This window comes from Pectobacterium jejuense (genome assembly GCF_026800125.1).
In the GTDB taxonomy this organism is placed as follows: Bacteria; Pseudomonadota; Gammaproteobacteria; order Enterobacterales; family Enterobacteriaceae; genus Pectobacterium; species Pectobacterium jejuense.
This window is the reverse complement of the sequence record NZ_JAPQKX010000008.1, coordinates 1-113,110: the sequence shown is the minus strand read 5'-3', so window position 1 is coordinate 113,110 and position 113,110 is coordinate 1. Positions and strand designations below refer to the sequence as shown.

Annotated in this window: 123 protein-coding genes (1 of these 123 cut by a window edge); 86 read left to right on the top strand and 37 right to left on the bottom strand. The window is 51.9% G+C overall.

Going from position 1 to position 113,110, the window contains the following annotated elements; all coding sequences use genetic code 11:
- On the top strand, positions 1-2 hold a 2-nt sliver of the coding sequence (greB, locus tag NXT09_RS15740) for a transcription elongation factor GreB (RefSeq protein ID WP_205555260.1). The gene continues 475 nt to the left of window position 1, outside the view; only 2 of the gene's 477 nt are visible here; its start codon lies off the left edge, out of view; only part of the stop codon is in view: it crosses the left edge, with 2 bases visible at positions 1-2.
- Positions 3-116: 114 nt separating this feature from the next.
- Here greB and NXT09_RS15735 read toward each other — a convergent pair whose 3' ends face one another.
- Complete coding sequence (locus tag NXT09_RS15735) at positions 117-998, bottom strand: HpcH/HpaI aldolase/citrate lyase family protein (protein ID WP_268580266.1); 882 nt, start codon at positions 996-998, stop codon at positions 117-119.
- A gap of 250 nt (positions 999-1,248) precedes the next feature.
- On the opposite strand from NXT09_RS15735, the gene NXT09_RS15730 reads away from it, so the two are divergent.
- From NXT09_RS15730 to envZ, 10 genes are all read left to right on the top strand, one after another.
- Positions 1,249-3,150: an IucA/IucC family protein gene (locus NXT09_RS15730; RefSeq protein ID WP_268580264.1), complete on the top strand. Its 1,902-nt coding sequence runs from the start codon at positions 1,249-1,251 to the stop codon at positions 3,148-3,150.
- Positions 3,151-3,232: 82 nt separating this feature from the next.
- Positions 3,233-5,428 carry a TonB-dependent receptor gene (locus tag NXT09_RS15725; RefSeq protein ID WP_268580263.1) on the top strand — a complete coding sequence of 732 codons (2,196 nt, stop codon included), beginning with the start codon at positions 3,233-3,235 and terminating at the stop codon, positions 5,426-5,428.
- 41 nt (positions 5,429-5,469) lie between these two features.
- Positions 5,470-6,873, top strand: coding sequence for a Y4yA family PLP-dependent enzyme (locus tag NXT09_RS15720; RefSeq protein WP_268580261.1), 1,404 nt, complete (start codon positions 5,470-5,472; stop codon positions 6,871-6,873).
- A gap of 13 nt (positions 6,874-6,886) precedes the next feature.
- Positions 6,887-7,903: a PLP-dependent cysteine synthase family protein gene (locus tag NXT09_RS15715; RefSeq protein ID WP_010277727.1), complete on the top strand. Its 1,017-nt coding sequence runs from the start codon at positions 6,887-6,889 to the stop codon at positions 7,901-7,903.
- A gap of 10 nt (positions 7,904-7,913) precedes the next feature.
- Complete coding sequence (locus tag NXT09_RS15710) at positions 7,914-9,083, top strand: NAD/NADP-dependent octopine/nopaline dehydrogenase family protein (RefSeq protein ID WP_268580258.1); 1,170 nt, start codon at positions 7,914-7,916, stop codon at positions 9,081-9,083.
- 60 nt (positions 9,084-9,143) lie between these two features.
- Entirely contained in the window at positions 9,144-10,394 is a 1,251-nt protein-coding gene (locus NXT09_RS15705; RefSeq protein WP_268580256.1) for an MFS transporter, read from the top strand.
- Complete coding sequence (locus tag NXT09_RS15700) at positions 10,387-11,547, top strand: ABC transporter substrate-binding protein (protein WP_268580254.1); 1,161 nt, start codon at positions 10,387-10,389, stop codon at positions 11,545-11,547. Before NXT09_RS15705 ends, NXT09_RS15700 begins: the two co-directional genes overlap by 8 nt.
- Positions 11,548-11,615: 68 nt before the next feature.
- Positions 11,616-12,026: a ParB N-terminal domain-containing protein gene (locus NXT09_RS15695; RefSeq protein ID WP_080718602.1), complete on the top strand. Its 411-nt coding sequence runs from the start codon at positions 11,616-11,618 to the stop codon at positions 12,024-12,026.
- 332 nt (positions 12,027-12,358) lie between these two features.
- On the top strand, positions 12,359-13,078 hold the full coding sequence (gene ompR, locus NXT09_RS15690; RefSeq protein WP_005969424.1) for an osmolarity response regulator transcription factor OmpR: 720 nt from the start codon (positions 12,359-12,361) through the stop codon (positions 13,076-13,078).
- Positions 13,075-14,436 carry a two-component system sensor histidine kinase EnvZ gene (gene envZ / locus NXT09_RS15685; protein WP_268580248.1) on the top strand — a complete coding sequence of 454 codons (1,362 nt, stop codon included), beginning with the start codon at positions 13,075-13,077 and terminating at the stop codon, positions 14,434-14,436. The genes ompR and envZ overlap by 4 nt, the downstream gene beginning before the upstream one ends.
- 76 nt (positions 14,437-14,512) lie before the next feature.
- On the opposite strand, the gene pckA is transcribed toward envZ, so the two are convergent.
- The 5 genes from pckA to NXT09_RS15660 form a co-directional block, all read right to left on the bottom strand.
- A complete protein-coding gene (pckA, locus tag NXT09_RS15680; RefSeq protein ID WP_205555251.1) occupies positions 14,513-16,132 on the bottom strand; it encodes a phosphoenolpyruvate carboxykinase (ATP) in 1,620 nt (539 codons plus the stop codon).
- 197 nt (positions 16,133-16,329) lie between these two features.
- The gene (gene hslO / locus NXT09_RS15675) at positions 16,330-17,199 is read right to left on the bottom strand and encodes an Hsp33 family molecular chaperone HslO (RefSeq protein WP_268580247.1); all 870 of its coding nucleotides are present in this window, start codon (positions 17,197-17,199) and stop codon (positions 16,330-16,332) included.
- Between the two features lie 115 nt (positions 17,200-17,314).
- Positions 17,315-17,725 carry a ribosome-associated heat shock protein Hsp15 gene (gene hslR / locus NXT09_RS15670; RefSeq protein ID WP_205555249.1) on the bottom strand — a complete coding sequence of 137 codons (411 nt, stop codon included), beginning with the start codon at positions 17,723-17,725 and terminating at the stop codon, positions 17,315-17,317.
- A gap of 12 nt (positions 17,726-17,737) precedes the next feature.
- Entirely contained in the window at positions 17,738-18,424 is a 687-nt protein-coding gene (gene yrfG / locus NXT09_RS15665; RefSeq protein WP_268580246.1) for a GMP/IMP nucleotidase, read from the bottom strand.
- 117 nt (positions 18,425-18,541) lie between these two features.
- Positions 18,542-20,689, bottom strand: a complete 2,148-nt coding sequence (locus tag NXT09_RS15660; protein ID WP_268580245.1) for an intracellular growth attenuator family protein — start codon at positions 20,687-20,689, stop codon at positions 18,542-18,544.
- A 437-nt stretch (positions 20,690-21,126) separates the two neighbouring features.
- Between NXT09_RS15660 and nudE the strand changes: the two genes are divergently transcribed.
- Positions 21,127-21,684, top strand: coding sequence for an ADP compounds hydrolase NudE (gene nudE, locus NXT09_RS15655; RefSeq protein WP_205555246.1), 558 nt, complete (start codon positions 21,127-21,129; stop codon positions 21,682-21,684).
- 100 nt (positions 21,685-21,784) lie between these two features.
- On the opposite strand, the gene mrcA is transcribed toward nudE, so the two are convergent.
- On the bottom strand, positions 21,785-24,340 hold the full coding sequence (gene mrcA, locus NXT09_RS15650) for a peptidoglycan glycosyltransferase/peptidoglycan DD-transpeptidase MrcA (RefSeq protein WP_268580244.1): 2,556 nt from the start codon (positions 24,338-24,340) through the stop codon (positions 21,785-21,787).
- 115 nt (positions 24,341-24,455) lie between these two features.
- On the opposite strand from mrcA, the gene pilM reads away from it, so the two are divergent.
- From pilM to trpS, 12 genes are all read left to right on the top strand, one after another.
- A complete protein-coding gene (pilM, locus tag NXT09_RS15645; RefSeq protein WP_268580243.1) occupies positions 24,456-25,307 on the top strand; it encodes a type IV pilus biogenesis protein PilM in 852 nt (283 codons plus the stop codon).
- A gap of 2 nt (positions 25,308-25,309) precedes the next feature.
- Positions 25,310-25,879, top strand: a complete 570-nt coding sequence (locus tag NXT09_RS15640) for a PilN domain-containing protein (RefSeq protein ID WP_268580241.1) — start codon at positions 25,310-25,312, stop codon at positions 25,877-25,879.
- The gene (locus NXT09_RS15635; RefSeq protein ID WP_268580240.1) at positions 25,872-26,459 is read left to right on the top strand and encodes a hypothetical protein; all 588 of its coding nucleotides are present in this window, start codon (positions 25,872-25,874) and stop codon (positions 26,457-26,459) included. The genes NXT09_RS15640 and NXT09_RS15635 overlap by 8 nt, the downstream gene beginning before the upstream one ends.
- Entirely contained in the window at positions 26,456-26,833 is a 378-nt protein-coding gene (locus NXT09_RS15630; RefSeq protein WP_268580239.1) for a HofP DNA utilization family protein, read from the top strand. The genes NXT09_RS15635 and NXT09_RS15630 overlap by 4 nt, the downstream gene beginning before the upstream one ends.
- Before the next feature lie 100 nt (positions 26,834-26,933).
- Positions 26,934-28,208 (top strand): DNA uptake porin HofQ, encoded by a 1,275-nt coding sequence (gene hofQ / locus NXT09_RS15625; protein ID WP_268580238.1) that lies wholly within the window; start codon positions 26,934-26,936, stop codon positions 28,206-28,208.
- A gap of 351 nt (positions 28,209-28,559) precedes the next feature.
- The gene (aroK, locus tag NXT09_RS15620) at positions 28,560-29,081 is read left to right on the top strand and encodes a shikimate kinase AroK (protein WP_005969451.1); all 522 of its coding nucleotides are present in this window, start codon (positions 28,560-28,562) and stop codon (positions 29,079-29,081) included.
- A gap of 51 nt (positions 29,082-29,132) precedes the next feature.
- Positions 29,133-30,218: a 3-dehydroquinate synthase gene (aroB, locus tag NXT09_RS15615; protein WP_268580237.1), complete on the top strand. Its 1,086-nt coding sequence runs from the start codon at positions 29,133-29,135 to the stop codon at positions 30,216-30,218.
- Positions 30,219-30,384: 166 nt separating this feature from the next.
- Entirely contained in the window at positions 30,385-31,401 is a 1,017-nt protein-coding gene (locus tag NXT09_RS15610; RefSeq protein ID WP_268580236.1) for an SPOR domain-containing protein, read from the top strand.
- A 79-nt stretch (positions 31,402-31,480) separates the two neighbouring features.
- Positions 31,481-32,293, top strand: a complete 813-nt coding sequence (gene dam / locus NXT09_RS15605) for an adenine-specific DNA-methyltransferase (protein WP_014916855.1) — start codon at positions 31,481-31,483, stop codon at positions 32,291-32,293.
- A gap of 112 nt (positions 32,294-32,405) precedes the next feature.
- Entirely contained in the window at positions 32,406-33,083 is a 678-nt protein-coding gene (gene rpe, locus NXT09_RS15600; protein WP_010297113.1) for a ribulose-phosphate 3-epimerase, read from the top strand.
- Complete coding sequence (locus NXT09_RS15595) at positions 33,076-33,780, top strand: phosphoglycolate phosphatase (protein WP_268580235.1); 705 nt, start codon at positions 33,076-33,078, stop codon at positions 33,778-33,780. The genes rpe and NXT09_RS15595 overlap by 8 nt, the downstream gene beginning before the upstream one ends.
- Positions 33,777-34,781: a tryptophan--tRNA ligase gene (gene trpS / locus NXT09_RS15590; RefSeq protein ID WP_205555235.1), complete on the top strand. Its 1,005-nt coding sequence runs from the start codon at positions 33,777-33,779 to the stop codon at positions 34,779-34,781. The genes NXT09_RS15595 and trpS overlap by 4 nt, the downstream gene beginning before the upstream one ends.
- A gap of 74 nt (positions 34,782-34,855) precedes the next feature.
- Here the strand turns inward: trpS and NXT09_RS15585 are convergent, their stop codons facing one another.
- The 8 genes from NXT09_RS15585 to nirB form a co-directional block, all read right to left on the bottom strand.
- Positions 34,856-36,313: a M20 family metallopeptidase gene (locus tag NXT09_RS15585; protein WP_268580234.1), complete on the bottom strand. Its 1,458-nt coding sequence runs from the start codon at positions 36,311-36,313 to the stop codon at positions 34,856-34,858.
- Positions 36,314-36,407: 94 nt separating this feature from the next.
- Entirely contained in the window at positions 36,408-37,277 is an 870-nt protein-coding gene (locus NXT09_RS15580; RefSeq protein WP_205555233.1) for a transporter substrate-binding domain-containing protein, read from the bottom strand.
- Positions 37,278-37,352: 75 nt separating this feature from the next.
- Entirely contained in the window at positions 37,353-38,117 is a 765-nt protein-coding gene (locus tag NXT09_RS15575) for an ABC transporter ATP-binding protein (RefSeq protein WP_095993023.1), read from the bottom strand.
- The gene (locus tag NXT09_RS15570) at positions 38,114-38,848 is read right to left on the bottom strand and encodes an ABC transporter permease (protein WP_205555232.1); all 735 of its coding nucleotides are present in this window, start codon (positions 38,846-38,848) and stop codon (positions 38,114-38,116) included. The genes NXT09_RS15575 and NXT09_RS15570 overlap by 4 nt, the downstream gene beginning before the upstream one ends.
- Complete coding sequence (locus NXT09_RS15565) at positions 38,848-39,564, bottom strand: ABC transporter permease (protein ID WP_010277628.1); 717 nt, start codon at positions 39,562-39,564, stop codon at positions 38,848-38,850. The genes NXT09_RS15570 and NXT09_RS15565 overlap by 1 nt, the downstream gene beginning before the upstream one ends.
- Positions 39,565-40,052: 488 nt before the next feature.
- Entirely contained in the window at positions 40,053-41,432 is a 1,380-nt protein-coding gene (cysG, locus tag NXT09_RS15560; protein ID WP_268580233.1) for a siroheme synthase CysG, read from the bottom strand.
- A 26-nt stretch (positions 41,433-41,458) separates the two neighbouring features.
- Entirely contained in the window at positions 41,459-41,827 is a 369-nt protein-coding gene (nirD, locus tag NXT09_RS15555; RefSeq protein ID WP_205555230.1) for a nitrite reductase small subunit NirD, read from the bottom strand.
- A complete protein-coding gene (gene nirB / locus NXT09_RS15550; protein ID WP_205555229.1) occupies positions 41,824-44,376 on the bottom strand; it encodes a nitrite reductase large subunit NirB in 2,553 nt (850 codons plus the stop codon). Before nirB ends, nirD begins: the two co-directional genes overlap by 4 nt.
- 635 nt (positions 44,377-45,011) lie before the next feature.
- Between nirB and NXT09_RS15545 the strand changes: the two genes are divergently transcribed.
- The 7 genes from NXT09_RS15545 to ppiA all read left to right on the top strand — a co-directional run bounded on the left by NXT09_RS15545 (position 45,012) and on the right by ppiA (position 52,417).
- A complete protein-coding gene (locus NXT09_RS15545; protein ID WP_103199182.1) occupies positions 45,012-46,166 on the top strand; it encodes a mandelate racemase family protein in 1,155 nt (384 codons plus the stop codon).
- 99 nt (positions 46,167-46,265) lie between these two features.
- Positions 46,266-47,876, top strand: coding sequence for an ABC transporter substrate-binding protein (locus tag NXT09_RS15540; RefSeq protein WP_205555276.1), 1,611 nt, complete (start codon positions 46,266-46,268; stop codon positions 47,874-47,876).
- Between the two features lie 132 nt (positions 47,877-48,008).
- Positions 48,009-49,049, top strand: coding sequence for an ABC transporter permease (locus tag NXT09_RS15535; RefSeq protein WP_039492138.1), 1,041 nt, complete (start codon positions 48,009-48,011; stop codon positions 49,047-49,049).
- Positions 49,050-49,087: 38 nt separating this feature from the next.
- Positions 49,088-49,969 (top strand): ABC transporter permease, encoded by an 882-nt coding sequence (locus NXT09_RS15530; protein WP_100018545.1) that lies wholly within the window; start codon positions 49,088-49,090, stop codon positions 49,967-49,969.
- Entirely contained in the window at positions 49,941-50,828 is an 888-nt protein-coding gene (locus tag NXT09_RS15525) for an ABC transporter ATP-binding protein (RefSeq protein ID WP_080762775.1), read from the top strand. Before NXT09_RS15530 ends, NXT09_RS15525 begins: the two co-directional genes overlap by 29 nt.
- A gap of 44 nt (positions 50,829-50,872) precedes the next feature.
- On the top strand, positions 50,873-51,649 hold the full coding sequence (locus tag NXT09_RS15520; protein ID WP_170310727.1) for an ABC transporter ATP-binding protein: 777 nt from the start codon (positions 50,873-50,875) through the stop codon (positions 51,647-51,649).
- Positions 51,650-51,844: 195 nt separating this feature from the next.
- The gene (gene ppiA, locus NXT09_RS15515) at positions 51,845-52,417 is read left to right on the top strand and encodes a peptidylprolyl isomerase A (protein WP_010277593.1); all 573 of its coding nucleotides are present in this window, start codon (positions 51,845-51,847) and stop codon (positions 52,415-52,417) included.
- 86 nt (positions 52,418-52,503) lie between these two features.
- Here the strand turns inward: ppiA and pelZ are convergent, their stop codons facing one another.
- From pelZ to pelA, 4 genes are all read right to left on the bottom strand, one after another.
- Positions 52,504-53,781 carry a pectate lyase PelZ gene (gene pelZ / locus NXT09_RS15510; RefSeq protein WP_268580230.1) on the bottom strand — a complete coding sequence of 426 codons (1,278 nt, stop codon included), beginning with the start codon at positions 53,779-53,781 and terminating at the stop codon, positions 52,504-52,506.
- Between the two features lie 176 nt (positions 53,782-53,957).
- Positions 53,958-55,082, bottom strand: coding sequence for a pectate lyase PelC (pelC, locus tag NXT09_RS15505; protein ID WP_205555227.1), 1,125 nt, complete (start codon positions 55,080-55,082; stop codon positions 53,958-53,960).
- Between the two features lie 710 nt (positions 55,083-55,792).
- A complete protein-coding gene (pelB, locus tag NXT09_RS15500) occupies positions 55,793-56,920 on the bottom strand; it encodes a pectate lyase PelB (protein ID WP_268580229.1) in 1,128 nt (375 codons plus the stop codon).
- A gap of 667 nt (positions 56,921-57,587) precedes the next feature.
- Positions 57,588-58,712, bottom strand: a complete 1,125-nt coding sequence (gene pelA, locus NXT09_RS15495) for a pectate lyase PelA (RefSeq protein ID WP_205555225.1) — start codon at positions 58,710-58,712, stop codon at positions 57,588-57,590.
- A 681-nt stretch (positions 58,713-59,393) separates the two neighbouring features.
- Between pelA and NXT09_RS15490 the strand changes: the two genes are divergently transcribed.
- Positions 59,394-59,969 carry an aminodeoxychorismate synthase component II gene (locus NXT09_RS15490; RefSeq protein ID WP_268580228.1) on the top strand — a complete coding sequence of 192 codons (576 nt, stop codon included), beginning with the start codon at positions 59,394-59,396 and terminating at the stop codon, positions 59,967-59,969.
- Positions 59,970-60,088: 119 nt separating this feature from the next.
- A complete protein-coding gene (gene argD, locus NXT09_RS15485; RefSeq protein ID WP_268580227.1) occupies positions 60,089-61,315 on the top strand; it encodes a bifunctional acetylornithine/succinyldiaminopimelate transaminase in 1,227 nt (408 codons plus the stop codon).
- Positions 61,316-61,527: 212 nt separating this feature from the next.
- Here argD and crp read toward each other — a convergent pair whose 3' ends face one another.
- Complete coding sequence (gene crp, locus NXT09_RS15480; RefSeq protein ID WP_004090925.1) at positions 61,528-62,160, bottom strand: cAMP-activated global transcriptional regulator CRP; 633 nt, start codon at positions 62,158-62,160, stop codon at positions 61,528-61,530.
- Between the two features lie 375 nt (positions 62,161-62,535).
- On the opposite strand from crp, the gene NXT09_RS15475 reads away from it, so the two are divergent.
- The gene (locus NXT09_RS15475) at positions 62,536-62,943 is read left to right on the top strand and encodes an OsmC family protein (RefSeq protein WP_109225892.1); all 408 of its coding nucleotides are present in this window, start codon (positions 62,536-62,538) and stop codon (positions 62,941-62,943) included.
- Positions 62,944-63,057: 114 nt separating this feature from the next.
- Here NXT09_RS15475 and NXT09_RS15470 read toward each other — a convergent pair whose 3' ends face one another.
- The 3 genes from NXT09_RS15470 to NXT09_RS15460 form a co-directional block, all read right to left on the bottom strand.
- Complete coding sequence (locus NXT09_RS15470; RefSeq protein ID WP_048262707.1) at positions 63,058-63,927, bottom strand: phosphoribulokinase; 870 nt, start codon at positions 63,925-63,927, stop codon at positions 63,058-63,060.
- 124 nt (positions 63,928-64,051) lie between these two features.
- Entirely contained in the window at positions 64,052-64,288 is a 237-nt protein-coding gene (locus tag NXT09_RS15465) for a YheU family protein (protein ID WP_010277524.1), read from the bottom strand.
- Positions 64,285-65,325, bottom strand: a complete 1,041-nt coding sequence (locus NXT09_RS15460) for a hydrolase (protein ID WP_268580224.1) — start codon at positions 65,323-65,325, stop codon at positions 64,285-64,287. The genes NXT09_RS15465 and NXT09_RS15460 overlap by 4 nt, the downstream gene beginning before the upstream one ends.
- Before the next feature lie 106 nt (positions 65,326-65,431).
- Here NXT09_RS15460 and NXT09_RS15455 point away from each other — a divergent pair, with 106 nt between their 5' ends.
- Positions 65,432-66,034 (top strand): LysE family translocator, encoded by a 603-nt coding sequence (locus NXT09_RS15455; protein ID WP_268580223.1) that lies wholly within the window; start codon positions 65,432-65,434, stop codon positions 66,032-66,034.
- A gap of 80 nt (positions 66,035-66,114) precedes the next feature.
- Here the strand turns inward: NXT09_RS15455 and NXT09_RS15450 are convergent, their stop codons facing one another.
- The 3 genes from NXT09_RS15450 to NXT09_RS15440 all read right to left on the bottom strand — a co-directional run bounded on the left by NXT09_RS15450 (position 66,115) and on the right by NXT09_RS15440 (position 70,485).
- Positions 66,115-66,978 (bottom strand): 5-bromo-4-chloroindolyl phosphate hydrolysis family protein, encoded by an 864-nt coding sequence (locus NXT09_RS15450; protein WP_268580221.1) that lies wholly within the window; start codon positions 66,976-66,978, stop codon positions 66,115-66,117.
- 190 nt (positions 66,979-67,168) lie between these two features.
- Complete coding sequence (locus NXT09_RS15445) at positions 67,169-68,275, bottom strand: toxic anion resistance protein (RefSeq protein WP_268580458.1); 1,107 nt, start codon at positions 68,273-68,275, stop codon at positions 67,169-67,171.
- A 302-nt stretch (positions 68,276-68,577) separates the two neighbouring features.
- The gene (locus NXT09_RS15440; RefSeq protein WP_268580220.1) at positions 68,578-70,485 is read right to left on the bottom strand and encodes an ABC transporter ATP-binding protein; all 1,908 of its coding nucleotides are present in this window, start codon (positions 70,483-70,485) and stop codon (positions 68,578-68,580) included.
- 125 nt (positions 70,486-70,610) lie between these two features.
- Between NXT09_RS15440 and kefG the strand changes: the two genes are divergently transcribed.
- From kefG to slyD, 4 genes are all read left to right on the top strand, one after another.
- Positions 70,611-71,162: a glutathione-regulated potassium-efflux system ancillary protein KefG gene (gene kefG, locus NXT09_RS15435; protein ID WP_039557342.1), complete on the top strand. Its 552-nt coding sequence runs from the start codon at positions 70,611-70,613 to the stop codon at positions 71,160-71,162.
- A 1-nt stretch (position 71,163) separates the two neighbouring features.
- Positions 71,164-72,975: a glutathione-regulated potassium-efflux system protein KefB gene (gene kefB / locus NXT09_RS15430; RefSeq protein WP_039320306.1), complete on the top strand. Its 1,812-nt coding sequence runs from the start codon at positions 71,164-71,166 to the stop codon at positions 72,973-72,975.
- A gap of 24 nt (positions 72,976-72,999) precedes the next feature.
- On the top strand, positions 73,000-73,194 hold the full coding sequence (locus NXT09_RS15425) for a YheV family putative zinc ribbon protein (protein WP_174435742.1): 195 nt from the start codon (positions 73,000-73,002) through the stop codon (positions 73,192-73,194).
- Between the two features lie 120 nt (positions 73,195-73,314).
- Positions 73,315-73,899, top strand: coding sequence for a peptidylprolyl isomerase (gene slyD, locus NXT09_RS15420; protein ID WP_010277503.1), 585 nt, complete (start codon positions 73,315-73,317; stop codon positions 73,897-73,899).
- A 109-nt stretch (positions 73,900-74,008) separates the two neighbouring features.
- Here the strand turns inward: slyD and NXT09_RS15415 are convergent, their stop codons facing one another.
- Positions 74,009-74,227, bottom strand: coding sequence for a protein SlyX (locus tag NXT09_RS15415; RefSeq protein ID WP_010277499.1), 219 nt, complete (start codon positions 74,225-74,227; stop codon positions 74,009-74,011).
- Between the two features lie 282 nt (positions 74,228-74,509).
- On the opposite strand from NXT09_RS15415, the gene fkpA reads away from it, so the two are divergent.
- Complete coding sequence (gene fkpA / locus NXT09_RS15410) at positions 74,510-75,328, top strand: FKBP-type peptidyl-prolyl cis-trans isomerase (RefSeq protein WP_205555216.1); 819 nt, start codon at positions 74,510-74,512, stop codon at positions 75,326-75,328.
- Positions 75,329-75,472: 144 nt separating this feature from the next.
- Here the strand turns inward: fkpA and pdxR are convergent, their stop codons facing one another.
- Positions 75,473-76,966, bottom strand: a complete 1,494-nt coding sequence (pdxR, locus tag NXT09_RS15405) for a MocR-like pyridoxine biosynthesis transcription factor PdxR (RefSeq protein WP_268580219.1) — start codon at positions 76,964-76,966, stop codon at positions 75,473-75,475.
- A gap of 103 nt (positions 76,967-77,069) precedes the next feature.
- Here pdxR and NXT09_RS15400 point away from each other — a divergent pair, with 103 nt between their 5' ends.
- Positions 77,070-77,873, top strand: a complete 804-nt coding sequence (locus NXT09_RS15400) for a YggS family pyridoxal phosphate-dependent enzyme (protein ID WP_268580218.1) — start codon at positions 77,070-77,072, stop codon at positions 77,871-77,873.
- A gap of 74 nt (positions 77,874-77,947) precedes the next feature.
- Here NXT09_RS15400 and pmrB read toward each other — a convergent pair whose 3' ends face one another.
- The 3 genes from pmrB to eptA are packed head-to-tail and all read right to left on the bottom strand — an operon-like array spanning position 77,948 to position 81,350.
- A complete protein-coding gene (gene pmrB, locus NXT09_RS15395; protein ID WP_205555213.1) occupies positions 77,948-79,042 on the bottom strand; it encodes a two-component system sensor histidine kinase PmrB in 1,095 nt (364 codons plus the stop codon).
- Positions 79,039-79,707 carry a two-component system response regulator PmrA gene (gene pmrA / locus NXT09_RS15390; RefSeq protein WP_205555212.1) on the bottom strand — a complete coding sequence of 223 codons (669 nt, stop codon included), beginning with the start codon at positions 79,705-79,707 and terminating at the stop codon, positions 79,039-79,041. Before pmrA ends, pmrB begins: the two co-directional genes overlap by 4 nt.
- Positions 79,704-81,350, bottom strand: coding sequence for a phosphoethanolamine transferase EptA (gene eptA, locus NXT09_RS15385; RefSeq protein WP_268580217.1), 1,647 nt, complete (start codon positions 81,348-81,350; stop codon positions 79,704-79,706). The genes pmrA and eptA overlap by 4 nt, the downstream gene beginning before the upstream one ends.
- A 371-nt stretch (positions 81,351-81,721) precedes the next feature.
- Between eptA and NXT09_RS15380 the strand changes: the two genes are divergently transcribed.
- The 39 genes from NXT09_RS15380 to NXT09_RS15190 all read left to right on the top strand — a co-directional run bounded on the left by NXT09_RS15380 (position 81,722) and on the right by NXT09_RS15190 (position 103,373).
- Positions 81,722-82,444 (top strand): helix-turn-helix transcriptional regulator, encoded by a 723-nt coding sequence (locus tag NXT09_RS15380; protein WP_010296984.1) that lies wholly within the window; start codon positions 81,722-81,724, stop codon positions 82,442-82,444.
- Positions 82,444-82,833, top strand: a complete 390-nt coding sequence (tusD, locus tag NXT09_RS15375) for a sulfurtransferase complex subunit TusD (RefSeq protein WP_268580216.1) — start codon at positions 82,444-82,446, stop codon at positions 82,831-82,833. Before NXT09_RS15380 ends, tusD begins: the two co-directional genes overlap by 1 nt.
- Positions 82,834-82,842: 9 nt before the next feature.
- Positions 82,843-83,202: a sulfurtransferase complex subunit TusC gene (gene tusC, locus NXT09_RS15370; RefSeq protein ID WP_268580215.1), complete on the top strand. Its 360-nt coding sequence runs from the start codon at positions 82,843-82,845 to the stop codon at positions 83,200-83,202.
- Positions 83,203-83,220: 18 nt separating this feature from the next.
- Positions 83,221-83,508, top strand: a complete 288-nt coding sequence (tusB, locus tag NXT09_RS15365; protein WP_268580214.1) for a sulfurtransferase complex subunit TusB — start codon at positions 83,221-83,223, stop codon at positions 83,506-83,508.
- A gap of 131 nt (positions 83,509-83,639) precedes the next feature.
- Positions 83,640-84,014: a 30S ribosomal protein S12 gene (rpsL, locus tag NXT09_RS15360; RefSeq protein WP_005969567.1), complete on the top strand. Its 375-nt coding sequence runs from the start codon at positions 83,640-83,642 to the stop codon at positions 84,012-84,014.
- A 96-nt stretch (positions 84,015-84,110) separates the two neighbouring features.
- Positions 84,111-84,581, top strand: coding sequence for a 30S ribosomal protein S7 (gene rpsG, locus NXT09_RS15355; protein ID WP_009111198.1), 471 nt, complete (start codon positions 84,111-84,113; stop codon positions 84,579-84,581).
- Between the two features lie 96 nt (positions 84,582-84,677).
- Positions 84,678-86,792, top strand: a complete 2,115-nt coding sequence (fusA, locus tag NXT09_RS15350; protein WP_205555208.1) for an elongation factor G — start codon at positions 84,678-84,680, stop codon at positions 86,790-86,792.
- Positions 86,793-86,861: 69 nt separating this feature from the next.
- A complete protein-coding gene (gene tuf / locus NXT09_RS15345; RefSeq protein WP_039518345.1) occupies positions 86,862-88,046 on the top strand; it encodes an elongation factor Tu in 1,185 nt (394 codons plus the stop codon).
- Between the two features lie 204 nt (positions 88,047-88,250).
- Positions 88,251-88,445: a bacterioferritin-associated ferredoxin gene (gene bfd / locus NXT09_RS15340; RefSeq protein ID WP_005970281.1), complete on the top strand. Its 195-nt coding sequence runs from the start codon at positions 88,251-88,253 to the stop codon at positions 88,443-88,445.
- Between the two features lie 72 nt (positions 88,446-88,517).
- Positions 88,518-88,991 (top strand): bacterioferritin, encoded by a 474-nt coding sequence (bfr, locus tag NXT09_RS15335; protein ID WP_010304949.1) that lies wholly within the window; start codon positions 88,518-88,520, stop codon positions 88,989-88,991.
- 304 nt (positions 88,992-89,295) lie between these two features.
- Positions 89,296-89,607 (top strand): 30S ribosomal protein S10, encoded by a 312-nt coding sequence (gene rpsJ, locus NXT09_RS15330; RefSeq protein WP_001181005.1) that lies wholly within the window; start codon positions 89,296-89,298, stop codon positions 89,605-89,607.
- Between the two features lie 32 nt (positions 89,608-89,639).
- A complete protein-coding gene (rplC, locus tag NXT09_RS15325) occupies positions 89,640-90,269 on the top strand; it encodes a 50S ribosomal protein L3 (RefSeq protein WP_010304941.1) in 630 nt (209 codons plus the stop codon).
- Between the two features lie 10 nt (positions 90,270-90,279).
- Positions 90,280-90,885: a 50S ribosomal protein L4 gene (rplD, locus tag NXT09_RS15320; protein WP_010286181.1), complete on the top strand. Its 606-nt coding sequence runs from the start codon at positions 90,280-90,282 to the stop codon at positions 90,883-90,885.
- On the top strand, positions 90,882-91,184 hold the full coding sequence (gene rplW / locus NXT09_RS15315) for a 50S ribosomal protein L23 (protein ID WP_005970277.1): 303 nt from the start codon (positions 90,882-90,884) through the stop codon (positions 91,182-91,184). The genes rplD and rplW overlap by 4 nt, the downstream gene beginning before the upstream one ends.
- Before the next feature lie 17 nt (positions 91,185-91,201).
- Positions 91,202-92,023: a 50S ribosomal protein L2 gene (gene rplB / locus NXT09_RS15310; protein WP_010286179.1), complete on the top strand. Its 822-nt coding sequence runs from the start codon at positions 91,202-91,204 to the stop codon at positions 92,021-92,023.
- Positions 92,024-92,039: 16 nt separating this feature from the next.
- A complete protein-coding gene (gene rpsS / locus NXT09_RS15305) occupies positions 92,040-92,318 on the top strand; it encodes a 30S ribosomal protein S19 (protein ID WP_004929772.1) in 279 nt (92 codons plus the stop codon).
- A 14-nt stretch (positions 92,319-92,332) separates the two neighbouring features.
- Positions 92,333-92,665 (top strand): 50S ribosomal protein L22, encoded by a 333-nt coding sequence (gene rplV / locus NXT09_RS15300; RefSeq protein WP_005970275.1) that lies wholly within the window; start codon positions 92,333-92,335, stop codon positions 92,663-92,665.
- A 17-nt stretch (positions 92,666-92,682) separates the two neighbouring features.
- Positions 92,683-93,384, top strand: a complete 702-nt coding sequence (rpsC, locus tag NXT09_RS15295; RefSeq protein WP_005970274.1) for a 30S ribosomal protein S3 — start codon at positions 92,683-92,685, stop codon at positions 93,382-93,384.
- Positions 93,385-93,396: 12 nt separating this feature from the next.
- Positions 93,397-93,807, top strand: coding sequence for a 50S ribosomal protein L16 (gene rplP / locus NXT09_RS15290; RefSeq protein ID WP_005970273.1), 411 nt, complete (start codon positions 93,397-93,399; stop codon positions 93,805-93,807).
- Positions 93,807-93,998 carry a 50S ribosomal protein L29 gene (gene rpmC / locus NXT09_RS15285; protein WP_005970272.1) on the top strand — a complete coding sequence of 64 codons (192 nt, stop codon included), beginning with the start codon at positions 93,807-93,809 and terminating at the stop codon, positions 93,996-93,998. The genes rplP and rpmC overlap by 1 nt, the downstream gene beginning before the upstream one ends.
- Positions 93,998-94,252 (top strand): 30S ribosomal protein S17, encoded by a 255-nt coding sequence (rpsQ, locus tag NXT09_RS15280; protein WP_010286161.1) that lies wholly within the window; start codon positions 93,998-94,000, stop codon positions 94,250-94,252. Before rpmC ends, rpsQ begins: the two co-directional genes overlap by 1 nt.
- Before the next feature lie 161 nt (positions 94,253-94,413).
- Positions 94,414-94,785, top strand: a complete 372-nt coding sequence (gene rplN / locus NXT09_RS15275; protein ID WP_000613954.1) for a 50S ribosomal protein L14 — start codon at positions 94,414-94,416, stop codon at positions 94,783-94,785.
- 10 nt (positions 94,786-94,795) lie between these two features.
- Positions 94,796-95,110: a 50S ribosomal protein L24 gene (gene rplX / locus NXT09_RS15270; RefSeq protein WP_005970267.1), complete on the top strand. Its 315-nt coding sequence runs from the start codon at positions 94,796-94,798 to the stop codon at positions 95,108-95,110.
- 14 nt (positions 95,111-95,124) lie between these two features.
- Complete coding sequence (gene rplE, locus NXT09_RS15265) at positions 95,125-95,664, top strand: 50S ribosomal protein L5 (RefSeq protein WP_005970265.1); 540 nt, start codon at positions 95,125-95,127, stop codon at positions 95,662-95,664.
- A gap of 13 nt (positions 95,665-95,677) precedes the next feature.
- Entirely contained in the window at positions 95,678-95,983 is a 306-nt protein-coding gene (gene rpsN, locus NXT09_RS15260) for a 30S ribosomal protein S14 (protein ID WP_010286114.1), read from the top strand.
- Between the two features lie 33 nt (positions 95,984-96,016).
- On the top strand, positions 96,017-96,409 hold the full coding sequence (rpsH, locus tag NXT09_RS15255) for a 30S ribosomal protein S8 (protein ID WP_005970261.1): 393 nt from the start codon (positions 96,017-96,019) through the stop codon (positions 96,407-96,409).
- Positions 96,410-96,421: 12 nt separating this feature from the next.
- Entirely contained in the window at positions 96,422-96,955 is a 534-nt protein-coding gene (gene rplF, locus NXT09_RS15250) for a 50S ribosomal protein L6 (protein ID WP_005970259.1), read from the top strand.
- A 9-nt stretch (positions 96,956-96,964) separates the two neighbouring features.
- Positions 96,965-97,318 (top strand): 50S ribosomal protein L18, encoded by a 354-nt coding sequence (gene rplR / locus NXT09_RS15245; RefSeq protein WP_010286111.1) that lies wholly within the window; start codon positions 96,965-96,967, stop codon positions 97,316-97,318.
- A gap of 14 nt (positions 97,319-97,332) precedes the next feature.
- Positions 97,333-97,833 carry a 30S ribosomal protein S5 gene (gene rpsE, locus NXT09_RS15240; RefSeq protein WP_005970257.1) on the top strand — a complete coding sequence of 167 codons (501 nt, stop codon included), beginning with the start codon at positions 97,333-97,335 and terminating at the stop codon, positions 97,831-97,833.
- A gap of 5 nt (positions 97,834-97,838) precedes the next feature.
- Positions 97,839-98,018 carry a 50S ribosomal protein L30 gene (gene rpmD / locus NXT09_RS15235; RefSeq protein WP_004846568.1) on the top strand — a complete coding sequence of 60 codons (180 nt, stop codon included), beginning with the start codon at positions 97,839-97,841 and terminating at the stop codon, positions 98,016-98,018.
- 3 nt (positions 98,019-98,021) lie between these two features.
- A complete protein-coding gene (rplO, locus tag NXT09_RS15230; protein ID WP_010286086.1) occupies positions 98,022-98,456 on the top strand; it encodes a 50S ribosomal protein L15 in 435 nt (144 codons plus the stop codon).
- A gap of 7 nt (positions 98,457-98,463) precedes the next feature.
- Positions 98,464-99,795: a preprotein translocase subunit SecY gene (gene secY, locus NXT09_RS15225; protein WP_010286083.1), complete on the top strand. Its 1,332-nt coding sequence runs from the start codon at positions 98,464-98,466 to the stop codon at positions 99,793-99,795.
- Positions 99,796-99,828: 33 nt separating this feature from the next.
- Positions 99,829-99,945 carry a 50S ribosomal protein L36 gene (rpmJ, locus tag NXT09_RS15220; RefSeq protein WP_002227352.1) on the top strand — a complete coding sequence of 39 codons (117 nt, stop codon included), beginning with the start codon at positions 99,829-99,831 and terminating at the stop codon, positions 99,943-99,945.
- Positions 99,946-100,091: 146 nt separating this feature from the next.
- On the top strand, positions 100,092-100,448 hold the full coding sequence (gene rpsM, locus NXT09_RS15215; protein ID WP_010286058.1) for a 30S ribosomal protein S13: 357 nt from the start codon (positions 100,092-100,094) through the stop codon (positions 100,446-100,448).
- A 16-nt stretch (positions 100,449-100,464) separates the two neighbouring features.
- Complete coding sequence (gene rpsK / locus NXT09_RS15210; RefSeq protein ID WP_002919257.1) at positions 100,465-100,854, top strand: 30S ribosomal protein S11; 390 nt, start codon at positions 100,465-100,467, stop codon at positions 100,852-100,854.
- Between the two features lie 30 nt (positions 100,855-100,884).
- Positions 100,885-101,505, top strand: coding sequence for a 30S ribosomal protein S4 (rpsD, locus tag NXT09_RS15205; RefSeq protein ID WP_010286047.1), 621 nt, complete (start codon positions 100,885-100,887; stop codon positions 101,503-101,505).
- 25 nt (positions 101,506-101,530) lie between these two features.
- The gene (locus NXT09_RS15200; protein ID WP_005970247.1) at positions 101,531-102,520 is read left to right on the top strand and encodes a DNA-directed RNA polymerase subunit alpha; all 990 of its coding nucleotides are present in this window, start codon (positions 101,531-101,533) and stop codon (positions 102,518-102,520) included.
- Positions 102,521-102,560: 40 nt separating this feature from the next.
- On the top strand, positions 102,561-102,953 hold the full coding sequence (rplQ, locus tag NXT09_RS15195; RefSeq protein ID WP_005970246.1) for a 50S ribosomal protein L17: 393 nt from the start codon (positions 102,561-102,563) through the stop codon (positions 102,951-102,953).
- 207 nt (positions 102,954-103,160) lie between these two features.
- Positions 103,161-103,373, top strand: a complete 213-nt coding sequence (locus NXT09_RS15190) for an alternative ribosome-rescue factor A (RefSeq protein ID WP_010286032.1) — start codon at positions 103,161-103,163, stop codon at positions 103,371-103,373.
- Positions 103,374-103,403: 30 nt separating this feature from the next.
- On the opposite strand, the gene mscL is transcribed toward NXT09_RS15190, so the two are convergent.
- The 5 genes from mscL to def form a co-directional block, all read right to left on the bottom strand.
- Positions 103,404-103,817: a large-conductance mechanosensitive channel protein MscL gene (mscL, locus tag NXT09_RS15185; RefSeq protein WP_014916810.1), complete on the bottom strand. Its 414-nt coding sequence runs from the start codon at positions 103,815-103,817 to the stop codon at positions 103,404-103,406.
- A 91-nt stretch (positions 103,818-103,908) separates the two neighbouring features.
- Entirely contained in the window at positions 103,909-105,285 is a 1,377-nt protein-coding gene (gene trkA, locus NXT09_RS15180; RefSeq protein ID WP_010304922.1) for a Trk system potassium transporter TrkA, read from the bottom strand.
- Positions 105,286-105,341: 56 nt separating this feature from the next.
- The gene (gene rsmB / locus NXT09_RS15175; protein ID WP_268580213.1) at positions 105,342-106,631 is read right to left on the bottom strand and encodes a 16S rRNA (cytosine(967)-C(5))-methyltransferase RsmB; all 1,290 of its coding nucleotides are present in this window, start codon (positions 106,629-106,631) and stop codon (positions 105,342-105,344) included.
- Between the two features lie 67 nt (positions 106,632-106,698).
- Entirely contained in the window at positions 106,699-107,646 is a 948-nt protein-coding gene (fmt, locus tag NXT09_RS15170) for a methionyl-tRNA formyltransferase (RefSeq protein WP_268580212.1), read from the bottom strand.
- A gap of 23 nt (positions 107,647-107,669) precedes the next feature.
- Positions 107,670-108,182, bottom strand: a complete 513-nt coding sequence (gene def / locus NXT09_RS15165) for a peptide deformylase (RefSeq protein WP_015841915.1) — start codon at positions 108,180-108,182, stop codon at positions 107,670-107,672.
- A 128-nt stretch (positions 108,183-108,310) separates the two neighbouring features.
- On the opposite strand from def, the gene dprA reads away from it, so the two are divergent.
- Genes dprA through NXT09_RS15135 form a run of 6 tightly spaced genes read left to right on the top strand, consistent with a single transcriptional unit; the run spans position 108,311 to position 112,118 of the window.
- Complete coding sequence (dprA, locus tag NXT09_RS15160; protein WP_268580211.1) at positions 108,311-109,432, top strand: DNA-protecting protein DprA; 1,122 nt, start codon at positions 108,311-108,313, stop codon at positions 109,430-109,432.
- Positions 109,404-109,877 carry a DUF494 family protein gene (locus NXT09_RS15155; RefSeq protein ID WP_205554347.1) on the top strand — a complete coding sequence of 158 codons (474 nt, stop codon included), beginning with the start codon at positions 109,404-109,406 and terminating at the stop codon, positions 109,875-109,877. Before dprA ends, NXT09_RS15155 begins: the two co-directional genes overlap by 29 nt.
- Before the next feature lie 20 nt (positions 109,878-109,897).
- Complete coding sequence (locus NXT09_RS15150; RefSeq protein ID WP_240583868.1) at positions 109,898-110,455, top strand: DNA topoisomerase family protein; 558 nt, start codon at positions 109,898-109,900, stop codon at positions 110,453-110,455.
- Positions 110,448-111,017 (top strand): L-threonylcarbamoyladenylate synthase type 1 TsaC, encoded by a 570-nt coding sequence (tsaC, locus tag NXT09_RS15145; RefSeq protein ID WP_268580210.1) that lies wholly within the window; start codon positions 110,448-110,450, stop codon positions 111,015-111,017. Before NXT09_RS15150 ends, tsaC begins: the two co-directional genes overlap by 8 nt.
- Before the next feature lie 19 nt (positions 111,018-111,036).
- Positions 111,037-111,864, top strand: a complete 828-nt coding sequence (gene aroE / locus NXT09_RS15140; RefSeq protein WP_268580209.1) for a shikimate dehydrogenase — start codon at positions 111,037-111,039, stop codon at positions 111,862-111,864.
- Entirely contained in the window at positions 111,861-112,118 is a 258-nt protein-coding gene (locus tag NXT09_RS15135) for a DUF1488 family protein (RefSeq protein ID WP_268580208.1), read from the top strand. Before aroE ends, NXT09_RS15135 begins: the two co-directional genes overlap by 4 nt.
- Here NXT09_RS15135 and NXT09_RS15130 read toward each other — a convergent pair.
- Positions 112,103-112,651, bottom strand: a complete 549-nt coding sequence (locus NXT09_RS15130; protein ID WP_268580207.1) for a gamma carbonic anhydrase family protein — start codon at positions 112,649-112,651, stop codon at positions 112,103-112,105. The two genes, NXT09_RS15135 and NXT09_RS15130, sit on opposite strands and share 16 nt — an antisense overlap.
- Positions 112,652-113,110: the final 459 nt, after the last annotated feature.

Sequence of the window (113,110 nt, the reverse complement as noted above, 5' to 3'; positions counted from 1 at the left end):
AAAAAGCGGCCCGGTAGCGACACATAGAGGAAATTGGTATGTGTGCGGCACACCGGGCAAACGCCTCTTTATTGAGGAAAAACATCTCTCTTTTACCCGCTATCGGCGCAACGGGTTTAGTCATCTACATTTTGCGCCCGCAGCAGCTGTCTGGCCTGCTCAATGACGGGTAAATCCACCATCTCACCGTTTATCTGGAAAGCGTAGCTGTGTTCGGCTGCTTTCAGAACCTGCTTTGCCCAGTCTATTTTGCTGCGATCCGTCGCGAATGCCTGCTGAACTGCATCGATCTGCGAGGGATGAATACAGAGTTTGGCCGAGAAGCCGAGCGAGCGCGCATGTAATGCGTCTGCTAACACCCGGTCGTGATGCGTGAAGTCAGGATTGACGCAATCTATCGGTGGCGGCAAGTCGGCCAGTCTGGACGCTAATACAATGCGGCTTCTGGCATACAGCAAGGCATACAGGGATTGATCGCAATGAATATCGAGTGAGAAATCCAATGAGCCAAATGCCACTCTTTCTACCCCTGCTGCACAAATCTCTTCCGCATGATGCAACCCCTGCGCGGTTTCAATAATCGCAATAATATTAACCGCTTCCAATCTATTGGAATTTATCATTTCCCGCGCGTCATGCAGCATTTCTGCGGATTCTATTTTAGGTAAAACAATTTCCCATTTAGCTGTTTTATGTTTGGATGGGGCGTTATTTCTTAATTTTTCTTTATTATTAAGTCTATTAAGAAACTCGATATCTTCACTGAATTCCATTGAACCGAATTTGTTTAAACGTATATATCTTTTGCAATTTATTTCAGAGACGGTCGTATCGTTTTTATCCCATTGGATAATATTTTCTCTAGCCTGGTTTTTTTCATCAGGATGAACAGCATCTTCTAAATCAAATATCACGGCATCGGCACCGCAGCAGACGGCTTGTTGAAAGCGGTGGGGCGCATTACCAGGCACAAAGAGATAGGTTTTAGCGTGTTCCATGCTGCTCTCCTTCTGTTAATTAATTGATTAAATGATATTTTATTAAAATGTAACTAATTAGTTGCGAATAAGAATGATACCTATTTACATTGTCATGGTTGATATGCTAGCTTTCCGTTCATTATTTTTCAATCCATCTATCACGACATTTTTATTAAATTTCGGGACGTGTTAACCCGAGATTTAATGACACCCTTTTATACGTTACTGCAATCGGTTTTTACTTGTTTTATCGGTATGAGGAGTGGTTATGAATATCAAGGCTGACGAAGTTAAACACAGGGATATACATCGGGATGTAGATGATTTTCTCTCTGATTACTCAAATAAAAACGCGTTAAGGCGATTGATTCGCTGCTTTTTCGCAGAAGGGATTTTGAATAAAAATGACCTGAATTTTATTAAGGGTAATTCTGGGGGAGCAACGCTAATCTTGCAGGGTGGCAAAGGTATATTGAAATTTGATGATATTTCCGCATCACCGGCAAACACGTATATTAATAATGGAAATATTTATCTCATTCATTCCGATGGGACGTCTTTTCCCGTTACTAGCCACGAGCGATTGATTGATTTACTTCGCGATAATTTCGATTTTCATCCTGAAGAAAGCGGCATCAGTGGCCTGAAAAAAGACGTCGGTAACAGCATTCGTAATGATACCAACGCCCGGCGCTATCGGTGCCAGTGGCGTGCTGAGGTGGCAGATGCCATGCAGCGGGACGGGCAGAACGCTTTCACGCCGTGGCTGCGTCGGCAGCTAAGCATTCGCGATGCCGCCATGTTTCTCGATCAGTGGGGGTCGCTGGAAGGCCACCCTTACTACCCGACTTGGAAATCCCGCCCGGGCCTGAGTGACGAAGACGTCCAGCAACTGTCACCCGAATTTAACGCCCGCGTGCCGTTGCGTATTACCGCGCTGCGCCGCGATATGGCGTATGTAGAATCCATGCCGCACGTCGATGATTTTCATGCGTGGTTTGCTCAGGCATTCCCCGCGCTCTGGCAGGACTGGAAGCAGCGCCTGAATCAACAAGGGCTGGATGAGACGCAGTGGCTCCCGCTGCCCATCCACAGCTGGCATCTGGAAAACTGGGTGAAATCCCACTATGCGGATGAAATTGCCGAAGGGATTCTGCTTACCGACGGCCCCGATCTCATCACGTTGCCGGGTATGTCGTTCCGTACCGTTTTGCCTGTTGAACCGCCTGCGTCCCCTTTCATCAAACTGCCCGTCGCCATCTGGATGACCAGCGAAATGCGCAGCCTACAGGCGAAATCCATCCACATGGGGCCACGTATCAGCACCATTATCGAAGCGATTCTGGCGCAGGAAGGCGGGTTCGAACAGCGGCTGGAATTTTTCCGCGAAGAGACGGCGTTCCACTACAAACACGCGATTCATCAGGATGACGCGCCGGGCAAACACCTCTCCGTCGTGTTCCGCGATGCACGAATTTATGAACGCACCGACGGCGCGCTGCCCGTGACCGTCGCGACGCTGTTTACGGCGCTGCCTCACCGTGACCAACCGCTGTTCACCGAGCTGGTGACGCTGTCCGGGCTTGGCCCCGAAGCGTGGTTCCGCCAATACGTCCGCGCCGTAACCCGACCTGTTATCGCTATCTATCTGCTGTACGGCATCGGGCTGGAAGCGCATCAGCAGAACAGCCAGATCCTCTTTTCACCGGAAGGTGTCGCGCAGGGATTATTAATCCGTGATTTCGGCGACGGGCGTACCTATGCGCCGCTGCTGCGTCAGCGCGGTCATCATCTGCAACCCTACGTCTGGCCCGGCATTCTGCCCACGGTATTTGAAGACGACATCGAGCCAGTGCGGATGTTTGTCGTCGATGCCTGCTTTGTCAGCCACCTGCACGAACTGGCGCTGGCGCTCAGCGCGGAATACGGCTTTACCGATTCCCGGCTGTGGCAGGTGATGAAAGAAGAAACCGCTGCGGCGTTTGACGCGGTGAAGTCACGCGTTGATGGCGAGCTGTGGCAGACCGAACACGACATGTTTTTGACCCATCCCTGGTATACGCGTTCGCTGCTGCGCATGCACATCCAGGAATATCGCGACTACCGGATTCAGCACGGTCTGAGCAATCCCTTCCTCATCGAAGAGGAAGCAACCCGCATCGGATCGTGATGTATGGCGATGCTCCCGCCTCACAGGCTGAAAAACGGGAGCATCTTTTTCACTCCTCATTTTGAGATGGATAACTTTGTTGATGAACGCCAGGAAGAACTTCACTCCACCTACCGGGAAGACTCGTTTTCCTATTCCCTCCGTGTTGGCCATCGCCGTCACGGCTGTGCTAAGCGGCATCGCGATACCCGCGCAGTCTGCAACGGGCGAGCGCGATGATTCCACTATCGTGGTGGAAGCTAAAGACGCTGAAGCTGTGCAGGGGCTGGTCGCGGGCGGCATGTCGACGCGGTCGTCCAGCACCGGGCTGCTGGGCAAAAAGGACGTGATGGATACGCCGTTTAACGTCAGCAACATGACCTCATCGTTTATTGAAAATAAACAGGCACAGACGCTGGGGCAGGTGGTTGCGCATGACGCATCGGTGCGAGTGAGCAGTTCTCAGGGCGGTCTGCTGGATTCCTACTACATCCGCGGTTTTCCACTCAATGAAGGAAACCTGAGCGATATCGCCATGAACGGCGTCTACGGTGTTGCGCCCAACTACCAGCTGATGACCGACTATATCGAGCGGGTGGAAGTGCTGAAAGGGCCGTCGGCGCTGCTGTATGGGCTGTCGCCGAACAGCAGCGTGGGCGGCGTGATTAACGCTGTCACCAAACGCCCGACCACCGTCGGCAATCTGACCCGCCTCACTACCAGCTGGCAGTCTGATTCCCAGCTCACGCAGCATGCGGATATTTCCCGCGTCTATGCGCTGGACAATAACAACCTGTTCGGTGTGCGCTTTAACGGCAATTACGGTTACGGCGACACGGTGTGGGACGGCAGCGACAAACGTACACAGGTCGGCTCGCTCGGACTGGATTTCTCGTCAGAACGCTTCCGCGCCACGTTAGATCTCATCAGTCAGCACCTGAAAACGCGTGCGCCGTCGCGGCCCTATTCGTTTGCGCCCGGTGTGACCGTACCTGACGCGCCGGATGGCAATACCAACATTTCCCAGCCGTGGGGATTCTGGCATTCCAAAGACCAGTCGGTGCTGCTGCATACCGAATACGATCTGGCGGATAACGTCACCTGGTTTACCGATCTCGGCGGTTCCAGTGCACACGTGAGCCGACTGTCGGAGCAGGTGCCGCAGGTCACGAATAATAATGGCGATGTGACTTCCGCCGTGGGTAATTATCGCTTTACTACCAGCCGCTATACGTTGGCGACCGGTGTTCGCGCGGATGTGGAAACGGGTTCGGTGACGCACAAGCTGTCGGCACAGACCAGCTACTACCGCGATCGTCAGGCGACCGGTATCGGCAGCGGAACAGCAATTAACTCAAATATTTATAATCCGGTTTCTTCACCTGCCCAGAATGTCGCTGCTCCGCCAAGCGTGTATAAACGCTCTTCCACCGCGCTGTCAGGTATCGCGCTGGCGGATACGCTCGGCTTCTGGAACGATGCGCTGCAAGTCACGGGCGGGCTGCGTTATCAACAGATCAAGTCGGATAACTTTGTTCCCGGCAATAGTGCGCCATCATCGTCCTACGACAAAAATGCGGTAACGCCGATGGTGGGTGTCGTGGTTAAGCCTTGGCAGCACGTCTCACTCTATGCCAACTACATTGAGGGGCTGAGCAAAGGCGATATTGCGCCTGCGAATGCGAGCAATCCGGGCCAGGTACTTGCGCCGTATAAGAGCAAGCAGTACGAAGCTGGGGTGAAAGTGGACGCGTTGGGGACGATCTCCACGCTGAGCGTTTTCCAGATCACCAAGCCGAGCGGTGCGCTGGTTAACGGTGCGGGTAGTGAGTTCGTTACCGCTAACGAGCAGCGCAATCGGGGTATCGAGCTGGATGTCGTCGGTTCACCGCTGGAGGATCTGCGCCTGACCGGTGGCGTGATGCTGCTGGATGCCGAGCTGACCAAAAGCGTGACGCCGGGGGCACAAGGCAAGCGCGCGCCGGGCACGTCACGTTTTCAGGCGAACGCTGGAGTGGAATATGATCTGCCGTTCCTGCGCGATCTGACGCTGAATGCCAACGTCGTCCATAACGGGAAGCAGAACGTCAACACCATCAATACCCAGTCAATTCCTTCCTGGACCACCGTTGATTTCGGCGCGCGTTACAAGACACGAATCTATAACGCGCCCACCACGTTCCGTGCCGATGTGCTTAACGCCTTTGACCGCAATTACTGGTCTGGAGTGACGTCGTTCAGCACGGTATCGCAAGGAACGCCGCGGACGCTGATGCTGTCCGTCGCGGTTGATTTCTAAGGATATGTGTTTTTCAGGAACCGAACGTTAAGGAGATAGCGATGAGCAACCTGTTTAGCTTTGCCGCAGTGTCTTCCCTCCCTGTCGCGCAGGCCCACTGGCCTGAGAGACTGACGCCTTATCTGGATAGTGAGATTGAGCAGTTTGTTTTCAACTCGCCCCAAAGGCTGTCATGGTTGGTTGAGCAGTATGGATCGCCGCTGAATATTGTCTGGCCGCACACCGTGGCCAACAATATCGCGGCATTGCGGACAGTGTTGCAGCGTCACGACGTGGACTGCCGCCTGTACTACGGCGCGAAGGTGAACAAATCGCCGGGGCTGGTTCAGGCGGCGGTTAACGCGGGCGTCGGCGTGGATGTTTCCAGCTTACAGGAGCTGAAAGATGCGCTGCGGGCAGGCTGTGACGGCGCGCGGCTGTGCGCCACCGGCCCGGCCAAAACGCGCGAGTTTCTGACGGCGCTGATTCATCATCGCGCCCTTATCGTGCTGGATTCGCCGGAAGAGTTCGACGAGGTGCTCGCGCTGGCGGATTTGCTGCGCGTGACGGATCCCGTGCGGGTTCTGCTGCGCTATCGCCCGTCGTTCGCTCAGACCAGCCGGTTTGGCATGCTGACCGATGAGGTCGCAATCTGTCTGGAGGCGTTGAGCACCAGACAGGATGCGCTTCATTTGGAAGGCTTCCATTTCCATCTCGGTGGCTATGAGCCCAATACCCGCGTGGCGGCATTCGCTGAGGTGCTGCCGTTGCTGGAGCGGGCAAGGTCAAAGGGATTACAGCCCGCCATTATTGATATCGGCGGGGGATTGCCGATTCAATATCTTCCGGCTTCACGCTATCAGGATTATTTAGCGAAGCAGAATGGGGCGGATTACCGCCACGGTCAGGTGCCGACCTCGTTTTACCCGTATGGCGGCGAGCGTTCGGCAGCCGATTATCTTGAGGCATTTCTGTCCGCCCCAATTGGACAGGAGCGCGTGGCTGATGTGCTCAAGCAGCACGACCTGATTCTGGCGATAGAGCCGGGACGCAGCCTGGCTGACCAAAGTGCGATTACGGTGTTCCGCGTCACGCGCACGCGCCGCCAGCCGGATGGCAACCACGTCGTGTTTGTGGAAGGCAGCAGCTTCAGCGCGTGCGAGACCTGGTTTAACTCTGAGTTTTTGATTGATCCTCTGCATGTTTTTTCCGTCAAAAAAGACACGCCTCCGGTGCCGGGCAAAGCCTGGATCGCCGGACACAGCTGTCTGGACGACGATGTCATTACGAACCGATTGATTCATTTTCGAACCGTGCCGCAGTCAGGCGATTTACTGATTTACGCGAATACGGCGGGATACCAGATGGACCTGCTGGAAAACGCGTTTCATCGGCATCCGCTGCCTGCGCGCCTGTGTGCGTTCAAAGGTAAGAAAGGTGAGCTGATTTTTTCCAGTGATAACTGAATGGAGCAGAACCATGATCCTGAATAAAGTAACTGATTTGATTGGTAATACACCCGTTATACAAATTCCAGTCCCCTATGGGGATACGCGTTTGTTTTTAAAAGTGGAGAAGAACAACCCCGGCGGCAGCATGAAAGATCGCATGGCGCGAAACATGATTGTTGCCGGACTGAAGTCAGGCAAAATCCGCCCCGGCGGCACTATTGTTGAGTCGTCATCGGGGAATACCGGTATCGGGCTGGCGCTGGCGTCGATTGAATACGGCCTGCGCTTTATCGCCGTGGTCGATCATCACGCGGCACAGGACAAAATTGCCATCATGCGCGCGCTCGGCGCGGAAATTCGCTATGTCTCCGGCGACTACGGGGAAGATGAGGTGGCGGTGGTGGAGCGCCAGCGCATGGCGGCACAGCTGGCGCAGGAAATACCCGGCGCGGTATTTATGAACCAGTCGGATAACGCGGCGAATGCGGGCGGCTATGCCGATTTTGTCCGCGAGCTGTTTAGCCAGATTGGCAAGATCGACGCGTTTGTTGGCTGCGTGGGTACCGGCGGATCGATGACGGGTATTTCGCACGGTCTGAAAGTCCATAACCCGGATATCACGACCATTGCCGTTGAACCGGTGGGCTCTATCGTCTTCGGCCACCCCGGTAAGCCTTACTATCAATCCGGCACCGGGACGCCAGCGGGGGATACCGTAGGGCTAGTGCTGGATTACAGCTGCATCGACTGTGGTGAGCAGGTCTCGGATGCGCAGGCGTTTGAAACGGCGCGCTATATCGCACGGCACTACGGTCTGCTGGTCGGCGGTTCGACGGGCGGGGTGATCTATAAAGCGCTGGAGCTAATCTATCAGGATCGCATCGGTGGCAATGTTGTGCTGGCGATTGCTGACGGCGGTGAGAAATACCTGCACACGGTGTTTAACGAAGAGTGGCTGGCGGCGCGTAACCTGATAGATAGCGGCGTGTGGCACGATTTGGATCGCTGGCTAGGCAACGCGATTTCTCTGGAGCAGGCAAGCTAAGGAGTCAAGGATGATCGAAACGCTAAGCGGGCAGCCGCTTAACGTGGTGATTTGCGGGGCCGGCAAGACCGGCCATCTCACCACGGTGCTGTTTAAACAACTGCCGGACGTCAACGTAACGCTGCTGGGCAGCCATCCTCGTCTGCCGGAAGCCTATCAGCAGCACGGTAAACGGCTACACGCGCTGCTGCCGAATGGCGAGACGTTGACGGCCACGCCGGACTGCGTGACCTGCGACCCGGCGGAAGCCTGCCGCGATGCGGATATCGTTATCATCACCGTTCCCGCCAACTTCCGCGCCGACCTTCTGGCGCGGATCGTTCCCCATCTGCCTGCCGATAAACCGGTGTACGTTGGCGCAATTCCCGGCTTTTGCGGCTTTGACTGGCTGGCTGAACGTGAGCTGGCCGCGCGGCCAAACGCGGTGATTTGGGGAATGAAGGACGTCGCGCACATTGCGTTTGATTTGCTGCCGGGACAGTCGATCAAAATGGGCGGTGAAAAGGCCACGCTGTATGTCGCCACACACCGGCGCGAAACCGCTGCGAGCCAGCAGGCGTTGATGGCGCTGCTGCAACGGCTCTATTCTGCGCCCGTGGTGTTATTGCCGGATTATCTGGAAATCACGCTGACGCCGGGTAACCCGATTATGCACAGTGCGGTGATTTATGGCCTGATTGGCCCCTACGGGCAGTGGCACGCCCGGCCGCTCTCGCAGCCGCTATGCTGGTGGAATGATTGCCCGGAACTCGGCGCCTATTATCTGGAACGCATGGATGAAGAGAACCAGCAGCTGTGTGCGGCGCTGGAAACGCGGCTTGGCGTGCGGCTGGATTCTGTGCTGCCGCTCAAGCAGGAGATTCTCGATGCCTATGGCGATCAGATTGCCGATGCGCACACGATGCTTTCCGTGCTGCGCACCAATCAGGCTTACCACGGCATTGGTCTGCCGCTGCGACAACATGGCTCTGGCGGGTACGTGTTTGATACGCAGCATCGGGTGTTTCAGGAGGATATTGCCTACGGCCTGAGCCTGCTGGTGACGATTGCGGAGAATCTGGCCGTTAGCGTGCCGTACATCGAGGAAGTTTATCGGTGGTGCAGCGATTACATGGGAACCTCCACGCAGGATCGTCCCGACTATTTCCCGCCGCACTGGCTGAAGGATGAGATGAATTGACGTGATGACCGTAGCGGGAATGAGGCCGGGTGACGCCGTGGAATCAGAAGGAGCTGACGCATGCGCTTGAGCGGACAGGTGGCATTCATCATCCACTTTATGTTTGTCGTCCAGCTGGTCGCGATGGGCGCGATGGAGATGAGCGGGCCGTTTTGGCCGTTGCATCTGGAAAGTATGTCGTCCGGCGCGGAACTGAGTATCGCGGGGATTGCCGTGTACGTCGGGCCGATGCTTGGCATTATGCTGACCAGCGCCTTCTGGGGACGGATGGGCGATCGGCTGGGCAACAAAGCCATGATGATCCGCGCGCTGTTTGGGCTGGCGTTAACCCAGCTCGGGCTGGCGTGGGCAAATGACATCTGGACGATAGTCGCGCTGCGTTTTATTCAGGGTGCCTGTGCGGGCTATATTGCGCCTGCGCAAGCCTATGGCGTCGCGGTGGTCAGTCCGCTACAGCGCACGCGGCTGTTCGCCTGGCTTCAGGTATCTACCAACGTGGGATCGCTGCTGGGAGCAATTGTCGGCGGGCTGATCCTCGATTATCTGAACTTCTTCTGGATCAACCTGAGTGCGGCGATCCTCTGCGCGCTGTGCGGCATTACCGTGGCGCTGTTCCTGCCGCATGTCGCCCCTGAGGCTCCCACTGCTCCGCCTGCGGACGCGCAGGCGAAAGACGTTCCGCGCCAGAGGCTCTGGGCGCTGTCGCCGATCCCCGGTTTGCTGCTGATTTCTGGCCTGTTACTGACCAGCCGTATGATCCCGCAAACGCCGTTTTCCCTCTATCTGGACGGCGTCTTTCAGGTGGATAAGTGGGTTATCGGGCTGTGCTATGGCTTGCAGGCGACCGGCGTGATTGTCTCTGCGTCGCTGTGGGCGCGCTATTTTGAAAATCTCTCGCTGTCGCAGACGCTGAGCCGCCTGTGTGTGGTGATGCTGGCTTGCGCCATCGTGACATTGACGGCCGCTACGATTCTGAATATTGCGATTTTTATCCCGCTGTATTTCCTGTGGGGCGTGCTGCTGGGGGCGACGACGCCCGTTCTGATGGCGCTGATTTCCCGTGCGGCGGGGGCTGGGCAGCAGGGTTACATACTCGGCGTGGCGCAAAGCGTCAGCCAGTTTGCCTCGATTCTGGGTATTTCTTTGGGGGGATTGGTTCTCTATTCCCCCGGACTACGTTCGCTGTTCTTCTGCGTTGGTGCCGCCTATCTGGTGACCTTCCTGGTCTCGTTGATGCTGCTACGACGCCTGCGGATACAGGCGGAAAAACATGACTCTCTCTCGACGAAGGGAAATATCGAAAATGTGTAATCGTTGGACGCGGCAACATTGCCGTCGGTTATTGCTGAGTGCGCTGTTGATGGTCGGTCTGTCGCCGCTGGTGGGGCAGGCTGAGCAAACCGCGCAAACCTCCACTGTCATCAAGGACGTGTTGGGGCGCGAGGTGAGAGTCAACACGCCGGTGCAGCGCGTCATGTTGGGAGAGGGGCGTCAGCTGTATCTGGTCGCGATGCTCGATCGGGAAGATCCGGCGAAAAGGATTGTCGCCTGGAAGCGCGATCTGATTCAGTCGGATCCGGCAACGTGGCACCAGTATCGCGATCGTTTTCCTCAACTGACGAAAATCCCGACGTTTGACGGCACGGAAAAGGGCACGTTTGACGTGGAGCAGGCGGTGTCGCTGAAGCCGGACGTCATCATTATGAACATTGAGGCGCAGCGGTCGATTGTCGATGCGGGTTATGACCGGATACTGGACAGCGTCGGCATTCCGATTGTGTATGTCGATTTTCGCTATCACCCGCTGGAAAACACCGCGCCGACCATGCGTCTGTTCGGCAAGCTGTTTAATCAGGAAGCGCGTGCCGAAGCATTTCTCGCATTCCGTGAGGCGCAGCTAAAACGCGTTTCCGATGTGCTGGCGGCGAAAAAACCGCGTTCCCCGCGCGTATTCATTGAACGACTGGGTGGGTATACCGATGAATGCTGCCTGACGTTCGGCCCGGATAACTTCGGGAAATTCGTGCAGTTAGCCGGTGGCGATAATGTCGCGGCGAAGAATGCACCGAGCACCTTTATGCAGATGCACCCTGAGCAGGTGATTGTGGAAAACCCGGAAATTGTGGTGATCACCAGCGGCAACTTTGAGTCCTTCGTGCCCGGCGGTCGCTGGATTGGTCTGGGGCCGGGGCAGGATATGACGGAAGGGCGCAAGCGCCTCGAATGGTTTCTGGGGCGTCCGGCCTACACCAACAGCATTGCCAAGCAGCAGCGCGCGTTTCATGCCATCTGGCATCAGTTTTACAACGGTCCGTATGATTTTATCGCCATTCAGCAACTGGCGGAGTGGTTCCACCCGGACTTATTCCGCGATCTCAACGCGGATGACACCTTCCGCCAGCTTCACCAGCAGTTCCTACCGGTTGATTACCAGCCGGGTTATTTCGTCAGTCTTGCGCAGTAAGTCACTCACAGTCCGCTCCGGTAATTATGCCGGAGCGATACGAGATTGTTTACGTCAGGAGGTAGAGCGTGTTTGAAAGTATGACCTACCAGATTGCTCTTACGCCCGTGCAGTTCCTGCTTCCCTCTGAAAATGTCGATATGTCGAACGTGGAATGTCTGATGGAGGATATTTGCCGCTGTGGCTGCTGGACGACGCCAGTACCGATAGAGAAAGAGACGGGGATTATTATGGATGGTAATCACCGGTTACGCGCGGCCGCCGAGCTGGGATTAAAGCATATCCCTTGTGCGCTGCTCGACTATGACGATCCCCGCGTGTCCGTTTACCATTGGAAGACCGGACAGCCTTTTTGCAAAAGCCTGATTATGCAGACGATTGTGGCAGAAAAGAGTCTGTTCCCTTACAAGACGACGCGTCACCTTTTCCAGCCTGCACTGCCGTCGGTGCGTGTTGTGCTGGATGAGCTTATGCGTTAATCACTGCGATGCGTTAACCGCTTTACGTTGTCGCCCTGAATTCAGGCGGCAACGTCCTCTCTGTTCGGTTTTCTCCTGCTTTTGCTGCCGCCGCGCCTTTTTATTAGTGGCGGCGTTACTATAATCTTCGTAAACGACAATCTTCGCTAACCGCCATCGTCATTAATCGCCGATTATTTCATGCCTGAGAGCACAGGAAATGATTGATTACACGAATTTTAATATGCTTTGTAACAATTTTGCCTAGAATGTATACCAGAAACGACTGTCAGTAATTCGTATGTTTCTGAACAATAGCATCGTCGGCGCTATTACGCCTTTGGAGAAAGAGAATGCAAGAAAACTATAAAATTCTGGTTGTAGATGACGACATGCGTTTGCGGGCGCTGTTAGAGCGTTATCTGACTGAGCAGGGTTTTCAGGTACGTAGCGTAGCCAATGCTGAACAGATGGACCGTTTACTGACCCGTGAATCCTTTCACCTTATGGTGCTGGATCTGATGCTGCCGGGCGAAGATGGGCTATCCATCTGCCGTCGCTTGCGTAGCCAGAGCAATCCGATGCCGATCATTATGGTGACGGCAAAAGGGGAAGAAGTCGATCGTATCGTTGGGCTGGAAATCGGCGCGGACGATTATATTCCTAAACCTTTCAACCCGCGTGAACTGCTGGCTCGCATCCGTGCGGTGCTGCGTCGTCAGGCGAATGAACTGCCGGGCGCGCCATCGCAGGAAGAAGCCATTATCGCGTTTGGCAAATTCAAGCTGAATCTGGGCACGCGCGAAATGTTCCGCGATGATGAACCGATGCCGTTAACCAGCGGCGAGTTTGCCGTGCTTAAGGCGCTGGTAAGCCACCCGCGTGAACCGCTGTCCCGCGATAAGCTGATGAACCTGGCCCGTGGTCGTGAATACAGTGCGATGGAGCGTTCCATCGACGTACAAATTTCTCGTCTGCGCCGCATGGTGGAAGAGGATCCGGCGCACCCGCGCTATATCCAGACCGTGTGGGGTCTTGGCTACGTGTTTGTCCCGGACGGCAGTAAGGCATGATGCAATGGCGCTTTTCTCCGCGCAGCTCATTTGCACGGACGTTGCTACTGATTGTCACGTTATTGTTTGTCAGTTTGGTCACCACCTATCTGGTGGTGCTCAACTTCGCTATTCTGCCGAGTTTGCAGCAGTTCAATAAAGTGCTGGCATACGAAGTGAGAATGCTGATGACGGACAGTCTGCAACTGGAAGATGGCACCACGCTTGAGGTGCCGCCAGCGTTCCGGCGTGAGATTTACCGAGAATTGGGTATATCGCTGTACACCAATGCGGCGGCGGAGGAAAGCGGCCTGCGTTGGGCTCAGCACTACAAGTTCTTGAGCGACCAGATGGCGCAACAGCTGGGCGGCCCGACGGATGTGCGGGTTGAGGTCAGCAAAAATACGCCAGTGGTGTGGCTGAAAACCTGGCTGTCACCGGATATCTGGGTGCGCGTTCCCCTCACCGAAATTCATCAGGGCGATTTCTCGCCGCTCTTCCGCTATACGCTGGCGATAATGCTGCTGGTGATTGGCGGCGCGTGGCTATTTATTCGGGTACAGAACCGACCCTTGGTTGAGCTGGAGCATGCGGCCTTGCAGGTCGGTAAAGGCATTATTCCGCCGCCGCTGCGTGAATATGGCGCTTCCGAAGTACGTTCCGTGACGCGCGCCTTTAACCAGATGGCCTCCGGCGTGAAGCTGCTGGCCGATGACCGCACGCTGCTGATGGCGGGCGTCAGCCACGATCTGCGTACGCCGCTGACGCGAATTCGTCTGGCGACCGAAATGATGGGCAAGGAAGATGACTATCTGGCGGAGTCGATCAATAAGGACATTGAAGAGTGTAATGCGATTATTGAGCAGTTCCTTGACTACCTGCGTACTGGTCAGGAAATGCAGACGGAAGTGGCAGACCTGAACGCCATTATGGGCGAAGTGGTGGCATCGGAAAGCGGTTATGAACGCCAGATCGACAGCGATTTTGCTACCGGCGAACTGCTGGTGCGCATTAGCTCTCTTTCGATCAAACGCGCAGCGCTGAATCTGGTGGTGAATGCGGCACGTTACGGGAACGGCTGGATAAAAGTCAGTACTGGACGTGAGCTACAGCGCGTCTGGTTTCAGGTAGAAGATGACGGAGAAGGCATCGCGCCCGATCAGTTACAGCACCTGTTCCAGCCGTTTGTACGCGGCGACAGCGCGCGAACCACGAGCGGTACAGGGCTGGGGCTGGCGATTGTGCAGCGTATTATCGATGCGCACAATGGTGTGCTGGATGTCGGCAGCAGCGAACGCGGTGGGCTCTGTGTCCGCGCGTATTTGCCGCTGCTCTCGGACGTCGCGGTAGCGGATGCAGGCGTTGCGAAAGAGTCATAAGTATTTTAGGCAGCACTGGCATGAATAAGAAAGGCGCGGAATCCGCGCCTTTTTCGTGATGGTTTTTCTTCAGCGTTTACCGCTTCGGCCCTGCTTTCACCAGCGCTGCGCCTGCCGGAGCATCGGTGTATTTATCGAAGTTGGTGATAAAGCGCTGTGCCAGATCGTCCGCTTTTTCCTGCCATTGTTCGACGCTCGCATAGGTATCACGTGGGTCGAGAATGTCAGGGTTGACGCCAGGCAGCGAGGTCGGAATCGCCAAATCGAAGACAGGCAGCGTCTGCATTTCTGCATCATCAATACTGCCGTTCAGAATGGCGTCAATAATCCCGCGCGTATCCTTAATAGAGATACGTTTGCCGCTGCCGTTCCAGCCAGTGTTCACCAGATAAGCCTGTGCGCCAGCCGCCTTCATGCGTTTCACCAGCACTTCAGCGTACTGCGTCGGGTGCAGCATCAAGAATGCTGCGCCGAAGCAGGCGGAGAAGGTCGGCGTTGGTTCCGTCACGCCGCGCTCGGTTCCTGCCAGTTTGGCGGTAAAGCCCGACAGGAAGTGATACTGCGTCTGATCGGACGTCAGGCGAGAAACCGGTGGCAACACGCCGAACGCGTCCGCCGTCAGGAAGATCACTTTCGTTGCATGGCCCGCTTTAGAGACTGGCTTAACGATATTCTGAATGTGGTAGATCGGATAAGAGACGCGGGTGTTCTCGGTTTTGGAACCGTCGTTGAAGTCCACGGTGCCGTCTGCCAGCACGGTGACGTTCTCCAGCAGGGCATCGCGTTTGATCGCGCCGTAGATATCCGGCTCGGCTTCTTTGGATAGCTTGATGGTTTTGGCATAGCAGCCGCCTTCAAAGTTGAAGACGCCGTCGTCGTCCCAGCCGTGCTCGTCATCGCCAATCAGCTGGCGTTTCGGATCGGTGGACAGCGTGGTTTTTCCCGTGCCGGACAGGCCAAAGAAGACCGCCACATCACCTTTCTCACCGACGTTTGCCGAGCAGTGCATGGAGGCGATGCCTTTCAGCGGCAGCAGGTAGTTCATGATGGAGAACATCCCTTTCTTCATTTCGCCGCCGTACCAGGTGCCGCCAATCAGCTGGATGCGTTCTGTCAGGTTGAACGCGACAAAGTTCTCGGAGTTCAGTCCCTGTTCCTGCCAGTTCGGGTTGGTGCATTTTGCGCCGTTCATCACGATGAAATCCGGCTCAAAGCCTTCCAGTTCTTCATCGCTCGGGCGGATAAACATGTTTTTGACGAAATGCGCCTGCCACGCCACTTCCGTGACGAAACGTACGCTGAGGCGGCTGTCTGGGTTAGCACCGCAGAAGGCATCGATGATGAATAACCGTTTGCCGGACAGCTGCGTGGTAACGAGCTGCTTCAGGTGCGTCCAGGTTTCCTGACTCAAGGGTTGGTTATCGTTCTTACCTTTGCCTTGATCGGACCACCACACGGTGTCGCGGGTTACGTCATCGCGCACGATGTATTTATCTTTCGGGGAACGACCGGTAAAGATGCCGGTATCGACGGCTACCGCACCCAGTTGGGTTTCGATGCCGCGTTCATAGCCTTGTAGGGTAGGGGAGCGTTCTTCTTCAAAAAGCAGTTCATAGCTGGGATTGTAGACAATATCGCGGACATCGTGGATTCCATAAGCAGCCAGGGCTTGCGGGGTAATACCGTTGATCTGCATGTTGCTACTCCTCAAGTTATAGTCGTACTACTAAACATTGTAGGGAGTGAGCTTATTTTAACCGCGATAGCAATCATAAAATTAAATAAATTCATTAATAACTTTGCTTATTTAGGGTGTGTGAAAAATAATCACGGCGGTTTATAAGTGGGAAAATAAGCAAAATAAAACGGGTACTTTCGTACCCGTTAAAAAGATTAATGCAACAGATTTCCTGATGAATCCTGCCGTATGGCGCGAATGTCCAGCGAATTAAACAGATAGTGCGTACCGCAATAATCACAGTGCATATCGATTTCACCGTCCTGCTCGATCATCTCATTCACTTCCTGATCGGACAGCGTCATTAATGCATCTGCGCAACGATCGCGCGAACAGTGACAGCGGAACTCGACATCCTGCGGCTCATACACGGTGACTTCTTCCTGATGATAAAGGCGATACAGTACCTCGGTGGCAGGCAGGGTAAACAGCTCGTCGGCTTTGACCGTCGTGGTGAGCTGTGCCAGATGATCAAAATCATTACGATCGGCGTCCTGTGCGGGCAACACCTGGAGCAGCATGCCTGCGGCTGCCTGCTTCCCGTCGTGTTGACCAGTACGGATAAACAGCCGTGTCGGCAACTGTTCGGACTGCTGGAAATAGCTCTCCAGACATTCGGCCATGGTTTCACCTTCTAAGCCGACGACGCCCTGATAACGCTCGCCGTCAGTCGGCGTAATGGTAATGACCAGATAGCCATTGCCGACCATTTCTTTCAGCGAACTCCCCGGCGCGATATCCCCTTGCAGACGGGCAACGCCGCGCATCTGCTGCTGGTGGTTACCGTTAATCACCGCCAGTTTCAGCGGGCCATCGCCCTGAAGCTGAACGGTAATATCGCCGCTGAATTTCAGCGTGGCTGTCAACAGGCTGGTGGCAACCAGCATTTCGCCTAGCAGCGTTTGTACCGCCGCTGGGTAGTCGTGGTTGGTCAAAATACGTTGATACGTTTCGTTAACGGTTACCAACTCGCCACGAACGGCATAATTTTCAAACAGATAACGATGTAGTTGGTCGTGAGCCATAATATTTTCTCGTCGTTGTGCGGAGATGAGTTGTGTTGCGATGAGTGGTGCGGCAATTGCTGAGCCTTCTCTCTATTGTCAGCAGTTTGATGACCAACAAATGAAGGGCGGAGCACTAGTCCTGATCGCTGTATTTAAATTTAATCAGATCGCGTCGCTCTTTTTTATCAGGGCGGCGATCGGGGTGTGGCATCGTCAGCGCATTCATTTTCCGCGCCTGTGCCAGCTTTTCTCGTTTCTCAATGCTTGCGTCCGTTTCCTGATACAGCGCCTGCGCCTCTGTCGCGCTTCTGCGCTGGCCGCTGACGGCTAAAATGACCACGGTGCGTTCATCATTGCCCTGACGCAGTTTGATCTCGGCATTCAGTTCGACCTGTTTGCTCGGCTTACCGCGTTGCCCGTTATAGTGCACTTTGCCGCCGTCGATCATTTCGCGAGCTATCGCCCGGGTTTTATAGAAACGGGCGGCCCAAAGCCATTTGTCCAGACGAACGGCGTCGTCGGCCTGCTCGGTAGCTTTCACCATAAATCCCCCTGATTACCCTGCGTTAACGGAGTGGCGTAGAGCGGGTAGCAGCGCAAGGTAGTCGTTCATTGACGGATGTTGCAGGAATGCCTTTTCCTGCTGGCTGGAATCGGGATTACGTACACCCAGACAGTAATGAATGCCGAATGTTTTCGCAGCATCCAGAATCGGTTCGCTGTCATCCACGAATAACGTTCTGGCGGGGTCGAAGCCAGTCTGCTGCTGGACGGCCTGCCACAAGCGCTGATTCTCTTTCGGATACCCATAAGTATGGGTGGAAAGTAATAAATCAAGGTGCTGATCCAGCCCCGTGTGTTCGATTTTTACCGCCAGACTGTGTGGATGGGCGTTGGTCAGCAGAATCGTCTCTTTACCGCATTCGCGCAGCGCCGCTAAAAACGGCGTCGTGTCATCGCGCAATTGAGCGCGTGCGCCAATATCCGTCGTCATTTGATAGATATCCAGATCGAGACGTTCTGACCAATAATCGAAACAGTACCAGTTTAGCGTGTGCTGAACGGCCCGGTACTCCTGTTCGATAAGCTGGTGCGCCTGTTCAAGGCTGATGCGACGTTTTTCACTGAGCGACTGCGGCACCAGTTGCAGCCAGAAATAGCTGTCAAACGCCAGATCGAGCAGCGTGCCATCCATATCCAGTATCACGGTGTCGATGTCGTGCCAGTTAACGTGGGGATTCATAACGACTCCAGATGTCGCGCCGTGCTATAGGGGTGATGCAGCAGAAGACGCGCAATGCAATTGTGACAAGAGTGACGGCCGCTAGGTTAGCATAACCGCAGAGCGGGCACGATGCCGTTAGCGGGGGAGCTGTGGGCGATTGTCCGGGAACGCATTCGTCATCATATTGAACCGTGAGGCGTAATAGCGCTGAATATCGGTCACGCGCTTCTGGCTTTTACGCATCTTAATACCAGTCAAAACTGCATTAACGATAAACGTTGCAGAAAAGAGCAGCAGCAGCAGACAAGTGCCGAGATAGCGCCAGACGGTAATGACGTCGGGTTCGCTGTGCAGGCTGATATGCTGGGTCCCGTTGGCATCGGTATTCAGCTGCGTGATAACGCCCGTGGCATTAAACGGCGTATGCAATAGCATTGCGGAAAGCCGCTGGAGCTCCTGCCACTGGTCCGATGGACGATATTCATTCAGCGGCATCGGAGGGAGCGGATGGTTAACGAACTGTCGGCCTTCGTCGCTGCGAATCAGGAATCCACCGGGCGGCGGGCTGTTCAGCGAATCTGCCGCGTTATTGATTTCCTGATAGAAGAATTGGTCGGTAGAACTGTTGACCAAGGATTCCAGCGTTTCTGCGCTGACGGCAGGCAGCACCACATTCATGCCTTTCAGCGTGCCGGAATTGGCGTCTTTTACCAGCGTATTCCAGTTCTTGACGTCGCTTAGATTCACCAGCGCATTTTTCAGACGGGAGCAATCGTTTTCCTGCCGACACAAATCTTGTGTTCTCAGGACAACTTCAGCGAAGTTTTTCATCAGAATCAGCCCTGATTTCTGGATCGTCGACGCTAACTGAGAGTTAACCTGACCCTCTTTTTCCGCTTGCGGATGGAGCTGGCTGTTGACGGATTTAAGCAGGGCAGAGGCTTTTTCAATCGTATCGGATTCCGGTAATGGTAGCGGTGCCGCTTTATTCCAGTAAATGGCGGAACAGTCGAAAGGGCTGAACGCAAAGGACGACGGTGCGGAGACGGGATGAATGCCTGCGGGCACGTAGCACATACCGTTGCCACGGACAGCCAGCGTGTCGCCAATGCGGAGCTGAGCGGTTTCCAGATCGCTGACCTGCGTGACCTGAATACGCTGCGCACCTTGAAGCCAGGCCAGGCTGAGCTTGAGCGGCAGTTCAAGCTGTACGTTAGCGACGAGCAAAATCAGGCTGAGCAGTGAACCCGCGGCCAGCAGCAGATTCCTGCCCCAGCGCTGTAGCGGGAAATGTTTCACTTCATCATGCAGCGACAGGTGCTCTCCCTGACGGATCACCTGTCGGTTGAGATAGATATCGACATCGGTTTTTCGCCCGAGATCCTGCGTGATATAGGGCTGCCAATGAGGCGGGTAAATCAGATCGATATTACCGAGTGAGATATTGCCGAGTGGCCCCTGATTGGATTCGCCAAACAGACCCAGGCCTTGCGGCGTGCCGTGAAGGCAGTGCACATCGCGCAGTTCCTGAGCGGACGGCGAGCGGAAAAGCTGCCACAGGCTCCAGCCTGCTAATAATGATGCGGTACCGATCAGCCAGGGGAGCAGGGCTATAGGGCTATTTAGACTGATGAACAAAAGCAGAAAAGACACGCAGAGCACGGCTGTTTCCTTCAAGCCCCCAGAGTGGTGCATGGCGTGTTCTTCACGTGTTTCCTTACGAATCGTGACCAACTCGGCATGCTCACTGCCTTCCTGACGGATGGAGGCGTTCGGGACAGGGACTTCACTCGGCAGGGGAGCGAGGGGACGATCGTCGAGACACTCGGTTAGCGAGTGCCCATTCAAGGAAATGACCAGCGGGATCGAGCGCGTCTTAATCAGTTCGACGGTGTTATTTTCGGTAATGAACGGTTCCCAACTGGGCGGCAGATGGATTTCTTGCGTATCAATATAGTAGCGCCACTTATTCTGAGCGTCAGTGCTCAGGCCGTAGCGTGTAATCGTGTGGGTGATGGGGTAAACCCGATTACTTTGCAGGGAACGCGGGAGTTTGGGCTGCTCATTGGGGGTATCAAGCGGCGTGGTTTGCTGGCTGTTTTCCTGAGCCAGATAGCGCTCAATGGCGATCCGTTCATCTTCAGTCAACCGTCGCGGAAGCGATTGCGAAACGGGTAACGGCGGAGCGGAGAAGAAACGGTGTCGCATGCGGTAGGCAACAACACCACCGACAACGATCAGACAGGCAAGCAATATCGCCAATAGGGTAAATATTGTGCTCATGTAATCTCCATTCCAAAACGCGATGCTCCTTGTTCTCGTCGGAGTTTAACAAAATTATACAATCGATGATAACCCGTATGGCATTGTTTTCTTAGATTAATAACGTAATTGTGAGTGGAATTAATCGCATAAGGTGATGATAGTAACAAGCAAAAAGTGCTGCTTGAATGAGGATATTCCTATTTTTCTTACGTTATTGACTTTTTCTGGTGGTTTCTCATACAGGATGTATCCTTCATGTTGCCCACACGTAAATTCATCGTCACGATAGTTGCAGCGGAGGCGACTGTTAACGCACAATGTGAACAGAATCAAAAAAGAATATTTACGATCTCTTCTTATTCAACAGCATGCCATGTTCAGGTTGCGATAAACGCCGTCTTTCATGCATGTTGGGCTAAGGTGCCGTTCTGGTCGTAACTCTCTGGGGGGCATCAATGAGTCATAACCTGAAAAAACCTAAAATCCTCAAGGTAGAAACGATAGCGCGTTCGCGCTTGTTCAATGTGGAATCCGTCGATCTTGAATTTAGCAACGGGGTACGCCGGGTTTATGAACGGATGCGTTCAAGCGGCCGACAGGCGGTGATGGTTGTCCCGATCATTGATGATGAATTGTTGTTGATCCGTGAATACGCCGTCGGTATCGAAGAATACGAACTGGGCTTTCCCAAAGGGCTGATCGATCCCGGTGAAACGGTCTTTGAAGCCGCTAACCGTGAGCTGATGGAAGAAGTCGGTTTTGGGGCGGAAAAGCTGGAGTTACTGGCGACGTTAACGATGGCGCCCTCCTATTTTTCCAGCCAGATGAATATCGTGGTGGCACGTGGGCTGTATCCGCAGAGCTTGGAAGGCGATGAGCCGGAGCCGATGCCGCAAGTCCGCTGGCCGATAGATAACATGATGTCGTTGCTGCAAGAGCCTGATTTCCGCGAAGCGCGTAATGTCAGCGCGCTATTTCTGGCCCATGACTGGCTGCGTCGTACACCCCGCTAATTTTTAATAAACCAACCTGTTTTTCATAAGCCAACATAGCAAAAAAGAAGGCGCAGTTTCCTGCGCCTTCTTTGCCTTGTCTGATGCTATCGAACGCTGGCTAGAATAGCTCTTCGCTTTGTCCGTTATCCATCAGCGTGGTGCCGACTTCATGCACTTCGTATTCTTTCGGCTGCGTTCCATCAATGAAGTATTCGGAACGACTATTCCCGCCACCGTTGGATAATTTGCCGCTGCTGCGGTCAATCACCACGCTGACGATGCCAGGCGGCGGCGTCAGCGGTTGTTCAGGTACGCCATCCAGCGCGGCTTTCATGAAATCATCCCATGCAGGCTGTGCTGATTTTGCACCGCCTTCGTAACCGGAGATCTGATCTTTGATGACGCCAGATGCGCTGCTGGCACCCAGATCGCGACGGTGATCGTCGAAGCCAATCCAGACTGAAGTCACCAGATTTGGGCCATAGCCGGAGAACCAGGCGTCTTTGGAACTGTTCGTTGTACCGGTTTTACCGCCGATATCACGACGTTTCAAATCACGGCCCGCACGCCAGCCCGTTCCCATCCAGCCCGGTTCGCCAAAGACGTTGCTGTTCAGCGCGTCTTTAATCAGGAACGCCAGCGGCGTGTTGATCACGTGCGGTGCATAAGGCTGTGCAGCGCTTTGCTGTGCGGCCTCTGGTGTAACAGGCTCCAGTTCTGGCTGCGGCAGACCTACCGGAGGAGCTTCGTTTGACGTGGCAACATCTTCAACGTTGGTGGTCGCTAACACCGGAGAACGTGGCGTTTCACCGTAGACCAGCGGTAGATTACAGGTATCACAGACCACTTTCGGCGTCGCGGTAAACACCGTACCGCCCGCTTCGCTCTCTATCTTGCTAATCAGATAAGGGTCGACCAGATAGCCGCCGTTTGCCATGACGGCATAACCACGTACGACCTGTAGCGGCGTAAATGAGGCAGCACCCAGCGCCAGCGATTCGGTATGGACGATATTCTGCGCCGGGAAACCGAAGCGTTGCAGGTAATCCGCAGCATAGTCCACGCCCATCGCACGCATGGCACGTACCATCACTACGTTTTTGGATTGACCCAGACCCTGACGCAAACGGATCGGACCATCGTAGGTTGCCGGTGAGTTTTTCGGCCGCCAGTCAGATCCTGCACCGGCATCCCAACGGGTGATCGGTACGTCGTTCAGAATCGTTGCCAGCGTTAAACCTTTGTCCATCGCAGCGGTGTACAGGAACGGTTTGATGTTGGAACCAATCTGACGCAGTGCCTGCGTCGCACGGTTGAATTTGCTTTGGTTAAAGTCAAAACCGCCAACCAGTGCTTCTATCGCCCCGTTTTTCGGGTTAAGCGAGACGATGGCCGAGTTGACGTCCGGCACCTGTGCCAGCCACCAGTCATCGTTCACTTTACGTACCCAGACCTGCTGACCGGCCTGTACCACGTCCGTGACGCGCTTCGGTGTTGGCCCTTGCTGCGTATCGGAACGGTATGCACGTGCCCAGCGCATGCCCGCCATCGGCAGGGCAATATTGCTGCCGTCAGACAGGATCGCAATCGCGTTGTCAGCCGTGGTGCTGGTGACGATGGCCGGATAGAGCGGGCCGTAGACCGGCAACGCTTTCAGGGCGGCAATCATCTTCGCCTGATCCCAGACGCCTTCACCTACTTTCCAGAGCACTTTGCTCGGGCCGCGGTAACCGTGGCGCATGTCATAGGCGAGGATGTTATTACGCAGCGCATCCTGTGCGGCGGTTTGCAATTTTTTGGTGACCGTCGTGTAGACCTTATAACCGTCGTTATAAGCATCTTCGCCGTAGCGTTTGACCATCTCCTGTCGTGCCATTTCTGCGACATACGGGGCGGAGAACGAAATATCCGGTGCGTGATAATTCGCGACCAGCTTTTCGTTACGTGCCGCATCGTATTGCGACTGCGTGATGTAGTTTTCATCCTTCATACGGGCAAGGACGACGTTGCGACGGGCAACGGCACGGTCGTAGGAATAGAGCGGGTTGAACGTCGATGGTGCCTTCGGCAGACCGGCGATCATCGCCATTTCGCTCAGCGTCAACTGGTCAACAGGGCGGCCAAAGTAAACCTGTGCCGCTGCGCCAACGCCATAAGCGCGATAGCCGAGGTAAATCTTGTTCAGATAAAGCTCAAGGATTTCATCCTTGGTCAGCAACTGCTCAATACGGATAGCCAAAAACACTTCCTTGATCTTACGAATCAGGGTGCGTTCCGGGCTCAGGAAGAAGTTCCTGGCGAGCTGTTGCGTAATGGTACTCGCCCCTTGGGAGGCGTGACCGGACGTGAGCGCGATAGACGCCGCGCGGATGATCCCGACGGGGTCGACACCGTGGTGATCATAGAAGCGGCTGTCTTCGGTCGCGATAAAAGCGTGTACCAACTCAGGGGGAACCTGATCCAGCTTGAGTGGGATACGGCGTTTTTCACCAAACTGAGCGATCAGTTCGCCATCGGCGCTGTAGACCTGCATCGGCGTTTGCAGCCGAACGTCTTTCAGCGTGGCGACATCGGGCAGTTGGGGTTCGATATAACGGTACAAACCGTATATCGAGGCAGCTCCCAGCAGAATGCAAGAGACTGCAAGGATGAATAGATACTTTACGAACTTCACCTGGGATTTTCCATTCAGTAGCGTTTGGACAGTTTATAAACAATCGGGCGCTAGTATAAAGGTAAGCCAGCACTGTGGATACGTTCTTTTAAGGGATAAGGAAATCGGGTTGAACATGGCTTATCACATCTGGCGGGTTGGAGTAGATATACAAAACGGCTTCATGCGCGCGCTGGCGGTTCAGCGCCGCCGCGATGGCTGGCAGCTTCGTCACTGGTGGCAATATCCGCTACCAGACGACACCTTGCGCACGGGTAGTCTACACCATACTGAGGCACTTTGTGAGGCCTTGCGAACATGGCGTCGTTTACTGCCTGGACACATTTCTCTACGGGTGGGGTTCCCTGCTCAGTTGATTTTACAGCAGCATTTACCGATGCCCGACCAGCGTTTACAGGAGCCGGAGCGTAGCCTCTACATCGAAACCATGGCGGCTCGTAAGCTACCGATCAGCAGCGAATCGCTGGCGATAGACTATCGGGAAGACCCGCAGAGGCAGGGTTCGCTGCTGGTGACGGCCGCACGCCGACAGGAGATCGATAAATGGCTGGCATGCCTGAATAGCGCGGGGCTACACCCCGATGTACTTGAGGTTTCAACCTGTGCGCTTCGGGTGATGGCACAGCGGGCTGGGCTTGAAACTAACCGTCTGCTTCTGCATCGGCTGTTGGATGGCTGGCTGTGGGTTGCCCCGTTGAACCACGCTTTCCACTCGGGCGTGATACACCTTGATGAACTGAATGACGAGGCCGATATCTTATCGGTTGTAAGCACTCGCTATCAGCACGATGTCAATGACATAGCCTATTACTCTAGCATCTCGCCCGATTTACCCCGCCAGCAGACCGACGTATTACAGCCGTGGTCGCCGTTAACGGTGTTTAACCACATGCAGCCGCCGCTACCGAGTTTTCCCTCGGCTTTTGCGATTGCGGGTGGGTTGGCATTGCGTCCTGAGGATGCCTGACTATGCTGCTGATTAATCTTTTACCCTGGCGCAAAACCCAGATGCGTCTGCGGGCACGCCGTTGGTTAGGTCTGCTGTGGCTACAGACGGGGTTGATGCTATGCCTTATCGCCACGAGCTATCTGTTTTGGCAGCACAGACAGCAACGCGCGCAGGATGAACTCAATACGGTGCTGGCCCAACAGCAGCAACTGACGGCGCAGTATCAACAAACGCATCAGGCGCGAGAAGCGCTGCGTCGCTATCTGGAACAGGAGCGCGCCGAGGCGATAGTCCAGCATGACAATCGTCGTAACCTCCATCTGTTCGACCAGCTTGCTGGCATGATGCCCGCGCGTCTGTGGCTGACGGAAATCGCCGACCGTGGCTCGCATCTGCTGCTTTCCGGCGTGAGTGAAAACTATCACGATATCATTACGCTACAGCATGCGTTATCACGCCATGTTTCCGTCGAACGTGTACAGCTGCTGCATACGTCCCGAGAGCGCGGTGTGAATACCCAGTTGCGCTTTTCCTTTCAGGCCAACTGGCGCGATACGGGTGTTTCCTTACCGGGGGAAGACCATGATTAATCAAGCGATCGTGACTGCCGTCGTACTGAATCGGCCTGGACTAGTGAATAAACCGCTCTGGCAGCAGCTAGCGCTTCAATTGGCGTTTGTCGCTGCTGCTGGACTGCTAGCAGGCTGGTTCCTCATCGGTGAAGTACGGCAGGTGGTGATTGGCATAGAAGCGCAAACCGTTCAGGCGCGTCTGGATGTCGGCGAACTCCAGCAAAAACTGGATGCGATGCCGCTGCTCTCAGTGCTAAGCACGCAATTAGCGGAGAAAACTGCGCAAGACGATCCCTTCCAGCCTGACCGACTGGCACAGCTTATCGTTGAGCCTCTGTCGCTAGCGGGGGCTTCGCTTCTATCCTGGCAGCCCGTTCCGCCTCATGCGGGAGCACCCCATCAGGAACGTTGGCAATTGGCATTTAGCGCGAATTACACGGGCGTATTGCAGGTGCTTCGTGCGCTGACGGCATTACCTTATGTGCTGCGAATAACGCAACTGACCGTAAAGCCAGATGGCGCTCCAACGGCGCAGTCAACAGAAATACCACGGTTGCAGGTTGAGCTATCGCTAATCAGGCCGGAGGCGATGCCATGAGCCACATAACACGTTGTATCGCATTGATGCTGCCCTTCGTACCCCATAGCGTGCAGGCAGAAAAACTCGCAGAACGTATCGACCCTTTTCAGCCTCTGGCTGCTGCGCGTTGCCTGCCCTCGGCGACACTACCATCGTGGCAGCTAAAAGGCGTGATTGGTTCTGGCGACCGTTGGACTGGCTGGTTAGCGCAGCCGGAGGTTGGTTGGATCAGGCTGATACGCGGCGAAACGATTTCCCCAGGGAATTGGCTGGTTAGTCAACTGGATAAATCAGGGGCCAAACTTGTCCCGACAGCGCATGAGGCAGGCTGTGACGGCCTGCCAGAGAACCTGCTGCTGGTTTCCCCGTTTACCACTAAGCCAGCGGAATAGATGCAGTCTGCCTGACGACAGGTATTTTGAACGCAGTCTTTGGACAACCGTTCTTTGAAAACAACGCTGGCAACAGCGTATCTCGATAACAAGGAAGGTTATGAATATGAGGATGTTATGCCGGGTGGTGGCGTGGGGTGGGTTACTTCTTCTCGCCGCGCCGTTTCAGGTTAGCGCGGAAAGTTCGGTATCGATGGCGTTTGAAGATTCACCGATACCTCGGGTGCTACAGGCGTTAGCCGATCACCAACAGCTCAATGTGGTGATCGCTCCGGGCGTGACGGGGAATCTTAGCCTGAGGCTGGCTGATATTCCCTGGCAGCAGGCACTGGATATTGTTTTACGCATGGGGAAGCTCAGCGTCGAGCGGAACGGCAACGTGTTGATGGTTTTCCCTGCCGGACACCTTGAGTCCTTGCAGAAAGAACGGGACGAACAGGCGGCGGAGCAGGCGCAGAAATTGCCGCTGCATAATATCTCTGTTGCATTGCAATATGCTGATGCGACGGAAGTGGCGGCCAGCGTTCAGGCTCAGCGTGGAACGCTACTCTCTGCGCGTGGCAGCGTAACCGTGGATAAGCGGACGAATACCCTATTGATTCGCGATACAGAAGAGGCTCTGACGCAGCTCGAACTGTGGGTGAAAGAGCTCGATCTGCCCCTGGCACAGGTACAACTGGCGGCGCATATCGTTACCATCAGTAGCGAGCACCTGCAGGCGCTGGGCGTGAATTGGGGGCTGGGTGAAGGGGATGCAGCGAACAAGGCGCTCAGGCTGAATAATTTTAACGTTGGCCTGCCGGTGGATACGCCCGCGATCAATGCCGGATTCCATTTGGCGCGCTTGAATGGTCGCCTGCTGGACCTGGAATTAATGGCGCTGGAACAGGAAAGCCAGGTTGAGATTATCGCCAGCCCTCGCTTGTTTACCGCGCACCAGCAGACCGCCAGTATTAAACAAGGCACGGAAATTCCGTATCAAGTCTCCAGCGGTGCCAGCGGATCGACGTCTATCGAGTTCAAAGAGGCGGTATTAGGGATGGAAGTCACGCCAGATATTCTGCGTGCCGGACGGATTACGCTAAACCTGAAAATCAGCCAAAACATGCCGGGGCAGACGATTAAGCAGGGCGATAATGGCGAAGCATTAGCGATCGATAAACAGGAAATCCAAACTCAGGTGACGGTCGCTGATGGAGAAACCATCGTTTTAGGCGGCATTTTCCAGCAGCAAAAAAAGAACAGCGACAGACAGGTACCCATATTAAGCGAGGTTCCCGTATTTGGTCATCTGTTCAGAAACCATACTCAGCAGCATACGCGACGAGAATTGGTCATTTTCATTACGCCGACGCTGATACCCGCATCATCGTGAGTAAACCCAGGCAGGCTCTGATGTCATACGGTGTTTTTTTTTCGGATTTGGCGCAATATTTTGTCACGTTCGTCGCTTATGAGTTTGACGCTGCGGCGGATTTAGCTTACAAGGGTTAGCGAATTGAGCACTGAAGTGTTGTTCCACCGAAAATGTCGATAAAACATACTACATTGACCCCCTGTGGTCGGTGTGACATTTTATTCGGTTGCCAAACTACCCTGAGTCTTGAGATAATTTTTTGTCTGATTCTCGCACTATCGCTCATGAGGTTTCAGTTTAGGTCCCGCCGCTGGGTTGATTGGCGGGGCGGGTTATCATTAACGAATTGTCTTAGTAATACCAAAAAACATGGCAGAGAAACGCAATATCTTTCTGGTTGGGCCTATGGGTGCCGGCAAAAGCACTATTGGCCGTCAGTTAGCTCAGCAACTCAATATGGAGTTTTTCGACTCCGATCAAGAAATTGAGCGACGCACTGGGGCTGATGTGGGCTGGGTATTCGATGTGGAAGGCGAAGAAGGCTTCCGCGATCGTGAAGAGAAAGTCATTAATGAATTGACGGAAAAGCAAGGCATCGTACTGGCGACAGGCGGTGGCTCAGTCAAATCACGTGAGACGCGCAATCGTCTTTCCGCGCGCGGCGTTGTCGTTTATTTGGAAACGACAATCGAGAAACAGCTTGCCCGCACGCAGCGTGACAAGAAGCGTCCGTTACTTCAGGTTGAAACCCCTCCACGTGAAGTATTGGAAGCGTTGGCGAAAGAGCGGAACCCGCTTTATGAAGAAATCGCTGACGTTACCATTCGGACTGACGAGCAAAGTGCCAAGGTCGTTGCTAACCAGATTATCAATATGCTGGAAAGTAACTAAGAGCATACCTTATCCGCATTGAGCGGATCCTGAACGGGTTGTTTAACGCGCATGGAAAGAATTACCGTAACACTTGGGGAACGTAGTTATCCCATTACGATAGCCGCTGGATTATTTGATGATTCGGCTTCTTTTATGCCGTTGAAAGCGGGGGAGCAGGCCATGCTGGTGACGAACCAGACGTTGGCTCCTCTGTACCTTGACCGCGTTCGTGGTGTGTTGGAAAACAGTGGCGTGCATGTCGATCAGGTTATCTTACCTGACGGCGAGCAGCACAAATCGCTGACCGTATTGGATCAGGTTTTTACCGCGCTGTTGGCGAAACCGCATGGTCGTGATACGACGATTGTTGCCTTGGGTGGCGGTGTCATCGGCGATTTAGCCGGTTTTGCCGCGGCCAGTTATCAGCGTGGCGTCCGGTTTATTCAGGTGCCGACAACGCTGTTATCGCAGGTAGATTCTTCTGTCGGTGGTAAAACCGCCGTCAATCACCCGTTGGGTAAAAACATGATCGGGGCGTTCTACCAGCCCGTATCGGTTGTGATCGATCTGGACTGCCTGAAATCTTTACCGGCACGGGAATTGTCATCCGGGCTGGCGGAAGTCATCAAGTACGGCATTATTCTGGATCGCGATTTCTTTCTTTGGCTCGAAGAACACATTGAAGCCGTGCGTGCTCTACAGCATGACGCGCTGGCTTACTGCATTCGTCGCTGCTGTGAAATCAAAGCGGCGGTGGTTGCAGCAGATGAACGTGAAAGCGGTATGCGTGCGCTGCTCAACTTGGGCCATACTTACGGGCATGCCATTGAAGCTGAAATGGGCTACGGTAACTGGCTTCACGGCGAAGCGGTTGCGGCAGGCATGGTGATGGCTGCGCATACGGCACGTCGCCTTGGGCAGTTCTCCGCTGAGGATGTCGAGCGAGTCAAGTCTCTGCTGATTCGCGCTGGCTTACCAGTAAACGGCCCAACGCAAATGACACCTGAATCCTATCTTCCTCATATGATGCGCGATAAGAAAGTGCTGGCGGGCGAGTTACGTCTGGTGCTGCCAACGGCAATCGGTCAATCTGAAGTTCGTGGTGGCGTCGCGCATGACATGGTGTTGGCTTCGATAGCTGATTGTCTTGCCTGATGCATAATGCTATCGGGTTATGAAAGACTGGCAGTTATGAAAGATAAGTATTAACGACAGACACGCCCTGATGGGTTATGGTTAATAAAATACAATGCGTTACGATTCAATGATTCGCCTTGGCGACCGCGTGGCGAATTCGAGCTTTTTAGTGGGGAGATGTTAAATGGATGAGTTCAAGCCGGAAGATGAGCTGAAGCCTGATACCAGTGACCGTCGACCTACTCGTCAGCAGAAAAGCAGCAACTTCGCGGTACCTAAAATCGCGCTTTCCAGACAGCACCTGATGATTGGCATCGGGATTGTGGTGCTGGTGTTGCTGATCGTGGGTATTGGCTCGGCTTTGCAGGCACCTTCTCAGCCACAAACGTCACAGACGCAGAATCAAGCGAGTGGCGAGCGAAATATCGATCTCTCTTCTTCGTCCTCCATGACCCAGAGCACGCAGCCTTCCTCATCGAGTGAAAGCCCTGCGCCTGTTTCCGGCGAGGCCAGTCATGGTCAAATGCCAGGGCAGACGTCTTCTCAAACGCCGACGTCGCCTCAGACATTGAGTGCTCCACCGATTTCCGGTACGCCGACGGATGCACAGATTCAACCGCCGGTGGCAGGCCAGCAGCGTATCGAGCTGCCGGGCAATATCACCGATGCGCTGTCGCAACAGCAAGGGCGCGTTAGCGAATTCTCTCAGGGTGCGGCAGGAAACTCGACGCTGCCAACAGCGCCTGCGACGGTTACTCCGGCGGGCAAAACGCCTGCGACCTCATCCGCTAAAAATACGCACAACACGACGCCTGCACACGCTAGCAACGCTAAGCCTGCTGCGAACAGCGCGCCAAAAGCGCCAGTAGCCAGCAAACCTGCCGCTAACGCAAAAGCAGCGCCTGCGGCAGCCGGGCAGAACGTCTCTGTACAGAATGCGCCTGCGAGCAGTTTTACGCTGCAACTGAGCAGCGCGTCACGCTCGGATACGCTGAAAGCCTACGCAAAACAACATAATCTCGCCCATTCGTGGGTGTATGAAACGAAACGAGACGGAAAATCCTGGTATGTGTTAGTGACCGGAGTCTATGCTTCTTCTGCGGAAGCGAAACAGGCAATTGCCGCGTTGCCCGCAGAGGTACAAGCGAAAAAACCATGGGTTAAGCCGATCCGCCAGGTGAAGCAGGACTTGAATAAGTAACACCAATTTTAGCCCTGATGTGCTGTCTGACACAGAGTACAATCCGCGGCTCTGAAACGTATGAGTAACTAACGACGGCATGAAGAAGAACCGCGCTTTTTTAAAATGGGCTGGTGGTAAATATCCGCTGGTAGAAGAAATTCGTCGCTATTTACCCGCAGGAGACTGTCTCATTGAGCCCTTTGTTGGCGCGGGTTCCGTGTTTCTGAATACGGAATACGATCGCTACATACTGGCTGATATTAATAGCGACCTGATTAATCTCTACAATATCGTTAAATCGAATGCAGATGAGTTTGTTACCGACGCCCGTAAACTTTTTACGGATGAGGTCAACACGTCAGAGACGTTTTATCTGCTGCGTGACGAATTTAACCTTTGCAGCGATGCCTATCGGCGTGCGCTACTGTTTCTCTATTTGAATCGCCACTGCTATAACGGCCTGTGCCGTTACAACATGCGCGGTGAATTCAATGTTCCTTTCGGGCGCTACAAGAAGCCCTATTTTCCTGAAGAAGAAATTCGCTGGTTCGCCTTCAAAGCGCAAAATGCCACCTTCGTCTGTGAGCATTATCAGGACACGCTGGAAAAAGCAGAGAAAGGGTCGGTCATTTATTGCGATCCGCCTTATGCGCCGCTGTCTGCGACCGCGAATTTTACGGCCTATCACACCAATAATTTCAGTCGTGCCGACCAGCAGAGTTTGGCGCAATTGGCGCGCCGTTTGTCAGCAGAAAGCCAGATTCCGGTACTGATTTCCAATCATGACACGTTACTGACTCGTGAGTGGTATCAGGAAGCTGTGCTGTATGTTGTTAAAGCGCGCAGAACGATTAGCCGTAATATTTTAGGGCGTAGTAAAGTAAACGAGTTATTAGCCCTATATCGGTAATACCGTTTGGGGTAAACAGAGCGCGGTGAATCGGTTAATGCCGTCTGAGAGGCGTCATTAGCCGGGAATAGGTTACCCGCAGGCATTCAGACTTTACCGTTTGGAGAAATGAATGAAACCGTTTTTAATCGCGCCGTCTATTCTGTCGGCTGATTTTGCCCGTCTTGGTGAAGATACCGCTAACGTATTGGCTGCCGGGGCGGATGTGGTCCATTTTGATGTCATGGATAACCACTATGTGCCAAATTTGACGATTGGCCCGCTGGTCCTGAAATCCCTGCGCGATTACGGCATTACCGCGCCGATTGACGTCCACCTGATGGTGAAACCGGTCGATCGTATCATCCCCGATTTCGCCAACGCGGGAGCCAGTTTCATTACCTTTCATCCCGAAGCCACGGATCACCTCGATCGTTCACTGCAACTGATCAAAGATCACGGCTGCAAAGCCGGACTGGTGTTTAACCCGGCGACGCCGCTGAGCTATCTCGATTACGTCATGGATAAGCTGGATATCATTCTGCTTATGTCGGTTAACCCTGGATTTGGCGGTCAGTCCTTTATTCCCAGCACGCTGGATAAACTGCGTCAGGTTCGTCGCTTGATCGACGACAGCGGTTACGACATTCGACTGGAAGTCGATGGCGGCGTAAAAGTAGAAAATATCGGCGCAATTGCTGAAGCGGGCGCGGATATGTTTGTGGCGGGATCGGCTATTTTTGGTCATCCAGATTACCGTGCCGTCATTGATCAAATGCGTAGTGAAATTTCAAGGACGACACATGACTGAATTAACCGCAGTTCGCGGATTGGCTTTTGATTTGGACGGGACGCTGATTCACAGCGCACCGGGTCTGGCGGCGGCGATCGATCAGGCCTTAGTGGCGCAGTCGTTGCCTGCTGCGGGCGAAGCGCGTGTCGCAACCTGGATTGGTAACGGTGCGGACGTGATGGTTGAACGGGCGCTGCGCTGGGCTGGCGTTGAGCCTACAGGTGAGCGCCTGCAAGAAACCCGTGAGCGGTTCGATAGCTATTATGCGCAGACGGTGGATAGCGGCAGTACGCTGTTTCCACAGGTAAAAGAGACGCTGGCACAGTTGGCGAAGCAGGGCGTTCCGATGGCGGTGGTGACCAATAAACCCACGCCGTTCGTTGCCCCGCTCTTGGCAGGCCTGGGGATTAGCGACTATTTTTCGCTGATCATCGGTGGCGATGACGTCATTGTGAAAAAGCCACATCCTGCGCCGCTCTATCTGGTACTCGGTAAGCTGGGGCTGCGTGCCAGCGAGCTTCTGTTCGTCGGTGATTCCCGCAATGATATTCAGGCGGCACAGGCGGCGGGCTGTCGTAGTGTCGGCATGACGTATGGTTATAACTATGGTGAAGCGATCGAGCTGAGTCAGCCGGATGTCGTTCTGGATCGTTTTGCCGATATTTTGCCCCTGATCGGGCAGTCTTCTTCACACAATCAGGAACCCTTAGTATGAGCAAGCCCATTGTATTTAGCGGTGCGCAGCCGTCTGGTGAATTGACCATTGGTAACTACATGGGGGCGTTACGTCAGTGGGTCAACATGCAGGACGATTACGACTGCATCTATTGCATTGTGGATTTGCATGCCATCACAGTACGTCAGGACCCGCAGGCGCTGAGAAAAGCGACGCTGGATACGCTGGCGCTGTATCTGGCCTGCGGTATCGATCCGAAAAAGAGCACTATTTTCGTTCAGTCTCATGTGCCTGAGCACAGCCAACTGAGCTGGATACTGAACTGCTACGCGTATTTCGGTGAACTGAGCCGTATGACGCAGTTCAAGGATAAATCCGCGCGTTATGAAGAGAACATCAACGCCGGTCTGTTTAGTTATCCGGTGCTGATGGCGGCGGATATCCTACTGTACCAAACGAATCAGGTGCCGGTGGGTGAAGATCAGAAACAGCACCTGGAGCTGAGCCGTGACGTTGGGCAGCGCTTCAACAGCCTGTATGGCGACATTTTCAAAGTGCCAGAGCCGTTCATTCCGAAATCGGGTGCTCGCGTGATGTCGTTGCTGGAACCGACCAAGAAGATGTCCAAGTCTGACGATAACCGCAATAACGTTATCGGGCTGCTGGAAGATCCGAAAGCGGTGGTGAAGAAGATCAAACGCGCGATGACGGATTCCGACGAGCCACCTGTCATTCGCTATGACGTGGCGAATAAAGCTGGGGTATCTAACCTGTTGGATATTCTGTCTGGCGTAACGGGAAAAAGTATCCCAGAGCTGGAGCAGGAATTTAACGGCCAGATGTATGGTCACCTGAAAGGCGCGGTGGCGGATGCCGTATCCGGTATGCTGTCTGAGCTGCAAGAACGTTATCATCGCTACCGTAACGATGAGGCTTTCCTGCAACAGATCATGCGTGAAGGGGCTGACAAAGCGAGTGCTCGCGCACAGGAAACGCTGAAGAAGGTCTACGACGCTATCGGTTTTGTTTCCCGTCCGTAAGTCTTAATTACCGTCAGGAGGTGTTCTCCTGACGGTTTCCTGCTACTGCTTATCTATCCCTTCGAATCAGCTTCTTATCCCTGTGGGATAGGCGCGAACACGTCGTCTGGAATTGGGTTCTCAAACGGTGTCTGCTGCAATCTTTCCTGATGGTCGGCTTTTGCCTGCGCAATCAGTTCGGGTGTGACCAGCAGATCGATAGCCAGTGAGGCCATCGCTTTCGCTGCGTACTCCGTGCCTTTGTGTGCGGCCCCGGTTTTCCCCTGTGCGACCAACTGCCATGAATGCGCTGGCGTGCCGATGGCATAAGTGGCGCTGCGAATCTGCACGGTCGGCACAACCCAGCTAACTGTTCCCACGTCCGTAGAACCGATGAAGGCGTCATTCGGGCTATACAGCGGATAAATTCCGTCGTGCAGCGTTAAACCCGGCTGCGGTTTAACGCCGAAACGCGCGTAGGATTCGGCGATGTCTTCGGCGCTCAGCGCGGTCTGGAACATCGCTGCCATTTTTCGGTCTTCGTCATCGAACGGTATCGGGCCGAGCGCCAGCAGATGTTCGTGCATACGCGCTTCCAGCGGCGGGTTCGCCAGCAGATTGGCATCACCGCTAATCACTTCGCTGCTGACTTCGGTTTCTGTCATCAGCGCCGCGCCTTCGGCAATTTTCTTCACGCGTTTGACCAACTGGTGCAGTTCCGGCAACTGGCGAGCTCGTACGAGGTAACGCACGGTGGCGTTGGCCTGAACGACGTTCGGAGCGTGGCCGCCGCTGTCGGTAATCGCATAGTGGATGCGGGCGGAGGACGGCATGTGCTCACGCATGTAGTTCACGCCAACGTTCATGAGCTCCACGGCATCCAGCGCGCTGCGTCCCAGATGTGGGCTGCTGGCAGCATGAGCCGCGCGACCTTTGAAGTAAAAATTCAGTTCGTTACAGGCCAGCGAGACTGGGCTGTTGACACCGGTGAAGGTCGCCGGGTGCCAGCAGAGGGCGATATCGACATCGTCAAAGACGCCTTCCTTGACCATAAAGCCTTTGGACGATCCGCCTTCTTCCGCAGGGCAGCCGTAAAAGCGCACGGTTCCAGCCAGTGCGTGCTTTTGCAGATAATCTTTCACTGCCGTCGCTGCCTGTAGTGCTGCGGTACCGAGCAGGTTATGTCCGCAGCCGTGGCCATTGCCACCGTTTTCCAGCGGCTTTGGCTCAGCGACATTCGCCTGCTGGCTCAGACCCGGCAGCGCATCGTATTCACCCAGAATGGCGATAATCGGCAGACCTTCGCCGAATTCTCCCAGCAATGCGGTCGGCATGCCGGCGATGCCTGTTGTCAGACGGAAGCCTTCTGCTTTCAGAATGGCTTCGTGCTGTGCCGCCGAACGATGCTCTTCGTAGTTCAGCTCTGGCGTATCCCAGATGCCGTCGCTCAGCGTACAGAACTGCTGCCGCTTAGTCGCAATCAGGTCGCAGATCTCTTCCACGTTCTGGCGATTAACGTCCGGCAGCGTTCCTTCATTGTGTGTTGCATTCATGCGTGGTGTGCTCGTTTGATTTTTCTGATGGCATTGGCGAGGGGCGTGTCACAGCCAGTTAGCCATGACACGCGATTCAGCGATTGGGTAACGCTTAGAGCGGCGTGGTGTCCATGCCGAACCATTTTTCGCTCAGCTGTCTGATGGTGCCATCTTTTTTAGCCTGATCGATTGCCTTGTCGAACATAGCTTTCAGCTCAGGATCGCTTTTACGCAGGCCAACGGAAGAACCGCTGCCCAGAATACCGCCGATGAACTGTGGCCCTGGCATCACGATGTTGTCATTGCCCGGTTTGTCCGTCGTGCTTTTCAGGTAAGGCGCGGAAGCGATGACCAGATCTACACGGCCTGCTTTCAGATCCAGATCGTGTTCCTGCGTGGTTTTATATTCGCGTACTTTCATCACGCCTTTCATGTATTTATCCAAAAAGGCGCTGGCGATAGAGGCGGACTGCACGCCGATGGTTTTGCCTTCCAGCAGCGGTTTCAGCTTCTCAACTTCTGCCAGCGCTTTCGCTTCATCGGCGGGTTCAATGGAGAAACGCACGCCCGCGTCTGGGAAATCTTTGGCGAGTGAGCTGGATTTCAGCACGGCGAAGGTCTGCCCTGCCTGCGTGTACGGCTGGCTGAAATCGATCACTTCACGGCGTTTTGCCGTGGCGGACATACCCGCGATGATCGCGTCATATTTACCCGCGTTCAGCGCAGGAATCGCACTGGCGAAGGGCTGAACCATGATCTCGCATTTCACCTGCATGTTGTTACACAGCACTTTGTACAGCTCGATCTCCATGCCATCCAGCGTACCGTCTGGTTTGGTGAAGTTATACGGGTGGTAAGCGCCTTCGGTTGCGATGCGGACGGTCGTCCATTTTTTCTCTTCCGCTGACGCGGTGAATGAGGCGGCCAGCGTGCCTGCCATACACAGCGAGCAAGCGAGCAGAGTGAGTTTTGATTTGATCATTGGTGTTCTCCCGGCGAGTGATATCGTTATATTTTGTTTATTTCCCACCACTGTCATGAGAGTGGTGGGTTGTGTTTACCAACTGGCAATAAATTGCCGGAAGCGAGCCGACTGGCTGGCAGTGAAAACTTGCTCCGGCGTTCCCTGTTCTTCAATTTCCCCCTGATGGAGGAAGACGATGCGGTTGGAGACTTCGCGGGCAAAATCCATTTCGTGGGTCACGACCAGCATGGTCATCCCTTCGTCCGCCAGCGTGCGCATGACGCGCAGCACTTCACCGACCAGCTCTGGGTCGAGCGCGGAGGTCGGCTCATCAAACAGCATCACTTTCGGTTCCATTGCGAGCGCACGGGCAATTGCGGCGCGCTGCTGCTGTCCACCGGACAAATGTGCAGGATAGTAGTGACGTTTATCCGCCAGACCGACTTTCTCTAACAGCTGCTCGGCGTGCTCCACGCACTCCGCCTGTGGACGCTTTAAGACGTGCACGGGTGCTTCGATGATGTTTTCCAGCACGGTCTTGTGTGACCAGAGGTTAAAATTCTGGAACACCATGCCCAACTGGGTACGAATTCTGTCGATCTGTTTGAGGTTCGACGGGCGGTTCTGCCCTTTGCGGTTCGGCTTCATTTCAATCGCTTCTCCGCCGACGATAATCTCGCCCTGGTCGGGAAGCTCAAGCAGGTTGCTACAGCGCAGCAGCGTCGATTTACCTGAACCGGACGATCCCAGAATTGAGATGACTTCGCCCTGATTGGCCTCAATCGAAATCCCTTTCAGGACGTCCAGAGAGCCGAAGCTTTTATGAATGTTGCGCAGGCTAATGGCGGGTGTCGTCATTGCAGATCTCCCAATTTCTTAATTTTTTTCGCTGCCGGTTGCGCACCCGGCGCACGGAGATGAGGGGTAAGCGTAAATTCTGTCCACATCAGTAAACGGGTCAGAATAAGGTTAATAAACAGATAAATAGCACCAGCGACCAGGAACACTTCGAGCGCCCGGTAGGTTTCCGCGATGAGACGTGCAGCAATCCCGGTGATTTCCATCAGCGTGATGATGGAAGCCAGCGAGGTCGATTTGACCATCGAGATTAGCTCGTTGCCGTAAGCAGGGAGCGCCTGACGGATTGCCAGCGGAAAAACGATACGTTTGAAAATCATGAACGATGGCATGCCGCAGGCGCGTGCCGATTCGATCTGGCCTGCAGGAACGGACTGCAATCCGCCACGGATAATTTCACTGGCATAGGCTCCGGTACACAGGCTGAGCGACAGCAGGGCGCACCAGTGCGGTTCCCGCAGGAATGGCCAAAGCATACTTTCCCGAACCCAGGTGAATTGCCCCAGCCCGTAGTAAATCAGGAACAGCTGAACCAGCAGCGGCGTGCCGCGGAAAAACAGCACGTAGGTCCGGGCAATGGAGCGCAGTACGGCAAAGGACGACAGCTGCATCAACGCCAAGCCCAGCGCCAGAAAGAAGCCCAGAAAGACCGAACTGACCGCCAGTTGCAGGGTTAACGGGATACCGGGAATAATCTCCAGAAACGTTTCGTACAGAAAAGGAAAATCCATCAGCGTTTCACACCCCGGGAATAATGAGACTCAGCACGGCGCATAATCCAGCCGGAACAGATTGAGATAGCCAGATACAGCAGCGCGGCCGCCATGAAGAAATCAAACGGTTTGCCGGTAGAGCCTGCGCCCGTTTGCGCCTGCGTCAAGAGTTCAGCGACGCCGGTAACGGAAACCAGCGCAGAGGTTTTCAGCACCAACTGCCACACGTTGCCGAGTGGGGGGATCGCGTGGCGCAGCAGGAGCGGTATGATGATGCGGCGCAGGCGCAGTAGCGTTGGCATACCGCAGGCTTTGGCGGCCTCAATTTCCCCTTTGGACACGGCGTAGAACGCACCGCGGTAGACTTCTGTCTGCTGCGCGCCGGAGGAAATGCCGACGGCGATTACCCCGGCGAGGAAGCCAGGAAAGCCAAAGAACTCATTGCTACCAAACAGTTTGGCGAGCAGAGTTAACGCAGAGCTGCCGCCGAAATACAGCAGGTAGATGATGAGTAGGTCGGGGACGCCACGGATAAGCGTCGTGTAGCCATCAGCCAGATAGCGCACGGGGCGATTGCCGCAAATTTTGGACCAGGCACCGATCGTGCCGATCACCGCACCCAGTAGGAAGCCGCCGATCGCCAGTGCGAGCGTCATTCCTGCCCCGATTAGTAATAATTTCCCCCAGCCATGTTCACCAAAACTGATGAGCTGCCAGAAAGTAACGTCTTCCACAAGTGACTCCAAACTGCTTGCTTATTGTTCTGCTGAACAGAACTGTTTTTGTGATGAGAGAACGACATACTCCGTTCAGGAACGCGAGTAGAAATACGTAATGACGCGATGTATCACCTTTCGGTATGGACTCATTCGATGAGGCACTAATGTCGAAAAACCACGATGACTTGACGATGAAATCGTTTCGATAGGAACGATTCAGAGGTCGTGCCGCGAATCTATTAGAAAGCTAAGCAATAGTCGGGCCACGTTTTACGTAAACGATTATTGATTATTTATTCATATAGTCTGCTTATTAATGGGTTTCGTTTTAGTCAAAATAAGGCAGATGTGGCCTGCGGTAAAGCATTAAAGTGACATTTTGTAAGGGAGTATGTTCAAAATAGTGCATTGTTATGCTATTTGATGGGGCGTTGCATTATGATGGTGCAATAACCGCTATCCGGCAGAACGGATAGCGGGTGAGTAAGGTGGTAGGGAGAGGATTATGCTGTCTGGTCAGAGAACCAGCTCAATTTTTCCCGCAGCCCGACAACGTTGCCGATGATAATCAAGCTCGGGCTGCTGGCCCGCTGTGCTAATTCGCTCAGTTGGGATAGCTGTCCACTCAGCACGCGCTGTTTGGTTGAGGTGCCGTTTTCGATAATCGCGACAGGCACGGTTTCCGGTAACTGCTGTTCGATGAGCTTACTTTGAATGTGCTCAGCCTGCTGAAGCCCCATGTAAAACACCAGCGTTTGCTTTTCCGCGGCGAGGCTGGACCAGTCCAGATCGGTGTCGTGCTTGACGTGTCCGGTGATCAACCTGACGCCCTGTGAGTGGTCGCGATGGGTGAGCGGGATGCCGCTGTAGGCTGAACAGCCCGACGCGGCCGTAATACCGGGGACGACGGAGAACGGGACGCCCGCCTGTTGCAGGTGCTCCAGCTCTTCGGCACCACGGCCGAAGATAAAGGGGTCGCCGCCTTTCAGCCTGACGACCCGATGACCGGCGAGTGCCTTTTCTTCCAGCAGCTGATTGATTTGATCCTGAGGAACGCTGTGATAGCCAGACGCTTTGCCGACGAAGATTCGCTCGGCGTCGCGGCGTGACAGGTTGAGGATCTCTTTCGATACCAGACGATCATAAACAACGATGTCGGCCTGCTGGAGATGCTGGAGGCCTTTCAACGTCAGTAATCCCGCATCGCCCGGCCCTGCACCGACTAACGTCACCTCACCCCGGTCATCGAGCGGCGCGGAGAAAAGCAGTTCCGTCAGTTGGTTAACGCTTTGGCTATTGTCGTTTGCCAACGCCTGCGCCAGCCGATCGTGTACGAAGAGCTTTTCCCAGAAGCGACGGCGTGCACTCATATTGCGGAATCGGCTTTTGACCCGACTGCGCAATTCACCTGCGTATGTCGCCAGCTTACCGAGATTTTGCGGCAGAATACTTTCCAGTTTTTCCCGCAGTAGCCGAGCCAATACCGGTGCAGCGCCGCCAGAAGACACCGCGACCATCAGCGGTGAACGGTCGATGATCGACGGCATAATGAAGCTGGCGCGTTCTGGAGAATCCACCACGTTACAGAAAATCCGGCGCTCGCTGGCGCTGGCATAGACATGGTTATTGACGTCCTGATCGTCGGTGGCGGCAATCACCAGCCACACGGCGTCCAGTAATGTGGGATCGAAGGTGCCGTGTACCAGCGTTAATTGAGCATCCTGCTCCCACGCCCGAAATTGATCGTTAAAATCGAGCGCATTGACGGTAATCACTGCGCCAGCATCCAGCAATAGCCGGGCTTTACGCTCGGCTATTTCACCCCCTCCTACCAATAGACAAGGTTTATCGTGCAACTGACAGAATATTGGCAGGTAATCCATGTAACGCCTCTTGAAAGCTCAGGTTATTAGGGTAATGGTTGGCTATTATCAACCGCGGTGTCACGGTCTGCGATGGATATTTGCACATTACCGTTTGTGACCTGAGTATCATAAGCTGCAACAGAATAGGCTCCATCCTCCAGACAGAAGCCATCATAAAGGCGGAAATGCTGTTTTTTCAATGGGCTTGCTACCCAAAGATCGTCTTGATGCTCGCCCACTATACCGCGACTTAATACGCTCGCCTGCGCGAACGGATCGATATTGCTGATGGCGTAAACCTGTTCATCGTTACGTGGGCGGAACACGGCAATCTGTTGCTGCTCGACGAGTGCACAAACGCCGGTGCCGGGCAGGATGTCGTCTAACTTACATACGGTCGTCCACTGGCTCATGCGTTTTCCTCCTCTAACTCAATCTGTTTTACCGGAATACGCTCGGCAGGGCGCGCCGGACGGTGTTGTTGACGTTCACTCACCATTTGCACGTTCGGGTCACGTACCGGGCTGTTAATGAAGTGGGCAAAGCGTTTCTGTGCGTCTGGATCCGCCAGCGTCGCCTGCCATTCGCAGAGGTAACCTTCCCGCAGACGTGCGATATCCGCTTCAAGCTGATCGTTAATGCCCAGCTTGTCTTTCACAATCACGTTACGCAGATAGTCGATACCGCCTTCGAGATTATCCAGCCAGACGGACGTACGCTGGAGCTTATCGGCCGTGCGGATGTAGAACATCATGAAGCGGTCCAGATAGCGGATTATCGTTTCGCGGTCTAAGTCGGCTGCCAGCAGGTCGGCGTGGCGCGGTTTCATCCCGCCGTTGCCGCATACATACAGGTTCCAGCCTTTTTCGGTGGCGATAATCCCCACGTCTTTACCCTGTGCTTCTGCACATTCCCGTGTACAGCCGGAGACGCCAAATTTCATTTTGTGCGGTGTGCGGATGCCTTTGTAGCGGTTTTCCAGCTCGACGCCAAAGCCCACGCTGTCGCCGACGCCAAAGCGGCACCAGGTGCTGCCGACGCAGGTTTTTGCCATACGTAATGCCTTGGCGTAAGCGTGGCCGGTTTCAAACCCGGCTTCGATGAGCTGGGCCCACACGTCAGGCAGGTCGTCTTTCTGTACGCCGAATAGTGCCATGCGCTGAGAACCGGTCATTTTGGTGTACAGGTTATATTGCTTAGCGATGCGACCAATGGCGATCAGGCCATCCGGCGTGATTTCCCCGCCTGCGGAGCGTGGGATCACGGAATAGGTGCCGTCTTTCTGGATATTGCCGAGGAAGTTATCGTTGGAATCCTGCAGCGGCGTGTGCTGTGGTTTGAGCACGTACTCGTTCCAGCAGGAAGCCAGCAGAGACGCGGCGGTTGGTTTACAGACCTCACAGCCGTAGCCTGAACCGTGTTTCTCCAGCAGTTGATCGAACGTTTTGATTTTTTCGATTTGGATCAGGTGGTACAGCTCCTGACGCGAATAGGCGAAGTGTTCACACAGGTGATTATTGACTTCGATCCCCTGCTTGCTGAGTTCCGCGTTTAACACCTGCGTCAGCAGCGGGATACAGCCGCCGCAGCCCGTACCGGCTTTGGTGGTTTCCTTTAGCGCCGCGACGGTATGACAGCCGCCGTTAATTGCTTTGATGATGTCGCCTTTGGACACGTCGAAGCAGGAGCAGATTTGCGCACTTTCCGGCAGAGCATCGACACCCAGCGTCGGTTTCGCACTGCCAGCGGACGCAGGAAGAATCAGCGCTTCAGGAGAATCCGGCAGCGGGATTTTGTTCAGCATGAATTGCAGCAGGTTGCCGTAATCCCGCGTGTCTCCGACCAGCACAGCACCGAGCAGTGTTTTATTGTCGGCGCTGACGATCAGACGCTTGTAGGTTTCTTTATTTTCATCCAGCCACATGTAGCTGCGAGAGCCCGGCGTATGGCCGTGTGCGTCGCCAATCCCGCCGACATCGACGCCCATCAACTTGAGCTTGGCGCTCATGTCGGCACCCTGGAATCGGTTTTCATGTCCTAACAGGTGGTCGACGGCAACCTGTGCCATCTTGTAGCCGGGTGCGACCAGACCAAATGGTCGACCATGCCAGGCGGCACATTCGCCGATAGCGTAGACGTCCGGGTCGGAGGTCTGGCACCAGTCGTTAATCGCGATACCGCCGCGTGGGCCGATTTCCAGCGCACACTGACGCGCCAATTTGTCCTGTGCGCGGATACCGGTCGAGAACACGATGAAGTCGACTTCTAGCGTGCTGCCGTCGGCAAACACCATCGTCTTGCGGTTTTCCAGGCCGGAATGCTGAATGGCCTGCGTATTCTTGCTGGTGTGTACACGCACACCCATGTTTTCAATCTTGCGTTGCAGCAGGGCGCCGCCCTGTGCATCCAACTGTTCGGCCATGAGCACCGGGGCGAACTCAATAACGTGCGTTTCCACGCCAAGGTGTTTCAGCGCGCCAGCCGCTTCCAGACCTAATAGACCCCCGCCGATCACCGCGCCGCGTTTGCTACGGCGTGCGCAGTTTTCGATGGCGTTCAGATCTTCAATGGTGCGGTAGACGAAACAGTCTTGCCCGTTTGACCCTTTGATTGACGGGATCCACGGATAAGAGCCAGTGGCCATGATTAACTTGTCGTAATACACGGTACGGCCGGAATTGGAGTGAATGGCTTTTTCACTGCGGTTGATGGTGATGGCGCGTTCACCGAGCAGGACTTTAACGCCATTTTTTTCGTAGTAGCCTTCGCGTACTAAAGAGAGCTCTTCTACCGTGTGGTGCGCGAAGTAAGAAGAGAGGTGGACACGATCGTAGGCGACGCGGGGTTCTTCACAAAAAACGGTAATATCGTAGGTGGACGTTGGGGCCTTATCCAGCAACTCTTCGATAAAACGGTGGCCAACCATCCCGTTACCGATAACAGCGAGTCTGACTTTGTTCATTTTTGCCTCAAAATTGCTTCTTCTGAGGTTACCTTATCGCTCCACACTGGACGCTTATTGATGTACATCAAATTGTCTTTTATATACTACTTTATGAGTATCTTGATGATTTTACTTATTTTTTCTTAAGTCTTGGTTTTTGCAGGAGTTTTAGTGGCGAGCAAAAATGAGATCTATAGCACGCTTTTGGTCAGAAGCCGACTGGTTAGCGGGCAATCCGCTATCAGAGTAATCTTCCCCCTTGTCAATCATTCACGTTCCTGAGCGCTCAAAAATAAAACTAAGGGATTATCCATTTGTTTAATAAGGATATGAAATGTTCTGGTGATAATGCTCACAAGGTTGTGTGCAATTGCACAGTTATCGGCGACATAATTTCGTCATATGGAATAAATTGCCTAATGACTAACGGAGTCACAACCTTAATAATTGAAAATAAAACAGCATTTTTTTTTAATTAGCACGCTATTTCTTTTCTGTGACCTTGATCGACTTATGAGGCCGTACCAGAAGAATAGCCGTGTTTTTTATCGACAGGACCAACACAGTCAGTGAAGTTATTCTTTAATTATTTATGTGGCTTACATTCGTCATCGTGTACATGAGTTGTGTTAAACATCAAGGCAGGTAACAACGTGAAAATAGAATCAATTGATGTCACCGTCTTCACTTATCCCACACGCCGGGTTTCCGACAGTGCGGGTCATTCACACCCGGGAGCCGAGAATCAGGCCAAGATGGCGCTGTTAACCATCACGGCAGATGATGGGCAAAAAGGTTACGCTTTCGCTCCGCCGGAAGTGATTCGTCCTCATATCGTTAATGCTTTCTTCCGCAAAGTGCTGATTGGGCAAAACCCGTTCGACCGTGAGCGCCTGTGGCAGGATCTGGTGCACTGGCAGCGCGGTAGCGCCAACCAACTGACCGACCGCGCGCTGTCGATTGTGGAATCTGCACTGTGGGATCTGCAAGGTCGCGTGCTGAACATGCCGGTGCACAAACTGCTCGGCGGCTATCGTGAAAAAGTCCCTGCTTACGGCAGCACCATGTGTGGTGACGAGCTGGAAGGCGGCTTATCTACGCCAGAGGAATACGGCCAGTTCGCAGAAAAGCTGGTGCAGCGCGGCTATAAAGCCATCAAGTTGCATACCTGGATGCCGCCGGTGTCATTCGCGCCTAGCCCGAAGATTGACGTACAAGCCTGTGCGGCAGTACGTGAAGCGGTCGGCCCGGATATCTGTCTGATGCTGGATGGTTATCACTGGTACAGCCGTAGCGACGCACTGTACATCGGCCGTGAACTGCAAAAGCTCGATTTCACCTGGTTTGAAGAGCCGATGGAAGAACAGAGCATGGCGTCTTACAGCTGGCTGACCAAGAGCCTGGATATCGATGTTATCGGGCCAGAAAGTCTGTCAGGCAAATATTTCAGCCGTGCTGACTGGGTTAAAGAAGGCGCATGCGACATTTTACGCGCGGGCGTACAAGGCGTGGGCGGTCTCTGGCCGTGTATGAAAGTCGCGAGTCTGGCGGAATCCTTCGGTATGGACTGCGAAGTTCACGGTAACGGCGCGCCAAACCTCAACGTCGTGGGTGCGATCAAAAACTGCCGCTGGTATGAGCGCGGGCTGCTGCATCCTTTCCTCGATTACGACGAACCTGCTGCTTATCTGAATTCGATTGTCGATCCAATGGACAACGAGGGCTTTGTGCATCTGCCGCAACGTCCAGGGCTGGGAGAAGATATTAATTTTGACTGGATTGAGGAGCATACCCTAAGTAAAGAATAACGTTTTGTTCTACTGGTTCTTTGTTCGATCTGAAAGATAGCCTTACCTAAAAAATAAAAAGTTGTCGTCTTCCATGCTCCCACACCTTGGAGAATAATGATGAAAGCACGAGCAATACTCCGTACCCTGCTGTTAGGTTCACTCTGCATGGCCGCCACGCCGGCCATTCTATCGGCAAAAACCCCTGACGATCAGCTGATCGTGGGGATGAACATGAACAACATGCTCTCACTCGATCCGGCCGCCATGACCGGTAACGAAGTGGTGGGCATTATCGTCAACCTCTATGACTCGCTGGTGGTGCTGGATCCCGCCAACCTGAGTAACATCCAGCCTTCTCTGGCGAAAAGCTGGAGCGTCAGTGATGATGGTAAGGTCATTACCTTCAATTTGGTGGATAACGCCAAATTCCATTCCGGTAACCCCGTAACGGCGCAAGACTTCGCCTGGTCGATGAAGCGTCTGCTTAACCTCAACATGGCACAGGCCACGACGTGGAAATCCTACGGCTTCACCGCGGAAAACGTGGAGAAAATGATCCGTGCCAAAGACGCGCACACCGTTGAAATCGAACTGCCAAAACCGAACGATCCAAAACTGGTGCTCTACTCGCTGGCGACGCTGGGTAGCGGCTCGGTGCTGGATAGCAAAACGGTTATGCAGCATGAGAAAAACGGCGACTGGGGTAACGGCTGGCTGACCACGAACGAAGCCGGTTCCGGCCCGTTCAAGCTGGACGTGTGGCAGGCGAAAGACGTGCTGCGCATCAGCAAGGTTGAAAACAACTGGCAGGGCGATGCGAAAATGCGTCGCGTGATTTTCCGTCACATGACTGAATCACAGGCGCTGCGCCTGATGATTGAAAAAGGCGATATTGACGTTGCCTCTGGCATGTCGGTGCCGGATATCAATGCATTGAAACAAGACAAAGACGTTGTGGTTGATGAGGTGAAAAAAGGCACGCTGTACTACGTTGCAATGAGCCTGAAAAACGAATACTTCGCTAAACCGAAAGTGCGCGAAGCGGTTCGTTACCTGATTGATTACGATGGCGTCAATAAGACGGTAATGCCTGGCTATGGTTTCTATCATCAACGCCCTATCCAGAAAGGGATGGATGCGACGCTGCCGGATCCTGGCTACAAGCTGGACGTGCCACGCGCCAAGGCACTGCTAGCCGAAGCGGGCTACCCGAATGGATTTGAAACCACGCTGCGTGTCCTGTCCGATCAGCCGTTCCTGAATCTGGCGACGTCGGTACAGTCCACGCTGGCACAGGCGGGCATCAAAGCCAAAATCATCTCCGGCACCGGTAATCAGGTTTACGGCGCAATGCGCGATCGTAACTTCGATATGCTGGTTGGCCGCGGCGGTGGCGGCGTCGATCCGCATCCTCACTCCAGCCTGCGCTCTGTTGTCTATAACCCGGATAACAGCGACGAAGCCAAACTGACCAACTTCCAGGGCTGGCGCACATCTTTCTACGATAAGCCTCTGAACGACATGATCGATCAGGCGCTGTTGGAGAAAGACCCTCAGAAACAGAAGCAGATGTATATCAACGTGCAGAATCGCTATGAAGAACTGTTCCCGGCCATCATTCCGGTGTCGCAGATGATCGATTCTGTGGTGTTGCGTAAGGACGTGAAAGGCTATGTGCCGCATCCGTCTTCTACGACGCATCTGCGTGAGGTGTATAAGCAGCGCTAGTGTCCACACGTTAAACCGGATGATTAGCCGATACGTTCCCGGCTAATCATCCCGATCAGATACGTTAAAAAGAGATGACCGCGTGAGTGGTGATTTGCTGTCGCCGCTGACCGGGATATCAGGAGAAAGAACATGGTTTTCTCTGATTGGATCAAGCCGGGTGGAGTACTGCGTCGTTTGGCAAAACGTCTGTTTCAGGTCGTCGTCACGCTGTTCGGATTATTAATCCTGACCTTCGTGATCGGCCGCGTGATGCCAATCGATCCAGTCCTGGCTATTGTCGGACAGGACGCCGACCAAAGTACCTATCAACAGGTTTACCAACAGCTGGGGTTGGATAAGCCGCTGTATGTGCAGTTCTTTATTTACTTCAATTCACTGATGCATGGGGATTTGGGCAATGCCCTCCTGACCGGGCGACCGGTAATGGATGACATTATCCGCGTTTTCCCTGCCACCATCGAACTTGCCACCATGGCGATTATCGTCGGTGCCGGTCTGGGCGTGCCATTAGGCGTGCTTGCTGCGGCGCGACGCGGCAAGTGGGCGGATTATGTGGTGCGTTTTATCAGTCTGGCCGGTTATTCCACGCCGATATTCTGGGTCGGGATGATGGGGCTGCTGGTGTTCTACGCCTGGCTGAACTGGGTAGGCGGTGCCGGACGGGTTGATATGGCCTACGACGGCCTGGTGGAGAACCGTACCGGCCTGCTGCTGGTGGATTCGTTACTGGCGGGCGAGTGGGATGTGTTCCGCAGCGCGCTGAACCATCTGGTGTTGCCAGCCACGATTCTCGGTTTCCACTCGCTGGCCTATATCAGCCGTATGACGCGTAGCTTCATGCTGGCGCAGCTTTCGCAGGAATACATCATTACCGCGCGAGTGAAAGGGCTGTCTGAGTTCCGTGTCGTCTGGGCGCACGCGTTTCGCAATATTCTGGTTCAGCTTCTGACGGTAGTAGCGCTGGCGTATGGCTCGCTGCTGGAAGGGGCGGTACTGATCGAAACGGTCTTCTCATGGCCTGGCTTTGGTTCCTATCTGACTGGCAGCCTGCTGCTGGGGGATATGAACGCGGTTATGGGATGTGTGCTGCTAGTCGGGTTGATCTTCGTGACGCTTAACCTGCTGTCGGACATGTTGTATCAAATCTTTGATCCGAGGACGAACGCATGAATATTTCCTCTGAGCCGCCGGTCAGCCGTGAATCGGTAATGCGGACACCGCCGGAAAAACGTGTGAGCCGCCTGCGGCTACGCGGTGCGCGAATCGGCGGGTTTCTCTTGACGATGATGCGCAATCCGCTGACCGCGATTGGTTCTGCAATTGTGCTGATGTTGATTCTGGTCGCTATTTTCGCCCCGTGGATCGCCACGCACGATCCGCTGGTACAGGATTTGGCTAACGCGCTACAGGCCCCGAGTGCGGCGCATTACTTTGGCACCGATGAGTTTGGGCGCGATGTGTTTAGTCGTCTGGTCTATGGTTCACGCATCACGCTGTATATCGTTGCGCTGGTGTCGGTAACCGTGGGGCCTATCGGGCTGGCACTGGGCGTGGTGGCCGGGTATTACGGCGGCATCGTCGATACCATCCTGATGCGTATTACCGATATCTTCATTTCGTTCCCGAGCCTGGTGTTGGCGCTGGCGTTCGTTGCGGCGCTTGGCCCAGGTCTGGAGCATGTGGTGATTGCGATTACGCTGACGGCCTGGCCGCCGATTGCCCGTCTGGCAAGGGCGGAGACGCTGTCGCTGCGCCACGCGGACTTTGTGTCTGCCGTGAAGCTGCAAGGCGCATCCTCTATCCGCATCCTGCTGCACCACATTGTGCCGCTGTGTCTGCCGTCGGTGATTATTCGTATCACCATGAATATGGCGGGCATCATTCTGACTGCGGCGGGTCTGGGCTTTCTGGGGTTGGGGGCACAGCCGCCCGATCCTGAATGGGGCGCGATGATCTCTGCGGGTCGTCGTTACATGATGGAGTGCTGGTGGTTAGTAACTATTCCGGGGCTGGCGATTTTGATTAACAGCCTGGCGTTCAACTTCCTTGGAGACGGCCTACGTGACATCCTCGATCCCAGAACTGAATAAGTCTTCTCAACGTGCGCCGGGAAGCTCGCCCCTGATGGAAGTGGAAAATCTGCGGGTAAGCTTCGTGAACCGTGGTGCCGTGACGGATGCCGTGCGCGGTGTCTCCTTCACGCTAGGCTGTGAAAAGCTGGCGATTGTCGGCGAATCTGGCTCCGGTAAATCGACGGTCGGTCGTGCGCTGCTGCAACTGCATCCGCACAGTGCGCGGATTACGGCAGACAAACTGCGCTTCGGCGATACCGACCTGCTGAAAGCGGATGAGGCGCGGATGCGTCAGATCCGCGGCAAGCGCATCTCCATGATTATGCAGGATCCAAAATATTCGCTGAACCCAGTGGTGTGCGTCGGCGATCAGATTGCCGAAGCCTATCTGGCGCACCATAAGGTGTCGCACCGCGAGGCGAAGGAAAAGGTCATGGCGATGCTGGACGTGGTACGTATTCGTCAGCCAGAGCGCGTATACAATCTGTATCCCCATGAGATCTCGGGCGGGCAGGGGCAGCGCATCATGATTGCGATGATGCTGATTACTGAACCCGAAATCGTGATTGCCGATGAACCGACCTCCGCACTGGATGTGTCTGTGCGTCTACAGGTGCTGGCGATGCTGGACGATCTGGTCAGCGAGCGCGGCCTAGGGCTGATTTTCATCAGCCACGATATCAATCTGGTACGCAGCTTTTGCGATCGGGTGCTGGTGATGTATGCCGGACGCGTCGTGGAGTCCATTGCCGCCGCCGATCTGGACAACGCGCAGCATCCTTACACGCGTGGGTTGCTGAATTCGCTGCCGGATATCGACCATCGACGCCCGCGTTTGCCGGTGATGAATCGCGATCCAGCCTGGATCAATGGATAAAGGGGATAATCATGGCAACTGAAGCAATGAGTCAGCGCAAGCCGATGATCGAAGTGAATAACCTGAATCTCTCTTTCGGGCAGGGCAGCACGGCGAATCAGGTATTGTACGATGTGAACCTTACCGTCAACGATGGCGATATCTTTGGTCTGGTAGGGGAATCAGGTTCGGGTAAAACCACGGTGCTGAAGTGTCTGGCCGGGCTTTTTAATCATTGGGAAGGCACGCTGCATATTGACGGGAAGAAACTGGCACACCGAATCGATCAGGCGCGCTGTCGCCGGGTGCAGATGGTGTTTCAGGATCCGTACGGATCGCTGCATCCCCGTCATACCGTGGAGTCGATTCTGGAAGAGCCGCTGTCGATCCATCGCTTTGACGATCGTGACGATCGTATCGATACCTTGCTGGAGAAAGTGGGGCTGGGAACGCATTTCCGCCGCCGCTATCCGCATCAGCTTTCGGGTGGACAGCGTCAGCGTGTGGCGATTGCCCGAGCGCTGATTCTGGAACCGAGAGTGCTGTTGCTGGATGAGCCGACGTCGGCGCTGGATGTGTCAGTGCAGGCGGAAATTCTCAACCTGCTGACGGAGTTGCAGCAGCAGGAAAAGCTGACCTACCTGATGGTGACGCATGACTTGGGCGTGATTTCCCACCTGTGCCATAAAGTGGCGGTGATGCAATACGGGAAGATACTGGAAACGTTGGAAACCGACGACCTGACCAGCGATATGCCGAAGGATGCCTATACCTCCATGCTGGTGGACGCCAGCCGTCAGTACAGTCGCGATCTGGCGGTGCGCTCGGAGCGTATGGGCTAGGCGCGCTGCGCGATAATCATCATCAATGAGGGCCGAGCAATCGGCCCTTTTTTTATCTTGGGCACAGGTTTTCGCTAACAGTTGGTTACGAACAGACTTTTATACGTAAAAAAAGGTAAATGGGTAGCGTTGAAGGGTGCGGATACTTACAATCATTACGCTTTCTGTAGTCGGCCTCTTCAAAAAGGAATTCTCATGTTCAAACGTACTCTGGTTGCTGCGGCAGCCCTTATTTCACTGACGGCATTTTCTCCCGCCTTTGCGGCTTCCGACACCACCACGCGTGTGCTGTTGACGACGTCTGCGGGCAATATCGAACTGTCTTTAGATAATCAAAAGGCACCGGTTTCGGTAAAAAATTTCGTCGAGTACGTTAACAACGGTTTTTATAACGGGACGACATTTCACCGTGTAATCCCTGGCTTTATGGTGCAGGGCGGCGGCTTTTCTGGCGAAATGAGCCAAAAAGCGACGAACGCGCCGATCAAGAATGAAGCCGATAACGGTTTACGTAACCAGCGCGGTACGATCGCGATGGCGCGCACGTCTGATAAAGACAGTGCAACCAGCCAGTTCTTTATCAATGTCGCGGACAACGCGTTCCTCGATCACGGCCAGCGTGATTTTGGCTACGCCGTGTTCGGTAAAGTCGTGAAAGGTATGGACGTCGTGGATAAGATCTCTCAGGTGCCAACGAAAAACGTCGGGCCTTATCAGAACGTACCGACTACGCCAGTGGTGATTCAGTCTGCGAAAGTGCTGCCCTGATTGGCAAGATAGATAAGCAAAGAACCGAGAATACGTAAAAGGCCACTGATGTGGCCTTTTACGATCTTACGTACTCAACGGCTGTATTATTCCAGCGCTTTAGCCATTTGCTGTAGCCAGGCGTCCACGCCGGTGCTCGGCACGTTCAACTGACGGTAGGTCGCGGTTGCAACCGGATAGCCGCCGACGTCTTCCTGACTATTCACGAAGCCACCTTTCCGCTGTTTGAAATTCTCCACGATACGTTTATCAACGGCATCACGATCTTTAGGACGTGCGCCTGCGCTTTGTAGTACCTGATTAGTGACGGCGCTGGCCGGTGATGCCGTTAAGCCCGCAGGCCAAATAGGGGACACTTTGAGTAAATTAATCCCGCTGCCTGACGTTTGCGGTGCGGCTTTGCCCTTGGCATCGTACGCGAGGTTATCTGACATCCAGACATCGCCGGAGCTGTTGCTTCCTACCAGCCCTAAACCTGCTTTGGTATTGGCACCGTAGTGCATCACGTTACCCGCCACGGAGACGCGTGGGCTGGCGGGCATGGTTTTTCCTTCCCACTCTTTCACTACTCCACCAACGCGAAGACCCCAGATGCCGGGGTTATAGATCAGGTTATTGACCATGACGCCCGTAGAGCCAGCCTTGAACCAGGCATTGCGCTCGTTGTTGTGCGCATAGAGGCTGCCCACAATCGATACGTCAGTCACGTTATCGTGAACCAGCGTCCCCATCGAGTGAATACCTTTGGTGTGAGCCGAGTCGTATAGGCCTTCAGCAACGATATTATTCGACAGCGTGATACGGCGTGCGGTGCCCTGCGGCCCGTCATAGCGTGGCCCGGAAATAGACAGGTTTTCATCCGTACCCCAGGCGAAACTAGAATGGTCGATCACGACGTTGTAGGCATCTTTGCCGTTGATGGAAACATCGCGTTCAAAGCCGCTTTTTTTACCCGTTCCAGCATCGCCGATGCGGAAACGAATATGCTGCATGAGGACATCGTGTGTGCTGATCCCCATTCCGCCGCGAATGATGGTGATACCGGGAGAAGGGGCGGTCTGGCCAGCGATGGTGACAAACGGCTCAGTTAACCGGAGGTCACTTTTATTCAGGTCGATAATGCCGCCAACCTCAAAAACGATAATGCGCGGCCCTTTAGCGGCCAGCGCTTCCCTGAGTGAGCCTGCACCGGAAGAGGCCAGCGTTGTGACGCGAATAATGCGTCCACCGCTGCCTGCAACGGTATCCGTTCCGAATCCTTTCAACTCTGGTGCTGCCGGTGTGGCGGCGCTAGCCATCGGTACGCCAACACTTAATACTACGCCAGTGCTGAACAGTGCGGCGAACAGAAGAGAACGTTTCATTTCATTTCCTTGAATATTAACGATAAAAATGAGCGAGCCCTTAGGACTCGCTCAAGTGCGGCCCGAACGATAGACCAACGGGCGTTAAGCGCGCTTACAGGCTCCGGTTAGCACAGGACAATGAGGGGCGGAGCCTGCAGTTTGCTTATTTACCTTTCACGCTTTACACATCGCAATTAGTTGCAATTTGCTGCTGTCAGCACGGCAAGGTTTTTGTTCACGCCAGCATAGTTCGCCAGTTTGTCTTTCACGCACTGTGCCGAAACCGGAGAGTAGCTGTAAGGAACAGAAGCGAATGTGCCAGTGCTTTTCCAGTCTTCCGCATTCACGTACGGCTTGGAATCTTTATCCCAAGTGATGTTGTATTTCGCGAAATCGGCTGGGCTCATGACGTTGTTATTACGCAGCTCCCAGGTACCGAAGTTGGAACCGTCGTAACGTGAGGTCACTGGGTTTTTCGCATTCTCGAACCAGTTACGTTCGATCAGCGCAATCCCTTTCTGACGCACGTTCAGGCCAGAACTGGTGATGCCGGTATACAGGTTGTTGTACGCGTGAACCTGGCCGCCACGTTGCAGCGGGAGGCGAGCGTTAACGTCGTCGTAAATATTGTGATGGTAAGTCAGATCACGGCCCGTATCGCTGCTGCTGAAGCCGCTCAGCCCCACTTTTTTGATGCCATGAATGTAGTTATACGACACCGTCACGTTGGTTGAGGCTTTCTTGATATCAATCGCGGATTCGAATGTGGTGTCGCCGTCTTTTGTACCTGCGCATTCAAAGTTTTTCGCGAAGATCTCGTTGTGGTCAATCCAGACGTTCGGCGTGTTATCAATACGAATGGCATCACCATCCTGCGCGCCGCCCGGCATGTAACCAAAACGCATGTTACGAATGACGATATCGGATGATTTTGTCAGCCAGATCCCGAAGTTGGCGGACGATCCGTTGGTTCCGATGATGGTAATGCCTTTGGTGAACTCTTTGATTTCTACACCGCGGGCATCCTTACTCCACTGGCCGCAGATGTTGGCCTCAGCGGCTTTGATCAGCGCGTCTTCATTACCGTTATAGGTGATGACGAGCGGGTAAGCACCACCTTTGACTTTCTTACCTTTGGAATCCAGCTTCGCTTCTTCGATGATATCAATGATGTCTTGCATGGAGCGCGCCGTTTTTTTCACGGCACCGGCAACGTCACCACCGTCAGTGGTAGCATAACCCCCCGTATTTGCCGCCATCGTTGGTTGGGCCGCAAGCAATAACAGCCCAGCGGCTGCAGAAGGCAGTAGGTATTTCATTAAGGTACTCTCCTTGGAATTGAATTTTTGTTTGGGCATTTATGATCCACATAACCCAGATTATATTATTTTGGTGTTTCAATAAAAATGAAATCAAGGTTTATTGAAATCCCAATTAAGTCTTACCATAAAAGTAAAAGAATTCAATATTTCGATATTAAATATATAGGGTGAATAACGGTGGGAATGCGCATGGCTAATAAGTGACTATTTTAAAAGGTAATGTTTTTTTCATTTTTTCTAAAATTAAGCCGCTTTGAATTTTTATGAAAAATAAAATTATATTTCGTTTTATTGCTCGTTGTTGGATGCGATTTGATAGAGGTGATAACTGTGAGCGACATCAATAAATAAGTAAAATTTCCTTATTGAGATGATGGTGTAAGAAATATTTGATGCTGATCAAATTATTAATTAATCATGTGTTGATTGAGCGCGGTTATTTTTATCGACTAATCCTTAATTAAATAATGGTTTCTTCATTAATAAACAAAGCCATTAATTGAATGTATAAATAATTAGTCTGTTATTTAATTGATGCATATTTTTTAGGAGTGCCTATCCACTCTCATGAGTAGGTTCCATAAAAAACGAGCGAGCTCTAAGAGCTCGCTCGGAGAGAACCATGTCTTAGCGTGAAGAGTCATGGCCGCGGGACATTCAGGCTTATTGCTTTCTGTCTTGATTCGACAGAGAAAGCCTGATCGCGTTTATTTGCAGTTAGCGGCTGTCAGTACTGCCAGGTTTTTACCTACGCCAGCATAGTTTGCCAGTTTATCCTTCACACACTGCGCAGAAACTGGCGTGTATTTATAGGAGACGGCAGGGAATTTTCCTGTGGTTTTCCAGTCATCCGCATTGATATGAGGGGATGACGGTTTGCCCCAGGTGATTTTGTATTTAGCGAAGTCTGCCGGTTTCGTGACGTTGTTGTTACGCAGCTCCCAGGTACCAAAGTTGGAGCTGTCGTTACGTGCCGTCACTGGGTTCAGCGCATTTTCGAACCAGTTGCTTTCGATGAGGGCTTTCCCTTTCTGACGGACGTTAAAACCTGAACCGGTGATGCCGTCATACAGGTTGTTGTAGGCGTGAACCAGACCACCACGTTGCAGCGGCAGGCGTGAGTTAACATCGCGGTAGATATTGTGATGGTAAGTCAGGTTACGAGCCGTCGTATCCGAACTACTTGAACCGCTCAGGCCGACTTTCTTGATGCCGTGGATATAGTTGTAGGACACCGTGACGTTCGTTGACCCTTTCTTGATATCAACCGCTGATTCAAAAGTGGTGTCATTGTCTGGCGTACCAGCGCATTCGAAGTTCTTGGCGAAGATCTCGTTGTGGTCGATCCAGACGTTCGGTGAGTTATCGATACGAATGGCATCGCCGTCTTGCGCGCCGCCCGGCATATAGCCAAAGCGCATGTTACGTACCACGACGTTAGAAGAATTCACGATCCAAACACCGAAGTTGGCGGATGAGCCATTGGTGCCTTGGATAGTAATGCCTTTGGTGAACTCTTTGATTTGTACGCCGCGGGCGTCCTTACTCCACTGACCGCAGATATTCTTTTCAGCCGCTTTGATTAGTGAATCTTCATTACCGTTATAGGTGATGATGAGCGGGTAAGCGCCACCTTTGACTTTCTTGCCTTTTGAATCCACTTTCGCGGCTTCAATAATATCCACAATCTCTTGCATAGAACGTGCCGTTTTTTTCACGGCGCCAGAAACTTCGCCACCATCCGTAGTGGCATAGCCGCCCGTATTTGCAGCCATCGCGGGTTGAGCAGCAAGTAATAACAACCCAGCGGCGGCCGTAGGCAATAGGTATTTCATTATGATTGTCTCCTTGGAATAGAATTTTTATGGGCATTTATCGATCCCTATGCCCGATATAGCAGGTACACATTTTTCAACAAAAATGAATCTCAATTTTGGTGAAAAACCAAGGGGAGTGTGGTCAAAAAATAAGATCAGTTCAAGGGTGAAATGTTAAATGTATTAGGTTGGAAACATTTTGTAATACTGATGATTGGATAATTTGGATTTTATGAGAAACGATTTTCTTTTAAATCAACCTAAAATCATAAGGTTATTTTGTTGGCAGAAAATAAATGCACTCGGGTTTCTTTATTGGTTGGGTTTTAAAGGGTTGTTTTTATTGTAGCAATCGCTGTCGCTAGCGTAAGGAAATCATCTTAAGTCAAAATATACTATCACAGGCATATTCAATATTGTTTACGTGATGAGCCAATTTTATCGTGAATTTTAGTTTGTTAAAAAATAATAATTATTAGTCACTATATGGCGTTTCTTTATGTGATAAGCAAAAAAATAGACCTCATTATTCATCGCGGTTTATTGGCTAAATGATCATTAGCATGCGTCTGTTTTCATGAAAGTTACGCTGACAATCTTGCGCAGGTCTCTTAAAAATGAGCGAGGCCGAAACACTCGCTCAGGAAGAACCCGACGCAGAATGAATGCGTCGGGCTTAACGCGTTTATTTACAGTTAGCTGCTGTCAGGACTGCCTGGTTTTTACCTACGCCAGCATAGTTTGCCAGTTTATCCTTCACGCACTGTGCGGAAACTGGTGAGTAGCTATACGGGACGGCAGGGAATTTGCCGGTGCTCTTCCAGTCATCCGCATTGATGTGCGGGGTGGATGGTTTACCCCAGGTGATCTTGTATTTAGCAAAATCAGATGGGCTGGTAATGTTGTTGTTACGCAGTTCCCAGGTACCGAAGTTGGAATCGTCGTTACGTGCGGTCACTGGGTTGAGTGCATTTTCGAACCAGTTGCTTTCGATCAGTGCGATCCCTTTCTGACGGACGTTAAAGCCTGAACTTTTGATACCGTCATACAGGTTGTTATAAGCATGCACTTGACCACCACGTTGCAGCGGCAGACGTGAGTTAACATCGCTGTAAATATTGTGATGGTAAGTCAGGTTACGACCGGTATCTGTGTTGCTTGAGCCGCTCAACCCTACCTTTTTCACACCATGGATATAGTTGTATGACACGGTGACGTTGGTTGAGGCTTTCTTGATATCAACCGCTGATTCAAAGGTCGTGTCGTTGTCTGGCGTACCAGCACATTCGAAATTCTTGGCGAAGATCTCGTTGTGGTCGATCCAGACGTTCGGTGTGTTATCAATACGGATGGCATCGCCATCTTTTGCACCGCCCGGCATATAGCCGAAGCGCATGTTACGCACGATAACGTTGGAAGAGTTAACCATCCAGATACCGAAGTTAGCGGAAGAACCGTTGGTACCGAGGATGGTGATCCCTTTGGTGAACTCTTTGATTTCTACACCGCGCGGATCTTTGCTCCATTGGCCGCAGATGTTAGCCTCAGCCGCTTTGATTAGCGCATCTTCATTACCGTTATAGGTAATGACGAGCGGGTAGGCGCCGCCTTTGACTGCTTTACCACTTGAGTCCTTTTTCGCGGCTTCAATGATATCGACGATCTCTTGCAGAGAGCGTGCGGTTTTTTTCACAGCACCGGAAACGTCGCCGCCGTCAGTGGTGGCATAACCTCCCGTATTTGCCGCCATTGTCGGTTGGGCAGCGATCAGCAACAGCCCAGCGGCTGCAGAAGGCAGTAGGTATTTCATTATGTACTCTCCTTGACATAGAATTTTTTTGGGTATTTATCACTACACACCCTGTGTAATAAAAAAGGCTGTTTCAACAAAAATGAAACCAAGGTTTGTCTATAAAGCCGAGCTAAGTGTTAACAGAAAAAATAAACAATACAAGATGGGGCGTTAAATATATTAATTAAATAACAGAGGACAACTGAGAGGATTTGTGTCTATTACTTTTAAATAGAAACCAATTTCCATTTAAATCATTTAAATTCATTGGTTTATGTTTTTTAATATGTGTTTTTTCAATCTGGATTCTTTATTTTTTATCCATCTAACATGCGTGGTTTATTCGCTTTCTTAGCAATTGTGATCGTCATCAAGAATTAAAGATAAATCTAATCTTCTTCGCTATCCTGCCTTTTTTAAAAAAACTTAATTAATTCATAGGTGGTTTAAATTTATTATTTTTTTTGTTAAAAATAATTTCAAGGTAATCGTTTACTGTGGATAGGGATAATCAATAAGGCCTATTAATAAAGATATTTTCTGATGAAATAAATGATTTGTGATCGATAAAATTATTACCATGCTAATTTCTTAAATGGCAAGAACGACCCCCTTGTCTTTGATGGTAACGAGTGATGGGTACCTGACGCGGATTTCATGTATGTTAGTACGGTTTTTCCGACTAACAGTACAATGACTATGCTGCTAATTATCGATAACTACGACTCCTTTACCTACAACCTTTACCAATACTTTTGTGAGCTTGGCGCGCAGGTTGTGGTGAAGCGTAATGATGAACTGACGCTGCGTGAGATTGAACAGCTTGCGCCTGAGCGGTTGGTCATTTCACCGGGCCCTTGTACGCCGGACGAGGCGGGCATTTCACTGGCGGCCATTCGTCACTTTGCCGATAAGTTGCCTATTTTGGGCGTGTGTCTTGGCCATCAGGCGATGGGACAGGCGTTCGGCGCGCGCGTGGTGCGGGCACGACAGGTCATGCACGGGAAAACCTCAGCGATTGAGCATAGCGATACGGGGGTTTTCACGGGGTTGGCTCAGCCTTTGACGGTCACCCGTTACCATTCACTCATTATTGATTCCGCCTCGCTACCCGATTGCTTTGAAGTCACGGCCTGGAGCGAGCATGAAGGGAAGCGTGATGAGATTATGGGGATCCGCCATCGCACATTGCCGCTGGAAGGGGTTCAGTTTCACCCAGAGAGCATTCTTAGCCAGCAAGGGCATCAGCTTTTGGATAATTTCCTTAAAATTTAGCTATATAGAAAGTTATTCTCCTCAGTAGCCGATTTAATATTGCCTGTAATTGATTTTTTATGCATATTTATTGACTATATTTTCATTTCGACATGATGGACAGCAGAGTGAGGCAGCAAATGGCAGCAGAGCAGAAAGCAGTGACACGGGATACTCACGATAAAGTGATTTTGCCAGTTTATGCACCCGCGAAGTTTGTACCCGTGAAAGGTAAAGGGAGCCGCGTCTGGGATCAGGACGGCCGCGAGTATATCGATTTTTCCGGTGGTATTGCGGTTACGGCGCTGGGTCACTGCCATCCTGCATTGGTGAATGCGTTGCAGCAGCAGGGTGAAAAGCTGTGGCACACCAGCAATATTTTCACTAATGAGCCTGCGTTACGCCTCGCCAGCAAATTGATTGATGCTACTTTTGCCGACCGCGTATTCTTTGTTAACTCCGGTGCTGAGGCTAACGAAGCGGCCTTTAAGCTGGCGCGTCACTATGCGGTTAAACGCCATAGTCCGTATAAAACCAAGATCATCGCCTTCTACAATGCATTCCATGGTCGGACGCTGTTCACCGTCTCGGTCGGCGGACAGCCTAAATATGCCGACGGTTTCGGGCCTAAGCCTGCTGATATTGTTCATGTTCCCTTCAACGATCTGGCAGCGGTTAAAGCGGTGATGGACGATCACACCTGTGCAGTCGTGCTGGAGCCGATTCAGGGGGAAGGGGGGATTACGCCTGCTACGCCTGAGTTTTTACAGGGCGTGCGCGATCTCTGCGATCAGCACAAAGCGCTGCTGGTGTTTGATGAAGTGCAGAGCGGGATGGGGCGTACTGGCAAGCTATTCAGCTACATGCACTACGGCATTACGCCGGATATTCTCACAACGGCTAAAGCCTTGGGCGGTGGTTTCCCAATTAGCGCGATGCTGACGACGGAAGAGATCGCATCGGCCATGACGGTTGGGGTACACGGCACCACCTATGGCGGCAACCCGCTGGCCTGTGCGGTGGCGGAAGCCGCACTGGATATTATTAACACGCCGGAAGTGCTGTCAGGCGTTGCGGATCGTCACGATCGCTTTGTCAGTGAGCTTGAGAAAATCAATCAGCAGTACGGGGTATTCGAACAGGTTCGCGGTATGGGGTTGCTGCTGGGTGCAGAACTGAAACCGCAATGGCATGGCCGTGCGGGCGAGTGTCTGGCGGCGGCAACGGCTCAGGGGCTTATGGTACTGATGGCTGGGCCGAATGTGATCCGCTTTGTACCGTCTTTGATCATTGATGAAGACGATATTGCGCAGGGGATGGCGAAATTCGCCAAAGCCGTCGCGCAGGTTGTTAACGCAGCAAACTGATTAGACATAAAAAACGTAGGGAACGTTTTTCAACGTCGCTTGCGACGGCCCGCAGGGTGGCGAGCAGGATGCTCGCCATAAAAAAACGTAGGGAACGTTTTTCAACGTCGTTTTGCGACGGCCCGCAGGGTGGTGAGCAGGACGCTCACCATAAAAAAAGCGTGAGGCCGAGGCTTCACGCTTTTTTATTGGTAGGGTACCGCGACAGGGGTTTAGCGAGTGCCGTAAACGACAATCGTTTTACCGTGTGCAGAGATCAGGTTCTGGTCTTCTAACATTTTCAGAATGCGGCCCACGGTTTCACGCGAGCAGCCAACGATTTGCCCAATTTCCTGACGAGTAATTTTTATTTGCATGCCATCTGGATGCGTCATGGCATCAGGTTGTTTGGCCAGGTTGAGTAGGGTTTGGGCAATACGGCCGGTCACATCAAGGAAGGCGAGGTTGCCGACTTTCTCAGAGGTAACCTGAAGTCTGCTTGCCATTTGCGCAGACAGGCGCATGAGGATATCCGGGTTAACCTGGATGAGCTGGCGGAATTTTTTATAGGAAATTTCAGCCACTTCACAGGCGGTTTTTGCCCGAACCCAGGCGCTGCGTTCCTGACCTTCTTCAAACAGGCCGAGCTCGCCGATAAAATCGCCCTGATTGAGGTAGGAGAGAATCATTTCCTTGCCTTCTTCATCTTTGATTAGCACTGCGACAGAGCCTTTCACGATGTAGTAAAGCGTTTCTGCTTTTTCACCTTGGTGAATCAGCGTGCTCTTCGATGGATACTTGTGAATATGACAATGGGAAAGGAACCATTCGAGAGTTGGGTCTGTTTGCGGTTTGCCGAGAACCATTCGCTATCATCCTCTGTTGTAATTCACTGCGCAAATTACAGGGGTCAGAGTTCCCTGTACGGCGTGTTTAACTGCTAAAAAAATAAAATTCAGTCTAGGCAGAATGACGTCAGGGAATATACTGAAACCTCTGTACCCTTTATTTTCCGGTTGCTGCCTTGCCGCACCGTAAACATGGCTGGGGTATGTCTGGCCAGGTCATCATCTTCTTCGTTTCTGGGTTTGTCCAGAAAAGGTCTATTCTATTTTCGTTTTAACACAGCTTTAAGGACGTGTCTTGTGTTGTCTCGCTTCAGCATGACAAAGCGCTGATTAACGCTGGTTTTTGTACAGTAACGGTATAAATTTTCAAAAAATTTTTAGTGGAGAGGCATCATGCAGGCACGGGTAAAATGGGTTGAAGGCTTAACGTTTTTGGGCGAATCCGCATCAGGGCATCAGATATTGATGGACGGCAATTCCGGTGATAAAGCGCCGAGTCCGATGGAAATGGTGTTGATGTCTGTAGGCGGATGCAGCGCGATTGATGTGGTATCGATTCTGCAAAAAGGCCGCAACGATGTCGCGGATTGCGAAGTGAAATTAACGTCAGAGCGTCGGTCTGACGCGCCGCGTTTATTTACCCACATCAATCTGCATTTTATCGTGACGGGAAAAGGATTGACCGACAAAGTTGTCGAGCGAGCCGTTGCACTGTCGGCGGAAAAATACTGCTCTGTGGCACTGATGCTGGGCAAAGCCGTTGAGGTGACGCATAGCCACGAAATTAGAGTGCTGGCATAACCCCTGTCTCTGGGCACTAATTCTGGTCACTTAAGCCTGTTATTAGGGGAAACACAGGGGGGAGGTTCCCGTAGGGAGGCCTCGCCCCTGTGGTCGCCCCGTGTATCTCGATGCTTATTCGATGGTTTTCCCTTCAATTAACCGCTGCACCAGCGGCGCCATGATTAATTCCATCGCCAACCCCATCTTCCCGCCAGGAACGACCAGCGTGTTGATGTGGGAGATAAAGGAACCCTGCAACATGGCGAGCAGATAGGGATAATCAATATTATCCAATCCCTGAAAGTGAATCACGACGAAGCTTTCGTCCAGTGAGGGAATCGACTTGGCGGCGAACGGGTTGGAGGTGTCCACGGTAGGCACGCGCTGGAAGTTGATGTGGGTGCGAGAGAACTGTGGCGTGATATAGGTGATGTAGTCTTCCATTGAGCGGACGACGGAATCCATCACTGCTTCACGCGAGTGGCCGCGCTCATTGACGTCACGAATCAGCTTTTGAATCCATTCCAGGTTGACGATCGGTACCACGCCGACGAGTAAATCCACATGCTGTGCCACGTCGTTTTGCTCGGTGACCACGCCGCCGTGCAGTCCTTCATAGAACAGGATATCGGTGGGCTCCGGCATTGGTTCCCACGGCGTGAACGTTCCGGGAACCTGATTATAGGGAATCGCTTCATCGTAGGTGTGAAGGTATTTACGCGTCTGGCCGCGTCCGTGCAGGCCATATTCGATAAACGACTGTTCCAACAGGCTGAAATCATTCGCTTCCGGGCCGAAATAACTGATATGGCGTCCTAAATCACGCGCTTTACGAATCGCCATATCCATTTCCGGGCGGGTATAGCGGTGAAAGCTATCGCCTTCTAACTGGGCTGCGCGCAGATCAAACTGCTGGAAAATCTTACGGAAGGCCAGACTGGTTGTCGTGGTGCCCGCTCCGCTGGAGCCGGTAACCGCAATAATCGGATGCTGATGTGACATAAGGTGCGTGACTCCGTGATCGCGATGCCCGCGTAGACCGAAGGCCTGCGCGCATCCTCAAAAAAGACGTAATTGTCATCATTGTTAGCATGTTTGGCGCGTTCTTTCACGACTTTCGGCGTGCTCAATAAGGGGCATGTCCTCCGGAATTGAGCTGGTTACGCGGCATGATATTGAGAGTTTCATGTAACTCAGACCACACCAACACTACCTCGCCAGATTGGAGTTGGCCGCGGATATCTTCCACTTTCTGCGCCAGCGAACGCTCCTGTTCGCCATAATCGGTGCCTTCCCGCAGGACGAAGGATTCGATGATGTTATCCAGCGTTTCTGGATCGAGCTGTTGCCAGGGAATAATCACGCTATGTTTCCTGATTCAAAGGGTTCCTGAGTAAAAACGGTTCCTGAAGAAAAAGAGTCGCTGACCTGGTCCAAAAATGGGCTAAGCCACTTGGGAATGCGCTGTTCCAGCCACATTTCCGGTTTCAGCAACGTTCCGCCGACGAAGCCAACATGCCCGCCATGCTCCGTTAGCTGATACTCAATATTAGACGGTAACTGAGACAGATCGGGAATCACCTCTGATGTCATGAAAGGATCGTCCTTCGCATGGATGATGAGCAGCGGTTTACGTATCTGAGGCAATAGTGGCAGAGCGCTACAGCGTCGATAGTAGTCGGCCGCATCGCGGAAGCCGTGGATACGTGAGGTAATGACATCATCAAACTCTCGCAGCTGGCGGATTCGCTTCAACTGCGGCAACTGAATTGGCAATGTATCTGGATACGCCGCCAGCTTGCGGCCGGCGTTTTGTTTCAACAGGCGCAGCAGGTAATGCTGATAGACGCGGGAGAAACCTTGTTCCATCCGACGGCTACAGGGCTCGAGCATCAGTGGCGCTGAAACAATGACGGCGGCGGACAGGGAACAGGCTTCACCTTGCTGCGCGAGCAGGTAGGCCAGCATGTTACCGCCGAGAGATACGCCGATGGCGGCGGTAGTCGCATCGCCCAGCGTCTCCTGCATCCAGCGCAGGAAATAGCTGGCATCGCTGGTTTCGCCGGAGTGATAAATGCGCTTCATCCGGTTGGGCTTCCCGCTGCATCCGCGGAAATGCATGATGACGGCCAGCCAGCCGCGCTGTTTACAGGCATGTAGCAGGCCGTGAGCGTAGGGGCTATGAAAGCTGCCCTCTAGCCCGTGGAACAGCACCACGCGCGGTTTGTGCCGCGCCTGTTCAGGGGATTCGCTCCAGGCCAGATCGACGAAATCGCCGTCCGGTAATTCCAGTGGCTGCCAGACTGGCGAGAATTGCGCATGACGGCGAATTAGACGCGGCAATAGCGTTTGCAGATGTGGATTATGAGCGCCGCTTAGCGGACGAAAATGGTCATACATAAAGGATATAGAAATCTTGTTGTCGGCTCTTGTACGATCAATATCACACTGTTAGCTTCAATGCTGCCAGTTGGTACGACATTTGGGTCAGGAGCGCCCACAAATAATGGAACTGAGTTTATTTCTTTCGATGTTGGGGTTTTTGTGGGTAGCGGCCATCACTCCAGGGCCGAATAATATGCTGTTGACCACCTCGGGCGCGAATTTTGGCTTCATGCGTTCACTGTGGCTGATGGTTGGCATCATGCTGGGCATGCAGAGCATTTTGCTGCTGGTGGCATTCGGTGTCGGTGGGTTGATTCTGATTTACCCTTCGCTGCACTTTATTCTGAAAGTTCTCGGCAGCGCCTATCTGCTCTGGCTGGCGTGGAAAATCGCCACGGCGGCTTACGAACGTCTGGAAACGTCCATTGCGCCTCCTAAGCCGATCCGGCTCTATCAAGGGTGGTTGCTGCAATTTCTGAACCCGAAAGCGTGGCTCATGGCGCTGGGCGCGGTGGCCAGCTTTAGTCTGGCGGGGGAAGGCTATAACCAGTCTGTGATCGCGATAAGCATCGGGATTGTGCTGGTCAATCTGGTGTCCGGCGTCATCTGGCTCGGATTCGGCACGATGATTGGACGACTGCTGCGCAGTAAGAAAGCGTGGATTATCTTTAATGTGTCTATGGGGCTGCTGACCGCCGCCTGCGTGCTGTTGATTTGGCATTAAGGTTTCGTTGATAACGTCGCGAGCGGCTTTTCGCTCGCGACTTAGGAACTACACGGTTAGCAGAAGATTATCGGAGAGATTTACTTGTAGCCGTCTGTTTTTAAGAGGTTATTAACCAGATTAAGTTCAGTGTCGAAATCCAACGTATCGTTCTCCAGCAGCCGTGCGTGTTGCTGTTGAAAAGCAGAACCCAGTGCTTTCAGTGCAGTAACATTCTTCAGCAGAAAATCGTCTGATTTGCCGTGTTTTTCCAATTGGGTGGAGAGCCTGACAAACTCACCTACCATTTTCTCTACGGCAGGAAGATAACGATTAAGAAACGCCGTGCCCGGCTCCACATCCTTGGGATCTTCCTTCATACAGGTGACAATAAGCTGTCCGTACTCAACGATAATTTTCAGTTCGTCGAGAAGTTCGGTGGGGAGCTTCTGTAGATTTTTCAACTGTGCAATACGGCTCTCAAACGTAATCGCTTTCTTAACAGGCGGTGTAATAACGGCCCGCGAAGGTTTAGACAATATTGGTGGCGCTATCGGTGTTTTCTGTTGGTGTGTGTTTATTTTTATTTTTGTTTTTAAAAAATATGCCCATTGGTAATAGCGTCCTACTCCGTTCACCACACAGATTACGAATACAGCATTATAGAAAGGGTGTTCACCAAACTTATGCACATCGGTGTAGCCCATGATGATGATGAAAACTAAAAGAAACTGAATAGCTGTGCCGAGACGAGGATGAGAAATTTCGGAGCATGCTTTGATTATCCACCACGCTGCCGCAACCCACCCTAGAACGAATATGGCATCATGCGTAATGAACCAAATCACGCCAGCCACAAGTGGCCAAATCATATCAACCTGGGACCGTGTAAAGGCGTACCACAGCAGAATTAAGCTGAAGCAGGTCACTATCGCGGCGGCGTTGTTAACTTTCTCATCTGCCATGAGGTCTGGATACATTGTCTCGAGGATAACCGCTACGATGATCGCAGTGGTTAGCGACCAGAGGCAGAATAATCCACAGAGTTTAAATAGCGTTAGGCACAAACGACCTAGTTTCTTTTGCCATCCCTCATGTTGAGGGGAAGATGCGTTTTGCATACTCAACGAAGACCACTTATCAAAACGAAATTATTTATGCAGAACGCTGCTGCATAGCCTGTTGTTGGTTCGCAGCAATCTCGGCCAGACGCGTTCTTAGCTCCGTTTCCATTGTGCCTAGTTCTTTTTCTACATCAGCCCGACGGGTTCTGGCGTCATTCGCAATCGTGACGGTTTCTTCGATGGTGTTCAGAAGGCGGCTTTGCACTTCGCGTAAGGTTTCGATGTCCACAATCGAGCGTTCGACTTCCCGTGCGGTTTCAACAGTGCCGAGCTGGAGCATTTCTGCATTTCTTCTCAGCATGGCATTGGTGGTATCAGAGACTTCTTTTTGCAGTTTTGCCGATTTGCGCTGTGAATGCAGCGTTATCGCCATCACGATCTGACTCTTCCACAACGGGATTGTGGAGAGAATGCTGCTCTGAATTTTCTCGGCGAGCGACTGACTATTACTTTGCATCAAACGAATTTGAGGCGCGGTTTGGATCGCGATGGTGCGGGACATCATCAGATCGTGAAGGCGTCTTTCAAATCGCTGTATGTTGCTCACTAAATCACGCACGTACTGCATATCCATCGGGTCGTTGGTGCGCTGTGCTTTTTCCTGTGCGGCAGTCAGATCGCCAGACTGAATCGCTGCCAATTTCTGTTTACCGGCAATGATATGCAGTGTGATTTGTTGAAAATACTCGCGGTTGCGTATGAAGAGCTGTTCCAACGTGGAGATATTGCGTAATAGCTCCATCATGGCGTTTTCGAGTTTTTTAGAAACCGTATCGACCTGCTGTGCCAGCGTTTGATATTCCAGCAGCGTACGCTGGATGGTGCTGAACAGTTTTCCGATCAATGGGAATGACGCGAGGAAACTTTGCTTAGTGTCAAATACGGTGAGGTCGACCGACTTTACCTTCATCAGCAGATCTGTCAGTTGTTCACCAATCACGCCTGCATCTTTTGCTCTGACTTCCTGCATTAAGGATTCTGAAAAGCGCGAAATATTGCCCATGGTGTTTGCGGCGTAAGAGATGGACAGCATAGGGTCAGTAATATCAATTTTATTGACCAGTACTGATACTTCGCTTTTCTCCTGCTCGCTAAGCTGCGACAGGTTTAACTCAGATAACGCATTGCTTGCTGTCATGGTGACGGCGTTGTTGCCAGAAGCGGTGAACGTAGCAGAAAGGGAATCCGTAGAAACAGAAGGCGTATTTTCCATCATAATGTTGTCCTTGCCTTATTGTTTGGCCGTTTTATGCCTTGCGGCCTTCAATATCAGTGAATAGGTTAGTGTGTAGAAATCAGTAGATTAATTGCTAAATATTACCTTGGGGAAATATTGCGCTCAATGCGCATTATCATCACTTCTTAAGATAATGTCGTGATAGCGGAAGAAAAGAATGGAAAAGTGAGCGGGGACTGCCCGCTCGGGTGGGTAAATGCAATTTACTCGCTCTGCATCATCTGCTCTAGCTGTTCCTGCGCATCCAGCCAGGATAGCTCCGTTTCTTCCAGCTCGATTTTGACTTTGGTTTGCTGTTGCAGGCAGTCGGTGAGTTCGGCCTTGCGGCTGATGTCGTAGATGGCACTGTCTGCCAACCGAGCTTCCAGCGCTGCCAGCGTTTCTCCCAGCTTTTCCATTTGCTGTTCAAGCTTGGTTATCTGTTTGCGCAGCGGTTGCGTTTGCGTTCTCAACTCGGCTTCGCGGCGTTTCTGATCTTTTCTGCCCTGCGCGCTGTTGGCCGTATTTTCTTTTGGCGCTTCATCGGCTGCATTTTCCTGACGTTGCAGGCCGACCAGCCACTGCTGGTAGTCTTCCAAATCGCCGTCGAACGGTTCTACTTTCTGGTCGTGTACCAAATAGAGATCGTCGGTGGTAGAACGGATCAGGTGTCGATCGTGCGAGACGACAACCAGTGCGCCTTCAAAATCGATTAACGCTTCTGTCAACGCCTGACGCATATCCAGATCGAGGTGGTTAGTCGGTTCATCGAGCAGCAGGAGGTTCGGGCGCTGCCAGACGATCAGTGCCAGCACCAGACGGGCTTTTTCGCCACCGGAAAAGCGCTCGGTGATCTCGGTGACTTTATCGCCCTGAAAACCGAAGCCGCCGAGGTAGTCGCGCAGCTGCTGTTCCGTTTCCCGCTCTGCCAGACGCACCAGATGCTGCAAGGGCGATTCGTCCGCGCGTAGAAACTCTAACTGGTGCTGGGCGAAATAACCGAGCTTCACACCTTTCGCCAGCCCAATTTCCCCTTTCAGCGGGGCGAGCGTGCCAGCAAGCAGTTTGATCAGCGTGGATTTACCCGCACCGTTATGGCCGAGCAGCCCGATGCGGGAACCCGGCACTAAATTGAGTTTGATGGATTCCAGAATCAGCTTGTCGTTGTAGCCTGCGCTGACCTTTTCCATCTTCATCAGTGGATTGGGCAACGACTCTGGGGCGCGAAAACTGAAGCGGAAAGGGTTATCGACATGCGCTGGGGCAATCATCTCCATGCGTTCCAGCATTTTTATCCGGCTTTGTGCCTGCTTGGCTTTGGTCGCTTGTGCGCGGAAGCGGTCGATGTAGTGTTGCAGATGCGCGACGCGCTCCTGCTGATGTTCATAGAGCGATTGCTGCTGTGCAAGGCGGGTGGCGCGCTGGCGTTCAAACGAGGAGTAGTTACCTGTGTACTCATTGAGAGACTGCTGCTCAATGTGCAGAATCTTGGTCACCACCGGATCGAGGAAATCACGGTCGTGCGAAATAAGGACCAGCGTGCCCGCGTAGTTTTTCAGCCATTTTTCCAGCCAGATGACTGCATCCAGATCGAGGTGGTTGGTCGGTTCATCCAGCAACAGCAGATCTGAACGACAGATCAGCGCCTGTGCCAGATTCAAACGCATCCGCCAGCCGCCGGAAAAGGCGCTGACGGGCTGTTGCAGCTGTGATTGAGAAAATCCTAGCCCATTGAGCAGGCTTGATGCTCTGGCCTGAATCGTCCAGGCCTGAATGGCATCCAGCTTGCCGTGCAGCGTGGCAATGGCGTTGCCATCGTTTTCTTCGTTGGCGGTCTGCAACGCGGCTTCCAACTGGCGAAACTCACGGTCGCCGTCAATCACGTAGTCTAGCGCGGGTTTATCCAACGCAGGTGTTTCCTGATTGACCCAGGCCAGTGACCAGTTTTGCGGGAAGGTCGCACTGCCACCATCGGCGCTGATTTCGCCTTTCAGTAATGACAGCAGCGTAGATTTACCACAGCCGTTTTTGCCAACCAGGCCGACTTTCTGGCCGGGATTAACCGTTGCTGTCGCGTTGTCGATCAGAACGCGCACACCACGTCGAATTTGCAGCGAAGAGAAAACAATCATAAAGCGCCGTATGTTCAGAGTATGTTAAATTATGGACATATCAGGACACGCGGTGCCCTGTTTTTAGTCGTTGCGCTGCATGGTAACGGAAAACGATTATTATGACGACGCTTTGGAGGGGAATGATGTCGCAGCCACCGAAGATTTTGCTGCTGTATGCCCATCCGGAACCACAGGACTCGGTAGCGAACCGGATCTTATTGCAACCGGCTCAGCAGTTGGCGAATGTAACTGTGCACGATCTTTACGCACACTATCCTGACTTTTTTATCGATATTCATCATGAGCAACAGCTGCTGCGTGAGCATCAGGTCATTGTTTTCCAACATCCGTTTTATACCTATAGCTGTCCGGCTTTGCTGAAAGAGTGGCTCGATAGGGTGTTATCCCGTGGCTTCGCTAATGGGATCGGCGGGAATGCGCTGGCGGGGAAATACTGGCGCTCGGTGATTACAACGGGTGAGCCGGAAGATGCCTACCACGTTGACGGGAGCAATCGCTACCCGATGGACGATTTGCTACGTCCGTTTGAGCTGACGGCAGCAATGTGTCGTATGCATTGGATGCACCCCATGATTATTTACTGGGCGCGTCGGTTACAGCCCGATGTGTTGTTGAATCAAGCCAAAGCTTACGGTGAATGGCTATCCTCCCCTTTACCTGAAGAGGAACGCTAATATGGAGAGTTCCGCGCTACTGACCGCCGGAGTCTTGTTTTTGTTTGTGGCGGTAGTAGCTGTACCGATTGCTGCCCGATTAGGAATTGGTGCCGTACTGGGCTATTTGATCGCTGGGATCGCCATTGGCCCGTGGGGGCTTGGCTTTATCCGTGATGTGGAAGCCATCCTGCATTTCTCTGAGCTGGGTGTCGTTTTCCTGATGTTCATCATTGGCTTGGAACTGAATCCGTCCAAACTCTGGACGCTGCGCCGCTCGATCTTTGGCGTTGGGGCGGCTCAGGTCGGCCTGAGTGCGCTGATTTTAGGCGGAGCCCTGTATCTGACGGATTTCTCGTGGCAGTCCGCGCTGATTGGCGGCGTGGGGTTGGCGATGTCGTCAACGGCCATGGCGCTGCAGCTGATGCGTGAAAAGGGCATGAACCGCAATGAGTCGGGGCAATTAGGCTTCTCCGTTCTGCTGTTTCAGGATTTGGCCGTTATCCCTGCGCTGGCGCTGATTCCGATTCTGGCGGGGGTGCAGGGGGATTTCGGCGATTGGGAACGGATTGGGCTGAAGGTTGCCGCGTTTCTCGGCATGCTAATCGGCGGTCGCTATCTGGTGCGTCCGCTGTTCCGTTTTATTGCGGCATCCGGCGTGCGCGAGGTGTTCACTGCCGCTGCGCTGTTGCTGGTGCTCGGCTCTGCGCTGTTTATGGAAGCATTGGGGCTTTCCATGGCATTAGGCACCTTTATCGCCGGTATTCTGCTGGCGGAAAGCGAATATCGACATGAATTGGAAATTGCCATTGAGCCGTTCAAAGGCTTGCTGCTTGGGCTGTTCTTTATCTCTGTAGGCATGGCGCTGAATCTTGGGATCCTCTACACCCACATCGTGAAGATTATGGTTGCGGTGCTGGTGCTGGTGGCAGTGAAAGCGGCCGTCCTGTATTTCCTTGCGCGAATTAATCGTATGCGCCGCTCCGAGCGCTTGCAGTTTGCCGGGGTGCTGAGTCAGGGCGGTGAGTTCGCTTTCGTCCTGTTTTCCGCTGCGGCTTCATTCAACGTATTGAAAGGTGAGCAACTGCCGCTGTTGCTGGTGACGGTGACGCTTTCGATGATGACGACGCCGCTGCTGATGCAGTTGATCGACCGCATTCTGGTACGTCGCTATAACGTGCAGGATGTGCCGGATGAGAAACCGTATGTCGAGGATGACGAACCTCAGGTGATCGTGGTGGGCTTCGGGCGTTTCGGACAGGTGATTGGCCGCTTATTAATGGCGAACAAAATGCGGATTACGGTTCTGGAGCGTGATATCAGCGCCGTGAGCCTGATGCGCAGCTATGGTTATAAAGTTTATTATGGTGATGCCACGGAGCTGGAACTGCTGCGCTCGGCGGGCGCGGATAAGGCTCGCTCCATTGTGATCACCTGTAATGCGCCAGAAGATACGATGGAGATTGTGCATCTCTGTCAGCAACACTTTCCAAATCTGGAGATTCTGGCACGGGCACGCGGGCGTGTTGAAGCCCATGAGCTGTTACAGACTGGCGTAAGACATTTCTCGCGTGAAACCTTTTCCAGTGCGCTGGAGCTAGGGCGGAAAACGCTGGTGACGGTGGGCATGCACCCCCATCAGGCGATGCGTGCACAACAGCATTTCCGCCGTCTGGATATGCGCATGCTGCGTGAGCTGATGCCGCAGCTGACGGGGGATGTCGCGCAAATCTCTCGTGTGAAAGAGGCTCGCCGTGAGCTGGAGGATATTTTCCAGCGGGAAATGCTGCGCGAGCGCCGTCGACCGAGTGTATGGGATGAGGACGACGAGTAAGAGTAGAGATGAATGGGAGTTATCATGCGTAAACGTTTTATTGCAGGGGCTGTGTGCCCGACGTGTCAGGCTCAGGATACGCTTGCCGTTGGACGAGAAGATGACGTTGAGGTTGTGGTGTGTGTGAAGTGCGGATATCGCCAGAGCCAGACAGAGGAACCTGCGACGGCATCTGCCCCGCAGGCTAACGAGATTATCGGGATCTTCCGGCCAGAATGAGGGATGAGTGTCGTGGTGGCATTGTCACCAACCGTAGACGTTTTTTGATTCCAGACGGTACATAGGGACATTTTTCAGCTACAATTTGCGCCAGTTTGATTTCCAACGGTAGGAGATATCATGAAAGTAGCAAAAGATCTGGTGGTCAGCCTGGCCTATCAGGTACGTACAGAAGACGGTGTGTTGGTTGATGAGTCTCCGGTGAGCGCGCCGTTGGACTATCTGCATGGTCACGGTTCCCTGATTTCTGGCCTGGAAAAAGCGTTGGAAGGCCGTGAGGCTGGCGCGAAGTTTGATGTGAACATCGGTTCCAGCGACGCTTACGGCAACTATGATGAGAATCTGGTTCAGCGCGTACCGAAAGATGTCTTTATGGGCGTTGACGAGCTGCAGGTTGGCATGCGTTTCCTGGCTGAGACCGATCAGGGTCCAGTGCCAGTTGAAATCACCGAAGTTGAAGACGACCACGTTGTTGTCGACGGCAACCACATGCTGGCAGGGCAAAACCTGAGCTTCAACGTTGAAGTTGTTGCTATCCGCGAAGCGACGGAAGAAGAGCTGGCGCACGGTCACGTTCACGGCGAACACGACCATGAACACGGCGACGGCTGCTGTGGCGGTCACGGCCATGATCATGACCACGATCACGGTCACCAGCACGGTAAAGGCGGCTGCGGCGGCAACGGTGGATGCGGCTGCCACTAATGAGTCGTAGCGCATAAAAGAAACCTCAGGTTGATGAAGATCACCTGAGGTTTTTTTATTTGTGTTTATATCTGGACGGTGGTGAGCACCGGCATAACGGGCGCGAATCTCAGTAATGCGGCGGCGGCGTTTCTTCCGACTGAGGGGCAACGAGCGAGGTTTGCTGGCTGCGCAGCCGATCGGTGAGTAGACGGACATGTTCGCGCAGGCGGCTAATTTCCCGCTCGTGTTGAATAACCGTTTGGTTAAGTTCTTCTATGGTTAATTCCTGAAAAGCCTGTCGGCTTTCCAACTGTTCGAGCCGTTCTTCAAGTGCTGATGGTGACATCGGTATTCCCCTTACTTCTTGTTACCCGCGAGTTTGTCAGAAAGCGGAAACTTCTGGTAGTAAAAACGGTCGCAGTAGGGCGCAATGCACTATCCGGCTCGGGGCATATCGTTGCCAGAAGGCCTTAGGACGACACAAATGATGTCAGAAAAGCTTCCTGACGTTTTTTATCAAAGGATTGTCGCGTGCGTCGTTGTGTTGTCTTCGTCCGCACAGTTATAGTAGGCGCGAATTTATTTTAATGATGGCTGGAGCACGTCGCTCCAGATGCTGGAGAAATGGATGAAATCACTGTTTAAAGTAACGCTGTTAGCAACAACGATGGCTCTGGCTCTGAACGCAGGCCAGGCTCTGGCGGCAGACAAAGCGCAGGCATCTGACACCACTGCGGCAGCCAAATTCAAGAACGATGAGCAGGCAGCAGCTTATGCGTTAGGTGCATCTTTAGGGCGTTACATGGATAACTCTCTGAAAGAGCAAGAAAAATTAGGTATCAAACTGGATAAAGATCAGCTGATTGCTGGCGTTCAGGATGCCTTTGCTGATAAGAGCAAGCTGACTGACGAAGAAATCGAGAAAACGTTGCAAGGCTTTGAAGGTAAAGTGAAAGCCGCTGCTGAAGCCAAGATGAAGCAAGATGCGAAAGATAACGCGGATAAAGGCGCTAAGTATCTTGAGTCCTTCGCCAAAGAAAAAGGCGTGAAGAAAACTGAATCTGGCCTTCTGTATCAAGTTGAGAAAGAAGGTAGCGGTAACGCGCCGAAAGACAGCGATACTGTAGTCGTTAACTACAAAGGTACGCTGGTTGACGGTAGCGAGTTCGACAACTCCTACAAACGCGGTGAGCCACTTTCTTTCCGTCTGGACGGTGTGATCCCAGGCTGGACTGAAGGTCTGAAGCACGTTAAGAAAGGCGGCAAAATCAAGCTGGCTATCCCACCGGCTCTGGCCTATGGCGAGAACGGCGTGCCTGGCATTCCGGCTAACTCCACGCTGGTGTTTGACGTTGAACTGCTGGACATTAAATCTGAAGCTGACCTGAAAGCAGCGGATGATGCGAAAGCTGAAAAACCAGCAGCCGAAGCGAAAGCGGCTAAATAAGCATCGCGATAATGGCAATATAACCGCAGGCTGCGACCTGCGGTTTTTTTTGTTTCACCATCACTTCTCTGCGATTGAATCCCTTTTCCGTTAACCGTGACGGCACCTATCTGTCATCTACCATCAATCCTCTATCACCCATCATCAGCACAGCGCGCGTAGCACCTTCGCCAACGTCTTGACTGCCGTTTCCAGTTCGTGCGGTGCGTGGGCAGCAAATCCCATGAGGAAACCAGCTTGATGCTGGCCCGACGCATACAGTGCTGTCAGCCCGAGCAGATCGATACCGGCTCGACGTGCGGACTCCACCGCGTCGTGTTCAGAGATGTCACGGATGAAGATACAGGGCATCTGCATGCCTCCGGCCGGCACTCGTGGCTCCACGAAGTCAGCCAGGTGCTGACGTACCAGCCGTGCCAGCACATCGCGGCGTTCCGCATAAACGGCACGCATCGTGCGGACATAGGCGCCGAAGTGGCCCCCTTCGATAAAACGCGCCAGCGTGAGCTGTGGAATGGGCGCACTGTGCCCATCCATCAGCGTGCGGGCCACGGTCATAGGGGCAACCAATTGCGGTGGCAGTACCATGTAGCCAATGCGCAGGCCGGGAAACAGCGATTTGGTGAAGGTGCCGATATAGATGGTTCGATCGTGTGCGTCGAGCCCTTGCACGCAGGCGGTAGGTTTGCCCGCGTAGTGGAACTCGCTGTCGTAGTCGTCTTCAATAATCCAACTCTGATGCTGCGATGCCCATTCAATCACGGCCAGCCGCCGATCCAGCGCCAGCGTTGCGCCAGTGGGGAACTGGTGTGAGGGCGTCAGGAACACGGCTTTCGCGGGCGTATTGTGCGCATGACTTGCCTCAAGCAGGTGCTCGACCTGTAAACCGTCGGCATCTAACGGGATCGGCACGCACGCGAGCCCCGTCGCCTCGAATGCCTTGCGTGCGCCGTGGTACACGGGATCTTCAAGGAAGATCGGATCGCCAGCATCCAGCAATACCGTCGCACACAGGGTGAGCGCTTGCTGGGAACTGGTCAGCACCAGTACGCGATCGGGCGTGGCACGAGCTCCCCGTTCAAGATTGACATAATCTGCGATGGCGCGTCTCAGTGCTTCCACGCCCTGCGGTGGGCTGTGCAGCAGCGCCCGCGTGCCATATTCCTTTAGCACCTGTCGTTCTAGCCGTTCCCATGTTTGGAGGGGAAAGCTGCGGGTTTCCGGCACGCCGGGCGCGAATGCACGCGGGATGATGAAGTCGCGAACGCCACCATTCTGGAACATAGCACTGCCGCGTTGACTGAGGCGCAGTGCTGCTTTGCTCTCTCCCGTTTTTCGGGCTTTGCCACGTCCCGGCAGACGCTTTGCCCGCTCAGACACAAAACTGCCGCTGCCGACGCGACGTTCGATAAATCCTTCTGCATGCAGCTGGCTGTAAGCCGACTCGACCGTATCACGCGATACTCCCAGTGATGTAGCCAGTGCGCGTGAGGCGGGTAAGGGCTTGCCCACATCAAGAACGCCATCGAGGATTAACTGGCGAATCGCTCGCTGGATACGGGCGTGTAAGGGTAGGGCACCTTGCGCGGGGTCGCCAATCCAGGCTTTGACCGATTCAAGCTGGGCGTGTTTGAACAATTGGTCTGCCTCTTATCAGGAAAATGGTGGGGAACATCCAGCTATTTTAAATCTATAAATATGTTTCACAATCCATTCATCTTCTTTGTCAGGAGTGACGCTGATGTCGACATCCTCCGATACACAAACTCGCCACGACAGGCACGGGAGCTATCCCGATGCTGTCACGGTTGACGATTTCCAACTCAATCTGGCGGCAGTTCAGGCTCGCATCGCAGCCGCTTGTCAGCGCGTCGGTCGCGATCCTGCAACAGTGCGGCTGCTGCCCGTCAGCAAGACCAAGCCCGAAAGTCGCCTGCGTATGGCCCATGCGGCTGGTTGTCGGATATTGGGTGAAAACAAGGTGCAGGAGGCATTCCGTAAATGGGAAGCCATGCAGGATTTAACCGATCTACAGTGGTCAGTCATTGGTCACCTGCAAACCAACAAGGCTAAGCTGGTGGCACGCTTCGCTACCGAATTTCAGGCGTTGGACAGTCTGCGGCTGGCTGAAGCGCTGGATCGTCGCTTGCAGATTGAAGGGCGCTCGCTGGATGTGTTCGTGCAGGTCAACACCTCCGGTGAGGCCAGCAAATACGGCCTGTCCCCTGATGATGTCCCCGCGTTCATTCAGGCACTTCCCGCATTCTCAGCGCTACGCGTGCGTGGGTTCATGACGCTAGCGCTATTCTCCAGCGAGGCCGAACGTGTGCGTCAGTGTTTTATTCGACTACGCCAGTTGCGCGATCGGTTGCAGCAAAACCTTCCGGTCGGCATTGAGCTGGATGAATTATCAATGGGAATGTCCGGCGATTTTGAAATAGCCATTGAGGAAGGTGCTACCGTGGTACGCGTCGGTCAGGCAATCTTTGGCGCTCGCCCTCTGCCAGATAGCTATTACTGGCCTGATAGCGCCATTACAGAATGACCGTCTTAAAAATCATAGGACGATGCCTATGTATGACGCTTCTCTTACTCTTACTGACTTCGACCCATTACTCTTCAGGCCTCATCCAGGGATTTTTCAGGGGCGGTGAGCACCACGCGAGCGAGTGCACCGGAACGTTGCGGCCGGTTGCAGAGGAAAAATTTTCCATCGTGCAACTGAGCAATGCGCGTCACGATACTTAGCCCGAGGCCGATACCGCCATAGCGGCTATCCATGCGAACGAACGCCTTACTCAATTCACCGACTTTGCTTTCGTCGATCCCCGGTCCCTCATCCTCAACCTGTAGTTCAATATGTTGCGGCGTGCTCAGACTCACGGCGATCTGGCTGGCTTCCGGGCTATAGCGATAGGCGTTTTCTACCAGATTGCGTAGCAGTAGCTGGAGCAACGTTGCATCGCCGCGCAGAGTGATATCTTCTGGTGGCAATATCCATTTCAGCGTCTGCTGGCGTTTTTGTAGCATCTCGGCCAGTTCATCCTGCATAGGAAAAATAACGTCTTTCAGGAACGCGACATTTTGGTGATGACCCGCTGAAAACTCTTGCCCGACACGCGCAAGCAGCAAAAGCTGCTCCACCGTTTTCACCATTTTATCAATGCGTTTGATGAGCGAACTACAGTCAATCTGATGTTGCTGCTGGTGCAGTTCGAGGTGCAGCCGAATACCGGATAGCGGGGTTCGTAATTCATGAGCGACATCCGCAGTAAATTGCCTGTCGCGTTTCAACGTTTCGTCCAGACGTTGAAAAAGCTGGTTGATGGTATGGGTGACAGCAGCGATTTCTTTAATGTCACTCTGCTGTGGCAGCGGCTCCAGGTTTTCCGCCGTGCGATCCTGCAATTCTTCCTGTAGGCGGGAAAGCGGGCGAGTGATCCAACTGACCGCCTGAAAGCACATGAGCAATGTCAGGATGACCATCACCAGACTTGGGATACTGAGCGAGGCGATCGCCTCATTGATCTCTTGATCGATCTGCATGTTCTGGGCGCTGGCGCTCAGGGATTTATCAACCAGCAGGCCGATCTGCTCTTCGCTTTCGTGCCAAAGCCAGAATACGCTGATCATCTGACAGACGAGCAGGATGCCGCCCAGTGCCAGCACCAAACGACGGCGCATGCTGGTAACGGTGTCGGCATCGCTCTTCATGGCTGTTCACCTTTAGTCAGCAGATAGCCAAAACCTCGCAGGGTTCGGATGCGGTCTTTCCCTATCTTGTGACGCAGATTATGGATATGCACTTCCAGCGAATTGGAGGACGGGTCGTCGTTCCAGGCGTAGATATCCTGATGCAGGACCTCGCGATGTACCTGAGAACCGGCTTTCAACACCAGACGGGACAGGATCGCAAACTCTTTTGGCGTCAGTACCACTGGCTTGCCGTCCAGTAACACCTGTTGATTGTTTAAGTCCAACGTAATGTTGTCGACCTGTATTGTGCTGTTGCTTGAGCCCTGATGGCGGCGAATCAGCGCGCGTACGCGCGCCTGTAATTCCGTTAGTGCGAAAGGTTTGGCAAGGTAATCGTCTGCGCCGACATCCAGCCCGCTGACGCGATCGTTTACCTTATCCCGTGCCGTTAAGATGAGTACGGGATGCTGGTAATGATTCTTACGCCAGCGTGAGAGCAGGGTGAGCCCGTCTTCATCCGGTAAGCCAAGATCGAGAATAACCAGACTGTAATGCGCGCTGCTGATGAGCGCGTCCGCTTCTTTGGCCGTGCCTGCGCAATCGCAGGCATAGCCTTCATGACTCAACGCCAATAATAATCCTTCCTGCAACAGCTTATCGTCTTCAACAATCAATAATTTCATGTTGCCTTGTCCCTGCACGGATGAAGGATATCGAGCTGAGGCTGATATTCTTTCGTGGCGATAGTAAACATCCCCAGTATGGTATGGAAAAGATTATCTTGCGAGTAATCCAGCTGTTTTGCGTTCTGGCGCAGACAGGTGTCCTGGATGCCCTGTTGCTGCAGGTAACCCGTTGATAACCACATCAACATTGGTACGTGCGTTTGCTGCTTCGGCGCAATTGAGTAAGGCATGCTGTGCAGGTAGATGCCGTTTTCCCCTAACGATTCGCCGTGGTCGGACAGGTAAACCAGCGACGTATTAAATTTATCCTGATGCAGTTTCAGTAAATTGATCGCTTTATCCAGAACAAAATCGACATACAGGATCGTATTGTCATACGTATTGGTCAGCGCTTCCTGCGTACAGGTCTGAATCTGATTGGTATCGCACGTTGGCGTAAATTTCTTAAAGGCATCAGGGTAGCGCTGGTAATAGCTCGGGCCGTGGCTGCCTATCGTATGTAATACGATAATTCCGTCGTTATCGAGCTTGTTAATATAGTCTTCGACGCCGTGGAATAAGGCTTCATCGTGGCATTCGCCGTTGGTACACAGCCCCGGCAGCTTTAATGATGTCACATCAACCGTTGGCACTCGTGTACAGGTATCTTTGCAGCCGCCGTCATTTTCTTGCCAAAGTACGTTAACCTTTGCCCGCTGTAATATATCCAGCAGCCCTTCCTGATGGCTGGCTACATCGCCGTTAAAACTCTGGCGCGGCATGTTGGAGAACATGCAGGGGACAGAGACGCCCGTTGAGGTACCGCACGATGAGGTGTTTTCAAAATAAACCACATTGTCTTTTGCCAGCAGCGGATTCGTTTCTTTCCCGTAGCCGCCCAGCGAAAAGTTTTGCGCCCGGGATGTCTCGCCAACCACCAGAATAACCAGGTTCTTTTTTGCCGTCGGGGATGGTGGGGCCGCTTTGTGGGCATCCAGACCAATTTGCTCCAGAGGCAAATTAGCCAACACGCTATGTTTATGGTAGGACAAGCTGGCCGCCACAATATTGCTGGGCGTAATCGCTTTTACCAACTCTTTGTTATTACGCATGAACGAGGCGTAATCTTTATAAAAGAATGCCGCGACGGATAAAATGGCGAATAACGAAATAATGACGCTAAGGAAGCGCATGCCAATATAGAGCGTTGTCGGCTTGGCGGGCTTTATTTTTATCCAGATGGCGAGCGCCGCAGGAATGACGCCAATAAAGAATACCCAGGCGACAAGCTGTGGCGTCAGCAGTGAAAAGGATTCGCCAGCTGTTGTCTCCAGGATATTCTGGATCATGGTTCGGTCAATGATAATGCCGTAGTTCAGCATAAAGTATTGCGCTGCGGCACCGGTCAGCAGGAAAAGAACAATGACGCCCTTACGCAGATAAGGTACTGCCAGAAGCGTGAAAATGATATTCAGCACCGCGAAAATCACAACGGGCATGCTGAGAAAGAAAGGGATATTAATCCAGTCTGTCATGTCCAGCAGTTGCAGCGTCTGGCGGTAGTAGGCAATGTTCTGGACCAGAGTAATAAAGGCAGAAAATATCAGCACGAACGTCATGCTGCTTAGGTGTGGTCTGCCCATCGGTATTCGTTTTTTCATACACGTCTCTCGTGATTTCCATGATGGAGAGGAAAGAAGACGCTGACTCTAGCGGGATTAAATTAATGCAACCTTAAGAGGTAGCCCGTGAAATTCAGGGACGCGAGTGTGGACATTTGCTAGACTGTGTCCCTTGTCAATACAAAATAAAGATACCCGTCATACTTCAAGCTGCTTGTACGTTGGCCGCCTTTACTCACCCCAGTCACTTACCTGAGTAAGCTCCTGGGGATTTGCGCGGTTGCTGCGTTACAAGGCCATAAATGGGCCTTGCCCTAAAGGGCCAACGCAGAGCGTTGTTCAAAACGCTAACGTTTTGTCACGCAGCTCGAATTATTGAGGGGATAATGACGTTGAGGGTGGTGTCTGCCATGTCTAATTCGCTTGTATCTGGCGAATCTTATGAGCTTGATTTGCTGGATGAACGTCCTTTCAGTCAAACGGACTATGAGATCCTGAAATCGTATGAAGCGGTGGTTGATGGCTTGGCCATGTTGATTGGCGAGCATTGTGAGATTGTGTTGCACTCGCTTGAGGATCTTAAATGTTCTGCCGTGCGTATTGCCAATGGAGAACATACTGGTAGGAAGATTGGCTCGCCGATTACGGATCTTGCATTGCGCATGCTGCATGACATGGCAGGTGAAGATAGCAGCGTGTCGAAAGCCTATTTTACCCGCGCAAAAAGCGGCGTGTTGATGAAGTCAGTGACGATTGCCATTCGCAATCGCGATCAGCGCGTGATTGGGCTGCTGTGTATCAACATGAATTTGGATGTGCCTTTCTCCCAGATTGTGCAGACCTTTATTCCACCTGAAACGCACGATGCTGCTTCTTCCGTTAACTTTGCGTCATCCGTTGATGACCTTGTGGCACAAACGCTGGAATTTTCGATTGAGGAAGTCAATGCGGATCGCAACGTCTCCAATAATGCGAAAAATCGCCAAATCGTACTGAGCCTGTATGAGAAAGGCATCTTTGATATTAAAGACGCCATCAACCAGGTCGCCGAACGCCTCAATATCTCCAAACACACGGTCTACCTTTATATTCGTCAATTCAAAAGCGGCGACTTCAGCGGGCACGAACGTTAATGCTGAGCTACTGTTTGCTGGTGACTGGCCCGGCTTATGGCACACAGCAGGCAAGCAGCGCGTTGCAGTTTGCACAGGCGCTGTTGGCTGAAGGGCACAGACTGAAAAGTGTGTTCTTCTATCGCGAGGGCGTGTTGAATGCCAACCAGCTAACGTCCCCCGCTAATGATGAGTTTGATCTTGTACGCGCCTGGCAGCAGTTGAGTGAAATGCATCAGGTGGCGCTGAATGTCTGTGTCGCCGCGGCATTACGCAGAGGTGTGACCGACGCGCAGCAAGCGACTCAGCTCAACCTTGCGGGCGCGAATCTGCAACCCGGCTTTGTTCTGAGCGGGCTGGGAGAGCTGGCGCAATCGGTGCTGACCTGCGATCGGGTTATTCAGTTTTAAGGTAGAGTTATGAAGCGAGTCGCATTTGTTTTTACGCATTCTCCACATGGGAGTGCTTCCGGGCGAGAAGGGCTAGATGCGCTATTGGCGATGTCAGCACTGACGGAAGAGATTGGCGTATTTTTTGTTGGTGATGGCGTACTGCAACTGCTGCCGCATCAACAGCCAGAAAAGATTTTGATGCGTAATTACATCGCAACGTTCGGCGTACTGCCGTTATACGATATCGACGCGTGTTATCTGTGTGAGACTTCTGCGCGCCAGCGTGGGTTGAGTATCGATACGGGCTGGGTTTTGGATGTAGAGCTATTAGCGCCGCAAGCCTGGCGCAGTAAATTGGCCGATTATCATTCCATCCTTTCATTCTAGCGACGGATTTCCTCTTTTATGCTGCATACGCTCTCACGTTCTCCTTATCAAGTTGACCTGGATGCACTCTTGCACAGTTTGGATCAGGGTGATGCGTTGGTCTTATTGCAAGACGGTGTTATCGCTGCGCTGGCGGGTGGAGATATTATTCAGCGTCTTCTTGATTCAGCGGTTCTTCTCTACGCGCTCCAACCTGATACCGCGGCAAGAGGAATGACTGAACAAATTTCAAACAATGTGACACTCATTGACTATAATCAGTTTGTTCAACTGACAGTGGAGCACCCGCAGCAACTCGCGTGGTAACGCCGAATTTTTGTATATTTCTTGACTCCTTCCACTGCCAGCCCTAAAATTCTGCGTCCTCATACTTTGCCTTGCGCAAACATGAGGCGATTTATTACGTGTTTACGAAGCAAAACCCAGGAGCTTTTTGAATGGCAACGATTAACCAGCTGGTACGCAAACCACGCTCCCTGAAGGCTGCTAAAAGCAACGTTCCGGCGCTGGAAGCATGCCCGCAGAAACGTGGTGTATGTACTCGTGTATATACTACTACCCCTAAAAAACCGAACTCCGCACTGCGTAAAGTATGTCGTGTTCGTTTAACCAACGGTTTTGAAGTTACCTCCTATATTGGCGGTGAAGGTCATAACCTGCAGGAGCACTCCGTGATCCTGATCCGTGGCGGTCGTGTTAAAGACCTGCCAGGTGTGCGTTACCACACCGTTCGTGGCGCGCTGGACTGCTCAGGTGTTAAAGACCGTAAGCAATCCCGTTCCAAATACGGCGTGAAGAAGCCAAAGGCTTAATGGTTCTCCGTTAAGTAAGGCCAAACGTTTTAACTTAAATGTCAAACTAAACTCGTAGAGTTTTGGACAATCCTGAATTAACAACGGAGTATTTCCATGCCACGTCGTCGCGTCATTGGTCAACGTAAAATTCTGCCGGATCCTAAGTTCGGATCAGAACTGCTGGCCAAATTTGTAAACATCCTGATGGTAGATGGTAAAAAGTCTACTGCTGAAGCAATCGTCTATACCGCGCTGGAGACCCTGGCTCAGCGTTCTGGTAAAGATCATCTGGAAGCTTTTGAAGTAGCTCTGGACAACGTTCGCCCGACTGTCGAAGTTAAGTCGCGCCGCGTTGGTGGTTCTACTTATCAGGTACCAGTAGAAGTCCGTCCGGTTCGTCGTAATGCGTTGGCAATGCGTTGGATCGTAGAAGCTGCTCGTAAACGCGGTGATAAATCTATGGCTCTGCGCCTGGCGAACGAACTTTCTGATGCAGCAGAAAACAAAGGTACTGCTGTTAAGAAACGTGAAGACGTTCACCGTATGGCCGAAGCTAACAAGGCGTTCGCTCACTACCGTTGGTAATCCCTTCGCTGTAGTCATGCTAACCAAGCGGGCGCTAAAAATAGCCAACCCGCTTGGGTTAACTAAATTGAACGCCCTAGTAAATAGAGGATACAAATGGCTCGTACAACACCCATCGCACGCTACCGTAATATCGGTATCAGTGCGCACATCGACGCCGGTAAAACCACTACTACCGAACGTATTCTGTTCTACACTGGTGTAAATCATAAAATCGGTGAAGTTCATGACGGCGCAGCTACCATGGACTGGATGGAGCAGGAGCAGGAGCGTGGTATTACTATCACCTCCGCAGCGACTACTGCATTCTGGTCTGGTATGGCTAAGCAGTATGAACCGCATCGCGTAAACATCATCGACACCCCGGGACACGTTGACTTCACTATCGAAGTAGAACGTTCCATGCGTGTACTTGATGGTGCGGTAATGGTTTACTGCGCAGTTGGTGGTGTTCAGCCACAGTCTGAAACCGTATGGCGTCAGGCAAACAAATATAAAGTTCCACGCATTGCGTTCGTTAACAAAATGGACCGCATGGGTGCGAATTTCCTGAAAGTTGTTGGTCAGATCAAATCCCGTCTGGGCGCGAACCCTGTTCCGCTGCAGTTGGCAATTGGTGCTGAAGAAGGTTTCACCGGTGTTGTTGACCTGGTGAAAATGAAAGCTATCAACTGGAACGATGCCGATCAGGGCGTGACCTTCGAATACGAAGATATCCCTGCTGATATGCAGGATCTGGCTGAAGAATGGCACCAAAACCTGATCGAATCCGCAGCAGAAGCTTCTGAAGAGCTGATGGAGAAATACCTGGGTGGTGAAGAACTGACTGAAGAAGAGATCAAAAAAGCTCTGCGTCAGCGCGTTCTGAACAACGAAATCATCCTGGTAACCTGTGGTTCTGCATTTAAGAACAAAGGTGTTCAGGCGATGCTGGATGCGGTAGTTGACTACCTGCCATCCCCAGTTGACGTACCTGCGATCAATGGTCTTTTGGATGACGGTAAAGACACGCCGGCTGAGCGTCACGCAAGTGATGACGAGCCGTTTGCTGCACTGGCGTTCAAAATCGCTACCGACCCGTTTGTAGGTAACCTGACGTTCTTCCGCGTGTACTCTGGTGTAGTTAACTCCGGTGACACCGTACTGAACCCAGTTAAATCAGCACGTGAGCGTTTTGGTCGTATCGTTCAGATGCACGCTAACAAGCGTGAAGAGATCAAAGAAGTTCGTGCGGGCGATATCGCTGCTGCTATCGGTCTGAAAGATGTAACGACGGGTGACACTCTGTGTGATCCAGACAACGTCATCATTTTGGAACGTATGGAATTCCCAGAGCCGGTAATTTCCATCGCGGTAGAACCGAAAACCAAAGCTGACCAGGAAAAAATGGGTCTGGCATTGGGCCGTCTGGCTAAAGAAGACCCGTCTTTCCGCGTATGGACTGACGAAGAATCTAACCAGACTATCATCGCTGGTATGGGTGAATTGCACCTCGATATCATCGTTGACCGTATGAAGCGTGAATTCAACGTTGAAGCGAACGTGGGTAAACCACAGGTTGCTTATCGTGAAGCGATTCGTGCGAAAGTTACCGATATCGAAGGTAAACACGCCAAGCAGTCTGGTGGTCGTGGTCAGTATGGTCATGTTGTTATCGACATGTATCCGCTGGAGCCGGGCTCAAATCCGAAAGGTTACGAGTTCGTCAACGACATCAAAGGTGGTGTAATTCCTGGTGAATACATCCCTGCCGTTGATAAAGGCATCCAGGAACAGCTGAAAGCGGGTCCATTGGCTGGTTACCCAGTGGTTGATCTCGGCGTGCGTCTGCACTTCGGTTCTTTCCATGACGTTGACTCCTCTGAATTGGCGTTTAAACTGGCTGCTTCTATCGCCTTTAAAGACGGCTTTAAGAAAGCAAAACCTGTTCTGCTTGAGCCGATCATGAAGGTTGAAGTTGAAACGCCAGAAGAGAACACTGGTGACGTCATCGGTGACCTTAGCCGCCGTCGTGGTATGCTGCGTGGTCAGGAATCCAACGTTACTGGCGTTGTGATTCACGCTGAAGTTCCGTTGTCTGAAATGTTCGGATACGCAACTCAACTGCGTTCTCTGACCAAAGGCCGTGCTTCTTACTCCATGGAGTTCCTGAAGTACGATGACGCGCCTAACAACGTTGCTCAGGCCGTAATTGAAGCCCGTGGCAAATAAGCCTCAGGGTTAAAACAAAATCCCGTGCTCTCTCCATAGGGGGAGAGCATTTGAGTAAGGAATATCGCCGTGTCTAAAGAAAAATTTGAACGTACAAAACCCCACGTTAACGTCGGTACTATCGGCCACGTTGACCATGGTAAAACAACGCTGACCGCTGCAATCACTACCGTTCTGGCTAAAACCTACGGTGGTAACGCGCGTGCATTCGACCAGATCGATAACGCACCAGAAGAAAAAGCACGTGGTATCACCATCAACACGTCTCACGTTGAATACGATACCCCAACTCGCCACTACGCGCACGTTGACTGCCCAGGACACGCCGACTATGTGAAAAACATGATCACCGGTGCTGCCCAGATGGATGGCGCGATCCTGGTTGTTGCTGCGACTGACGGCCCAATGCCTCAGACCCGTGAGCACATCCTGCTGGGTCGTCAGGTTGGCGTTCCTTTCATCATCGTGTTCCTGAACAAATGTGACATGGTTGATGACGAAGAGCTGCTGGAACTGGTTGAGATGGAAGTGCGTGAGCTGCTGTCTCAGTACGACTTCCCAGGCGACGACACCCCAGTGGTTCGTGGTTCTGCTCTGAAAGCGCTGGAAGGCGAAGCTGAGTGGGAAGCAAAAATCATCGAACTGGCAGAGCACCTGGATTCTTACATCCCAGAACCAGAGCGTGCGATTGACAAGCCGTTCCTGCTGCCAATCGAAGACGTATTCTCCATCTCCGGTCGTGGTACTGTTGTTACCGGTCGTGTAGAGCGCGGTATCGTTAAAGTCGGTGAAGAAGTTGAAATCGTTGGTATCAAAGATACTGCGAAATCTACCTGTACCGGCGTAGAAATGTTCCGCAAACTGCTGGACGAAGGTCGTGCAGGCGAGAACGTTGGTGTTCTGCTGCGTGGTATCAAGCGTGAAGAAATCGAGCGTGGTCAGGTACTGGCTAAGCCGGGTTCAATCAAGCCGCACACTCAGTTCGAATCCGAAGTGTATATCCTGAGCAAAGATGAAGGCGGCCGTCATACTCCGTTCTTCAAAGGCTACCGTCCTCAGTTCTACTTCCGTACAACTGACGTAACGGGCACCATCGAACTGCCAGAAGGCGTAGAGATGGTAATGCCGGGCGACAACATCAAAATGGTTGTTACCCTGATCCACCCAATCGCGATGGACGACGGTTTGCGTTTCGCAATCCGTGAAGGCGGCCGTACAGTAGGCGCGGGCGTTGTTGCTAAAGTTATCGCTTAATCGCTGATAAACTTAATGCATGAAAAAGGCACTTCGGTGCCTTTTTTTACGTCCTAATGATTAAATGGAAATTGAAATAAAAATAATTCTTATTTAGAATAACTCAGTTGGTTAAAAAATCGCTAGGAGCGATTTCAAATGCTGGTTGCAGTGTCCTGAAAGGTAGTGCGAAAGACACTCGTGATAACAATGAGTCATTCTGATATGTATGTTTGTTTGTGCAACGCGATTTCTGACAAAGTCATTCGTAATGCTGTTCGTCAGCACCAGCCTCAATCTATGCAGCAATTACGCAAACTCGTCCCTATCGGGACAGATTGCGGTAAGTGTATTCGTCAGGCGCGTGTCATTTTTGAGGAAGAGCAGGCTAAAATTCCTGATATGTATGAAGTAGCATAAAATGTAGGGTCGTTTTTTTGACTCTCTGCTTACCGGTTCTACACTTTAAGAACTGGAGCGGAGGAGCATGTCATGAAAGGCGATAAAAAAGTCATCACACACCTGAATAAGTTATTGGGCAACGAGCTGGTAGCCATTAACCAATATTTTCTTCATGCCCGAATGTTTAAAAACTGGGGCTTAACCCGTCTTAACGATCACGAATATCATGAGTCTATTGACGAAATGAAGCATGCTGATCGCTACATCGAACGAATCCTGTTTCTCGAAGGCATCCCGAATCTACAGGATTTGGGGAAGTTAAATATTGGCGAGGATGTCGAAGAGATCTTACGTTCTGATCTTCAACTTGAGTTGGATGGCGCAAAGAGTTTGCGCGAGGCAATTGCCTATGCTGATTCGGTACATGACTATGTCAGTAGAGATTTAATGATAGAAATTCTTGCCGATGAAGAAGGGCACATCGACTGGCTGGAAACAGAATTAGATTTGATTTCACGTCTTGGTATACAAAACTATCTCCAAGCTCAGCTAAAAGCTGAGTAATGGATTATCGTAGCCTGCTATGTAATTTATGACTCAATTCGGCCGGACTGCGCACATTGCTCCGGCCGGGTTAAAATCATTTCATCCTGCTTGTTGCTTCCCCAGCCAATTTGCGTATAATGCGCGAGCTTACCGAAACTAGGTAAGCCTGATTCAATCCGAATCAGACGGCCAATATTCATTTATTGACCAAAACAATACTCCCGATATGGGGGTTATGTGCTGACGATTACACTCCCCCATCAATCGAAATGGGTGTGAGGAGTAATCATTTACGTTTATAAATAATTGGAGCTCTGGTCTCATGCAGAACCAAAGAATCCGTATCCGCCTGAAAGCGTTTGATCATCGTCTGATTGATCAATCAACTGCGGAAATCGTCGAGACTGCTAAGCGCACTGGTGCGCAAGTACGTGGTCCGATCCCGCTGCCGACCCGCAAAGAGCGCTTTACTGTTCTGATTTCTCCGCACGTCAATAAAGATGCGCGCGATCAGTACGAGATTCGCACTCACAAGCGTCTGGTTGACATCGTTGAGCCAACCGAGAAAACCGTTGATGCTCTGATGCGTCTGGATCTGGCTGCTGGTGTAGACGTGCAGATCAGCCTGGGTTAATCAGGTCATTGAGCGATTGAGAGGTTGAAACAATGATTGGTTTAGTCGGTAAAAAAGTGGGCATGACCCGTATCTTCACTGAAGATGGCGTATCTATCCCCGTAACCGTTATCGAAATTGAAGCAAACCGCGTAACTCAGGTTAAAGACCTGGCTAACGACGGTTACCGCGCTGTGCAAGTAACTACTGGTGCTAAAAAAGCAAACCGTGTTACCAAGCCAGAAGCAGGTCACTTTGCTAAAGCTGGCGTAGAAGCTGGCCGTACTCTGCGTGAATTCCGTCTTTCTGAAGGCGAAGAGTTCACTGTAGGTCAGAGCATCAGTGTCGAAATTTTCGCAGACGTTAAAAAAGTAGACGTTACTGGTACATCTAAAGGTAAAGGTTTTGCTGGCACAGTTAAGCGCTGGAATTTCCGTACCCAGGATGCTACTCACGGTAACTCCTTGTCTCACCGCGTTCCGGGTTCTATCGGTCAGAACCAGACTCCGGGCAAAGTGTTCAAAGGCAAGAAAATGGCAGGCCAGCTGGGTAACGAACGTGTAACCGTTCAGAGCCTGGACGTAGTGCGTGTTGACGCTGAGCGCAACCTGCTGCTGGTTAAAGGTGCTGTTCCGGGAGCTACCGGTAGCGACCTGATCGTTAAACCAGCTGTGAAGGCGTGAGGAGATAGCAATGGAATTAGTATTGAAAGACGCGCAAAGCGCGCTGACTGTTTCCGAAACTACCTTCGGTCGTGATTTCAACGAAGCGCTGGTACATCAGGTTGTTGTTGCTTATGCAGCAGGTGCCCGTCAAGGTACTCGCGCCCAGAAGACCCGTGCTGAAGTAACTGGTTCCGGTAAAAAACCTTGGCGTCAGAAAGGTACTGGCCGTGCGCGTTCTGGTTCTGCTAAGAGCCCGATCTGGCGTTCCGGTGGTGTGACCTTCGCTGCTAAGCCACAGGACCACAGTCAGAAAGTTAACAAAAAGATGTACCGCGGCGCGCTGAAAAGCATCCTGTCCGAACTGGTACGTCAAGATCGTCTGATCGTTGTCGAGACGTTCTCTGTAGAAGCACCGAAAACTAAGTTGCTGGCGCAGAAACTGAAAGAAATGGCACTGGAAGACGTGTTGATCATCACCGGTGAACTGGATGAAAATCTGTTCCTGGCTGCGCGTAACCTGTACAAGGTTGACGTGCGTGATGCAGCAGGTATCGACCCAGTTAGCTTGATCGCCTTCGACAAAGTCGTTATGACTGCTGATGCAGTTAAGCAAGTTGAGGAGATGCTGGCATGATCCGTGAAGAACGTCTGCTGAAAGTACTGCGCGCGCCGCACGTATCTGAAAAAGCATCTACCGCGATGGAAAAAACTAACACCATCGTTCTCAAAGTTGCTAAAGACGCGACTAAAGCAGAGATCGTTGCTGCTGTAGAGAAACTGTTCGAAGTAGAAGTTAAAGACGTAAACACCCTGGTAGTTAAGGGTAAAGTTAAGCGTCACGGACAGCGTATTGGTCGTCGCAGCGACTGGAAAAAAGCTTACGTCACCCTGAAAGAAGGCCAGAATCTGGACTTCATCGGCGGCGCTGAGTAAGTCGGAGGAGAAAGACAATGGCAGTTGTTAAATGTAAACCGACATCTCCGGGTCGTCGCCACGTTGTTAAAGTGGTTAACCCTGAGCTGCACAAGGGCAAGCCTTATGCCCCGTTGCTGGAAAAGAACAGCAAATCCGGTGGCCGTAACAACAATGGCCGCATCACTACTCGTCACATCGGTGGTGGTCACAAACAGCAATATCGTCTGATTGACTTCAAACGCAATAAAGATGGTATTCCTGCGGTTGTTGAGCGTCTGGAGTATGATCCGAACCGTTCCGCGAATATCGCGCTGGTTCTGTACAAAGACGGCGAACGTCGTTACATCCTGGCGCCGAAAGGCCTGAAAGCCGGCGACCAGATTCAATCTGGCGTTGATGCTGCGATTAAAGCGGGTAACACCCTGCCGATGCGTAACATTCCAGTCGGTTCAACGGTTCATAACGTAGAAATGAAACCAGGTAAAGGCGGCCAATTGGCTCGTTCTGCTGGTGCTTACGTTCAGATCGTTGCTCGTGACGGTTCTTACGTTACCCTGCGTCTGCGTTCTGGCGAAATGCGTAAAGTCGAATCCGACTGCCGCGCTACGCTGGGCGAAGTTGGCAACGCTGAGCACATGCTTCGCGTTCTGGGTAAAGCTGGTGCTGCACGCTGGCGTGGTGTTCGTCCTACCGTTCGCGGTACGGCAATGAACCCAGTCGACCACCCACACGGTGGTGGTGAAGGTCGTAACTTTGGTAAGCACCCGGTTAGTCCGTGGGGCGTTCAGACCAAAGGTAAGAAGACCCGCAGCAACAAGCGTACTGATAAATTTATCGTACGTCGCCGTACTAAATAATCTTAGAGGATAAACCATGCCACGTTCTCTCAAGAAAGGTCCATTTATTGACCTGCACTTGCTGAAGAAGGTAGAGAAAGCGGTGGAAAGCGGAGACAAGAAGCCTTTGCGCACTTGGTCCCGTCGTTCAACGATCTTTCCAAATATGATCGGTTTGACCATCGCTGTCCATAATGGTCGTCAGCACGTTCCGGTGTTTGTTTCCGATGAAATGGTCGGTCACAAACTGGGTGAATTCGCGCCGACTCGTACTTATCGCGGCCATGCGGCCGACAAAAAGGCTAAGAAGCGCTAAGGTAGGAGGAAGAGATGGAAACTATCGCTAAACATTGCCACGCTCGTTCTTCTGCTCAAAAGGTTCGCCTGGTGGCAGACCTGATTCGCGGTAAGAAAGTGTCGCAAGCTCTGGAAGTTCTGACCTACACCAACAAGAAAGCTGCTGGTCTGGTTAAAAAAGTGCTGGAGTCTGCTATTGCTAACGCAGAACACAACGATGGCGCTGACATTGATGATCTGAAAGTCGCGAAAATCTTCGTTGACGAAGGCCCAAGCATGAAGCGCATTATGCCGCGTGCTAAAGGTCGTGCGGATCGCATCCTGAAGCGTACCAGCCACATTACTGTGGTTGTGTCCGATCGCTGAGACTCTGGAGACTAGCAATGGGTCAGAAAGTACATCCTAATGGTATTCGCCTGGGTATTGTCAAACCTTGGAACTCTACCTGGTATGCGAATACCAAAGAATTCGCTGACAACCTGGACAGCGATTTTAAAGTTCGTAAATACCTGACGAAGGAACTGGAGAAGGCTTCCGTTTCTCGTATCGTTATCGAACGTCCGGCAAAAAGCATTCGTGTGACTATTCACACTGCTCGCCCGGGTATCGTGATCGGTAAAAAAGGTGAAGATGTTGAAAAACTGCGCAAAGTCGTAGCGGATATCGCTGGCGTACCTGCACAGATCAATATCGCAGAAGTTCGTAAACCTGAACTGGACGCAAAACTGGTTGCTGACAGCATCACTTCTCAGCTGGAGCGTCGTGTGATGTTCCGTCGTGCTATGAAGCGTGCGGTACAGAACGCCATGCGTCTGGGCGCTAAAGGTATTAAAGTTGAAGTAAGTGGCCGTCTTGGCGGCGCTGAAATCGCGCGTACCGAATGGTACCGTGAAGGTCGTGTTCCATTGCATACACTGCGTGCGGATATCGACTACAACACCTCCGAAGCGCACACCACTTATGGTGTTATCGGTGTGAAAGTGTGGATCTTCAAAGGTGAGATCCTGGGTGGTATGGCTGCCGTTGAACAACCGGAAAAACCGGCTGCTCAACCTAAAAAGCAGCAGCGTAAAGGCCGCAAGTAAGGAGAGTCGCTGATGTTACAACCAAAGCGTACAAAATTCCGTAAGGTGCACAAGGGCCGCAACCGTGGTCTGGCGCAGGGTACGGATGTTAGCTTCGGCACTTTCGGTCTGAAAGCTGTTGGCCGCGGTCGCCTGACTGCTCGTCAAATCGAAGCTGCACGTCGTGCCATGACCCGTGCTGTTAAGCGTCAAGGTAAGATCTGGATCCGTGTATTCCCGGACAAACCGATCACCGAGAAACCGCTTGAAGTTCGTATGGGTAAAGGTAAAGGTAACGTGGAATATTGGGTTGCCTTGATTCAGCCAGGTAAAGTCCTGTACGAAATGGACGGTGTGCCGGAAGAGTTAGCCCGTGAGGCATTCCAACTGGCAGCAGCGAAACTGCCTATCAAAACCACCTTTGTAACTAAGACGGTGATGTAATGAAAGCAAATGAGCTGCGTGAAAAAAGCGTCGAAGAGCTGAACACTGAACTGCTCGGCCTGCTGCGCGAGCAATTTAACCTGCGTATGCAGGCTGCCAGTGGTCAGTTGCAACAGACTCACCTGGTAAAACAAGTGCGTCACAATATTGCACGTGTTAAGACTTTACTGACTGAGAAGGCGGGTGCGTAATGACCGATAAAATCCGTACTCTGCAAGGTCGTGTTGTAAGCGACAAAATGGAGAAATCCATGGTTGTTGCTATCGAACGTTTTGTGAAACACCCGCTTTACGGTAAATTCATTAAGCGTACGACTAAGCTGCACGTACATGACGAGAACAATGAATGCGGTATCGGTGACGTGGTTGAAATCCGCGAATGCCGTCCGCTGTCCAAAAATAAGTCTTGGACACTTGTTCGCGTTGTAGAGAAAGCGATTCTGTAATAAAGTAGCGCTCTTCTCTTATGATAAACGGCTCTGCAAAGGGCCGTTTATTTTTTCTACCCATACCAAGGAAGCGGTGTTATAATGCTGCGCCCTCAATTATGGGGTATTTAATGGCCCGAAAGGGTCCTAGAGTAGTAGTTGACAAGCGGAGCACTAAAATGATCCAAGAACAGACTATGCTGAACGTGGCCGATAATTCCGGTGCACGTCGCGTAATGTGTATCAAGGTTCTAGGTGGCTCGCACCGTCGCTACGCAGGCGTCGGCGATATCATCAAAATTACCATCAAGGAAGCAATTCCTCGCGGTAAGGTGAAGAAAGGCGATGTTCTGAAGGCGGTAGTGGTGCGCACCAAGAAGGGTGTTCGTCGCCCGGACGGTTCTGTCATTCGCTTCGATGGCAATGCTTGCGTTATTTTAAATAATAACAGCGAACAGCCTATCGGTACGCGTATTTTTGGGCCGGTAACTCGTGAACTGCGTAATGAGAAGTTCATGAAAATTATCTCTCTGGCACCAGAAGTACTTTAAGGAGCGAATCATGGCAGCGAAAATCCGTCGTGATGACGAAGTTATTGTGCTAACCGGTAAAGATAAAGGTAAGCGCGGTAAAGTAAAAAATGTCCTGTCTGCTAGTAAGGTCATTGTTGAAGGTATTAACCTGGTTAAAAAACATCAGAAGCCGGTTCCGGCCCTGAACCAACCAGGTGGCATCGTTGAAAAAGAAGCTGCAATTCAAGTTTCTAACCTTGCAATCTTCAATGCGGCAACTGGTAAGGCTGACCGTGTAGGCTTTAGATTCGAAGACGGAAAAAAAGTCCGTTTCTTTAAATCTAATAGCGAAACTATCAAGTAATTTGGAGTAGTACGATGGCGAAACTGCATGATTACTACAAAGACGAAGTAGTTAAAAAACTCATGACTGAGTTTAACTACAATTCTGTCATGCAAGTCCCTCGGGTCGAGAAGATCACCCTGAATATGGGTGTTGGTGAAGCGATCGCTGACAAGAAACTGCTGGATAACGCAGCAGCTGATCTGGCAGCAATCTCCGGTCAAAAACCGTTGATCACCAAAGCACGCAAATCTGTTGCAGGCTTCAAAATCCGTCAGGGCTATCCGATCGGCTGTAAAGTAACTCTGCGTGGCGAACGCATGTGGGAGTTCCTTGAGCGTCTGATTTCCATTGCTGTACCGCGTATTCGTGACTTCCGTGGCTTGTCCGCTAAGTCATTCGATGGTCGTGGTAACTACAGCATGGGTGTGCGTGAGCAGATCATCTTCCCGGAAATCGACTACGATAAAGTCGATCGCGTTCGTGGTTTGGACATTACCATTACCACTACTGCGAAATCCGATGATGAAGGCCGTGCGCTGTTGGCCGCCTTTAACTTCCCATTCCGCAAGTAAGGTAGGGTTACTAATGGCTAAGCAATCCATGAAAGCACGCGAAGTTGTTCGTGTGAAACTGGCTGAAAAATACCGCGCTAAACGCGAGGAATTGAAAGCTATCATCTCTGGTGTGAACTCATCCGACGAAGATCGTTGGGATGCAGTTCTTAAGCTGCAGACTCTGCCGCGTGATTCCAGCCCGTCTCGTCAGCGTAACCGCTGCCGCCAAACTGGTCGTCCGCACGCTTTCCTGCGGAAGTTCGGGTTGAGCCGTATCAAGGTCCGTGAAGCCGCTATGCGCGGTGAAATTCCGGGTCTGAAAAAGGCTAGCTGGTAATTGTCACCAATTGAATCACGGGAGTAAAGACAGATGAGCATGCAAGATCCGATCGCGGATATGCTGACCCGTATCCGTAACGGTCAAGCCGCGAACAAAGTTGCGGTCACCATGCCTTCCTCCAAGCTGAAAGTGGCAATTGCCAACGTGCTGAAGGAAGAAGGTTACATTGAAGATTTCAAAATCGAAGGCGACACCAAGCCAGTTCTGGAATTAGAACTTAAATATTTCCAGGGCAAGGCAGTGGTAGAAAGCATTCAGCGAGTAAGCCGTCCAGGTCTGCGCATCTATAAAAGAAAAGATGAGCTGCCAAAAGTTATGGCCGGTTTGGGTATCGCAGTTGTTTCTACCTCTAAAGGTGTTATGACTGATCGTGCAGCTCGCCAGGCTGGTCTTGGTGGCGAGATTATCTGCTACGTAGCTTAATCGGGAGGAAAAATGTCTCGTGTTGCAAAAGCACCCGTCGTCATTCCTGCCGGCGTAGAGGTAAAACTCAACGGTCAGGATGTTTCGATTAAGGGTAAAAACGGCGAGCTGAGTCGTAAGATCCACGATGCTGTTGAAGTGAAACAAGCTGACAACGCTCTGACTTTCGCTCCGCGCGAAGGTTTTGTTGACGGATGGGCCCAAGCGGGTACCACTCGTGCTCTGTTGAACGCAATGGTTATCGGTGTTACCGAAGGCTTCACTAAGAAGCTGCAACTGGTTGGTGTTGGTTACCGTGCTGCTGTTAAAGGCAACGTGGTTAACCTGTCTCTCGGGTTTTCTCACCCAGTAGAGCATGCACTGCCGGCAGGTATTACTGCAGAATGCCCAAGCCAAACTGAAATCGTACTGAAAGGTGCTGATAAGCAGGTTATTGGTCAGGTTGCTGCGGAATTACGCGCCTACCGTCGTCCTGAGCCTTATAAAGGCAAGGGTGTCCGTTACGCCGACGAAGTCGTGCGTACCAAAGAGGCTAAGAAGAAGTAAGGTAACACTATGGATAAGAAAGCAGCTCGTATCCGTCGTGCGACCCGCGCACGCCGCAAGCTCCAGGAACTGGGTGCGACGCGTCTGGTGGTACATCGTACTCCACGCCATATTTATGCGCAGGTCATTGCACCGAACGGTTCTGAAGTCCTGGTAGCCGCTTCTACTGTAGAAAAAGCTATCGCTGAACAACTGAAGTCTACCGGTAATAAAGACGCAGCAAGTGCAATAGGTAAAGCTATTGCAGAACGCGCGTTAGAAAAAGGCATTAAAGATGTCTCTTTCGACCGTTCCGGTTTCCAATATCATGGTCGAGTCCAAGCACTGGCAGATGCTGCCCGTGAAGCTGGCCTTCAGTTCTAAGGTAGAGGTGTAAGATGGCTCACATCGAGAAACAAGCTGGCGAACTGCAGGAAAAGCTGATCGCGGTAAATCGCGTATCTAAAACCGTTAAAGGTGGTCGTATTTTCAGCTTCACCGCACTGACTGTAGTGGGTGATGGCAACGGCCGCGTTGGTTTTGGTTACGGTAAAGCTCGCGAAGTTCCAGCAGCGATCCAGAAAGCGATGGAAAAAGCCCGTCGCAATATGATGAATGTCGCGCTGAACAACGGCACCCTGCAGCACCCAGTTAAAGGTGCTCACACGGGTTCTCGTGTGTTCATGCAGCCAGCTTCCGAAGGTACCGGTATTATTGCCGGTGGTGCAATGCGCGCCGTTTTGGAAGTTGCAGGGGTTCACAACGTATTGGCTAAAGCCTATGGTTCCACTAACCCGATTAACGTGGTTCGTGCAACGATTGATGGTTTGGCCAATATGAAGTCCCCGGAAATGGTCGCTGCCAAGCGTGGTAAATCCGTTGAAGAAATTCTGGGGTAATGACCGTGGCAAAGACTATTAAAATTACTCAAACCCGTAGTGCAATCGGTCGTCTGCCGAAACATAAGGCGACACTGCTTGGCCTGGGTCTGCGTCGTATTGGTCATACAGTTGAACGTGAGGATACTCCTGCGGTTCGCGGTATGGTCAACGCGGTTTCCTACATGGTTAAAGTAGAGGAGTAACAGATGCGTTTAAATACTCTGTCTCCGGCCGAAGGTGCTAAACACGCACCGAAGCGTTTAGGTCGTGGTATTGGTTCTGGCCTGGGCAAAACCAGTGGTCGTGGTCACAAAGGTCAGAACTCTCGTTCTGGCGGTGGCGTGCGTCGTGGTTTTGAAGGTGGTCAGATGCCTTTATATCGTCGTCTGCCGAAATTCGGTTTTACTTCTCGCAAAGCGATGATCACGGCAGAAGTTCGTCTGTCTGATTTAGCTAAAGTAGAAGGCGATGTGGTTGACCTGAATACGCTGAAAGCCGCTAATGTTATTGGCATTCAGATTGAGTTCGCGAAAGTGATTCTGTCTGGTGAAGTTGCTCGTCCGGTAACGATTCGTGGTCTGCGTGTCACTAAAGGTGCTCGTGCTGCTATCGAAACTGCTGGCGGTAAAATTGAGGAATAAGTAGCAGATGGCTAAGCAACCAGGATTAGATTTTCAAAGTGCTAAAGGCGGAGTTGGTGAACTGAAGCGCAGACTTTTGTTTGTTATCGGTGCGCTAATTGTTTTCCGTATTGGCTCTTTTATCCCAATTCCTGGTATTGATGCCACTGTGCTTGCCAAATTGCTTGAACAGCAGCGAGGCACCATCATTGAAATGTTTAACATGTTCTCTGGTGGTGCTCTCAGCCGTGCTTCTATCTTTGCACTGGGTATTATGCCGTATATTTCGGCGTCGATTATTATCCAGTTGCTGACGGTGGTTCATCCCGCGTTAGCTGAAATAAAGAAAGAAGGGGAAGCTGGCCGTCGTAAGATTAGCCAGTATACCCGCTACGGTACCTTGGTATTGGCTATATTCCAGTCGATCGGTATTGCTACCGGTTTGCCGAATATGCCTGGAATGCAAGACTTGGTGATAAATCCAGGTTTTGCTTTCTACTTTACCGCTGTTGTGAGCCTGGTTACTGGGACAATGTTCCTGATGTGGCTGGGAGAACAGATTACGGAACGTGGTATCGGTAACGGTATCTCGATCATAATCTTCGCTGGTATTGTTGCGGGACTACCGCCGGCCATTGGCCATACCATCGAGCAAGCTCGGCAAGGCGACCTGCACTTCCTCCTGTTGCTGTTGGTTGCAGTTTTAGTGTTTGCAGTAACCTTCTTCGTTGTTTTCGTTGAACGTGGTCAACGTCGTATCGTCGTTAACTATGCAAAACGTCAACAGGGTCGTCGTGTTTATGCAGCACAGAGTACGCATTTACCGCTGAAGGTGAACATGGCTGGGGTTATCCCTGCAATTTTCGCCTCCAGTATTATTCTGTTCCCAGCCACGATTGCATCTTGGTTTGGGGGCGGTACCGGTTGGAACTGGCTGACAACTATTTCGCTCTATTTGCAGCCCGGACAACCGCTTTATGTGTTACTCTATGCGTCTGCAATCATCTTCTTCTGTTTCTTCTACACTGCGTTGGTTTTCAACCCGCGCGAAACAGCAGATAACCTGAAGAAGTCCGGTGCATTCGTGCCAGGAATTCGTCCGGGAGAGCAAACGGCGAAATATATCGATAAAGTGATGACTCGCCTGACTCTGATTGGTGCGATGTATATTACTTTTATCTGCCTGATCCCGGAGTTTATGCGTGACGCAATGAAAGTACCTTTCTATTTCGGGGGTACATCTTTATTGATCGTTGTTGTCGTCATCATGGACTTTATGGCTCAAGTGCAAACTCTGATGATGTCGAGTCAATATGAGTCTGCATTGAAGAAAGCAAACCTGAAAGGCTATAACCGTTAATTAGGTGAGCTTGAGAAGTTACGGAGAGTAAAAATGAAAGTTCGTGCTTCCGTCAAGAAATTATGTCGTAACTGTAAGATTGTTAAGCGTAACGGTGTCGTTCGTGTGATCTGCAGTGCCGAGCCGAAGCATAAACAGCGTCAAGGCTGATTATCTCGCATATTTTTCTTGCAAAGTTGGATTGAGCTGGCTAGATTAGCCAGCCAATCTTTTGTATGTAGCTGCAACATTATTTGAGTATCCTGAAAACGGGCTTTTCAGAATGGTGTTGCTGTATAAAATTGTAGGAGTGCATAGTGGCCCGTATAGCAGGCATTAACATTCCTGATCATAAACATACCGTTATTGCGTTAACGTCGATTTTCGGTATCGGTAAAACCCGGTCGCAGGCTATTTGTGCTGCAACAGGGATTGCCGAAGATGTTAAGATCAGTGAGCTGTCTGAAGAGCAAATCGATAAGCTGCGTGACGAAGTTGCCAAGTTTGTTGTAGAAGGTGATCTGCGTCGTGAAGTTACCCTGAGCATCAAGCGTCTTATGGACCTTGGTACTTATCGTGGTTTGCGTCATCGTCGTGGTCTGCCGGTTCGCGGTCAGCGTACCAAGACTAACGCCCGTACCCGTAAGGGTCCGCGCAAACCGATCAAGAAATAATCGGGGTGATTGAATAATGGCAAAGGCACCTATTCGTGCACGTAAGCGTGTAAGAAAGCAAGTCTCTGACGGTGTGGCTCATATCCATGCTTCTTTCAACAACACCATCGTAACCATTACTGATCGTCAGGGTAATGCGCTGGGTTGGGCAACTGCCGGTGGTTCCGGCTTCCGTGGTTCTCGTAAATCTACGCCGTTCGCTGCTCAGGTAGCTGCAGAACGTTGCGCAGAGGCCGTGAAAGAGTACGGTATTAAGAACCTGGAAGTTATGGTTAAAGGACCTGGTCCGGGCCGTGAGTCTACTATCCGCGCATTGAACGCGGCTGGTTTCCGCATCACTAATATTACTGATGTGACTCCGATCCCTCATAACGGTTGTCGTCCGCCGAAAAAGCGCCGCGTATAACGCCGCTTTTAGGATTGTTGGAGAAAGAAAATGGCAAGATATTTGGGTCCTAAGCTCAAGCTGAGCCGTCGTGAAGGCACCGACCTGTTCCTGAAGTCTGGTGTTCGTGCGATCGATTCCAAGTGTAAAATTGAACAAGCTCCTGGCCAGCACGGTGCGCGTAAACCGCGTCTGTCTGACTATGGTGTACAGTTGCGTGAAAAGCAAAAAGTTCGCCGTATCTACGGTGTTCTGGAGCGTCAGTTCCGTAACTATTATAAAGAAGCTGCACGTCTGAAAGGCAACACAGGTGCAAACCTGCTGCAACTGCTGGAAGGTCGTCTGGATAACGTTGTTTATCGTATGGGTTTTGGTGCCACTCGTGCTGAAGCACGTCAGATGGTAAGCCACAAAGCTATCATGGTAAACGGTCGCGTTGTTAGCATCGCTTCTTATCAGGTATCCCCGAATGACGTAGTCAGCATCCGTGAGAAAGCTAAAAAGCAATCTCGCGTGAAAGCCGCTCTGGAGCTGGCTGAACAGCGTGAAAAGCCAACTTGGCTGGAAGTTGATGCTGCCAAGATGGAAGGTGTGTTCAAACGTATTCCTGAACGTACCGATCTGTCTGCGGACATTAATGAACACCTGATCGTCGAGCTTTACTCCAAGTAAAGCTTAGTACCAAAGAGAGGACACAATGCAGGGTTCTGTGACAGAGTTTCTAAAACCGCGCCTGGTTGATATCGAGCAAGTGAGTTCGACGCACGCCAAGGTGACCCTTGAGCCATTAGAGCGGGGCTTCGGCCATACTCTTGGCAACGCACTGCGCCGTATTCTGCTTTCATCCATGCCAGGTTGCGCGGTGACCGAGGTTGAGATTGATGGTGTACTGCATGAGTACAGCACCAAAGAAGGCGTACAGGAAGATATCCTGGAAATCCTGCTCAACCTGAAAGGGCTGGCGGTGAGAGTTCAAGGCAAAGATGAAGTTATTCTTACCCTGAATAAATCTGGCATTGGCCCTGTGACTGCAGCCGACATCATCCATGATGGTGATGTCGAAATCGTCAAGCCGCAGCACTTAATTTGCCATCTGACCGATGAGAACGCATCTATTAGCATGCGTATCAAAGTTCAACGTGGTCGTGGTTATGTGCCGGCATCTGCCCGTATTCATACGGAAGAAGATGAGCGCCCAATCGGTCGTCTGTTAGTTGATGCTTGCTACAGCCCTGTAGAGCGTATTGCCTACAATGTTGAAGCAGCTCGTGTAGAACAGCGTACTGACCTGGACAAGCTAGTCATCGAAATGGAAACCAATGGCACGATCGATCCTGAAGAGGCGATTCGCCGTGCGGCTACCATTCTGGCTGAACAACTTGAAGCTTTTGTTGACTTACGTGATGTTCGTCAGCCAGAAGTTAAAGAAGAGAAACCAGAGTTCGATCCGATTCTGCTGCGCCCTGTTGACGATCTGGAATTGACTGTCCGCTCTGCTAACTGCCTTAAGGCAGAAGCTATCCACTACATCGGTGATCTGGTACAGCGTACCGAGGTTGAGCTGCTCAAAACGCCTAACCTTGGTAAAAAATCTCTTACTGAGATTAAAGACGTACTGGCTTCCCGTGGTCTGTCTCTGGGCATGCGCCTGGAAAACTGGCCACCGGCAAGCATTGCTGATGAGTAACCAGATCACAGGTTAAGGTTTTACTGAGAAGGATAAGGTCATGCGCCATCGTAAGAGTGGTCGTCAACTGAACCGTAACAGCAGCCATCGTCAGGCTATGTTCCGTAACATGGCTAGTTCTTTGGTTCGTCATGAAATCATCAAGACGACCCTGCCGAAAGCGAAAGAGCTGCGTCGCGTTGTTGAACCGCTGATTACTCTTGCCAAGACCGACAGCGTTGCTAATCGTCGTCTGGCATTCGCCCGTACTCGTGATAACGAGATCGTGGCAAAACTGTTTAATGAACTGGGCCCGCGTTTCGCGAGCCGTGCCGGTGGTTACACTCGTATTCTGAAGTGTGGCTTCCGTGCTGGTGACAATGCGCCGATGGCATACATCGAGCTCGTTGATCGCTCAGTTTCGCAGACAGAAGAAGTGGCTACTGCAGAGTAATCTGTAAGAGCATAAAAAAACCGGGGAAACCCGGTTTTTTTATATCTGAAATAAGTCATGCTTTCGCATAAATGTACATGGTAAGCAACTACCTGTGTCTGAGTGAGCTGAAAAATACATCCCACCTGTTCTCATCTACCCATTTCGACTATATACTCTGCACGTTTTATTGATGTACATACCAACCCGAGTTCCTCAGGAGTAATGATGACCACATATCGCCATAAACGTGGGAAAATCCAGGACAACGCCATTGAGGCATTGCTACATGACCCACTGTTTCGCCAACGAATTGAAGTGAATGAGAAAGGGAAAGGAAGTTATCGTAGAAAAGAGAAGCACATGAAGAAAGGTAACTGGGAGGCCAGTGGTAAGCAATCAAATGATTATTTACCTCTGGCCTTTCTACTTTCTGCTTAACGATACTGAGTCTAAGCAGAAACTCAATTCTTACTGTCTAGTCTGTTGTTCTTTTAGTAAGTCGCGAATTTCAGCTAAGAGCTTTTCTTCTGCGCTAGGTTTTGGCGGTGCTGCAGGGGTATCTTCCTGTTTACGACGCATTTTATTCATAAGCTTGATCGCTATAAAAATCGCGAAAGCGACGATGACAAAGTCGAAAATATTCTGGATGAAAGCGCCATAATTCATGACGACGGCAGGAATTTCGCCTTGTGCATCACGAAGAATAAGGCTGAATTGTTTAAAATCGACACCACCAATCAAAAGCCCAAGTGGCGGCATAATAATATCTGATACCAGAGAAGAGACGATTTTGCCGAAAGCTGCACCAATAATGACACCCACCGCCAAATCGACAACGTTGCCACGCATGGCAAACTCTCTGAATTCTTTAATGATGCTCATATCCGTTCTCCTTGCCAAAATTTATAAATTAATTCTAACCAATAGCCGTATCTTTGCCAGATTATCGATTAGTAATAAAGCTGTTCCCACATTATAAAAAGAAGGGACTCGGTTGAAATAGACGTTCAACATCAGGCACAAATTTCTTGTCAGCCAAGAACATGATGACATGATCACCTTGTTCAATTTTGCTATTTGCGTTGGCAATGATGACATCATCACCGCGAACGATTGCACCGATGGTCGTACCGGGTGGAAGCTTAATATCTTCGATCATTCTGCCGACAACTTTCGATGTGCCCTCATCTCCATGGGCGATGGCCTCGATTGCTTCGGCTACACCACGACGTAAAGAGGATACACTAACAATATCCGCCTTACGGACATGGCTGAGTAGCGCAGAAATTGTTGCCTGCTGTGGGGATATTGCGACATCGATGACGCTGCCCTGAACCAGATCGACATAAGCCCGACGCTGGATAAGGACCATTACTTTTTTCGCGCCCATGCGTTTAGCCAGCATAGCTGACATAATATTCGCTTCGTCATCGTTGGTAATGGCGATGAATACATCGATCTGCTCGATATGCTCTTCGGCGAGGAGTTCTTGATCTGAAGCATCGCCATGGAATACGACTGTATTTTGCAGAAGCTCAGCCAGTTCCACAGCTCGGTCTGCATTTCGTTCTATCAATTTTATGCTGTAGTCTTTTTCTAACCGCTGCGCTAATCCTGCACCGACGTTCCCGCCACCAACGATCATGATCCTTTTATACGGTTTTTCAAGGCGCTGCAGTTCACTCATCACCGCACGAATATGCTGTGAAGCGGCGACAAAAAACACCTCATCTCCAGCTTCGATAATGGTGGAGCCCTGTGGGCGAATCGGGCGATCGTGACGAAAAATAGCCGCAACGCGGGTATCCACGTGAGGAATGTGTTCACGGAGAGAGGTGAGCGCATTACCGACCAGTGGACCACCATAGTAGGCATTAACTGCCGCAAGACTCACTTTGCCTTCAGCGAAGTTGACGACCTGAAGTGCTCCGGGATATTCGATCAGTTTGTAAATGTTATCGATCACCAACTGTTCCGGGGAGATCAGGTGATCAATGGGAACCGCTTCTGGTAAAAACAGCTGTTCTGATTCACGAATGTATTCAGCGGCACGAATGCGCGCAATCCGGTTTGGTGTTTTGAAAAGAGAATAAGCAATCTGGCAGGCTACCATATTCGTTTCATCTGAATTGGTAACGGCGACCAGCATATCAGCATCTTCTGCTCCCGCTTCACGCAGCACGCGTGGATGAGAGGCATAGCCTGTAACGACACGCAGGTCAAATTTATCCTGAAGCTGGCGTAACCGATTTGCATCAGTATCAACGACAGTGATGTCATTGTTTTCACCCGCTAAATTTTCCGCCAGTGTTCCGCCGACCTGACCCGCGCCAAGAATGATAATTTTCATAATAAGCCATGCCGTTTATTGATTGCTGTCTGTTGCAGACAATACTGGGTTCAATATCAGTTTTTTACCAGCTTCGCATAAAAGAAACCATCACCACCATCGGCATGGGGAAGCATCTGTATACCCGGCATCTCTCTTGTTCCTGTATCGATAAGCGTTGCATCGATATGGCGAGTCAAGAAATCAGCAACTTGTTGGATATTTTCTTGTGGCAGAATAGAGCAGGTCGCATAGACCATCGTGCCGCCTGTTTTGAGATGTGGCCAGATGGCGTCAAGAATTTCTTTTTGCAATGCCACTAGCTCCTCGATGTCTCTGTCTCGGCGCAACCACTTAATATCAGGATGACGGCGAATCACACCAGTGGCCGAGCAAGGGGCATCCAACAGAATGCGATCAAACACACGTCCTTCGCACCATGAATCGGGGTAACGTCCATCACCTTGTTTTACTTCAGCATGCATTTGTAGTCGTAGTAAATTTTCTTTTACCCGACCTAAACGTGTTTCATCAACATCGACAGCGAGCACGTGAGATTTTGGTGCCGCCTCTAAAATGTGTGTCGTTTTTCCGCCAGGCGCAGCGCAGAGATCGAGGATCTGTTCGCCATCCTGTGGATCGAGCCAATAGACGCAACCTTGAGCCGATGCATCCTGTACCGTTGCCCACCCTTGCGAAAATCCTGGCAATTGATCGACCGCACAGGGAGCTGCAAGTCGTATCGCATCGCTGTATTCAGCATGAGGAAATGCTTCGATTCCCTCTTGCTCTAACAAGTTTAAATACGTTTCACGTGTGTGGTGTAATCGATTCACACGTAGCCACATTGGGGGGCGTTGATTATTCGCCTCAATGATGTTTTGCCAGTGATTTGGATAGGCACGCTCAATGCGGGCCAGCAGCCAGCTTGGATGCAGGTAGTGAGATGAGTGAGTTGCCTCACGTTGAATCAGTTCTTCCTGCTGACGCTGAAATTGGCGTAATACGCCATTAATCAGTCCTTTGAGCTGTGGCCGCTTTAATGCGACGGCACCTTCTACTGTTTCTGCCAGGGCTGCATGTGGCGGGATCCGAGTGTAATGTAGCTGGTAGATGCCGACCATGATGAGGTAGTGCAGCGTGCGTTGTTTACCCGTCAGAGGTTTGGCCATCAGTTGTTGAATGCACCATTCCAACTGCGGTAAAACGCGTAATACGCCGAAGCAAAGCTCTTGCAAAAGTGCGCGATCTTTATCGGAGACTTCACGCTGATGAACAGGTAATAAGGCACTGAGTGATTGTCCCTGATCCAGTACCTGTCCCACCACTTTTGCGGCAATACTGCGTAGATTGTATGAGCTTTTCATGTGTTAGCGATGACGTATACGTAAAAGAGAGAGGATATACCGGCATGGTGCCGGTATGAAAAATAGATTAGTCCAGTGTATTACCGGGAACGAACCACTCACGACGTGAGTTAAGCAGATCCTGCGCGCCCATGACTTTTTTGCCTGCGGGCTGCAATTCCTGAATATTCAAGATGCCATCGGCTGTTGCTACCTGAATGCCCTGCTTGTCTGCCTGTATGATTGTACCGGGCTGTGAGCCATGTGCTTTGGCGATGACTTCAGCTTTCCAGACTTTCACTGGTTGTTCATCGACGATGAAATAGCTGACTGGCCAAGGATTAAAAGCACGAATACAACGCTCAAGCTTCTCGGCAGATAACTGCCAGTTGAGACGAGCTTCTTCTTTGCTGAGCTTTTCTGCATAGGTGGCAAGGGCATCATTTTGTGTTTCAGCAACAGCGCTGCCATCAGCAAGCTGCTCCAGCGTTTCCAATAAGCCACGTGGGCCCAGCTCAGCAAGTTTATCGTACAACGTTGCACTGGTATCCTGTGGCAGGATCGGGCACGAAATTTTGTGCAGCATTGCGCCAGTATCGAGTCCAACATCCATTTGCATGATCGTCACGCCGGTTTCACTATCCCCAGCCCACAATGCACGTTGAATGGGGGCCGCGCCACGCCAGAGAGGCAACAGAGAACCGTGAACATTAATGCAGCCAAGGCGAGGCATGGATAACACGGGCTGCGGCAGAATTAGACCGTAGGCGACAACGACCATAACATCGGCATTTAATGCCTGAACCATCGCTTGATTTTCTTCCGGCCGCAGAGATTTAGGCTGGAAAACGGGGATGCTATGCTGCTCTGCCAGTACTTTTACCGGACTGGGAGTGAGCTTGTTGCCCCTGCCTGCTGGACGATCGGGCTGGGTGAAAACGCCAACGATTTCATGTCCGGATGATAAAAGCGCGTCAAGGTGACGCGCGGCAAAGTCAGGGGTTCCGGCAAAGATTATGCGTAAAGAATCAGACACGGTGCTTCCTGTCAGGATGAAAATTATCGGGCTCGACTATTCTGCTTAGCCAGTTTTTCCAGTTTTTGACGAATGCGCTGGCGTTTAAGCGGGGAAAGGTAATCGATAAACAGTTTCCCAACCAGATGGTCCATTTCATGCTGAATACAAATGGCGAGTAGCTCGCTTGCTTCAAGTTCGAACGTCTTACCTTCACGATCCAATGCGCGCACTTTCACATGCTCTGCACGAGGAACCAGCGCGCGCGTTTCAGGGATCGACAGGCAACCCTCTTCGATGCCCGTATCGCCGCTCTTTTCAATCAGCTCGGGATTGATCAGCACCAGTCGTTGGTCTCGTTCTTCAGAGACGTCGATAACAATAATACGCTGATGAATATCCACCTGTGTCGCAGCCAGCCCAATACCTTCTTCTTCGTACATGGTATCGAACATATCATCCACGATACGTTGAATATCTGCATTGACTTCTTTTACGGGTTGCGCAGTGATGCGGAGCCGCTCGTCTGGAAAATGTAATACCTGCAAAACTGCCATATATGTTTAGATCTGTATCTGAATAGTGAGAGAGTCTTAGCCCTCATTCTAGACATTTCCTTCCTCGATTGACAGCATCGGCACTGAATTGCAGCACTTATCTGAACAGGGCGGAGTAAGGGACACCGATGCGATCAATGGAAATCTGGCTACGTATGACGGGCGTACGGCATCTGGGGGCCAGACGTGCTTGGGCGATTGTCAGAAAGCTTATTGACTTAAACTCGTTCGATAATGAGATTTTGGGGGCGTTAGGCCTGTCTGATACTCAAATAGCCCAATTCTGTACCTACGATCGTAAGATCCTGGAAGAAACTCTCAACTGGTTGTCTCATCCTAATCATCATATCGTGACGTGCGAAGATGCCTTATATCCTTTTCTGTTGAGCAATATTCGTGATTTTCCGCTTCTGCTCTTTGTTTCTGGTTCTCCTGAGTTACTGGCATCGCCACAAATATCGATTATTGGTAGCCGGGGGAGTAGTGCTTACGGTGAACGCTGGGGATGCTTTTTCGCTCAAGAGCTTGCCGCGAATGAACTCACGGTGACAAGCGGGCTAGCGATTGGCATTGATGGTATTGCTCATCGTGCTGCTTTGGATGCGGGAGGGCGAACCATTGCAGTGCTGGGAAGTGGGCTGAAGAATATTTATCCCAAGCGGCACGCTAAGCTTGCCGAACGTATCTGTGGCGGTGGTGGCGCGTTGGTCTCCGAATTTCCCCTCGCGATGCCGCCTTTCCCAACCAACTTTCCCAGAAGAAATCGTATTATCAGCGGGCTAGGGCTGGGTGTTCTAGTCATTGAAGCGACTATCCGCAGTGGGTCGTTGGTCACTGCGCGTTATGCTTTGGAACAAGGACGGGAAGTTTTTGCTCTGCCGGGGCCGATTGGTAACCCGATGACTGAGGGAACACACTGGTTGATCCAGCAAGGAGCCAGTCTGGTTACACATCCGAAAGATATTCTTGAGCAGGTGGTGAGTGAGTTACGGTGGCTGCCGATGGAAAGCGGGCAAACTATTTCTAACGAAGAAGAGGATGGCGAATTGCCATTTGCCGATGTGTTGGCTAACGTAGGAGATGAGGTTACACCTGTTGACGTTGTCGCTGAACGCGCCGGCCAACCTGTGCCAGAGATAGTCACTAAGCTATTAGAGCTGGAGTTAGCAGGATGGATCGCAGCAGTACCCGGCGGCTATGTCCGATTAAGGAGGGCAGGCCATGTTCGACGTACTCATGTACTTGTTTGAGAGCTACATCCACAATGAAACTGAAATGCGTGTCGATCAGGATACGTTAACTGATGACCTCACCCGCGCTGGATTCCATCGTAACGATATTTATAGCGCGTTGAGTTGGTTGGAGAAACTGGCCGATATTCAGGAAGGGCAGACTGCGCCGCTTTATTTGGCGAACGATCCTCTTGCTATACGGATCTATACGCAGGATGAGGCGCTGCGTCTTGATGCGGAATGTCGTGGCTTTTTATTGTTCCTTGAGCAAATTCAGGTTCTGAACCTTGAAACGCGGGAAATGATTATTGAACGCGTCATGGCGTTGGAAACGCAGGAATTTGATCTGGAAGATCTGAAGTGGGTCATTCTCATGGTGCTTTTCAATGTACCTGGTTGTGAGAATGCTTATCAGCAAATGGAAGAATTACTCTTTGAGGTCAATGACGGTTATGTGCAATAGCCAGAGGAATAACAGTTCGAATGGCTAAGCCTGCACTGTTTGCTGAAAAAAAACAGGAAATGTGTCCAGACTGTGGGTCAGTGCTGGTTATCCGTTCTGGTCGGCACGGCCCATTTCTTGGCTGTTCTGCGTATCCAGAATGTGAGTTCATTCGTCCGCTGAAAGCACAAGCTGATGGACATATCGTCAAGGTGTTAGATGGGCAGCAATGTCCGCTTTGTCAGTCGACCCTGGTCTTACGGCAAGGCCGTTATGGGATGTTCATCGGCTGTGGCAATTACCCTGAATGCCATCATACCGAGACTATCGATCGCCCTGATGATACGGAGATTCGATGTCCACAGTGTAATGAAGGCACGCTGTTGCAGCGTAAATCTCGCTACGGCAAGGTGTTTCATTCTTGCGATCGCTATCCCGATTGCCAGTTTACGTTAAACCATAAGCCGATAGCGGGTGAATGCCCTTCTTGCCATTACGCTTTATTGTTTGAGAAAAAAACGGCACAAGGCATCAAGCTATTTTGTGCCAGTAAATTATGTGGAAAACCGATAGCGGCAGAAGTTGATAAGAATGAGTGATGTGTCTGATGAACTAATGATTCCCATTTTGCGGGAGTTACATAACGAGCAGGTTATTGCGTACCCGACGGAAGCGGTATTTGGGTTGGGCTGCGATCCTGATAGTGAGGTGGCGGTTAATCGCCTGCTGGCGTTAAAACAACGCCCTTGGCAAAAAGGGTTGATCCTGATTGCGGCAGATTTTAGCCAACTGGCTTCTTATATTGATGACAGTGCGTTATCCGATGAGCAGAAAGCGGTGATGTTTTCCACATGGCCAGGTCCGGTTACTTGGGTATTGCCAGCAAAACGCACGACTCCGCAGTGGTTAACGGGGCAATTTTCTTCACTTGCGGTGCGCGTTAGCGACCACCCATTAGTCAAGGAACTGTGCCAGCGTTACGGTAAACCGTTGGTATCGACCAGTGCCAATTTAAGTGGTCAACCGCCTTGCCGTACGGCTCAGGAAGTTTCTCTACAGTTTGGTGATGATTTTCCTGTGCTAGTTGGGGATGTCGGCGGAAGAATGAACCCATCAGAAATCAGGGATGTATTAACAGGCGAGCTTATTCGTCAAGGGTAACGACAAGTTGGAGAGGAACGTGTCTGAAGTAACGTCTTTTGCGGTTTTTGGCAATCCGATTGCGCATAGTAAATCACCTCGCATACATGAGCTATTTGCTGCACAGACGGGGATAACGTTGACGTACCAGCGCGTGTTGGCGCCTCTGGATGATTTTGAGCAGATGCTACGCCAGCATTTTCGTGATGGTGCTGGTGGGGCGAATGTGACAGCGCCCTTTAAAGAGCGGGCCTTTGCTGAAGCCGATGAGCGTAGCGAATGTGCTGCGCTTGCTGGGGCGGTTAATACATTGAAGAGGCTGAGTGACGGCCGCCTGTTGGGTGATAATACTGATGGCATCGGTTTGCTCAGCGATCTGCAACGATTGGCGCTGGTGAAGCCGTTGGATCGTGTTTTGTTGGTTGGTGCGGGCGGCGCGGCGCGGGGTGTTATCCAACCTCTGCTGGCTTATGGCTGTACAGTCGTGCTCACGAATAGGACCTTTTCCAAGGCCGATGCCTTAGCTAAGATCTTCCGTGACATTGGTGATATTAACGCTGTTGCTCTCGATGATTTACAGGGTCAGTCGTTCGATCTGATCATCAACGCCACATCTTCTGGTATGTACGACAGCGTTCCTAACTTACCGACAGAACTCATTTCGCCGGAAACGTGCTGTTATGACATGTTTTACCTGCCGCAACTGACACCATTTTTGTCATGGTGCGTACAGCATGGTGCCCGCCATTATGCAGATGGTTTGGGAATGCTGGTGGGGCAAGCGGCACATGCGTTTAAACTTTGGCATGGTGTTATGCCGGATGTGGAGCCAGTTATTGCTTTGCTAAAGCAGGATCTTGCTAAATGAACCAGGCGATCCAGTTTCCCGATCGTGAAAGCTGGGATGATAAGGTAAGGGCGATCCGCTTTCCTGTTTTAGTGAATGGCTTTCAGCAGGAATGCTTAGTGAGCGCTGAGCTGCTCCAGCAACGTTATGGTGGTGATAGCCCTGAACGGTGGCTGGCACTGTTCAGGGAATATCGATGGGATCTTGAAGATGAACTGGAACAAATGATCGCTGCTGAAGAATGGGATGATGAAGGCTGTTACTCGTTGTCCTGAGCAAGGTATTCATCTTTCCAGCGAACGTAGTTGTTTGCCGAGTAAATCAATCCCTCTATTTCTTCCTGTGTGAGTGGCCGAATTTTTTTGACTGGGCTGCCGAGGTATAGATGTCCCTTCTCTAGCCGTTTTCCTGGCGGGACTAAGCTACCCGCACCAATCATGACATCATCTTCAATAATTGCTCCGTCCAAAAGTATTGATCCCATTCCGACCAGAACCCGATTTCCTATTTGGCAACCGTGCAGCATCGCTTTATGGCCCACTGTGACGTCTTCACCAATAATAAGCGGATTACCTTCTGGCTTTTTCTCTGAGCAGTGGGTGACATGAAGTACAGAACCGTCCTGAACATTACTCCTTGCACCAATAGTAATGTAGTTAACATCACCGCGTATGGCGACAAGGGGCCAGATGCCGACATCATCGCCTAGTGTTACCTTGCCAATCACCACGCTGGAACGATCGACCATGACCCTTTCGCCTAAAACGGGAGAAATGCCGTTATAACGACGGAATGTTTTTGCACTCATCGACAACCTCGTAGTTATTTGCCACATACTGATTATTCGTTATTAGACAAAATATCGACAGATATGGGATGTCGGCAACTGAAAAGTGGCGTGGATCGAGTAAGATCTCATCGAAAGGGTCGAAAAACACGCGAACAGAAAAAAAGATCAAGAAAGTTGTTGTGTAACGAAAACGGATCCCTATAATGCGCCTCCATCGACACGGCGCTGTGAATACACAACCGGGTCGATAAAGAAAGAGAAAACGCTTTAAAATAAGCGTTGACTCTGAAGGTGAAAAGCGTAATATACGCCACCTCGCGAAGTGGTTAAGACCACAACGCACTGCTCTTTAACAATTTAATCAGACAATCTGTGTGGGCACTCACAAGACCGTATCTTGACGATATAAAAAGTCTTGAAGAGTGAACAACAGTAAATTCATTACGAATAAACAGTTACTAATTCTTTGAGCATCGC

Coding starts and splice junctions, on each gene's coding strand:
- dprA (WP_268580211.1), top strand. CDS start 108,311: ATGCGATCAATGGAAATCTGGCTACGTATGACGGGCGTACGGCATCTG.
- rpsQ (WP_010286161.1), top strand. CDS start 93,998: ATGACCGATAAAATCCGTACTCTGCAAGGTCGTGTTGTAAGCGACAAA.
- rpmJ (WP_002227352.1), top strand. CDS start 99,829: ATGAAAGTTCGTGCTTCCGTCAAGAAATTATGTCGTAACTGTAAGATT.
- yrfG (WP_268580246.1), bottom strand. CDS start 18,424: ATGAATCCCCACGTTAACTGGCACGACATCGACACCGTGATACTGGAT.
- NXT09_RS15720 (WP_268580261.1), top strand. CDS start 5,470: ATGAGCAACCTGTTTAGCTTTGCCGCAGTGTCTTCCCTCCCTGTCGCG.
- NXT09_RS15450 (WP_268580221.1), bottom strand. CDS start 66,978: ATGGCAGATGAGAAAGTTAACAACGCCGCCGCGATAGTGACCTGCTTC.
- secY (WP_010286083.1), top strand. CDS start 98,464: ATGGCTAAGCAACCAGGATTAGATTTTCAAAGTGCTAAAGGCGGAGTT.
- rsmB (WP_268580213.1), bottom strand. CDS start 106,631: ATGAAAAGCTCATACAATCTACGCAGTATTGCCGCAAAAGTGGTGGGA.
- NXT09_RS15610 (WP_268580236.1), top strand. CDS start 30,385: ATGGATGAGTTCAAGCCGGAAGATGAGCTGAAGCCTGATACCAGTGAC.
- slyD (WP_010277503.1), top strand. CDS start 73,315: ATGAAAGTAGCAAAAGATCTGGTGGTCAGCCTGGCCTATCAGGTACGT.
- tusB (WP_268580214.1), top strand. CDS start 83,221: ATGCTGCATACGCTCTCACGTTCTCCTTATCAAGTTGACCTGGATGCA.
- rpmC (WP_005970272.1), top strand. CDS start 93,807: ATGAAAGCAAATGAGCTGCGTGAAAAAAGCGTCGAAGAGCTGAACACT.
- NXT09_RS15700 (WP_268580254.1), top strand. CDS start 10,387: ATGTGTAATCGTTGGACGCGGCAACATTGCCGTCGGTTATTGCTGAGT.
- rplN (WP_000613954.1), top strand. CDS start 94,414: ATGATCCAAGAACAGACTATGCTGAACGTGGCCGATAATTCCGGTGCA.
- envZ (WP_268580248.1), top strand. CDS start 13,075: ATGATGCAATGGCGCTTTTCTCCGCGCAGCTCATTTGCACGGACGTTG.
- pelB (WP_268580229.1), bottom strand. CDS start 56,920: ATGAAATACCTATTGCCTACGGCCGCCGCTGGGTTGTTATTACTTGCT.
- NXT09_RS15705 (WP_268580256.1), top strand. CDS start 9,144: ATGCGCTTGAGCGGACAGGTGGCATTCATCATCCACTTTATGTTTGTC.
- bfr (WP_010304949.1), top strand. CDS start 88,518: ATGAAAGGCGATAAAAAAGTCATCACACACCTGAATAAGTTATTGGGC.
- pelC (WP_205555227.1), bottom strand. CDS start 55,082: ATGAAATACCTACTGCCTTCTGCAGCCGCTGGGCTGTTATTGCTTGCG.
- NXT09_RS15130 (WP_268580207.1), bottom strand. CDS start 112,651: ATGAGTGCAAAAACATTCCGTCGTTATAACGGCATTTCTCCCGTTTTA.
- cysG (WP_268580233.1), bottom strand. CDS start 41,432: ATGGATTACCTGCCAATATTCTGTCAGTTGCACGATAAACCTTGTCTA.
- rplQ (WP_005970246.1), top strand. CDS start 102,561: ATGCGCCATCGTAAGAGTGGTCGTCAACTGAACCGTAACAGCAGCCAT.
- tusD (WP_268580216.1), top strand. CDS start 82,444: ATGCTGAGCTACTGTTTGCTGGTGACTGGCCCGGCTTATGGCACACAG.
- dam (WP_014916855.1), top strand. CDS start 31,481: ATGAAGAAGAACCGCGCTTTTTTAAAATGGGCTGGTGGTAAATATCCG.
- NXT09_RS15595 (WP_268580235.1), top strand. CDS start 33,076: ATGACTGAATTAACCGCAGTTCGCGGATTGGCTTTTGATTTGGACGGG.
- pckA (WP_205555251.1), bottom strand. CDS start 16,132: ATGCAGATCAACGGTATTACCCCGCAAGCCCTGGCTGCTTATGGAATC.
- NXT09_RS15475 (WP_109225892.1), top strand. CDS start 62,536: ATGCAGGCACGGGTAAAATGGGTTGAAGGCTTAACGTTTTTGGGCGAA.
- nirD (WP_205555230.1), bottom strand. CDS start 41,827: ATGAGCCAGTGGACGACCGTATGTAAGTTAGACGACATCCTGCCCGGC.
- NXT09_RS15640 (WP_268580241.1), top strand. CDS start 25,310: ATGCTGCTGATTAATCTTTTACCCTGGCGCAAAACCCAGATGCGTCTG.
- def (WP_015841915.1), bottom strand. CDS start 108,182: ATGGCAGTTTTGCAGGTATTACATTTTCCAGACGAGCGGCTCCGCATC.
- NXT09_RS15710 (WP_268580258.1), top strand. CDS start 7,914: ATGATCGAAACGCTAAGCGGGCAGCCGCTTAACGTGGTGATTTGCGGG.
- rplP (WP_005970273.1), top strand. CDS start 93,397: ATGTTACAACCAAAGCGTACAAAATTCCGTAAGGTGCACAAGGGCCGC.
- pilM (WP_268580243.1), top strand. CDS start 24,456: ATGGCTTATCACATCTGGCGGGTTGGAGTAGATATACAAAACGGCTTC.
- NXT09_RS15150 (WP_240583868.1), top strand. CDS start 109,898: ATGGCTAAGCCTGCACTGTTTGCTGAAAAAAAACAGGAAATGTGTCCA.
- aroK (WP_005969451.1), top strand. CDS start 28,560: ATGGCAGAGAAACGCAATATCTTTCTGGTTGGGCCTATGGGTGCCGGC.
- pmrB (WP_205555213.1), bottom strand. CDS start 79,042: ATGAAGAGCGATGCCGACACCGTTACCAGCATGCGCCGTCGTTTGGTG.
- rpsE (WP_005970257.1), top strand. CDS start 97,333: ATGGCTCACATCGAGAAACAAGCTGGCGAACTGCAGGAAAAGCTGATC.
- ompR (WP_005969424.1), top strand. CDS start 12,359: ATGCAAGAAAACTATAAAATTCTGGTTGTAGATGACGACATGCGTTTG.
- rplD (WP_010286181.1), top strand. CDS start 90,280: ATGGAATTAGTATTGAAAGACGCGCAAAGCGCGCTGACTGTTTCCGAA.
- NXT09_RS15530 (WP_100018545.1), top strand. CDS start 49,088: ATGCGGACACCGCCGGAAAAACGTGTGAGCCGCCTGCGGCTACGCGGT.
- NXT09_RS15725 (WP_268580263.1), top strand. CDS start 3,233: ATGAACGCCAGGAAGAACTTCACTCCACCTACCGGGAAGACTCGTTTT.
- NXT09_RS15400 (WP_268580218.1), top strand. CDS start 77,070: ATGTCGACATCCTCCGATACACAAACTCGCCACGACAGGCACGGGAGC.
- NXT09_RS15540 (WP_205555276.1), top strand. CDS start 46,266: ATGAAAGCACGAGCAATACTCCGTACCCTGCTGTTAGGTTCACTCTGC.
- rplV (WP_005970275.1), top strand. CDS start 92,333: ATGGAAACTATCGCTAAACATTGCCACGCTCGTTCTTCTGCTCAAAAG.
- NXT09_RS15580 (WP_205555233.1), bottom strand. CDS start 37,277: ATGATCAAATCAAAACTCACTCTGCTCGCTTGCTCGCTGTGTATGGCA.
- NXT09_RS15575 (WP_095993023.1), bottom strand. CDS start 38,117: ATGACGACACCCGCCATTAGCCTGCGCAACATTCATAAAAGCTTCGGC.
- rpsJ (WP_001181005.1), top strand. CDS start 89,296: ATGCAGAACCAAAGAATCCGTATCCGCCTGAAAGCGTTTGATCATCGT.
- NXT09_RS15135 (WP_268580208.1), top strand. CDS start 111,861: ATGAACCAGGCGATCCAGTTTCCCGATCGTGAAAGCTGGGATGATAAG.
- NXT09_RS15630 (WP_268580239.1), top strand. CDS start 26,456: ATGAGCCACATAACACGTTGTATCGCATTGATGCTGCCCTTCGTACCC.
- NXT09_RS15445 (WP_268580458.1), bottom strand. CDS start 68,275: ATGACAGCAAGCAATGCGTTATCTGAGTTAAACCTGTCGCAGCTTAGC.
- fkpA (WP_205555216.1), top strand. CDS start 74,510: ATGAAATCACTGTTTAAAGTAACGCTGTTAGCAACAACGATGGCTCTG.
- rplX (WP_005970267.1), top strand. CDS start 94,796: ATGGCAGCGAAAATCCGTCGTGATGACGAAGTTATTGTGCTAACCGGT.
- rpsD (WP_010286047.1), top strand. CDS start 100,885: ATGGCAAGATATTTGGGTCCTAAGCTCAAGCTGAGCCGTCGTGAAGGC.
- rplB (WP_010286179.1), top strand. CDS start 91,202: ATGGCAGTTGTTAAATGTAAACCGACATCTCCGGGTCGTCGCCACGTT.
- NXT09_RS15190 (WP_010286032.1), top strand. CDS start 103,161: ATGACCACATATCGCCATAAACGTGGGAAAATCCAGGACAACGCCATT.
- NXT09_RS15155 (WP_205554347.1), top strand. CDS start 109,404: ATGTTCGACGTACTCATGTACTTGTTTGAGAGCTACATCCACAATGAA.
- trkA (WP_010304922.1), bottom strand. CDS start 105,285: ATGAAAATTATCATTCTTGGCGCGGGTCAGGTCGGCGGAACACTGGCG.
- pmrA (WP_205555212.1), bottom strand. CDS start 79,707: ATGAAATTATTGATTGTTGAAGACGATAAGCTGTTGCAGGAAGGATTA.
- aroB (WP_268580237.1), top strand. CDS start 29,133: ATGGAAAGAATTACCGTAACACTTGGGGAACGTAGTTATCCCATTACG.
- rpsN (WP_010286114.1), top strand. CDS start 95,678: ATGGCTAAGCAATCCATGAAAGCACGCGAAGTTGTTCGTGTGAAACTG.
- mscL (WP_014916810.1), bottom strand. CDS start 103,817: ATGAGCATCATTAAAGAATTCAGAGAGTTTGCCATGCGTGGCAACGTT.
- NXT09_RS15200 (WP_005970247.1), top strand. CDS start 101,531: ATGCAGGGTTCTGTGACAGAGTTTCTAAAACCGCGCCTGGTTGATATC.
- argD (WP_268580227.1), top strand. CDS start 60,089: ATGGCAGCAGAGCAGAAAGCAGTGACACGGGATACTCACGATAAAGTG.
- rplW (WP_005970277.1), top strand. CDS start 90,882: ATGATCCGTGAAGAACGTCTGCTGAAAGTACTGCGCGCGCCGCACGTA.
- bfd (WP_005970281.1), top strand. CDS start 88,251: ATGTATGTTTGTTTGTGCAACGCGATTTCTGACAAAGTCATTCGTAAT.
- kefG (WP_039557342.1), top strand. CDS start 70,611: ATGTCGCAGCCACCGAAGATTTTGCTGCTGTATGCCCATCCGGAACCA.
- NXT09_RS15455 (WP_268580223.1), top strand. CDS start 65,432: ATGGAACTGAGTTTATTTCTTTCGATGTTGGGGTTTTTGTGGGTAGCG.
- rpsH (WP_005970261.1), top strand. CDS start 96,017: ATGAGCATGCAAGATCCGATCGCGGATATGCTGACCCGTATCCGTAAC.
- NXT09_RS15520 (WP_170310727.1), top strand. CDS start 50,873: ATGATCGAAGTGAATAACCTGAATCTCTCTTTCGGGCAGGGCAGCACG.
- NXT09_RS15585 (WP_268580234.1), bottom strand. CDS start 36,313: ATGAATGCAACACACAATGAAGGAACGCTGCCGGACGTTAATCGCCAG.
- NXT09_RS15735 (WP_268580266.1), bottom strand. CDS start 998: ATGGAACACGCTAAAACCTATCTCTTTGTGCCTGGTAATGCGCCCCAC.
- eptA (WP_268580217.1), bottom strand. CDS start 81,350: ATGAAAAAACGAATACCGATGGGCAGACCACACCTAAGCAGCATGACG.
- rplE (WP_005970265.1), top strand. CDS start 95,125: ATGGCGAAACTGCATGATTACTACAAAGACGAAGTAGTTAAAAAACTC.
- ppiA (WP_010277593.1), top strand. CDS start 51,845: ATGTTCAAACGTACTCTGGTTGCTGCGGCAGCCCTTATTTCACTGACG.
- NXT09_RS15715 (WP_010277727.1), top strand. CDS start 6,887: ATGATCCTGAATAAAGTAACTGATTTGATTGGTAATACACCCGTTATA.
- rplF (WP_005970259.1), top strand. CDS start 96,422: ATGTCTCGTGTTGCAAAAGCACCCGTCGTCATTCCTGCCGGCGTAGAG.
- tusC (WP_268580215.1), top strand. CDS start 82,843: ATGAAGCGAGTCGCATTTGTTTTTACGCATTCTCCACATGGGAGTGCT.
- pelA (WP_205555225.1), bottom strand. CDS start 58,712: ATGAAATACCTACTGCCTTCTGCAGCCGCTGGGCTGTTGCTGATCGCT.
- NXT09_RS15425 (WP_174435742.1), top strand. CDS start 73,000: ATGCGTAAACGTTTTATTGCAGGGGCTGTGTGCCCGACGTGTCAGGCT.
- NXT09_RS15570 (WP_205555232.1), bottom strand. CDS start 38,848: ATGGATTTTCCTTTTCTGTACGAAACGTTTCTGGAGATTATTCCCGGT.
- pelZ (WP_268580230.1), bottom strand. CDS start 53,781: ATGAAACGTTCTCTTCTGTTCGCCGCACTGTTCAGCACTGGCGTAGTA.
- hslO (WP_268580247.1), bottom strand. CDS start 17,199: ATGGCTCACGACCAACTACATCGTTATCTGTTTGAAAATTATGCCGTT.
- rpsG (WP_009111198.1), top strand. CDS start 84,111: ATGCCACGTCGTCGCGTCATTGGTCAACGTAAAATTCTGCCGGATCCT.
- rplC (WP_010304941.1), top strand. CDS start 89,640: ATGATTGGTTTAGTCGGTAAAAAAGTGGGCATGACCCGTATCTTCACT.
- rplR (WP_010286111.1), top strand. CDS start 96,965: ATGGATAAGAAAGCAGCTCGTATCCGTCGTGCGACCCGCGCACGCCGC.
- fusA (WP_205555208.1), top strand. CDS start 84,678: ATGGCTCGTACAACACCCATCGCACGCTACCGTAATATCGGTATCAGT.
- NXT09_RS15415 (WP_010277499.1), bottom strand. CDS start 74,227: ATGTCACCATCAGCACTTGAAGAACGGCTCGAACAGTTGGAAAGCCGA.
- rplO (WP_010286086.1), top strand. CDS start 98,022: ATGCGTTTAAATACTCTGTCTCCGGCCGAAGGTGCTAAACACGCACCG.
- hslR (WP_205555249.1), bottom strand. CDS start 17,725: ATGGTGAAAGCTACCGAGCAGGCCGACGACGCCGTTCGTCTGGACAAA.
- NXT09_RS15380 (WP_010296984.1), top strand. CDS start 81,722: ATGTCTAATTCGCTTGTATCTGGCGAATCTTATGAGCTTGATTTGCTG.
- kefB (WP_039320306.1), top strand. CDS start 71,164: ATGGAGAGTTCCGCGCTACTGACCGCCGGAGTCTTGTTTTTGTTTGTG.
- tsaC (WP_268580210.1), top strand. CDS start 110,448: ATGAGTGATGTGTCTGATGAACTAATGATTCCCATTTTGCGGGAGTTA.
- hofQ (WP_268580238.1), top strand. CDS start 26,934: ATGAATATGAGGATGTTATGCCGGGTGGTGGCGTGGGGTGGGTTACTT.
- rpe (WP_010297113.1), top strand. CDS start 32,406: ATGAAACCGTTTTTAATCGCGCCGTCTATTCTGTCGGCTGATTTTGCC.
- rpsL (WP_005969567.1), top strand. CDS start 83,640: ATGGCAACGATTAACCAGCTGGTACGCAAACCACGCTCCCTGAAGGCT.
- nirB (WP_205555229.1), bottom strand. CDS start 44,376: ATGAACAAAGTCAGACTCGCTGTTATCGGTAACGGGATGGTTGGCCAC.
- NXT09_RS15470 (WP_048262707.1), bottom strand. CDS start 63,927: ATGTCACATCAGCATCCGATTATTGCGGTTACCGGCTCCAGCGGAGCG.
- NXT09_RS15730 (WP_268580264.1), top strand. CDS start 1,249: ATGAATATCAAGGCTGACGAAGTTAAACACAGGGATATACATCGGGAT.
- crp (WP_004090925.1), bottom strand. CDS start 62,160: ATGGTTCTCGGCAAACCGCAAACAGACCCAACTCTCGAATGGTTCCTT.
- trpS (WP_205555235.1), top strand. CDS start 33,777: ATGAGCAAGCCCATTGTATTTAGCGGTGCGCAGCCGTCTGGTGAATTG.
- NXT09_RS15660 (WP_268580245.1), bottom strand. CDS start 20,689: ATGAGCACAATATTTACCCTATTGGCGATATTGCTTGCCTGTCTGATC.
- rpsK (WP_002919257.1), top strand. CDS start 100,465: ATGGCAAAGGCACCTATTCGTGCACGTAAGCGTGTAAGAAAGCAAGTC.
- rpsC (WP_005970274.1), top strand. CDS start 92,683: ATGGGTCAGAAAGTACATCCTAATGGTATTCGCCTGGGTATTGTCAAA.
- NXT09_RS15635 (WP_268580240.1), top strand. CDS start 25,872: ATGATTAATCAAGCGATCGTGACTGCCGTCGTACTGAATCGGCCTGGA.
- NXT09_RS15460 (WP_268580224.1), bottom strand. CDS start 65,325: ATGTATGACCATTTTCGTCCGCTAAGCGGCGCTCATAATCCACATCTG.
- rpsS (WP_004929772.1), top strand. CDS start 92,040: ATGCCACGTTCTCTCAAGAAAGGTCCATTTATTGACCTGCACTTGCTG.
- NXT09_RS15535 (WP_039492138.1), top strand. CDS start 48,009: ATGGTTTTCTCTGATTGGATCAAGCCGGGTGGAGTACTGCGTCGTTTG.
- nudE (WP_205555246.1), top strand. CDS start 21,127: ATGAGTCATAACCTGAAAAAACCTAAAATCCTCAAGGTAGAAACGATA.
- NXT09_RS15490 (WP_268580228.1), top strand. CDS start 59,394: ATGCTGCTAATTATCGATAACTACGACTCCTTTACCTACAACCTTTAC.
- NXT09_RS15440 (WP_268580220.1), bottom strand. CDS start 70,485: ATGATTGTTTTCTCTTCGCTGCAAATTCGACGTGGTGTGCGCGTTCTG.